We start from the raw sequence: 115,343 nt of genomic DNA, 5'->3' as shown, positions 1-115,343 counted from the left end.
TACGCGACCGACAGCGTCGAAACCTGTGTGAAAACGGCGACAGGGAGGGGCGGCGCATGGTTGCGCCACGGTTCCGGGGGCCGGGCAGGCCTGAAACCGCCGGCCTGACCCATGCACAATCTATAGTGGTCAACCCTGGATGCGTGCCACGAATCGAGAGACAAAATTTTTGTGCTTATCGAGTCACATTTTTTGCGAGCGCCGATGTCGGCTGAACCCGAAAAGTCAGCATTTGCAGGCGATTTTCTGACCGCTTTTGCTGTGACGAAATAACGAATCGGTGAATTAAAGTTCTGTCAATATATTGACGGATTGGCTCCTGTCGTGTCTATATCGTGTGGCTACGGTGCTTTCGGTGCGCCGAGGGTGAAAAGGGAAGTCGGTGAAATTCCGCCGCTGCCCCCGCAACTGTAAACGGCTCGTTCGGCTGACGGTGCCACTGGGGAAAACCCGGGAAGGCCAGCCAGACAAATGCCGTGAGCCAGGAGACCTGCCGTGGCATAAAGAACCAACCGGGCGGCGGGCCTGGTGAGGGGAAGTCGGGGATGTTTCGCATGACCCGGATGATCCTTTGCCCGTCTGTCGCACCCAAAAAAACGACTGGAGCAGAGGACAGCCATGACCATCACCGTTTATTCGAAACCCGCTTGCGTACAGTGCACCGCCACCACCCGTGCTTTGGATGCGCGTGGCATTTCCTATAGCGTGATCGACCTGACCGAAGATGATGCGGCCATGCAGCACATCACCTCGCTGGGCTATCGTCAGGCGCCGGTGGTGATCGCTGGTGAGGATCACTGGGCCGGGTTCCGCCCGGACATGATCGGTCGCCTGTCCTAAGACCAGAAAGATGGCAGGGCTGGTCTATTTCTCGTCTGCTTCTGGCAATACGGCGCGGTTCATCGCCTCGCTGGGCCAGCCTGCGATGAGGATACCGGTTTCGCCCAAGGATGAAATGCCAAGTCCCGATCGGGAATTCGTGTTGGTCTGTCCGACATTTGCCGACGGGGAGGGGCGCGGGGCGGTTCCCAAACAGGTGATCCGTTTCCTGAACGATCCAGAACGCCGCGCACTGCTGCGCGGCGTCATCGGGGCAGGAAATCGAAATTTCGGCGCGACCTTTACCTTGGCCGCGCGTGTCATATCCGAAAAATGCAAGATACCGGTTCTGTATCGCTTTGAACTGGCCGGGACTGAAACTGATGTGCTTCGTGTGCGTGCGGGGCTGGACAAATTCCGGGGGATGGAATGCTTGACAGTGTAAAGCCAGATTTGGATTACCACGCGCTGAACGCGATGCTGAATCTTTATGATGGCGAGGGAAATATCCGCTTCGACGCGGATCGCATGGCTGCACGTCAGTATTTCCTGCAGCATGTGAACCAGAACACGGTGTTCTTCCACAATCTGGATGAGAAGCTGCGCTATCTGGTGGACGAAGGCTATTACGAGCCGGAAGTGCTGGATCAGTATTCCAAGAATTTTCAGCGCACCATCTGGGACGCTGCCTATGCCAAGAAGTTCCGTTTCCCCACCTTCCTTGGCGCCTTCAAATACTACACCAGCTATACCCTTAAGACCCGCGACGGTCAGCGTTTCCTTGAGCGCTATGAAGATCGTGTGGTCATGGTGGCGCTGGCTCTCGCTCGCGGCGATGAGGCGTTGGCGATGCAGTTCATGGATGAAATCCTGTCGGGTCGCTTCCAGCCTGCCACGCCGACCTTTCTCAACGCGGGCAAACGCTCGCGGGGCGAACTGATTTCCTGCTTCCTGCTGCGGGTCGAGGACAATATGGAGTCCATCGGCCGCGCCATCAATTCATCGCTGCAATTGTCCAAACGCGGCGGTGGTGTGGCATTGATGCTGACCAACATCCGCGAAGCGGGCGCGCCGATCAAAGGGATTGAAAACCAATCCTCGGGCGTTATCCCGGTGATGAAACTGCTGGAAGACAGTTTCAGCTATGCCAACCAGCTGGGCGCACGTCAGGGTGCGGGTGCGGTCTATCTGAACGCGCATCACCCCGACATTCTGCGTTTCCTTGATACCAAGCGCGAAAACGCGGATGAAAAAATTCGCATCAAGACGCTGTCGCTGGGCGTCGTGATCCCCGATATCACCTTCGAGTTGGCAAAGAAGAACGAGGACATGTATCTGTTCTCGCCCCACGACATCCAGAACGTCTATGGCGTTCCCTTCTCGGAAATTTCGGTGACCGAGAAATATGCCGAGATGGTGGACGACAAGCGCATCCGCAAGAAAAAGATCAATGCGCGCGAATTCTTCCAGACGATCGCGGAAATCCAGTTCGAATCCGGCTATCCCTATATCATGTTCGAAGACACGGTGAACGCGGCGAACCCGGTTCACGGGCGCATCACCATGTCGAACCTGTGCAGCGAAATCCTGCAGGTGAATGAGGCCAGCCAGTTCAACGAGGATCTGGGCTATCAGCATCTGGGCACGGATATTTCCTGCAATCTGGGGTCGCTGAATATTGCAGCCACGATGGATGGCCCGGATTTCGGCACGACCATCGAAACCGCCATCCGCGCCCTGACCGCCGTATCGGAAATGTCCGCGATTGACGCGGTCCCCTCGATCCGCCGCGGCAATGATGAGGCGCATGCGGTCGGTCTGGGTCAGATGAACCTGCACGGGTTTCTGGCGCGTGAGCATATCCATTATGGCAGCCCGGAATCCGTCGATTTCACATCGGTCTATTTCGCCGCTGTCGCCTATCACGCGATCCGCGCCTCGAACCTGCTGGCGCAGGAAAAGGGCCGTCGTTTCAAGGATTTCGAAAAATCGAAATATGCGGACGGCACGTTCTTTGACAAATATACCGAACGCGACTGGCTGCCGACCTATGACGATGTGACCCGCGTGTTCGAGGGGATCACCCTGCCAACGCGCGAAGACTGGGTAAAGCTGAAAGCCGATGTCATGGAGCATGGGCTGTATAACCGCAACCTGCAGGCAGTGCCGCCGACGGGGTCGATCAGCTATATCAACAACTCGACCAGTTCGATCCACCCGATTGTGTCGAAGATCGAGATCCGCAAGGAAGGCAAGATCGGCCGCGTCTATTATCCGGCGGCGTTCATGACGAACGAGAACCTGGAATATTACCGCGATGCCTATGAAATCGGACCGGATGCGATCATCGACGTCTATGCCGCCGCGACCGAGCATGTCGATCAGGGCCTGTCGCTGACGTTGTTCTTCCCGGCAGAGGCCACGACGCGCGACATCAACCGTGCCCAGATCTATGCGTGGAAGAAGGGCATCAAGACGATCTATTACATCCGGTTGCGTCAGGCCGCGCTTGAGGGAACCGAAGTGCAGGGCTGCGTGTCCTGCACGCTGTAGACATCTGGTGGCCGGGGGCTGTCTGCCCCCGGACCCCCGAGGATATTTTGACACAGAAGAGGGGCCTTCTGCCATGAAGGATCAGGTGATGCAGCGGAAAGCGTTGCGGGCGATCAACTGGAACCGGCTGGATGATGAGAAGGACCTTGAGGTCTGGAACCGGCTGACGGTGAATTTCTGGCTGCCGGAAAAGGTGCCGTTGTCGAATGATGTGCCCAGCTGGGCGACCTTGCGCCCCGAGGAACGTCAGTTGACCATTCGTGTCTTTACCGGGCTGACGCTGCTGGACACGATCCAGAACACGGTGGGTGCGCCGTCGCTGATGCCCGATGCGATCACCCCGCATGAAGAGGCCGTGCTGTCGAATATTTCCTTCATGGAAGCGGTCCATGCGCGGTCCTACAGCTCGATCTTTTCGACGCTGTGCTCGACCAAAGAGGTGGATGAGGCTTTCCGCTGGTCCGAGGAAAACGTGCATTTGCAGGCCAAGGCGCGAACCATTCTGGACAAATACCAGGCCGGGGAAGACCCGCTGAAGCGCAAGATCGCCAGCGTGTTTCTGGAAAGTTTCCTGTTCTATTCGGGCTTTTATCTGCCGATGTATTGGTCCAGCCGCGCCAAGCTGACCAATACCGCCGACCTGATCCGGTTGATCATTCGCGATGAGGCCGTGCATGGCTATTATATCGGCTACAAATATCAGCGTGCGGTGGAAAAGCTGGATGCCGCGCGGCAGCAAGAGTTGAAGGATTTCGCCTTTGCGCTGATCTTTGATCTGTATGATATCGAGCAGAAATATACCGCCGAATTGTATGACGACATCGGGCTGACCGAAGATGTCAAAGCCTTCCTGCATTACAATGCCAACAAAGCGCTGCAGAACCTTGGTTACGAAGCGCTGTTTCCGCCGCAGGCATGTGAGGTCAACCCGGCCATTCTGGCGGCATTGTCGCCGGATAGTGAAAATCACGACTTCTTCAGCGGCTCGGGGTCGTCCTATGTGATCGGCAAGGCCGTCGCGACCGAGGATGAAGACTGGGATTTCTGATGCTGCGCGATACGCTGTCCATCGTTCGGGAATGGCACGACGCCTTTGATGTGCCGGTGCAGGATGCGCCGGCCATCCCCGATGCGCGGGTGCAGATGCGGCTGGCGATCCTTGAGGAAGAGGTGGCCGAGTTGCGCGCCGCCGCCGAAGCCGGGGATATGGTCGAGGTGTTGGATGCACTGTGCGACATCCAATATGTGCTGGACGGAACCTTTCTGGAATTCGGTCTGCACGGGGTGAAAGATCAGGCCATGGCCGAGGTTCACGCATCGAACATGTCGAAGCTGGGGGCCGATGGGCGCCCGGTCTTGCGCGAGGATGGGAAGGTCCTGAAAGGGCCGTCCTTCTTTCCGCCGGATTTGGTACGCGTCCTTGCAGAACAGGGACGTTCTTAGGGTGCGCATTTCGGCGCAGTGACAAATATTTCACGGGCCATTTTGTCTGTGGTCACTTTCTTGCCATTCAAATTTTACCTGCCATAGTTGTTGGGTCCGCCAATGGACTCGCACCCCCGTTTTGCTGATCCGTGTTGGCAGAAGGCTTTGATCTGCCATAACTAATCGGACGTGCAAAATGCCGGGGCGATTGATTTAGGGGAGGTTTCTTCATGTATATTCGTCTGGCGACGGCACTGTCACTCATCTTTACAATGCCTGCCATGGCCGAGGTCGAAATCGCGCAGAAAGACAGCAAGTGGTTCACTGATGCGCAATCGGTTCTGGCACAACGAGAGGCGGTCGTGGCAAATACCAACCGCGCCAAGAATGTGATCCTGTTCGTGGCTGATGGCAACAGCATCGGCACGCAATATGCGACCCGGATCTGGGTGGGGCAGCAGGCGGGCGGCTTGGGCGATGATCACGTCTTGCCGCAAGAGAAATTTCCTCATGTCGGGTTGATCAAGACCTATACGACCAACGGCCAGACACCCGATTCAGCGCCGACGGCCAGCGCGTTGAACACTGGCATCAAATCGCGCAATGGGACCATCAACATTGACGATGCCGGTGCCTATGACAGTTGTGATGCGGCAGCGACGGCGGGGCTGACGACATTCGCCGAGATCGTCTCGGATATGGGGAAATCCGTCGGAATTGTCAGCACGGCGCGGCTGACCCACGCAACCCCCGCCGCGGTCTATGCCCGATCCGCCAACCGGGATTGGGAGGATGACACCGAACTGCCCACAGGCTGTGCGCAAAAGGATATTGCCGTGCAGATGGTGGATGCCATCGACGCCGGGGTGATCGACCTTGCCCTTGGTGGCGGGCGGCATAACTTTCTGCCAAACGGGATCTTTGATGACGAAGGCGGTCAGGGGCGGCGCGTCGATGATCGCAATCTGGTCGATGAAATCACCGCGAAGGGCTGGCAATATGTCTGGAACGAGGACACCTTCAATGCCGCCGATCCCGCCAAACCGATCCTCGGTTTGTTCGAGGGCAACCATATGCAATACGAAGAGGATCGCGCAGGCGAGCCGTCGCTGGCCGAAATGACCGAGAAGGCAATTACCAGCCTGTCGCGAAATGACGACGGCTATTATCTGATGATCGAGGCCGGGCGCGTCGATCACGCGAACCATGACGGCAATCTGCACCGCGCCGTGACGGATGGCGCGGCATTCGCGGCCGCGATTGAAAAGGCGGTTTCGATGGTGGATCAACAGGATACGTTGATCGTGGTAACTGCTGATCACGGTCATGGGCTGGAGTTCAGCGGCTATTGCGGGCGCGGCACGCCGATCACCGGGCTTTGCTATAATGTCGAAGACAATGGTCACGCCCATAGTGGCGATTTGTCCAGGGCACTCGACGGCAAGCCCTATAGCGTTGCGGGATATATGAACGGACCCGGCTCGATCTTGTTTCAAGAGGAAGGTCAGAATGACTATACCGGCAGCCGTGAGCTGCTGACGCAGGAGCAGGCCACCGATCCCGACTTTTTGCAGCAGGCACTGTTGCCGATGCCGTCAGAAACCCATTCGGCAGTGGATGTGGCCGTCATGGCTCAGGGGCCATGGGCGCATCTGCTCGGCGGCGTGATCGAACAGAACGTCATCTTCCATGTCATGCACAAGGCCGTTACGGCCGGGGATGACGCGGCTGCCGCAGGCAACTGAGGCAGGACGATGGACGACACGGCCCGCAGCTGGATGTGGACCGTTTCTCGTTTGCGGCGGTCTAAAGGCCCATGTCGCGATAGACGTGCGGGATCAGATCGGGCAGGTCGTCGGCGATCAGGCCGGGACCGAACAGACGGGCGGCTTTGGCGTGGAGCAATACGCCAAGATTTGCGGCCTCCAGCGCCGCGATACCACGCGCCAAAAGGCCGGCGATCATGCCCGCCAACACATCGCCCGCGCCTGCTGTGGCCAGCTAGGGTATATCAAAGGCGGAATGAATGGCGGCGTGACCGTCAGGCGCGGCGATGACGGTATCGGGCCCTTTCAGCAGCACGACTGCGCCACTACGCCGTGCCGCGTCGCGTGCTGCATCCAGCTTGGAATATGTGGGGGTGGAAAGCTTGTCTGCCAAATCGGCGAACAGTCGTGCGAATTCACCCTGATGTGGGGTCAGCACGATACTGTTGTGCAGTCCATCAAGCGGGGCCTTGCGTGCCGCCAGTGCTGTCAGGGCGTCCGCATCAAGGACGCAAGGACGACGCGATGCCAGCAGGTCCGGCAGCAGCGTATCTGCGCGATCCACGCCGCAGCCGGGGCCAAGGCAGACGGATGTGATCCGCCTGTCCGCCAGCAGCGCCATCAGATCAGACGCATCCTGCACTGGCCGACGCATCAGCGCATCTGGCGGGCCGGCATGCTCGGCCATCGCATTCGGCGGCGGGCCCAACGTGACCAGCCCTGCGCCGGACCGCAGTGCCGCACGCGCTGCCAGTCGCGCGGCGCCGCTATGTCCCGCCCCGCCGGCAAGGATCAGGGCATGGCCATGGTGATATTTATGCGATTGCCGCAGTGATGATTTTTCAAGCATCCTTGTGGTCGGTTCAGCTTTGATATCACGGGTGCGGGGACTGGCGAAATGCGGCCATAGGGCGATGAGATTTGCCGTGGATGGTGTGGGACAACCTGTTTCGTGCCATTCACGCAGCCCGATATCTGCGACAACCAGCTTGCCGCAGAGGGCCGGGCCTTGGTCCAGCAGATGCCCGACCTTCGGACTGTCAAAGGTCACGGTCAGGGATGCATGCGGCGCGCCGTTCCTGTGGCGGCGCGGCATGCCCAGAACGGCGCCACTGTCCAGACACAGGCCGCTTGGGCAATCGACGGCGACCAGTCGGTCGCGAAAGCCGCTGCCGCCATGATTGCCAAGATAGCGAAGGACGTTGCCGATTTCTCCTTCCGCCGGACGTGTCAGGCCAGTCCCGAAAATCGCATCGACATAGACATCGCTGGCATCACAACGCCTGACTTCGTCACAGGTCAGGGGAAGGATCGGCCCCATCTTCAACCAAAGGCGCTTCATGTCGGCTGCGTCTTGACCGGACGGGTTGTCCAGCCCCAGGACAGTTACCTGCCAGCCAGCAGCCTGCATGACACGGGCGATGACATAACCGTCACCGCCGTTGTTTCCCGGCCCACACAGCACCGTGACACGCCCCGGCCTGGGCCAGCACAGGCGAATCTGTCCGGCGACTGCGCAGCCTGCACGTTCCATCAATTCTGCGCCTGTTACCTTGCCGCTTTTCATGGCGGAGGATTCGATGGCGCGCATTTGGGCGGAGGTAAGAATTTCAGGGCCGTTCAGCATGGTTGTTGCTCTGTTTTTAATCTTATTGCATAATTTTTGGGCAATATTGCCGGGACATATCATTTGAAGGCGCGAACCATCGCCTGCCGCATTTACCCGAGCCATGAAACCCGCCAATCAGGCTTCAGACAAGCCGCGAGGAAGGATCATTTGCGATGAAAAAGATCGAGGCGATCATTAAGCCGTTTAAGCTGGATGACGTAAAAGAGGCGTTGCAAGAAGTCGGCGTTCAGGGTCTTTCCGTCACCGAAGTGAAAGGTTTCGGTCGCCAGAAGGGACATACCGAACTGTATCGCGGCGCGGAATACGTCGTCGATTTTCTGCCCAAGGTTAAAATCGAGATGGTGCTGCCCGACGATCAGGTCGATGCCGCGGTCGAGGCGATCATCGGTGCTGCACGCACCGAAAAGATTGGCGATGGCAAGATCTTTGTATCGCCCGTTGAACAGGCGATCCGTATTCGCACGGGTGAAACCGGCGACGACGCGGTTTGAGGTTTTTCGGTTGGCCGTCAAAGGCGGACAACCCGACACAGAACTTTCACGCCCTGATGCAGCGGCACCGGGCGTAAACTTGAAGAAAGGGAAGAGATGAAAGTTAAGGATGTCTTGAAGCTGTTGAAGGACGAAGAAGTCGCCTATGTCGACGTTCGCTTCACCGACCCCAAGGGTAAGCTTCAGCACGTGACGCTGGATGTCGATCTGGTTGACGAAGATTTCTTTGAAGAAGGCTTCATGTTTGACGGCAGCTCGATCGCGGGCTGGAAGTCGATCGATCAGTCGGACATGAAATTGATCCTTGATCCAAGCAGCGTCTATATTGATCCGTTCTATGCCGAAAAGACATTGTGCGTTCATTGTAACGTCGTCGAACCGGATACTGGCGAAGCCTATAGCCGCGACCCGCGTGGGACCGCGCTGAAGGCCGAGGCCTACCTGAAGTCGACGGGCATCGGTGACACCTCGTATTTCGGGCCGGAAGCCGAATTCTTCATTTTTGATGACGTTCGTTATTCGGTCACGCCGCAGAAAGTGTCGTTCCAGATCGACGCCGTTGACGCGGCGTGGAACACGGATACCGAATATGAAATGGGTAACCTGGGCCATCGCGCAGCCCATAAGGGCGGCTATTTCCCGGTGAACCCGATCGACGCGGGTCAGGACATTCGTGGCGAAATGCTGTCGACGATGAAGCGCATGGGCATCAAGGTCGACAAGCACCACCACGAAGTCGCAAGCTGCCAGCATGAATTGGGGATGATTTTTGGTGGTCTGACCGAACAGGCGGACAACATCCAGAAATACAAATATGTCATCCACAATGTCGCTGACGCATACGGCAAGACGGCAACCTTCATGCCGAAGCCGATGAAAGGCGACAACGGTTCGGGCATGCACGTCAACATGTCGATCTGGAAGGACGGCAAGCCGCTGTTTGCTGGCGACAAATATGCGGATCTGTCGCAGGAGGCGCTGTATTTCATCGGCGGCATCCTGAAGCATGCCAAGGCGCTGAATGCGCTGACCAACCCGTCGACCAACAGCTACAAGCGCCTGATCCCCGGCTTTGAGGCCCCGGTTCTGCGCGCCTATTCGGCCCGCAACCGCAGTGGCTGCGTGCGTATTCCGTGGACGGAATCGCCCAAGGCCAAGCGCGTCGAAGCCCGCTTCCCCGATCCGGCGGCCAACCCCTACCTGGCCTTTGCCGCCCTGCTGATGGCGGGTCTGGACGGGATCAGGAACAAGATTGATCCGGGCCCGGCATCCGACAAGGATCTGTATGACCTGCCGCCCGAGGAACTGGCCGAAATCCCGACCGTTTGTGGTTCGCTTCGCGAAGCGCTGGAGGAATTGGAGAAGGACATGGACTTCCTGCTGCAGGGTGATGTGTTCACCCGCGACCAGTTGGAAGCCTATATCGCCCTGAAATGGGAAGAGGTTTATGCCTACGAGCATACGCCGCATCCCGTCGAATACGCGATGTATTACAGCTGCTGATTGCAGCACTTCGGGACAGAGATACGAAAGCCGCCCGAAGAGGGCGGCTTTCTTCATGTGGTTTGTCAGTCGGTGTCAGAAACCGAATGAACCAAGGATGATGACAGCAATCGTCGCCACCACAGGAATGGCCACAGCGACGACAAAGATATCGGCATAGCTTTTCTTATGCGTCATGCCGGTGATTGCCAGCAATGTGATGACAGCGCCGTTATGGGGCAGGGCGTCAAAGCCACCCGAGGATAGGGCGGTGACACGGTGCATCAGCTCCATGCTGATCCCCTGATCTTGCGCCATGGCGGCGAATTGTTCGCCAAGCGCATTCAGCGCGATCGACATGCCCCCAGAGGCCGAGCCTGTGATCCCGGCCAACACGTTGACAGCGACGGCCAATGACGCGACAGGGTTCGTCGGGAACAGGCCCAGCACCGCGTCACGGATGATCGAAAAGGCGGGAAGCGACGCGATGACCGCGCCATAGCCCACCTCGGACGCGGTGTTGAAGATCGGCAGCAGCGATCCCATCGTGCCCGAGTTGACGGATTCCTTGACATCCGTGAAGCGCCGCCAATTCAGCGCCAACGTCAGGATGATTGAAACTGTCAGCGCCATAATGATCGCCCAGATGCCCGCCACGCTTTTCAGACTGGTCGCGCCATATTCCGGCTGCGCCAGATAAGCGGCGTCCAGATTGGGAATGACCAGATAGGTGAAAACCGCGTTCAGCACGATGACCGAAATCACGGGCAGAATGGCGATTGCAAAACTGGGCAGGTCGGCATCGTCGGCCAGCGAACTGTCGGCAGCGGTGCGGGCATGCTGACCATAGCCTTCGTTTCGGGCTGCAGCCGCCGCCGCACGGCGATCCAGCCATGCGGTGCCGCCGAACAGCATGATCAGCCCCGCCAATGTCCCAAGGAAAGGCGCGGCAAAGACGTTGGTGCCAAAGAACGGCATCGGGATCGCGTTCTGGATGGCCGGCGTTCCCGGAAAGGCCGTCATGGTGAAGGTGAACGATCCAAGAGCGATTGCCGCCGGCAGCAGACGTTTCGGAATATCGGCGCGGCGGAATAGCGCGTTGGCGATCGGGTAGATTGCAAAGGCAACCACGAACAGCGACACCCCGCCATAGGTCAGCACACCGCATGACAGCACGACTGCCAGGATCGCACGTTTCGTGCCCAGCCAATCGACGATCTTTTCGGCGATGGTGCGGGCCGCGCCGCTGTCGGCCATGACCTTGCCAAAAATCGCGCCCAGCAGGAACAGCGGGAAATAGGTGATCACATAGCCGCCCAGCGACTTCATGAAGACCTGCGTATAGGTTGCCAGAACGGGCAGATCGCCTGACATCAGCACCGCCAGCAGCGCCAGCAGCGGCGCAAGGATCAACACATTAATCCCGCGATAGGCCAGATACATCAGCAAGCCCAGCGACAAGAGAATTCCCAAAAGTCCCATAAACACCTTCCTCAAAATACTGCTTTATTTGCGCTGACAAGTTTTTCGGGGCGGGCAGGTTTTTGAGCAAATACCGCCGATTCCCGCCCCGATTGTGTAGCGCGGTCAACTGCGCATAAATGTATCAAAGGTGCAACTGAGGCCGGCCGTCGTTTCGGAGGGCAGGACAGAACCTTGAATTCATCCCGAAGGTGGTCCATTTGGCAGGCAAGGGTTCAGGCCCCTGCCGCTCACAGGCGCAAGCCCATGGTGAAGCCTGATACGATCTCCGCTTTCGGCAATATGCCCGATGGCGGCAATGTGAGCCCCGCCCATTTTCGGCATGATTGTCTAAAGGACCAAAACCATGGCTATGAACCATGATGTCAATACTTTGAAATCTCAGGCGAAAAATCTGCGTGCTGCGTTGGAACGCGCGGGAACCCCCGTCAGCCATTCGCAAGCGCTTGAGCTGGTGGCGCAAAGCCACGGTGCCCGTGACTGGAATACCGCTCATGCAACGGCCGAAGCGGCGCCGCTGTGGCAATTCGGTGGGCAGGTGCGCGGCCGCTATCTGGGCCAACCTTTTACCGGGCGCGTGATTGCGGCCAGTGAACGTGGCCGCAACCATCATGCGCTGACCATCACCTTCGACAAGCCGGTGAACGTGTCACAGTCCGATCTGATGGAGGTGCCGCGCAAGCGGGTAAATGCGACGATCAACAGCGCGGGGCGCAGTATCAGCCGCACCTCGGACGGACAGCCGCATCTGGTGTTGGAAGCAGCATAACTGCGACATCAGACCGTTCTGACGACAAGGGGGCCGATTGGCCCCCTTGTTTCGTTGCCGCAGCCTGCCTTAGCCAGCAGCGAACGGATAATCGGTATAGCCTTTTGGCCCGCCCACATACAGCGTTTCAGGTTGCAGCTGGTTCAGCGGCAGATCCTCTTTGATCCGGTTGACCAGATCCGGGGTGGCGATGAAATCGCGGCCAAAGGCCACGGCATCAACCTTGTCTTCGGTGACCAGCTTTTCGGCCAGTTCGGGTGTCATGCCCTCATTGGCAATAACCGGACCGCCGAACGCGCCCTTGATATCGGCCAGCAAGCTATCAGAGCCGACATATTCGCGCAGGCAGATGAAGGCGATGTTCCGGGCCGCCATTTCGCGGGCAACATGGGTGAACAGGGCCTTGGGGTCGCTGTCGCCGATGTCATGTGAATCGCCTCGTGGCGCCAGATGAAGGCCCACACGATCGGCGCCCCAGACACCGATAACGGCATCCGCGATCTGATTCAGGAAGCGCACCCGGTTCTGGATCGAGCCGCCGTATTCATCGTCGCGCCGGTTAGACTTATCCTGCAAAAATTGGTCGATAAGATAACCGTTTGCGCCGTGAATCTCGACACCGTCAAAGCCCGCCTTCTTGGCGTTTTCGGCGCCTTTGCGATAGGCTTCGACAACATCCTCGATTTCTTCCACCGTCAGCGCACGAGGTGTCACATATTCCTGCACGGGGCGGACCAGACTGACATGGCCTTCGGGTTTGACCGCACTGGGCGCGACCGGCGTTTGCCCGTCGAGAAACAGCGGAGCCGAAATCCGCCCGACATGCCAAAGCTGCAGGAAAATCGTGCCGCCTTGATCGTGGACGGCTTTGGTGACTTTTTTCCAGCCCTCCACCTGTTCATCGCTCCAGATGCCGGGAGTATCGGCATAACCTACCCCCAACGGCGTGATCGAGGTCGCTTCGCTCAGGATCAGACCGGCATCGGCGCGCTGTCGATAATAGGTCGCCATCAGATCGTTGGGAACGCGGCCCTCGCTGGCGCGGCTGCGCGTGAGCGGCGCCATGACGATACGGTTTTTCAGCGTGACGGCGCCAAGCTGCAATGGGTCGAATAGGGTGGTCATGCTGCCCTCTGATTTCACGTTATGATCATTGACCTGTGAGCGGTATCAGCCGGTTTCAATAGTCGCACCGGCAGGTTTCCGATTTTTGCCGATCACAGAAGGTCAGCCCCAATGCGAGTGCGTATCAATTGGGCGTGGTCATTCCGGATCGGATGTTGTTCGATGAGCGCAACGATACGTCGCATTGATTAGTTATGGATATCACACTTCTTACGACCGTCACCGCCGCACTGTTCGTGTTGATCGGCATGGCAGAGCCTTTGGCCACGCGACTGGCGGTGCCTTACAGCGTGTTTCTGGCCGTCATGGGCATTCTGATCGGCGTGGGCGCGATTTTTTTGCTGCAGACCGAGCTGACGGATGCGTTCAATCCGCTGGCCGAGTTCATTTTGGGGCTGCCGATCCGGTCGGATGTTTTTCTTTACATCTTTCTTCCCACACTGATTTTTCAATCGACGCTGGAAATGAATATACGGCGGATGCTGGACGACTGGGTGCCGATCCTGACGCTGGCCGTGGTGGCCGTGATCGTTGCAACCTTGACCATCGGCTATGCGCTGGCATGGGTCAGCACGCTGCCATTGGTTGTTTGTTTGCTGGTCGGATCGATCGTTTCGACGACCGACCCTTCGGCGGTGGTCAGTATCTTCCGGTCGCTGACGACGCCCCTGCGGCTGGCGCGGATCATCGAAGGGGAAAGCCTGCTGAATGACGCGGCCGCAATCGCGTTGTTCGGCCTGTTCCTAAGCTATGTCATCGCGGGGCTGCCTGCTCCGAATGTGGGGCAGGCCATAGGCGATTTCCCGGCCCTGTTTGCCGGGGGCATGCTGGCCGGTTGGGGGATTGCGCGGATCGCAGTTTGGATCATGTCGATGTTTGGCCGGTTTGAACTGGCGCAAACCTCGATCTCGGTCGCGGTGCCCTATCTTGCCTATGTCGTGTCGGAACATGTGCTGGGCGCATCAGGTGTGATTGGCGTGGTGGTGGCCGGGCTGACCATGAACATTATCGGGCCGGCGCGCATATCGCCCGTCTATTGGCAGCGATTGAAAGCCGTCTGGGGATTGCTGGCCCATTGGGCCGGGGCGATGATCTTTGTGCTGGCAGCACTGTTGATCCCGCGCTTGCTGGACAATATCGACCTGCTGGACGTCGCGTTGATCATGGTCGTTGTCGTGGCAGCGTTGGTGGCCCGCGCGGCGATCCTGTTTGGTGTGCTGCCACTGTTGACCCTGCTGCGTCTTTCGCCCGCGGTCGAGCCGCGTTACCGCGTGGCGATTCTGTGGGGCGGTTTGCGCGGAGCGGTCACGCTGGCGCTGGCGCTGGCGGTCACGGAAAGCCGACTGGTCGATGTGGAAACCAAACGGCAGGTGGGTATCCTTGCGACCGGCTTTACCCTGTGGACATTGGTGGTGCAGGGGACGACGCTTCGTTGGGTGATTGGCAAGTTGGGTTTGGATAAGCTGTCGCCGCTGGATCGCGCCCTGTCCAATCAGGTGATCGCCGTCGCATTGCAAGAGGTGCGTGAGGACGTTGCGAAAACGACCGAAAACTATGGTCTGCCGCGCGAAACCGTCAGGTCCGAAGCCAAGAAATTCGCCCGGCGTGTGGATGACGCGGTCGAGCGGGCCGAGGCCGAGGATAATGCCCAGATACTTGACCGCGACCGCATTACTCTGGGCCTGATCGCGTTGGCCGGTTACGAGAGAGAGCAAATCCTTGAACGGTTCCGCGAACGCGTGATCGGTGCGTATTTGTCGGAACAGATGTTGTTTGACGCCGACCGGCTGATCGAAGGCACGCGATCAGATGGGCGCACGGGCTATCGTCGCGCTGCCCGGCGAAGTTTGCGTTATGGCAACGCTTTCCGGTTGGCGGCCTTTTTGCGCAACCGTCTTGGGATTGCCGGCCCAATGGCCCGCATGACCGCAGACCGTTTCGAAATGTTGCTAGCCAAAAGGCTGATTTTAAAAGAACTTGGTGGGTTCATTGACAGCCGCATCCGACGCATCCACGGGCGGCGGGTTGCGGAACTGCTGCACGAGTTACTTGCCCGCCGCACCGAAGGTGTTGTCAGCGCGATCGAGGCCATGCGGCTGCAATATCCGGGTTATGCAGAGAAGCTGGAACGCCGCTTTATCCGCCGCACCGCCCTGCGTTTTGAAGAAAGCGAATATAACGCGATGCGCGACGACGGGCTGATCGGGGACGAGGTGCACAGCGCGTTGATGAAGGAAATCGCCGAACGGCGTCAGAAAACCGAATCGCGCCCCCATCTTGATGTCGCCATTCGCCGAGATCAGCTGCTGCGGCAATTCCCGCTATTTGCCGATCTGGATGAGACAGAGTTGCGTTGGCTGATGCGGCAGTTGAAAACCCGCTATGTCAATGCGGGCAAGGTGATTATTCGCAAGGATACGCCCGCGCGCAGTGTATTCTTTGTTTCATCGGGTGCTGTCGAACAGGATATCGCCGGACAGGTCAGCCGTCTTGGCCGGGGTGAGATATTTGGCCAGATCGGCGTTCTGACCCGCAAGCCGCGCCGCGCACAGGTGACCGCACTGACCCCGACCAGCCTGTTGGAACTGGACGAAAAAGGCTTTCGGCGCCTGCTGCGCAAATCCCCGTCCTTGCGTAAAGTGGTCCGCGAAAGCTCGGCTTTCAAAAAACATTCGGAAGACCTGCTGAAACTGCCAGAGCTTGCGTTGGATTGATTGACAGCAGTGGTTCAAGGCTTGCCCGCGGGCTGCTGCGGGCTTTTCTGACCAACTGCCGTTGAGGTCCGTAAATGCTTGGCCTTTCGCCCTTGGCCCGCTATCACGACCACCCGAATAATACAGGATGAACCGCATGGACGTCGCAACCCGTATCGCCCGCACCATCGCTGCTGAAATCAACGCAAGCCCCACACAGGTCACGGCGGCCACCGAATTGCTGGACGGCGGTGCGACGGTTCCCTTCGTTGCGCGTTACCGCAAAGAAGTAACCGGTGGCCTTGATGATACGCAGTTGCGCAACCTGTCCGAACGCCTGACCTATCTGCGAGAGATGGAGGCCCGCCGCACGGCTATCATCGGCTCAATCCGCGATCAGGATAAGCTGACGGACGATCTGGCCCGCGCGATTGCAGCCGCAGAAACCAAGGCCGCGCTTGAGGATATCTATCTGCCCTTCAAGCCCAAACGCCGCACCAAGGCGATGATTGCCCGCGAAAACGGGTTAGAGCCATTGTTGCGCGCCATTCAACAGAATCGCGCCGCAGAACCACAAACGCTGGCGCCTGGCTTTGTGACCAAGGACGTGCCGGATGTAAAAGCCGCACTTGATGGCGCACGCGATATTCTGGTCGAAGAACTGTCCGAAAACGCCGCTGTGCTTGGTGGCTTGCGCGATTTCATGCGGTCAAACGCCTTTATCGCGGCGAAAGTGATTGCCGGAAAAGAGGATGCCGGCACCAAGTTCGCCGATTATTTTGACCATCGCGAAAAATGGGCCGATATCCCCTCGCATCGTGCGCTGGCGATCTTGCGGGCCGCAAAGGAAGAGATCGTCACCATCGACATCTCTCCCGACCCTGAAACGGGGGCCGCGCGGGCCGAAGGAATTGTTGCGCAGGCGCTTGGCCGTCTGGGCGACCGGCCGGGCGATCTGTGGCTGCGCAATGTCGCAGGTTGGACATGGCGCGTCCGGCTGTCGAATACCATGTATATTGATCTGCTGACAGAATTGCGCAAACGCGCCCATGACGAAGCCATCCGGGTCTTTGGCCGCAATCTGAAAGATTTGCTGCTGGCGGCTCCTGCGGGGGCCAAGACGACCATCGGCCTTGATCCCGGCATCCGAACGGGCGTCAAGGTTGCCGTCATCGATGCGACCGGCAAGCTGCTGGACACGACAACGATTTATCCCTTCCAGCCCAAGAATGATCTGGTCGGATCGGAAGCTGTTTTGCTGACGCTGATTGCGAAACACGGTGTCGAGTTGATCGCGATAGGCAATGGCACCGCCAGCCGCGAAACCGAGCGTCTGGTGGCAGATGTGCTGAAACGTCTGCCAAAAGGGGCAAAGGTTCCGGCAAAAGTTGTGGTGTCGGAAGCGGGGGCCTCGGTCTATTCGGCATCGGAACAGGCTGCGAAAGAATTTCCGGGCTTGGATGTGTCGCTGCGTGGTGCGGTGTCGATCGCGCGGCGCTTGCAAGATCCTTTGGCCGAGCTGGTCAAGGTGCCGCCCGAAAGCATCGGCGTTGGTCAATATCAGCATGACGTGGACCAGCGGCAACTGACCAAAACGCTTGAAGCCGTAGTCGAAGATGCCGTGAACGCCGTCGGTGTGGATTTGAACACCGCCTCGGCCCCGCTATTGGCGCATGTCGCGGGCCTTGGTCCGTCGCTGGCACAATCCATCGTGGCCCATCGTGATGCGTCGGGGGCCTTTGCCTCTCGTGCAGCGTTGAAAAAGGTCGCGGGGCTTGGTCCGCGTGCGTTCGAGCAGGCGGCAGGCTTTCTGCGCATCCGTGACGGGGCCGAGCCGCTGGACGCATCTTCCGTTCACCCCGAAGCTTACGGCGTTGCCCGCAAGATCGTTCGGGCCTGCGGGCGCGATATTCGCGCGATCATGGGCGAACCGGCGGCGCTGAAAGGCATCAAGGCCGAGCAATTCGTGGATGAAAAATTCGGCTTGCCAACCGTGCGCGATATTCTGTCCGAGTTGGAAAAACCCGGCCGCGATCCGCGCCCCAGCTTTGTGACCGCAACCTTTGCCGACGGGGTCGAGGATATCAAGGATCTGAAACCGGGCATGTCGTTGGAAGGGACCGTCACCAATGTCGCGGCATTTGGTGCCTTTGTGGATATTGGCGTGCACCAGGACGGGCTGGTTCATATCAGTCAGCTTGCCGATCGTTTTGTCAAAGACCCGAACGAGGTTGTGAAAGTCGGCGATGTGGTCAAGGTTCGCGTGACCGAGATCGATGTGCCCCGCAAACGGATCGGCCTGACCATGCGCAAGGATGGCGGCGGGGAACAAGCACGGCCCGCACGGGATGACCGTCAGCAGGGCGGCAACAGACGTGGCGGTTCGTCGCCCGCGCCGCAGGGCGGCAAGAATGCGGAACAGGGCGGCTTTGGCGCGGCACTGGCCGAGGCGATGCGTCGCAAATGATCGCATCATAAATCAACTCGCGGTGCGGACCTAAAGTCATAGATACGGCTGTGGAACTGGTTTAGGCGTGGCGCGGAATGTGCCGCGCCTTTGTTGCGCCTGGAGCCTGCCTGATGCGAATGAAGATCGACGTTGAGCTTGACTATACATTGGACGAACCCGGACCCGCGATCCTTGTGATCGAGGCGGCCGGTGCCCAGGGGCAAGACCTGACTGCGACGTCGGTTGATTTCGGATCCCTGGAGCATTTCGCCCGTGTCCCGGCCGAGGAAGGGATCGGCGAAAAGATTATCATCCGCACCACTGATCGCATCAGGTGCCGATATTCGGCGCATGTGACGATCACACGTCCGCAACCGAATTTTGGTGCTATGACGGCTGTCGAACTGGATCAGATGCCCGGTGACGCGCTGCGCTATCTGTTGCCGTCGCGCTATTGTCAGGCGGAACGCTTTGTGCCCTTTGCCACGCAGCATTTTGGCAAATTACAGGGTGGCGCCAAGGTCGCCGCGATCCGCGACTGGTGCGAACAGCGGCTGGACTATGTCTCGGGCGCCAGCAATTCCATGACCACGGCGGCCGATACTTTTCTGGCGCGTCAGGGTGTCTGCCGCGACTATGCCCATCTGATGATTGCGCTGTGCCGCGCCGCACAGATACCCGCGCGGATCGCCAGCGTCTTTGCCCCCACGGTGCAGCCACCGGATTTTCATGCCGTGGTCGAGGTGTTTCTGGATGGGGCATGGCACCTGATTGATCCGACGGGAATGGCTGCGGCTGATAATATGGCGATCATTGCGGTCGGTCGTGACGCTGTGGATGTGGCCTTCATGACCACCAGCAGCTACGCGGAATTGCAGATGCAGAATGTTTCGGCTGTGCAGTTGAAGGACTGATTGCCGGAGATTTCTGGTCCGTTGGCTTGACCTTGTCGATGTGAAGGGCCTAACTCTGCCACGTTCGACAGGAGGGGCAACATGATCAGAATTCACCGCCAGGCCACGTTGGCCTTGACCGCAGGGATTGCCATTCTGGCCGCTGGCATGGCAAGCGCGCAGGAATGGCCCACCGAGCCGATCCACGTCTATGTCGGTTTCCCGGCAGGGTCGTCGCCCGATACCCTGGCCCGCCTGATCACGGACCCGCTGTCGCAACGTCTTGGTCAACCGGTCGTGGTCGAAAACAAGCCCGGCGCCGGTGGCGTGATCGGTGTTCAACAGATGCTGGCGGGCAAGGAAAACTATTCCTTCGGCTCGACCATCAACGGTCCGCTGACGACGTCGCCGCGTCTGGTGCCTGATACCAGCTATGACGTCGCCGCCGATATTGCGCCGGTGGCGCTGTTGGCAACATCGCCCTTGGTTCTGGCCGTTTCGGCGGATTTCCCGGCTGACGATCTGGCCGGGTTCATCGCCGCCGCCAAGGCGGAGCCAGAGGCGGTCAGCTATGGTTCCGTCGGGCAAGGATCGGGGGCTCATTTGACAGCGGAACTGTTTGCAGACGCCGCGGGCGTTCAGATGCTGCATATCCCCTTTGCCAGCTATGCCGAAGTCACCACGTCGATCATTGGCGGTGAGATCAACTCGGGCTTCATGGCCCCCTCGGCTGCGATGCCGCAGGCCGAGGCGGGCAAGATGAAAATGCTGGGCGTAACATCGACCGAACCCTTTGCGCAGGTGCCTGACGTGCCGGTGATGGCTGGGAATGCGGGCCTGCCGGCGGATTTCCGGGCCGAATTGTGGAACGCCTTCATCGCCCCGGCAGGCACTGACCCGGCGGTTATCGAACGCCTGAATGCCGAAATCGACGAGATCCTGAAAGACCCCAAGGTGCAGCAGCAACTTATGACGATGGGCTGGCAGGCCGCAGGTGGGACGCCGGATGATCTGGCGCAGCGGATCACCGATGATACGCAGGTCTGGGGCACGGTCATCGACAAGATCGAAGCCAAGTAAGTCTGTCGACGGTTTGGGAACAAAGATGCAGCGCGACTATCACGACCTCTGGGGCGGTGCCGCGATGACCGCCACTGGCGCGGCTGTTGCGCTGTATTGCCTTGGCCATTACGATTTCGGCACGATGCGCCAGATGGGCCCGGGATTCTTTCCCGTCGTTCTGGGTGCCATCCTGGCTGGCCTTGGGTTGCTGATCGCCATTCCCGCATGGTTTCGCGCAGGTGTCGTTGCGCCATTTGCTGCCCTTGACGCAGTTGTGGTTCTGGCGGCGATTGCCATTTTCGGATTTGGGCTGACCAGGTTGGGGCTGGTCACATCGACCGCCAGCGCCGTTCTGATCGCCAGTCTCGCCGCACCGCGCGGTGGCTGGCTATGGCGGATCATCCTGGCTTTGGTGATTACCGTGCTGACATGGGTCATCTTCAAACAGGGGTTGCAGATGACCATCCCTGTCTGGCCGGATTTCTGACATGGGCACATGGGATGGTATCCTGACAGGCTTTGCGGTCGCGCTGCATCCTTCGGTGCTGATCTATTGCGTGCTGGGCGTCGTGCTGGGCACCGTGATCGGGGTTTTGCCGGGGATCGGCGCGATGGCGGCGATTTCGCTGCTGTTGCCGATCACCTTTTACATCAGTCCCGAGGCCGCTTTGGTCATGCTGGGCGGTGTCTATTACGGGGCGCAATATGGCGGCGCGGTCGCCTCGATCCTGCTGCGGTTGCCCGGCACGCCGCAATCGGCAGTCACGACGCTGGACGGCTATCCGATGGCGCAGCAGGGGCGTGCCGGAGTGGCGCTGTTTGCCTCGATGATGTCGTCCTTTGTCGGGTCGGTCATCGGGATTGTCGCGCTGGTCTGGCTGTCGGGCTGGCTGGCCAGTATCGCCACGGAATTCGGGGCGGCGGATTATGCCGCGATGATGGTTCTGGGACTGGTTGCCGCATCGACCATCGGATCACAGCGGCCAGCCAAGGCCTTTGCCATGGTGGTGCTGGGCCTGATCCTTGGATGCGTCGGGACCGACGTGAACAGCGGCGCATCACGGCTGACCTTTGGCCGGACCGAACTGTTGGACGGCATCAATCTGGTGGCACTTGCCATGGGCCTGTTCGGCGTGGCCGAGGTGATCGGCAATATTCGCGACGCGGAACGGAAAGGCGTGCCGGAACATGTCAACCTGCGCCAACTGATCCCGACCCGCGAAGATCTGCGCCGGATGACATTGCCGACGCTGCGCGGCAGCGCGCTTGGCTGTTTCTTTGGGGCGCTGCCGGGAACGGGGTCGACGATTTCGTCCTTCCTGTCCTACGCCACCGAACGCCGCATCGCCCGTCAGCCAGAGCATTTCGGCAATGGTGCCATCGAGGGTGTGGCAGGTCCCGAGGCCGCGAATAACGCCGCTGCGATTACAGCCTTTGTGCCGACGCTGACCTTGGGCATTCCGGGCGATCCGATCATGGCGCTGATGCTGGGGGCGCTGGTGATCCACGGCATTCAACCCGGTCCGATGATGCTGGATGCGCATCCCGATATGTTCTGGGGTCTGGTTGTCAGCTTTGGCATCGGCAACCTGCTGCTGCTGATCCTGAACCTGCCGCTGATCGGGATCTGGGTCAGCCTGCTGCGAATCCCATTCCGCTGGTTGTATCCGGCGATCATCGTCTTTGTCTGTCTGGGCGTTTATTCTGTGCGCGGATCGACCTTTGATATCGCGGCGGTGGCGGTGATTGGCGCGGCTGGCTATCTGCTGGCGCTGGCGCGGTTCAATCCGGCGCTGTTGCTGTTGGGCTTTGTTCTGGGCCCGCTGATCGAGACGAACCTGCGCCGCGCCATGTTGATCTCACGGGGTGATCCCATGGTGTTTCTGGAACGCCCGATTTCGGCGTTCTTCGTCGCGGTGACGGTGCTGTTGATTCTGGGTTCGCTGCTTGGCGTCTGGCGACGGGCTAAAAAAGCAGCGACGCCAACAGGATGACCGGGACAGCGCCGATGATGATGGCCCGGCGGAAAAGAGTCAGGGCGCGGGTGATATCCTTGGCCGTCGGATCGGGGGCAGCCGCGTTCAGCCAAGGCTCGTTCACGGCTTTGTCGCCATAGATGCGCGGCCCCGACAGCCGGATGTTCAACGCTCCGGCCATTGCCGCTTCGGGCCAGCCTGCATTGGGAGAGCGGTGTTTGCCGGCGTCGCGTCGCGTGGTCCGCCAGACAGTGGGCACATGCCGTGCGGCCAGCGCAAACAGGATCGCTGTCAATCGCGCAGGAACCCAATTCGCCACATCATCCAGCCGCGCAGCGAATTTGCCGAATTGTTCATACCGATCATTCCGGTGGCCGATCATCGAATCCAACGTATTGATCGCCTTATATGCAGCGATCCCCGGCAACCCGGCGACGGCTGCCCAGAACAGCGGCGCGACGACGCCATCGGATGCGTTTTCGGCCAGGCTTTCAATGCTGGCCCGCGCAAGGGCGGCTTCATCGGCTTGCGACACGTCGCGCCCCACGATCATCGAGATGGCCTGTCGTGCGGCTGGCAGATCGCCAGCAGCAAGGGGCTTGGCGACGGCATTGACGTGATCGTAAAGCGAACGGGCCGCGACCAAGGGCCAGGCCAACACACCGGCCACCAGCGTCCCCAAGACCGATTGCAGCAGAAGGCCAACCAGATATGCGACCGCAATCACGATCAGGCTGACGACCATTCCCTTTGCAATCGTTCAGCCCCCTTGTTCCAGCGTGCCTCAAGCGCCGAAATCATGCGTCCCAGCCATGTGACCGGATGGCCGATCCGCTGATATAGCGCATCGGGCCAGCCCAGCAGGGCATCCAGTATCAAGGCAATGGCAACAATAACGAAGGTCATGGGCCGGTGATGTTCACCGCTTCGACGGACCAGACATCGCCATCGCGCCGCATGATGGTCAGGGAAAGCGGCGCGACGGCGAATGACAATGCCGCATGTCCGACAACCTGTGACAACGCGGCCCGCACCGTGCCTGCATGGGCGACGATCAGCGTGTCCTGCCGGATCAATTGCAACTCCGGCAGGACGCGCGCGCTCATGTCCAGAAAACTCTCGCCACCTGCGGGGCAGTGCTGCGCCAGATCTGCGGCAGACAGGGGTCCAAGATCCGGCAGGTCGCGATATTTCATCCCTTCCCATGAACCATAATGCTGTTCCCATAGGGAATCGCTCATGTTGTCGGGGGGCAGACCAAGGTTTTCAGCGGTTTTGACGCATCGTCGCGCCGGGCTGCTGATGGTCTGTGCGACCGTGCCAATCCGCTTGCGCATCCAGTCAAAGGCGGCCCGGTCGCTGACATCGGCATCCACATCCCTGCGTCCGGCAAGCCGTCCCCCGGTCAGCGAAGGGGCATGGCGCAGCAGCAGAATTCGGGGCATGGGTTGTCCTGTGGCAAAGCTTTTGGGGGCGCCCGGATTGGCGTCGCGGGCAGAATGTCCCGTCATCCCGGCAGGGGCAAGCCTGCACTGTTGACCTGAACACGCTTCCCGCGCAGGCTTCGCTTGACGGGACGTGATGGCTTGCCGTAAAAGCCCGTTAAATGAACATGCGTTCAATAACCGGGAGGGATGCTGCCAATGTTCACGCAGGGTATGGAGTTCGATCTGGGCGAAGATGTCAACGCCCTGCGCGATATGGTGCATCGCTGGGCACAGGATCGCGTAAAGCCGATCGCATCGCAGGTCGATCAAACCAACGAGTTTCCGAATGAATTGTGGACCGAGATGGGCGACCTGGGCCTGTTGGGAATCACCGTGGCCGAGGAATATGGCGGTTCCGGCATGGGCTATCTGGCCCATGTGATCGCGACCGAGGAGTTGGCGCGGGCCAGCGCAAGTGTCAGCCTGTCCTATGGCGCCCATTCGAATTTGTGCGTCAACCAGATCAAACTGAATGGCACGGATGCGCAGCGTGCGAAATACCTGCCCGATCTGTGCAGCGGCAAGGCCGTCGGCGCCTTGGCCATGTCCGAAGAAGGCGCGGGCAGCGACGTTGTCAGCATGAAGCTGCGGGCGGAAAAGAAGAACGACCGTTATGTGTTGAATGGCAACAAATACTGGATCACCAACGCTCCCGACGCGCAGACGCTGGTCGTCTATGCCAAGACCGACCCGGAAGCGGGCAGCAAGGGCATCACCGCGTTTATCGTCGAACGTGGCATGGCGGGTTTTTCAACCTCGCCCCATTTCGACAAGCTGGGCATGCGCGGGTCCAACACGGGCGAGCTGATCTTTGAAAACTGCGAAATCCCGTTCGAGAATGTCTTGGGCGAGGAAGGTCGCGGTGTGCGTGTGCTGATGTCCGGTCTGGACTACGAACGCCTTGTTCTGTCCGGTATCGGCACCGGCATCATGGCCGCCTGTCTGGATGAAGTCATGCCCTATATCCGCGACCGCAAGCAGTTCGGACAGCCGATCGGTTCGTTCCAACTGATGCAGGGCAAGATCGCTGATATGTATGTCGCGCTGAACACTGCCCGCGCCTATGTCTATGAAGTCGCCAAGGCCTGCGATGCAGGCAAGGTGACGCGGCAGGACGCTGCCGGCGCGGTGCTATATGCAAGCGAGCAGGCAATGGTGCAGGCTCATCAGGCCGTGCAGGCACTTGGCGGTGCGGGCTTCCTGAATGACAGCGTCGTCAGCCGTCTGTTCCGTGACGCAAAGCTGATGGAGATTGGCGCTGGCACCAGCGAAATCCGCCGCATGCTGATTGGCCGCGAATTGATGAACCTTGGTTGATCCAACCCATGAACGGGCTGACCAAATCAGGAGCTGATCTGTGATACGAATTGCCTTGTGCCTTGCCGTTTTCGCCGCTGCGCCCGTGCTGGCACAGGACAGTACCGAACCAGCTTCGGCTTTTGATGCCGCCTTGGTGGATGCCTGTCTGGACAGCGCACGCGAGCGAGAGGCGCAGGACCAGCAGCCTGCATGGGAAAGCTGCATCGCCGCCGCTGCCGATCCCTGCCTTGATGGGCCGGATGGAAGCACGACCGTCGGCATGTCCATGTGTCTTGGTCAGGAATACGACATCTGGGACGCCAAGCTGAACGAGGCGTATCAATCGCTGCTATCCGACGCCGAGGCCACGGATAAGGAAATGGCCGAACTGGGATCGGCGGCGGAAAAGCAGGTTCCCCATTTGCGCGATATGCAGCGCAACTGGATCGCGTTCCGTGATGCGGCCTGCGGTTACGAGCGCAGCCGTTGGGGCGGCGGCACGGGTGGTGGGCCAGCCGCAACCGAATGCATGATGCGGCTGACCGCACAGCAGTTCTTCTGGTTGCAGAAATACCAATGACGCGGCTAAGCGTTTGAACTGGGGGAGGGGATATGACGACAATCCGAATTCACATTCCAGCCCTGCTTGTCGCGGGCCTGTCCTTTGGCGCGGCATATGCGCAAGAACATATGGTCAACGAGATGATTGTTGATGTGTGCGTCCTTCAGACCGCAAAAGGTGAGACCGACCCAGATTGTATCGGCGTTGCGGCCGGGGCGTGTCAGACTGCAACGCAAAGCGGCTCGACAACGCCTGGAATCAGCGCATGCCTGATGTCGGAAAACGCAGTCTGGGACCGGCTGCTCAATCAGGAATATCAGGCAAATCGCAAGGCTTTCGCCGATACCCCCGGCATGACTGAGAAATTGCAAGCCGCGCAACGTGCATGGGTCGCCATGAGGGATGCGGATTGTGAAATTGCCTATGACCGATATGGCGGCGGCTCGATGCGGACGATCGCATCCGCCGCCTGCCAGATGAACCACACGGCGCGCCGGGCGCTGCAGCTGAGAGATATGCGGGAATATTAAGATGAAGCTGAAATCACAGGCGCTGACCAATTCCGATAGTTTCCGCAGCAACCGTCAGGCACATCTGGCATTGCTGGCGACGGCCCGGGATGCGGCCGAATTGTCCGCGGCTGGTGGCGGGCAAAAGGCCATGGACAGGCATGTCAGTCGCGGCAAGATGCCGCCGCGTGAACGGGTGGCGAACCTTTTGGATCCCGGCAGTCCGTTTCTGGAAATCGGCGCCACGGCGGCGCATGGCATGTATGATGGCGCAGCGCCGGGCGCAGGCATGATCGCAGGCATCGGCCGGGTCCATGGGCAGGATGTGATGGTCGTGGCCAATGACGCGACGGTCAAGGGTGGCACCTACTATCCGATGACGGTCAAGAAACATCTGCGCGCCCAGGAGATTGCCGAACAGTGCCATCTGCCCTGCGTCTATCTGGTCGACAGCGGCGGCGCGAACCTGCCCAATCAGGACGAGGTTTTCCCCGACCGCGATCATTTCGGTCGAATTTTCTACAATCAGGCGAATATGTCTGCCAAAGGGATCGCCCAGATCGCCGTGGTCATGGGCTCCAGCACGGCGGGCGGTGCCTATGTGCCCGCGATGTCGGATGTCTCGATCATCGTGCGCAATCAGGGCACCATCTTTCTGGCGGGACCCCCCTTGGTCAAGGCCGCGACGGGCGAGGTTGTCAGCGCCGAGGATCTGGGCGGTGGCGACGTGCATACGCGCCTGTCCGGGGTTGCCGATTATCTGGCCGAAGATGATGCCCATGCTCTGGCCCTGGCGCGGCGGGCGATCGCGAACCTGAACCGCAAATTGCCGTCGACAGTGGACTGGCAGTCGCCAGAAGCACCACTTTACGATCCCGAGGAAATCCTTGGGGTCGTGCCCGCCGATCTGCGCACCCCTTATGACATCCGCGAGGTGATCGCCCGCACCGTCGACGGCAGCCGCTTTGATGAATTCAAAGCGCGTTTTGGTGAAACGCTGGTCACCGGATTTGCACATATCGAAGGTTGCCCAGTGGGGATCATTGCCAATAACGGCGTGATCTTTTCCGAAGCCGCCCAAAAGGGCGCGCATTTCATCGAGCTGTGTTCGATGCGGAATATTCCGCTGGTTTTCTTGCAGAACGTCACCGGCTTCATGGTCGGTCGCAAATATGAAAACGAAGGCATAGCCCGCCACGGCGCCAAAATGGTGACGGCCGTGGCAACAACGAATGTGCCAAAGATCACCATGCTGGTCGGCGGGTCGTTCGGGGCGGGCAATTATGGTATGTCGGGCCGCGCCTATAGCCCGCGTTTCCTGTGGACATGGCCCAATAGCCGCATCTCGGTCATGGGGGGAGAACAGGCCGCAGGCGTGCTGGCCACCGTCAAGCGCGACGGAATCGAGCGTTCGGGCGGAAGCTGGTCCGCCGAGGAAGAGGCCGAGTTCAAGCGTCCGACGATTGAGATGTTCGATCACCAGTCGCATCCCCTTTATGCATCTGCGCGCCTTTGGGATGATGGGATCATTGATCCCCGCAAAAGCCGCGACGTGTTGTCCCTGTCGCTGCACGCATCGCTGAACGCGCCCATCCAGCCGACGCGCTTCGGCATTTTCAGGATGTGAGGGTCGTGATGATGGATGCCTCCGGCGGGGATATTTTCACACAGAAGATGGTGGGCGCGTCCTGTATCGCGATTATCATTCTGGATGCTGACGCCGCGCCGCATTTCAATGAGGTGCCCGGATGAGGGGTTCTTCTTTGCCTAAATACCCAAGACGCAACATTCCCGCCCTGTACCACTTAGCCAAGGACTTGCCATGTTCTCCAAGATCCTGATCGCCAACCGGGGCGAGATCGCCTGCCGTGTCATCGACAGCTGCCGCCGGATGGGCGTTGCGACGGTTGCCGTTTATTCCGATGCCGATCGCGGCGCACGTCATGTCGCAATGGCAGATCAGGCGGTTCATCTGGGCGGTCCCGCACCGTCCGATAGCTATTTGCGCGGCGATGCGATCATCGAAGCCGCCAAGAAGACCGGCGCGCAGGCAATTCATCCCGGATATGGATTCCTGTCCGAAAATCCTGATTTCGTGGATGCAGTCGAAGCAGCAGGACTGGTTTTCATTGGCCCTTCTGCCAAGGCGATCAGGGCCATGGGTCTGAAGGACGCCGCAAAAGCGCTGATGGAGGATGCGGGCGTTCCTGTCGTTCCCGGCTATCATGGGGCCAATCAGGACCCCGCCTATCTGGCGGATCAGGCAAGCCGGATCGGTTATCCGGTTCTGATCAAGGCCGTTGCGGGTGGCGGCGGAAAAGGGATGCGTCGCGTTGACGATCCCAAGGATTTTGCTGACGCCTTGGCCTCGGCCCAATCTGAGGCGAAGAACGCCTTTGGCAATGAGGCGGTTCTGATCGAGAAATATGTTCTTCAGCCGCGCCATATCGAAGTTCAGGTCTTCGGCGACGGTCATCGGGCGGTTTATCTGTTCGAGCGTGACTGTTCGCTTCAACGTCGTCATCAGAAGGTGATCGAAGAAGCGCCGGCCCCCGGCATGACCGATGAAATACGCAAGGTGATGGGGGCTGCGGCTGTCAGGGCTGCCGAAGCAATTGGGTACAAGGGCGCAGGCACGATTGAATTCATCGTGGACGGCGCGAATGGCCTGCGTGCGGACGGCTTCTGGTTCATGGAGATGAACACCCGTTTGCAGGTCGAACATCCGGTGACCGAGGCGATCACGGGCGTCGATCTGGTCGAATGGCAGTTGCGTGTGGCCAGTGGCGAACCGCTGCCGGCGCGGCAGGAGGATTTGCACATCAATGGTCATGCATTCGAGGCACGCCTGTATGCCGAGGATGTTCCTGCGGGTTTTCTGCCTGCAACTGGACGGCTTTCCCACCTGAAGTTTCCGGACGGTGCCCGGATCGAAACCGGCGTCAGGCAGGGCGATACCATTAGCCCGTGGTATGATCCGATGATTGCCAAGGTTGTGACACATGGTCCGACGCGCGCCATCGCCTTGCGCGGATTGGAAGCGGCGCTGGTCGATACCGAGGTCGCCGGCTCTGTCACCAATCTTGATTTTCTGATCGCGCTGACGCGGCATGAGGGGTTCCGTAAGGGCGAGGTTGATACGGGACTGATCGGGCGTGATCTGGACAGCCTGATTTCCTCGTCCGAAGCGGAAAGTGCGACCCGGGCTTTGGCGGTTATCGGTCTGGCGGGGCTTGCCAACCCCGAAGCACGTGGGGGGGCGACGCTTTGGCAGCCGCTGCGTCGGGCAATCGCCTGGGACGGTGGCGAAGCCGTGCTGGAGGTTCTTGGCCCCGGTGCCGCACGCGTGACCCTGGACGGCGGAACGCATGACATCCGCTGGCAAGGGGATCGCTGGTGGGTCGATGATGCGCTGCGTCGGAACCGGATCGTTACCCATGATACAGGCGTCAGCGTTTTTGGCGGGCGCACCGTTCATCTGACACCGCTTGATCCGCTGGCTCGTGACATATCAGCCGCTGGTGGCGATGCCCTGACACGTTCACCGATGCCCGGACTGGTCAAATCCGTCCATGTCGAGGCGGGCCAGCAGGTCAAGATCGGGGACCGGCTTGCCGTGCTGGAGGCGATGAAGATGGAACACAGTCTGACGGCGGCCCGTGACGGCGTCGTAGCTGAGGTTCTGGCAAAAGCTGGTGATCAGGTTGAAGCCGGCGCACCGTTGATTCGGCTGGAAGAGGAAGAAGCGTGATCCGCCTGCACCATATCCCCGGCTCACGTTCGGTCCGGGTGCTTTGGCTTCTGGAAGAACTGGGGCTGGAATATGAAATCCGGGAATGGTCGCTGACGGATGGATCACTGCGCAGCCCCGATTATCTGGCGATGTCGCCGGCAGGGCGCATTCCCGCGCTGGAAATCGATGGGCGGTCGATCTTTGAATCTGCTGCCATCGTGCAATATCTGACCGAACGGGAGGGGCGGCTGACCCCATTACCGGGCGATGCCGAGCGGGCAGATTTCTGGGAATGGATCAGCTTTGCCGAAACGCAGGCGAATATGTTGCAGGCGTTGAACATCCATCACATCTTTCTGCGCCCCGAAAGTGCGCGGTCGCTGCCGCTGATGAAACTGGACACCAGGCGGCTTGCCGTCACGGCGCGGGCGTTGGACAATCATTTGGCTGGCGCGGATACCTTGCTGTCAGAATTTTCAGGTGCGGACTGTATGCTGGGGTTCAATATTGATGCGGTATTCCGCTTTCTGCCCGCGCAGGCTTATCCGAATTTTGCGGCTTATCGCGACCGGATGACGGCACGCCCGGCATATCTGCGCGCAGCAGAGAAAGGTGGACGCAGCATGTATACACGCGATTTCTATGAGCTTCCCGATGGCTGATTTTGTTGAAATCTTTGAAATGGGTCCGCGAGACGGGCTGCAGAATGAAAAGCGACTGATCCCGGCGGATGAAAAGATCGCCTTGGTCGACCTGCTGTCGACGGCAGGCTTTCGCCGGATCGAGGTGACCAGCTTTGTCAGCCCGAAATGGGTGCCGCAGATGGCGGATGCGGCACAGGTCATGGCGGGAATACACCGCGTGCCCGGCGTCAGCTATGCCGTTCTGACACCGAATATGCAGGGCTATCAGGCGGCGCGGGTTGCAAAGGCGAATGAGATCGCCATTTTCGCCAGCGCCTCGGAAGCCTTTAGCAAGGCGAACCTGAATGCGACCATTGCGGAAAGCCTTGCACGCTTTGCTCCGGTGGCCAAAGCGGCACTGGCCGATGGAGTGCCGGTGCGTGGCTATGTCTCGATGGTGACCGACAGCCCGTTTGAAGGGGATGTGGTGGCCCCTGAAAATGTGGCAAGGGTCGTGGCGGCATTGCGTGACATGGGATGCTATGAAATCAGTCTGGGCGATACCATCGGTCAAGCAACGCCGGAAAAGATCGACACCATGTTGACGGCGGTTCTGGATCAGATGCCAGCCGAAAAACTGGCCGGACACTATCATGACACCGCAGGACGTGCCTTGCTGAACATCGACGCCAGTCTTGCCCGTGGTCTGCGTGTCTTTGACGCGGCTGTTGGCGGGTTGGGCGGTTGCCCCTATGCTCCGGGTGCCAAGGGGAATGTGGCGACGGAAACCGTCGCGGCCCATCTTGCAGCGCAGGGCTATGAAACGGGGCTAAACATGGATGTGATTCAGGAAGCCGCAAACATGGCGCGGGCGATGCGGGTGGCGGCGTGATCGGGCGCGAGATCGGGTGGGGTGCGCTTGCTGCGCTGACAGTGCTGGCGGGATGTGGCAGCACGGGCACGCAATCGGTGAACACGCCGGTTGCGGGTGCCAGCACGACCGCATCGGCAGCCTTCAACGCAGAAAGGCGTGGACTGAGCCATATCGGCCTGCGTGACTGCGGCAGTTATCGGCTGGATCTGTTTGCGCCGACACGACTGAATACCGCCAAACAATCGGATGGGGCGATCTATCTGCGTGCCTATACCTATGGTGCGGGTGGTCCGGTTCAGATGCGCATACCCGCCAGCGCGGCGCGTTTGCAGCGGCAGACGGGCGGGGCATGGCAGGACGTGCCCATGACCGCCTCGGCTATGGCATCTGCGGCCTCCGTGGCGGCATCGGGCGGCGTCGTCTCGACACCGATTGCACAGCAATTGGCGCAACCAACGCCATTACCTGCGGGTCAATATCGTCTGTGGTCAGGTCAGTTTGCGGCGCAGCGATCGGGTGGCGCGGCTTGTGCGCTGTCACCGCTGTGGCAATTCACCGTTGAATAGGAAATCCGATGTTTGAAACGATCCGGATCGATACCGACGCACGCGGCGTTGCGACCCTGTGGCTTGCACGGGCGGATAAACATAACGCGCTGTCCCAGCAGATGATGGAAGAGCTGACCACCGCCGCGACGCAGCTGGGCGGCGATCCCGCCGTCCGTGTTGTTGTGCTGGCGGCAGAAGGTGCCAGTTTTTGCGCGGGCGGTGATCTGGGCTGGATGAAGGCGCAGATCAATGCCGATGCGGATACCCGCCGCGCTGGTGCACGCGTGTTGGCCCATATGCTGTTTGCGCTGAATACGCTGCCCAAGCCGCTGATCGGGCGGGTTCATGGCAATGCGTTTGGCGGGGGCGTCGGCATGATGTCGGTCTGCGATATCGCCATTGTCGCCGATACCGCGAAATTCGGCCTGACCGAGGTGAAGCTGGGGCTGATCCCCGCAACCATAGGCCCCTATGTGCTGGCCCGCATGGGCGAGGACAAAGCGCGTCGGGTGTTCTTCTCGGCGCGACTGTTCGGCGCGGATGAGGCGGTGACGCTGAATTTGGCCGCCCGGGCCGTGACCCCGGATGATCTGGATACCGCGATCGAGGCGGAAATCGCCCCCTTCCTGCTGGGCGCGCCCGGTGCGATTGCGGCAGCCAAGGCGCAGTGCCGCTCTTTGGGTCCGCGCATTGATGAAGCCGTGATCGAGGACAGCATCGACCGGCTTGTTGCCGTCTGGGAGGGCGCAGAGGCCCCCGAAGGCATCGCGGCCTTCTTTGACAAACGAAAGCCCGCCTGGCAGGCGTGATGCCGCCAAACCCAATTGTTCAATCCTGAATTGTTTGATCTCCCGCCGTGACAATCACGATGTCGGGCCTATTCTGGATTGATCATCAGGGGGAGGGGACGATGAAACTGCACCGAAATCTGCTGTCGGGTGCCGCACTGTCATGCGTGATCATGACGTCATCTTTTGCGCAGGATGCGGGGGTTCGTGATGAATTCTTCTGGCTGGGTGAAATCAACAAGGCCACGACCGTCATCAACGCGCAGGAAGGATTGCTTGATCCCGCACTTGCGCCCGGAATTGCCACGGCACTGGCAAAGGTGATCGACGATGGCGAACAGCCCGACGCCGACCGCCCCGGCACGGTCATTACCTTCGAGCCGCTTTTGATCGAGGCAGGCGGGATTGATGTGACACTGATCCATGCAGGCCGATCCAGTCAGGACATGCACGCGACCTATCGTGCGGCGATGCTGCGGGATAAACTGCTGGAACTGGCGGATCAGTTGAACGCCACATCGGCAACGCTGGTCGATCTGGCGGACCGCCATAAGGATACGATCGTCCCGAACTATACCAATGGTGTGGCGGCGCAACCGAACAGCTTTGGCCATTATCTACTGGGCCACGCCGCGGGTTTTGATCGCGATGCGCAGCGCATCCGCGAAGCCTATGCCCGGATTGATCGTAGCGCGATGGGCACGACCGTGCTGAATGGAACAAGCTGGCCGCTGAACCGTGAACGGATGGCCGATTACCTTGGCTTTGCGGGGGTCGTGGACAATGCCTATGACGCCTCGCAGATTTCATCCATGGATCAGCCGGTCGAGGTGGGGGCGATCGTCACCTCGGTTGCGCTGCATATCGGCAATTTCGTCGAAGACCTGATGACGCAATATGCCCAGACCCGTCCGTGGATCTTGTTGGAGGAAGGGGGTGAGAACACTTATGTCTCCAGCGCGATGCCGCAAAAACGAAATCCGGGGCTGCTGAACAACACGCGTAGTGATGCGTCGACCGCGGTGACGCTGGCCATGGGGCCGGTCATCCAGACGCATAACATCACGCCGGGCATGTCCGACCCCAAGGATGTCGATGCGAATGCCGCAATGGTCGATGCCGGGATCGCGGCATTGGTGCGGCTGGACAAGGTGCTCAAGGCGCTGGTGATCAATTCCGATCGTGCGCTGGAAGAACTGAACAGCGACTGGACCGCATCGCAGGAACTGGCGGATGCGTTGATGCGCGACCATGGCCTGCCGTTCCGCGAGGGGCACCATTTCGCCTCCGAGATCGTCAACTATGCGCGGCAGAACAGCCTTGGCCCACTGGATTTCCCTTATGCCGAGGCACAGCGGATATATGCTGAAACGGTGGCTGGCACAGACCATCCACCAGCCCTGCCGTTGACCGAAGAGGTCTTTCGCGCGACGCTTGATCCTGTTGCCATCGTCCGGAACCGCGCGACCCTGGGCGGGCCACAACCGGCCGAGATGGCGCGGATGATTGGCAAAGCACGCGAAGGCTTGACCGCGCGGATGGCGTGGATCGCTGAAAAGCGCGATCATATCGACGCGTCGCTGGCGAAATTGGATCAGGATTTTGATGTGCTTCTGACGGATGGCGAAGCGCCCGTCGAAAGCCAGTAAGCACCCTTTGACCCAATAAAAAGGCCTCGGGCAAGGGCGACGCATTCCGCGTGCCGGGACATGACCCTTGCGGCTGCCGAGTCTATTACAACTGGTTCGGGATCCGGCAATATGTCAGACTTTCTGCGAAGTGGCGGAAGTAGCGTCGAGGTTGTTGGCAGCGTCTCATCGATCAGTAAGCCGGGTTCCGATACAATAATCCCTGTTTCAAAGCGACGGACCAAGACACCAACGCTTCTCGCACTGGCGAAGCGGCTTGGGGCGGATGCACTGAAAGCGGGCTCGAAATAAACGCAGGCCTCCGATCGCCGCGTGCTTCCCCGCTCTGGCGTCAAATATCGCCAAGCCGCCTTGGCGCCCACCAGCTTGCCAGTGCCATCATGCCGCAGCGCTCGGACACAACGCCAGCACGGCCAGCTGACAGCAGCGTGTCGATCAGGCGACCGGCGGCATTGGCCATGTCATAGAAGCCGACATCGCGGGTGATGCGCTCGGCCGATCCAAAGGCGAGGATCAGCTGGGAATGGACCGAGGAATTCACCGCGAAGACGAAGCCGAAGAGCAGTAGCCCCGCGATATATTCCAGCGCCTTTGCCAGTTCGGCGAGTTGGTCGTCGTTCATGGGCAGAAATGAATAGTATTGTTAATCAGAGCCTCGACAATATTTTGCCGAGGCTCTGGCATGTCAGAAACTGGGCGTGCGTTCCGGACAGGCGGAGCTTTGAAATTTCAGCGCAAAGCCAGTCTTACATCCCGGCATAAAGCGGGAAGCGGGCGCAAAGCTGGGCCACTTCGGCTTTCACCTTTTCCTCGACTTCGGCGTTGCCGTCTTCACCGTTCTTGGCAAGTCCATCGACAACTTCGACGATCCAGCGGGCGATCTGGCGGAACTCTTCTTCCTTGAAGCCGCGCGTCGTACCAGCAGGGGCACCCAGACGGATGCCCGAGGTGACAAAGGGCTTTTCCGGGTCGAACGGAACGCCGTTCTTGTTGCAGGTGATATGGGCACGGCCAAGGGCGGCCTCGGTCGCCTTTCCGGTCACGCCTTTGGGTCGCAGATCGGCAAGACACAGATGGTTGTCGGTGCCGCCCGACACGATGTCGATGCCACCTTTCATCAGCTCGTCCGCCATGGCGCGGGCGTTTGCGACGACCTGTGCGGCGTAATCGTTGAAGGATGGGTCCAGCGCCTCTTTGAAGGCGACGGCCTTGGCTGCGATCACATGCATCAGCGGGCCACCCTGCAAACCGGGGAACACAGCACTGTTGATCTTTTTCGCGATATCCGCGTCATTTGTCAGCACCATGCCGCCGCGCGGGCCGCGCAGCGATTTATGGGTGGTGGTGGTGACGACATGGGCATGCGGCAGGGGCGAGGGATGCTGGCCACCTGCAACAAGACCCGCGATATGGGCCATGTCGACCATCAGATAGGCGCCCACCTCATCCGCGATCTTGCGGAATGCAGCCCAGTCCCAGACACGGCTATAGGCGGTGCCACCTGCGACGATCAGCTTTGGCTTATGTTCCAACGCCTTGGCGCGGATATCTTCCATATCCAGCAGTTGATCCTGCTGACGCACGCCATAGCTGACGACGTTGAACCATTTGCCCGACATGTTGACCGGGCTGCCATGGGTCAGGTGACCGCCTGAATTCAGGTCCAGCCCCATGAAGGTGTCGCCCGGCTGCAGCAGCGCCAGAAACACCGCCTGGTTCATCTGCGAGCCCGAATTCGGCTGCACGTTGGCAAAACCGCAATCGAACAGTTCCTTCGCCCGCTCGATCGCCAGATTTTCGACGATATCGACATATTGGCAGCCGCCATAATAGCGTTTGCCCGGATAACCTTCGGCGTATTTGTTCGTCAGGACCGAGCCTTGTGCCTCCAGAACGGCCTTCGAGACAATGTTTTCGGATGCGATCAACTCGATTTCGTCGCGTTGACGGCCAAGCTCCAGCTTGATCGCGCGGGCGATTTCGGGATCGCGGCTATCAATCGTCTCGGTAAAGAAGCCGGTATCTGTGGTGGAAGAGGTCATCGGTCTCGCGTCCTTTCGTCAGGCCAAGGGGCGGTTTCGCTGCGTTCTCTTAACCCAAGGTCGAATAAGCGGAAAGTGTCAAAAGCGACCGCACGCGGCTGCGGCGCGACGGGGCTTGCGTTCAAGCGGCCTGCATCCGATGCTGCCCCGGTCAAGGGAGGTTGGTTGACGATGTCGCCACGGGTTCATTTCACCGCAAGTCAGGCAGATCATGCCCAACAGGCGTTGTCCGTCATGGTGAAGCGATACGGTCATGTTCCGCTGGCAGAGGCCGGGATTGTCGTAGCCCTTGGGGGTGACGGATTCATGTTGCAAACCCTGCATGCGATGCAGGGGCAGGGGCACGATTTACCGGTTTACGGGATGAATCGCGGAACGGTTGGCTTTCTGATGAATGCTTATTCCGAAGATAACCTGCCTGATCGGCTGGCCATTGCCGAAGAAACCGTCATCAATCCGCTGCAAATGCGTGCAACCCGCGCCGATGGAACGGTTCAGGGGGCGCTGGCAATCAATGAGGTCAGCTTGCTGCGTGAAGGCCCGCAGGCGGCCAAGCTGCGCGTTCATGTCGATGGCAAGATGCGGATGGAGGAACTGGTCTGCGATGGCGTCCTTGTGTCGACGCCGGCTGGGTCAACCGCTTACAATTACTCTGCGCATGGCCCGATTCTGCCGATCCGGTCCGAGGTGTTGGCCCTGACCGCGATCGCGCCGTTTCGTCCGCGCCGTTGGCGTGGCGCTTTGCTGCCCAAAGCTGCGAATGTCGTCATCGAGGTTCTGAACCCTGAACGCAGACCGGTCATGGCCGATGCGGATTCACGCTCGGTCCGGCATGTGACCAGGGTGGAAATCAGCAGCGCACAGGATGTCCGCCATCGCCTGCTGTTCGACAGCGGGCATGGACTGGAAGAAAGACTTCTTCGAGAGCAGTTCGTTTAAGACGCGAAGATCGGCCACGCCGCAGGCTGGCCGTTCTTCACATGTAAAACTGTATCAGCTTAATGTGCATATGGCCGGGCGTCGTGATGCGCCGCAGCAGGAAAAACGGTGACGCCGTGACGGCTTTCAGGTGCCAGCACTGCACAGGAAAAGGCCAGAAAGCGACCGTCGTCATTCTTGACGATATCGCCCATCGGTTCGGGCTGCCAGCCCAGCTTCGTGGCCATCCGCAGGAATGCAGGCGGACCCAGAAACAGGCATTGGTCTGCGCCCAGCGTGAACAGATAAGCGTTGGCGGCTTCCAGGATACGCTCGGCCAATCCGGGCACGGGTTGCGCGGCAAAGCGGGTCAGTTCCCAGCTTTTTGCGTCAACCGGCGGCGTGTCGGTGCACAGATTGTGCGGCATGCCCGGCAGCAGTCCCAGATGGGCGTCGCGGATCATATAGGAATAGACAATCGCGCCATTGCCATATTCCTTGTCCGTGCGCTTCAATCTTGCACCACCCACAATTTCGCCATCGTGATGGGCGACGACATAGGCGGTATCAAAGGTATCGTACTGTTCGAATTCGATCCCCTCAGCGTGGTGCAGCGGCCAAGCCATGCGGTCCACGAAGATCTGCTTTCTAAAGCGCAAAAATGAGGTGATCAGGTCGAAACGGTGCATGTCGCGGGGAAGCACAACGACTTCGACCGTAACGTCATCACGCTGGATGGAGGTCATTTTAAAGCTCCTATTGTTTAACATATTCGGGAAGCCGGGCGAGGCCCAGAAATTGTCGTCCCGCGGTTTCAGGATTGGGTAGCCAAAGGCCCCATTGGGTCACTTCAATCGTCAAAACGCCGTCTTCCGCGTATTGGTCGAAGTAGGTCAGCATGGTCTCAACCATGTCGCGACTAAACTCGGCAGTTGCCAAGCGAGGTTCTCTTATTCCGCTCACCATCGAGGGTACTCCCATTTTGAACACATCTAATAAATGACCGATTTGAGTGATTGTCTTGCAAAAAGTCGCTAAACTGCCTTTCTAGTATGTCCGAAAAGACATAACTTGACGCTGACGTGAACACAGCAGGGAAAGATGGCGTGTTGAAGGATCTGATTCCAAACTTTGATGATGAAATCACCGCGTTGCACCAGTTAGCGCCATCGGGTTGGATCATGGGATTTAACCTGACCTATCGTGGGCCAGAACACCTGTTTAACGCATATCCCGAAGCGTGGCGTGCCGTTTACGAAGAACGCAATTACTTCTTCGGTGACCCGATTGCCGTCTGGACCATCACCAATGATGGTGCCGTGCGCTGGTCAGAAGTTCGCATACCGGATGTGCGTGGCGTGATGCGCCACGCGCGCCGCTACAAGCTGAATTACGGAATGGCGATTTCGCGTAAAGTGGCTGGAAAGCGTTCATTTTTAACCTTATCGCACCCTGATCGCGAATTCACCGATCAAGAGATCGCGACCGCGGCGACCAAGTTCAATCTGTGGACGGACCTTGTGCTGAACCGGGCCTCGCTGACCGTCGCTGAACTGGATGTGTTGCGCTGTTTTCGTGACGGAATGGGACAATCCGAAACGGCTGATTATCTGGACGTGTCTGAATCAACCGTAAAGCAGCGTGCGATCAAGGCGTGCAGCAAGCTGGGAGCCAAGACGCGAACGCAGGCTGTCGCCCTTGCCGTCGCCCGAAACTATCTGTGAACGCTTGGCTGGAGAAAATGTGTGATCAAATGACCGAAAGGGTACATGGGGTTCGCTCTGCCACGGCGGGGATTCGCGCGGACGTCAGACCATCCGTGGACTTTGCCGCAAGCGCTGACTAAGTAGCGCAAGGTTCCAGATGGAGTGCCGGGAATGAGAGTTGCAGTTGTTGGTTTGGGTTATGTCGGTTTGTCGAACGCCGTTCTGCTGGCGCAGCATTGGCCGGTCGTTGCACTGGACATCGTGAAAGAGCGGGTCGATGCGGTGAATGCCCGTAAAAGTCCGATCGAGGATGCCGACATCGCTCGGTTCTTTGTCGAACGTGAGCTTGATCTGACAGCGACGACGGACGCTGCTGAAGCATTGACTGGTGCGGATTATGTGATTGTCGCCACGCCGACGAACTATGACGCCAAGACCAACGGTTTTGACACCAAATCGGTCGAAACGGTCATTTCAAGCGCCCGTCAGCATGCACCCGACGCCATGATCGTCGTGAAATCCACCGTTCCGGTCGGCTTCACGCGCCGCATGCGCGATAAGTTCGGCTATGAAGGGATCGTTTTTTCGCCCGAATTTCTGCGCGAGGGTAAGGCGCTTTATGACAATCTGCATCCCAGCCGGATTATTGTCGGCGGTCAAAGCGAAAAGGCCCGCCATTTTGCCGAGTTGTTGAAGCAGGGCTCCGAGGACAAGAACGTCCCGATCCTGTTTACCGACTCGACCGAAGCCGAGGCGATCAAGCTGTTCGCCAACACCTTCCTTGCCATGCGTGTCGCCTATTTCAACGAATTGGACAGCTATGCACTGACCAACAATCTCGATCCGCGTGCCATCATCGAAGGCGTCAGTCACGATCCGCGGATCGGTGATTTCTATAACAACCCGTCCTTTGGGTATGGCGGTTATTGCCTGCCCAAGGATACCAAGCAGCTTCTGGCGAATTATTCCTCGGTGCCGCAGAACCTGATTGCGGCCATCGTGGAATCAAACCGTACGCGCAAGGACTTCATTTCCGAGCAGATCATTGCGCGCTCGCCCGAAACCGTGGGCGTTTATCGTCTGGTGATGAAAGAAGGTTCGGACAACTTCCGTGACAGCGCCATTCAGGGCATCATGAAGCGGATCAAGGCCAAGGGCATCCAATGCGTTGTTTACGAACCCGCGCTGGATGCCGAGGATTTCTTTCATTCACCGGTTGTGCGCGATCTGCACCAGTTCAAGGCGCAATCCGACATCATCATCGCAAATCGCCTGAACGCGGATATCGAGGATGTGGCCGACAAGGTCTTTACCCGCGATCTGTTGCAGCGCGATATTTAGGGCATGACACCCTCTGCCCGGATCGCTGCCGCTATCGAGGTTCTGGACCAGATACTGGGCGGCCAACCCGCCGAGCAGGCCTTGCTGCGCTGGTCGCGCACCAGCCGCTTTGCCGGATCGGGTGATCGGGCGGCTGTCCGCGATCTGGTTTTTGACGCCTTGCGCCGCCGCAACAGTCTGGCGGCCATGGGCGGTTCGCTGACGGGGCGCGGGCTGATGATCGGTGCGTTGCGCGCTGACGGCCACGATCCGGCTCAGGTTTTTACCGGGCAGGGCTATGCACCCGGCCCGTTATCCGATGCTGAAATGATGGCTGCTGGTGGCGATGTGGTCGATTTACCAGATTGGGCCATGCCTTATTGGCGGCGGTCGCTTGGTGATCAGGCGGAAGCGGTCGCAGATGCGATGCGGCAACGCGCCCCGGTCTGGCTTCGCGTAAATTCCTTGCGCGGCAACCCCGACAAAGCCATCTCCGCACTCGCCGGGGACGGCATTGAAGTTGAAGCAGACGACCGGCACCCGACGGCACTGAAAGTCGTCAGCAATGAACGCAAGCTGGCGCAGTCCGACGCTTATAAGGACGGGTTGGTCGAGCTGCAGGATTTGTCGCCACAGCTTGCCTGCGCAGCCTTGCCCGTACGACCCGGCATGCGTGTTCTGGATTATTGCGCGGGTGGCGGGGGAAAAGTGCTGGCAATTGCTGGCATGGCGGACAGGCTGAGTTTGACGGCACATGATGCCGATCCGGCAAGAATGGCCGATTTGCCCGCTCGAGCAAAACGTGCAGGCGCCCGCGTGCAGCTGATGAATAAGGTTGGCGGTCCGTTCGATCTGGTGATTGCCGACGTGCCTTGCTCGGGGTCTGGAACGTGGCGCCGCACGCCGGATGCGAAATGGCGAATGGCACCGGGCACGCTGGATGACCTGTTGAAAACGCAGCATGATATTTTGCGAAACGCCCTGAGCTTCGTCGGCCCGGGCGGCTATCTTGCCTATATGACCTGTTCTCTTTTTAGTGAAGAGAACGACGATCAGATTGATGCTTTTCTGGCAGAAACCCCGTTTGAACAGGTGGCCCGCCATCATTGGACGCCACTGGAAGCAAGCGACGGATTTTTTCTTGCGCTTCTGCAACGAGAGGTCTGATGTCCCGACAATTGCGGCAAATTAACGCAATTTTAAATGATCCCTCGCTATTCAAGCCTTTGGATATTCGCAGAAAGGCGTGGCGAATGGCGCATTGGGACGACCAGAACGGAATTCCTCATTCAGCATTGACGGCGGTGCCGCTGCTGCTGTTGCCAATGGTGATCGGGGCGGGGGCATTGCTTCTGTGGCCCGAACTGGGGACCGGCACGATCGCGATCATTTTTTCGTCGGTGGCGGTTGCGTGGTATCTGCTGGGCGGGGCCATCTCGATCTCTCATGCACGTCGTCGCATGGCCAGCAGGCGTGCGCTGGCATCCGTCCGGGCAGAGGCTACCGCTGCACCCGAACCCATCTGGATCTGCGATGGCGAAGGGCGGGTGTTGTTTCAGAATCAGGCGGCACGCGACGATTTCGGGGACATCACCGGCCGAGGCATTTTGTCGCTATTGGTCCGCCTGCGGGCAGATGCCGAGGCGGAACTGACCCAACTGACACGACGTGCGCTGTATTCGAAATATGTCGAAATGCAGCTTTCGACCGGCGACGTGGTGGCACTTAGTTCCGCACCCGACGGGCTTTTGCAGATCTGGTCATATCACCATAATGGTCAGGGGCTGCGCGGCCTTTATCCAGATGATGGGGGGGATGTCGATGATTTTGAAGCCATGCCCGTCGCACTTTTGAAGATCGCCCCCGACGGAAACATCAGACGCGCCAATGCTGCGGCAAGGCGGCTGCTGCAGGGGGCTGTCCCGGATGAACAAGAGCCCGCAATTCATGTCGGCGCGCTGCTGGAGGGGCCTGGGCGGCCTATTTGTGAATGGATTGCCGAGGTTCTTAAAAATCAGGACGTCCTGACAAACGATATGGATGCCAGATCCGAGATTTTGCGGCTGCGGCTGGTTGAGGGCCGGGAAAGCATTGAGAAATATTTTCAGGTCTCGTTGGCATCCGATCCGACTGACCGGCCAGGCGTGATTGCCGTTCTCAATGACGCAAGTGCTTTGAAAACGCTGGAAGCGCAGTTTGTGCAAAGTCAGAAGATGCAGGCAATCGGTCAATTGGCGGGCGGAGTGGCGCATGATTTCAACAACTTGCTGACCGCCATTCGTGGTCACTGTGATTTGCTGATGCTGCGTCATGACAAGGGCGATCAGGATTATGCCGATCTGGATCAGATAGGTCAGAATACGAATCGCGCCGCCGCTTTGGTCGGCCAGTTGCTGGCGTTTTCTCGTAAGCAGAATCTGAAACTGGAACTGATCGATCCGCGCGATACCCTGGCCGATCTGACCCATCTGCTGAACAGGCTGGTGGGGGAACGCGTCCGTCTTGCCATTAGCCATGACCGAAAATTGCGTCCAATTCGGGCCGACAAACGACAGCTGGAGCAGGTCATCATGAATCTGGTCGTGAATGCCCGTGACGCCATGCCCCTTGGGGGAGAGATTTTTGTCCGCTCTGATAATATCCTGCTTGAGGAACCGTTGGCGCGTAACCGTGTGGCGTTGCCCAAAGGCGAGTATGTGCGGATAGAGGTGCGCGATGAGGGGACCGGTATTGCCCTCGATATGCTGGACAAGATCTTTGAACCCTTCTTCACAACCAAGCGAACCGGCGAGGGCACAGGCCTTGGTCTTTCGACCGCCTATGGCATTGTGAAGCAGACGGGCGGATATATTTTTTGTGACAGTGAGTTGGGGAAAGGCACCTGTTTTTCACTGTATTTTCCTGCCCATGCCCATGCTGATCTGAATTCTCAGCCAGTCAGCGTACCCGTGATTGCGACAGATATGCGCAGTGAACGTCGTGCCACGGTGCTGCTGGTCGAGGATGAAGCCCCGGTTCGCGCCTTTGCCAGCCGTGCATTGCAGCTGAAAGGTTATGAGGTGCATGAGGCCGACAGCGCCGAAACTGCGCTGGAACTGTTGGCTGATAATCGGCTGAAGATCGACGTCTTTGTGACCGACGTTGTTATGCCCGGTATGGACGGCCCGACTTGGGTGCGTAGTGCCCTGAAAGACCGGCCAGATACGCGGGTCATTTTCATGTCCGGCTATACGGATGATATCTTCGGAGAAGGCCATTCCCCCATTCCCAATTCTGCTTTCCTTGCGAAACCCTTCACCCTTGCTGAATTGACCCAAACAGTCGCGATGCAACTCGACGGTTCCGAGGGGCCACCAGTTCACTAAGGCTGTGGTGACAAAAGGGTTTCACGGGGCGCTCTGGATGTGATCCAAGCTGGTATCTGGTAGGGTGACCAGCTTGGCCCGAGACCGGATATCGGATAAGGAGTGGGCGTTTCATGAAGGCTTCATTCTGGCTCTCCGCGCTCCGAACGGGCGCAAACCCATGAACCATCGTCGTGTTGTGGATGGGATTTTCTGGATCGCCCGGACGGGATCGCCATGGCGGGACCTGCCCGGGCCGTCCGTCCTGCGCGCAGATCGCGGCGCGAGATGCTGACAACCTTCGCAAAACCATGGCGGCGCGCGACGTGGTGCCGGTCATCCCCACGCGCAAGACCCGCAAGCTGCGCGGGGCCGTGGATCGCACCCTCTACCAGCTGCGCACCCTCGTCGAGCGCTGCTTCAACACGCTGAAAAACGCCCGCCGCGTCGCCACCCGCTACGACAAGACGGCCGAAAGCTTCCTCGAATTCATCGACATCAGGTCGATCCGCCTCTGGCTTCGGCATCTGTCAGCATGACCTGAGGCATCGTTCCTGGTTTTTTGGCGAAATGTGGCGGGTATATGAAAAATTTTGGCCTTATCGGGCGCGATAAATATTTTGTTAAGCAGTTCTGCCCCACAATCGTCGCATGAATCTGGACTAAAGCGCAGTTCTTCCTTGAAATCCGTCGCAGAATCGCGCATCTGAGAATGAGAACAAGATGTGAACATCTCGTCGACCCGGCTGATTGCCCCGGTCGAAGGGCTGTGAAATAACAGTGAGGACGACATGGCACAGGCGAGCATCTTCGATATGAATGACAAGCGAAGCGCAGATAAGCAAAAAGCTTTGGACAGCGCATTGGCACAGATTGAGCGGCAGTTCGGCAAAGGCTCGATCATGAAACTGGGCGCCGACAATCCGGTGGCCGAGATTGAGGCGACTTCGACCGGTTCACTGGGCCTTGATATCGCACTTGGAATTGGTGGTCTGCCGAAAGGTCGGATCATCGAAATCTTTGGTCCGGAAAGCTCGGGCAAGACCACGCTGACACTGCATGCGGTTGCGGAAGAGCAGAAGAAGGGCGGCGTTTGCGCCTTTGTCGATGCCGAACACGCGTTGGACCCGCAATATGCCAAGCGTTTGGGCGTCAATCTGGATGAACTGCTGATCTCGCAGCCCGATACCGGCGAGCAGGCGTTGGAAATCGTCGATACGTTGGTGCGCTCGGGGGCGGTCAGCATGGTGGTGGTCGACTCGGTGGCGGCGCTGACGCCCAAATCCGAGATTGAAGGCGATATGGGTGACATGCAGATGGGCAGCCAGGCTCGTCTGATGAGTCAGGCGATGCGTAAGCTGACGGCCAGCATTGGACGCAGCAATTGCATGGTGATTTTCATCAACCAGATCCGCATGAAGATCGGTGTCATGTTCGGGAACCCCGAAACGACCACAGGCGGCAATGCGCTGAAGTTTTATGCCTCGGTTCGTCTGGACATTCGTCGCACGGGTTCGATCAAGGATCGTGATGAGGTGACGGGCAATACAACCCGCGTGAAGGTCGTGAAGAATAAGGTCGCTCCGCCCTTCCGTCAGGTGGAATTCGACATCATGTATGGCGAAGGTATCAGCAAGGTTGGCGAATTGATCGACCTTGGTGTCAAAGCCGGCGTGGTCGAAAAATCCGGTGCCTGGTATTCCTATGGTGATGAGCGGATCGGGCAAGGGCGCGAAAACGCCAAGCAATATTTGCGGGATAATACTGCGATTGCATTGGCGATCGAAGATAAGATCCGTGCCAGCCACGGTCTGGATTTCGCCGCCGGCGAAGAGGATGAAACATTGACCGAGGATTGAGCGGTTGGTTGCGAATGAAGAAAGCGCGAGGGGAAACCCTCGCGCTTTCTTATTGAAGTTGCGCTGTTCTCAGGCAGCCAGCTCTCCGTGCGGGTCCAGCACGAATTTCTTTGCCACACCGCTGTCAAAGCTTTCATAACCCGCAGCAGCCTGATCCAACGGAATGATCGTGGCGTTGACGATGTCGGCAATCGGCAGGCGATCATGCAGAATTGCCTGCATCAGCTGGCGGTTATAGCGCAGCACCGGCGTCTGCCCGGTATGGAAGCTTTGCGCCTTGGCCCAGCCAAGGCCGAACCTCATCGACAGACTGCCGAATTTCGCCGCATCATCCACGGCACCCGGATCTTCGGTCACATAGAGGCCGGGAATGCCGACAGAGCCAGCTGGGCGTGTAATCTGCATCATCTGGTTCAGCACGATGGCGGGTTGTTCGCCGCCGGAATAACCACGGGCCTCAAAGCCGACTGCGTCGATGGCGGCATCAACCTCGGGTGAGCCGGTGATCTGGGCGATCATCTCGGGCAGGTTGTCGCCTTTGGACAGATCGACCGGCTCGAAGCCAACGCGGGCGGCGTGATCCAGTCGCTCCTTGTTGAAATCGCCGATCATCACGACGGCGGCGCCCAAGATCCGGGCCGAGGCAGCAGCGGCAAGGCCAACCGGGCCGGCCCCCGCGACATAGACGATGGACCCGACACCAACCCCCGCCTTGTATGCACCATGAAAGCCCGTCGGCAGGATGTCGGACAGCATGGTCAGATCACGGATTTTCGACAGGGCCTGGTCGCGATCGGGGAATTTCAGAAGGTTGAAATCGGCATAGGGCACCATGACATAGCGCGCCTGCCCACCGATCCAGCCGCCCATGTCGACATACCCATAGGCCCCGCCCGCCCGCGACGGGTTCACCGTCAGACAGACGCCGGTATCCTGTTCGCGACAGCAGCGGCAGCGCCCGCAGGCGACGTTGAACGGGACCGAGACGATATCACCGACCTGCAACATCTCGACATCGGCGCCTTTTTCAATCACCTGCCCGGTGATTTCATGGCCAAGAACCAGCCCCGGTGCGGCGGTCGTGCGCCCACGCACCATATGCTGATCCGAGCCGCAGATATTTGTCGAAATCACCTTCAGGATCACCCCGTGTCCGATCTTGCGGCCATCCGGGGCTTGCAGTTTTGCGTCCTCGATATCCTGCACCTCGACCTTGCCCGGTCCGATGTATACGACGCCTTTGTTGGTGGTCATGCGGTCTTCCCCTCCTGAATGATGAACGCAGACTCCTCTTACTGCGCCCAATATGCACGAACATGAGGCTATCCTTCGTGGGGGCGGGTGATGGCCTGTTCGCGACAATCCAGCGATTGAAAGAGACGTGTCGTCGATTGCCGCAAATCACGATGTCGGACCGATAGGTGCTTGGTTTGGGGGGGCGATGCGGGCAAGTTGGGCGGGGTAAGGGAGGAAAAGACATGAAAAAACTGCCCATGACAGCAGTCATGTTCGCGTTCGCCGCAACGTCGCTGGCTGCGCAGGAAAACTATCGTCACGCCGAAGAACCGATCGGCACGGTCGAGCAGATTTACGATGGTGATCTGGTGCCCGATCTGGCGGTCAGCACATTCCGCAATATCGACCGGCTGTTTCCGACGCGCACGGTGGCCGCATCGGACAATCCTTATCCGTTGCAGCCTGCAGATCGGCAGCTTGGGCCAGTGACTGCCCAGCTGGGCGATGCGACCTATGACATGGACGATTTTCTGGCGCTGGACAGTGTGACCGGAATGATCGTGCTGAAAGATGGCAAGGTTGCCTATGAGATCTATCAGCGCGGTAACGGCCCTGACACGCGCTGGATGTCGATGTCGATTGCGAAGTCGGTCACCTCGACCCTGATCGGTGCGGCGATCAAGGACGGCAGCATCAGCGGTCTGGATGCCAAGGTGACGGAGTATGTCCCGAGCTTGAAGGGCAGCGCGTATGACGGGGTGACGGTTGGGCAGATTCTGGAAATGTCGTCGGGCGTTCAGTGGGATGAAACCTATACCGATCCGCTATCCGACCGCCGCGCCTTGTTGGCCGCGCAGATCGCGCAGGAACCGGGCGGCCTGATGAGGGTGATGGCGGCATTGCCGCAGACGCATGAACCGGGCGCGGTGCATAACTATTCAACCGGGGAAACCTCGGTCGCCAGTGAGATTGTCGTCGGCGCAACGGGTAAAAAGCTGGCGGATTATCTGGCCGAGAAGATCTGGCAGCCCTATGGGATGGAGGCGGATGCCAAATGGTGGCTGGACAGCCCCGACGGCAATGAAATCGGAGGCAGCGGTCTGTCTGCGACCTTGCGGGATTTTGCCCGGTTCGGGCAGTTTTTCCTTGATGGCGGGGTCATCGGCGGGGAAAGCATCTTGCCCGATGGCTGGACCGATACCGCGGGCCTGCCTGTGACGCTGAGCGGTGGCGATACGGCCGAATACGGGCTGATGTGGTGGCCGGGTTGGACCGAGGATTCCATCGCCGACAAGGCTTACCTGGCGATTGGTATTCAGGGGCAGAACATCTATATCAATCCGACCGAACGCGTCGTGATCGCGATGACCTCGGCCCAGCCCGAGCCGCTTGGCAAAGAGCCGGTTGACCCCTTGGTCATGTTCGACGCCATCACCGCGGCGCTTGCCACGCCTTGATCATGGCATCAGCGGGCATAGATAGCTGTCAAAGCCCGCTAAATCATCTTTACGCACCAGCGCGAGGGCGGTAACTGTCACCCTCGCCGCAGCGAAGGAATTGCCATGCCCAGCGTTAACGATATCCGGTCCACATTTTTGAACTTCTACGAGAAGAACGGCCACCGTGTCGTGGATTCCAGTCCGCTGGTGCCGCGCAATGATCCGACGTTGATGTTTGCGAACTCGGGCATGGTGCAGTTCAAGAACCTGTTCACCGGGCTTGAAACCAGAGATTACAACCGGGCAACCTCGGCACAGAAATGCGTTCGCGCGGGCGGCAAGCATAACGACCTGGACAATGTCGGTTATACGGCGCGGCACCATACCTTCTTTGAAATGTTGGGCAATTTCAGCTTTGGCGATTATTTCAAGGAACAGGCGATCCCGTATGCCTGGGAATTGCTGACCAAGGATTTCGGCATCCCGAAGGACAAGCTGCTGGTCACCGTCTATCACACGGATGATGAAGCCGCGAACATCTGGAAAAAGGTTGCGAACCTGTCGGATGACAAGATCATCCGCATTGCCAGCGATGACAACTTCTGGCGGATGGGCCCGACCGGCCCCTGCGGCCCTTGCACAGAAATTTTCTACGATCACGGCGATCATATCTGGGGCGGCCCTCCGGGTTCGGCGGAAGAGGATGGCGATCGCTTCATCGAGATCTGGAACCTGGTCTTCATGCAGTTCGAGCAGTTTGAAGATGGCAGTATGAAGGATCTGGCCGCCCAGTCGATCGACACCGGCATGGGGCTGGAACGGATCGCCGCGTTGCTGCAGGGCAAGCACGACAATTATGACACCGACCTGATGCGCGCGCTGATCGAGGCGTCCGCGAACGCAACCAGCAGCGACCCCGACGGCCCCGGCAAGGTGCATCACCGCGTGATCGCGGATCACCTGCGCTCGACCAGCTTCCTGATCGCGGATGGTGTGATGCCCAGCAATGAAGGGCGCGGCTATGTGCTGCGCCGCATCATGCGTCGCGCCATGCGGCATGCGCATATGCTGGGTGCGCAGGATCCCGTGATGTATAAGCTGGTCCCGTCGCTGGTGCAGCAGATGGGCGCCGCCTATCCGGAACTGGGCCGCGCACAGCCGATGATCGAAGAAACGTTGCGCAGCGAAGAAACCCGTTTCCGTCAGACGCTGGATCGCGGTCTGCGCCTGCTGGACGACGAATTGGGCAAGTTGCCCGAAGGTGCGGACCTGCCGGGTGAGGCTGCATTCAAACTGTATGACACTTATGGTTTCCCGCTGGACCTGACGCAGGATGCTCTGCGTGAAAAAGGTCGCGCGGTTGATGTCGGCGGGTTTGATACCGCAATGGCCGAACAAAAGGCCAAGGCACGCGCGGCATGGGCGGGCAGCGGCGAAACGCAGGACGCGACGATCTGGTATGATCTGGCCGAAAAGCACGGCACGACCGAGTTTCTGGGCTATGATACGGAAGAGGCCGAAGGTCAGATCCTGTCGCTGGTCAAGGACGGGGCTGAAATCGCCGATGCCAAGCAGGGCGACACGATCCAGATTGTTGTGAACCAATCGCCTTTCTATGCGGAATCGGGTGGCCAGGTCGGCGATACCGGCCTGATCAAGACCGAAACCGGCGCGGCGCGGGTGACCGATACGAAAAAGGTCGCTGGCGTCTTCGTGCATTTCGCAGAAGTCACCCTTGGCACCGTCAGCCGGGGGCAGGGCGCGCAACTGTCCGTCGATCACGATCGTCGCAGCATGATTCAGGCCAACCACTCGGCCACGCACCTGCTGCACGAGGCGCTGCGCCGCACCTTGGGCGAACATGTCTCGCAACGCGGTAGCCTGAACGCGCCGGATCGCTTGCGCTTTGATTTCAGCCATAACAATGCTGTGACGCCGGATGAGCTGGCAAAGATCGAGGCCGAGGTGAATGACTTCGTCCGTCAGAACACCCCGGTCGAAACGCGCATCATGACGCCCGACGATGCCCGTGATCTTGGTGCGCAAGCGCTGTTCGGTGAGAAATATGGCGACGAAGTTCGCGTCGTCTCGATGGGCCGTCAGGCCAATTCGGGCAAGGGCGCGGATGGTCAGACCTATTCGCTGGAATTGTGCGGCGGCACGCATGTGGCGCGCACGGGCGATATTGGTGCCTTTGCGTTGCTCAGCGATGGCGCGTCCTCGGCTGGCGTGCGCCGGATCGAGGCGCTGACCGGGCAGGCCGCGCTGGATCATCTGCGCAATTCCGACAGTCAGTTGTCGGAAATTGCGGGTCTGCTGAAGGCGCAGGCGGGTGATGTTGTGAACAAGGTTCGCGCCTTGTCCGATGAACGCAAGGCGCTGGCCAATGAGGTTGCGCAACTGAAGCGTCAGCTTGCCATGGGGAGCGCTGCTGGCACCGAGGTGAAAGAGATTGGCGGCGTCAAGTTCATCGGTCGCAAGGTCGATGGCGTATCCGGCAAGGAATTGGGCGCCTTGGTGGATGAGATGAAGGCGCAGCTTGGGTCCGGCGCGGTTCTGCTGTTGGCAGAAGCTGACGGCAAGGCAACGGTCGCGGCGGGTGTGACGAATGATCTGACCGGCCGGATCAGCGCGGTTGCGCTGGTGCAGGCGGCGACGGTCGCGCTTGGTGGCAAGGGCGGCGGCGGCAGGCCGGATCGTGCGCAGGGCGGCGCACCAAGTCTTGCGGCTGCCGATAACGCATTTGCAGAGGCTGAAAAGCTGATCGGGGGGACCGCATGACCGCACTTTGGGTTGCACATGTCAACGTCACGGACGCAGAGGCTTATGGAAAATATGCCAAGGCGGCAGGGCCGGCGATTGCGGCGCATGGCGGCGTGTTTCTGGCGCGTGGCGGGCGTTATCAGCAGTTGGAAGGCAATGACCGGCCGCGCAACGTCGTGGCCCGTTTCCCCAGCTTCGAGGCAGCCATTGCCTGTTATAACAGCGCCGAATATCAGGCCGCCCTGGAATTCGCCAAAGGCGCCTCCGAGCGCGATCTTGTGATCATCGAAGAAACGCCCCCCGCCGAATAAGCTGTTTTCTTGGCGGTTTCGTGCTATTTCTACGAAAAAGAAGCAGCACGATCCAAAAAGGGGCAGGGCATGTGTCGTTGGGCCGCCTATGTGGGCCAGCCGATTTTTCTGGAAGATATCGTCACGCGTCCGGCGCATTCGCTGATCCGTCAAAGTCAGGGTGCGCAGCGATGTGTGACGCCGGTCAATGCGGATGGTTTCGGCATCGCCTGGTATGGCGAACGGGATGAACCGGGGCTGTATCGCGATGTGATGCCAGCCTGGTCCGATCCGAACCTGCGCAGCCTTGTCCAGCAGGTGCGTTCCGGGCTGTTCATGGCCCATGTCCGTGCCTCGACAGGGACCGCGACCAGCCGCAATAATTGCCACCCTTTCGCGGTCGGACGGTGGAGTTTCATGCATAACGGTCAGTTCGGCGGCTATGATGCCTTTCGCCGCGACGCCGATCTGATGATCCCCGACGATCTATATGCCCATCGCAAGGGTGCCACGGATAGTGAGGCCTTGTTCCTGATTGCCTTGGGCGAAGGTCTGGACAGGGATCCGAAAGGTGCGATGGAACGTGCCGTGGCCCGAATGACCGACCTTTCGTTACGCCGTGGAACCGCGCCACATGTCCGCATCACATGCGCCTTTTCGGACGGGCAAAGACTTTATGCGATCCGCCATGCCAGTGACGACCACGCCCCCAGCCTGTATCATCGTTGGTCCGCCAGCCGTGGTGGACGCGCGGTCGTGTCAGAACCGTTGGAAGACGATCAGGACGACTGGCAAGAAGTGCCTGCGAACAGTTTCTGCATCTTTGACCCTGAAAGCGTCGTGATCGAAAGTTTTCGCCCGACAGCCACGGCTGTTGCGGCCTGACCGGAACATCAGATCAGTTATCAGCCGGTGCGCTGCGGGGGGCCGGGGGCGTTGCGTTTCCCTGTGGGACAGAAACGGCAGGTTTTTGTTCTGCGGCAACGGTTCTGTCTGCGGATTGCGGCGCGGCTGCGGCCGGGGCGTCCGGCACGGGTTCTGGTTGACGAACGGGCGAGGCGGCAACGGGATATTCTGGCTGCGGGGTCGCATGCTGCACCGTTTTGCCGCTTTTGCCCGATGATGCGATCAATCGGCGAAAGACCAGCAGATTGTGATACACCGTGCTTCGACCGGTCAGGCCCGTCCGCTCTTCACTGGGCAAGACATCGGCACGGATATATTCCCAGCCATCTTGCGCCATGCGGTTCAGTTCGGCGGTAAAGGCGACCGCGTAGCGGTCAGAGGGCGTTTTTGCGTCCTTGTCTTTCTCGCCACGATTAGGGGCCGGGATCACGTTGTATTCGTATGCGGTCATCGGCGCTCTCCATCTCTGGTTCACTAACGAATTAGTCGAAAGCGCGTTCCAAGAAAAGTAGCTGGCAGCCGTCAGTGCGGGTTTCTGGGCTTGACCATGAAAAGCCCGATCCGCAGGCCGATCCAGGCTGCCGGCAGACAAAGGATCGCCAGCAGCCACTCTGGCGTCGTGACCAGCAGGCCATCTTCGATCAGGGTTGCGGGCGATTGCTGCGTCGGGGACAGCGCAAGTGCCGCCAATGTCAGCGGCGTCGTAATGGCAGTGGCAAGCACCCGGATAATCACTTCCAGCAGGAAGGCCGCCACCATCAGCAATATGGCATAGGGCAAAAACAACAGTCCGCTGTAAATCCACTGTTTACGCAATGTGGGACGCGCCGAAAAAGGCCCGCCAATCAGGCCCATGGTCAATCCGCCCAACAGGAAGATACCCTGATGCAAACCAAAAAACGGGTTTGGCAGGGCGACCTCGCTCGTCGCGAAAAGAAGCGGGTAGGTGATGATCAGGGCGATCAGGAAACCATAAGGCAATGCTGAGAGTCCAATCGTTTGCAACGGCTGTGCAGGTGGGTATTCCGCATCTGGAATTTGGCTGTGTATGTTTGGGCGCATCCCAGCTCAAGAGACAATGCCGAAATTAATTTGTATATTGTTGTTATGGGGTTAAGCGGATTTTTGCCAAGTTTCCCAAGTTTGTGTCCGCGTTAGGTTGACCCTGCCAAAGCCAATCCACGACCGTTAACTGCATTTCAGGCCTCAACATGTTCAAAGGGCGAACCTGTCATGAGCGAAGATATTCATAATGTTATTGTCGCGACCGGGCAGCGCGGGGCTGCAAGCACCATGGATGCCAATAGGATTGGATGGCCGTCTGGATCCTTTGTCGGCGGTGGACGCTGCGGTGGTGATGGTGGTGTCAGCGGCGCCAGCAGGATTGACTGTAGGAAGCAGAAAAAGATCGATGAGGTCCAGAAGGTCTTTCAAGAGGCGTTGGACAAGGTCAAAACACCTGGGCGGACCTGGCCGCTCTTGCCGACACCCTGGCCGACACCCTGAACGACATGGGCCGTGATATCGGCGACCAGAAATTCGCTGTTAAGGGCAATGGCCAACTGACCAGATTTTCGCTGATCCAACGATGGCGGAGGGGGCGGTGGCACCTTGCCGAATGCGCCGCCTATCCACGACACCTACAACCCGACACATCCTTACTGGGACAGTTTTGGATGGCTCTCACGTCCTGCAGGCCCAAATCACCGCCCGCGTTGGGCTGTGACCGATAGTCGCGAGGGGCAAGAATGGCGCGACCCGACATGGTCGCGCCATTTGCATTTTACTCGGCCAGTTTCTTCGCGACCAACTCATTGACGGCGGCCGGGTTGGCCTTTCCGCCGGTTGATTTCAGCACCTGACCCACAAACCAACCGGCCAGTTTCGGGTTTTGCTTGGCCTTTTCGACCTGTGCCGGATTTTCCGCGATGATCTTGTCCACGGCTGCTTCAATCGCGCCAAGGTCGGTCACCTGTTTCATGCCGCGCGATTCGACGATGGCCGCCGGGTCGCCGCCTTCGGTCCAGACAATCTCGAACAGATCCTTGGCGATCTTGCCCGAAATGTCGCCCTTGCCGATCAGATCAATGATTCCGCCAAGTTGCGCGGCGGAAATCGGGGATGTTTCAACGCTGAGGCCTTCCTTGTTCAGGCGGCCGAACAATTCGTTGATGACCCAGTTGGCGGCCATCTTGCCATCGCGACCATTGGCGACAGCTTCGAAATAGTCGGCATTCTCGACCTCGGCGGTCAGCACGCCTGCGTCATATTCCGACAGGCCCAGATCGTTGACGAAACGGGTTTTCTTGGCATCCGGCAGTTCCGGCATATCGGCGGCGATGGCGTCCACCCACGCCTGTTCGATTTCCAGCGGCAGCAGGTCGGGATCAGGGAAATAGCGATAGTCATGCGCTTCCTCTTTCGACCGCATCGACCGGGTTTCGCCCTTGTCCGGATCATAAAGACGGGTCTCCTGCACGATCTTGCCGCCGTCTTCGATAATGCCGATCTGACGGCGCGCCTCGTAGTCGATCGCGGCCTGGATGAACCGCAGCGAGTTCATGTTCTTGATCTCGCAGCGCGTGCCCAGATGGCCGAAATCGCCGGTTTCCTGGAATTTCTCATAATCACCGGGTTTGCAGACGCTGACGTTCACATCCGCGCGCAGATTGCCGTTTTGCATATTGCCGTCACAGGTGCCCAGATAGCGCATGATCTGACGCAGTTTGGAGACATAGGCGGCTGCTTCCTCGGGGCCGCGAATATCGGGGCGACTGACGATCTCCATCAGCGCCACGCCGGTGCGATTGAAATCGACGAAGGACATATTGGGGTCCATGTCGTGGATCGACTTGCCGGCGTCCTGTTCCAGATGGATGCGTTCGATCCGCACAAGGCGGGCGATACCCGGACCCATATCAACCAGCACTTCGCCTTCGCCCACGATGGGATGGTAAAGCTGCGAAATCTGATAGCCCTGCGGCAGGTCGGGATAGAAGTAATTCTTGCGGTCAAAGGCGCTACGCAGATTGATCGCAGCCTTGATGCCCAGCCCGGTTTTCACCGCCTGAGCGACGCAGAATTCATTGATGACCGGCAGCATCCCCGGCATGGCCGCGTCCACGAAGGCCACATTGCTGTTTGGTTCGGCCCCGAACGTCGTCGACGCGCCCGAGAACAGCTTGGCATTCGAGGAAACCTGCGCGTGAACCTCTAGCCCGATCACCAGTTCCCAGTCCCCCTTGGCGCCGGCAATGGTTTTGGGCTGCGGAGCAGTAAAGGAAAGATGGTCAAGCATGGGCGTCCTCGGCATGCGGAAAAACGGTTTGCGGTCTTTTAGGACAGGGCGTGGGTGATGTCACGGGCCGGAACAGAGTCTTGGACCCTCTGTCCCAGGATTCGCCATAGGTTAATAAGTTGTTAAGCGACCCACAGGCCCACACAAAATTTTGTGGATAACCCGCCGAAAAAGCCATGCTAACCGCAACATCGGCGGTTTTTCGTTCCTGACCTAACGGCACTTCGGCGCGATCTTGCCCACGAAAATTCTGAACCTTGCAAGATTTTTCAGGCTGGCTACAGCCATTTCCCAGATAGCAACAACAAGATGAGGCGACGAGCGCACTGCGCTGATGCCCTTGGCCGCGCTGGCGATGCTGGCTGCCTGCGAGTCGACTTCGACCACGCAATCCACCCAAAAGGCCGAGGCCCAGGCGCAACAGATGGCGCTGGCCCAAAACCCCCCGATGAGATGGGGTGGGAAAAGCGGTTCCGACGCATGGACACAAGCAACGCTTTCCGCGCTGGACCGTGAGGGCGTCACGATCATGTCGCAAGTCCCATCGGACATCAATGCCTTCTGCCCGAACTATGCCGAACTGACCCAGACCGGTCGCCGTGCATTCTGGGCTGGTCTGCTGTCGGCCGTCGCCAAGCATGAAAGCACCTACAACCCGCAAGCCAGTGGCGGCGGTGGTCGTTGGTTGGGCCTGATGCAGATCGCGCCCGCGACATGGCGCCACTATGACTGCAATGGCAACATCAAGAATGGCGGCGACAACATGTCCTGCGCGGTGAAGATCATGTCGCGTCAGGTTGGCCGTGATAACGCGGTCGCCCGGACCGAAAATGGCTGGCGCGGCGTCGCCCGCGATTGGGCGCCGATGCGTAACGCCTCGAAGCGTGCCGACATCGCCGAGTGGACCAGCAGCCAAAGCTATTGCCAGCCAAAAGAAGGCTAAGGCGACACGTCCTGGGAGGGAGGAAGGCGGGGTTCGACCCCGCCTTTTTTATTTCAGCGCAATGTTGCCAGAATGCGCGCCCATGACCGGGCACCTTTGGCAAAGCTTTCGACGTTGTATTTTTCATTCGGGGAATGGATGCGGTCGTCGTCGCGGCCAAAGCCGATCAGCATCGAATCCATTTGCAGAATTTCCTTGAAATCGCCAGCAATCGGGATCGATCCACCCGCGCCGATATAGGCTGCGTCGCGGCCCCATTCTTCGCTCAGCGCTTGCTTTGCAGCGCCAAAGGCGGCATCGGACGTATCCATCACGCTGGCCGGACTGCCGCCATGTGCATGGAACTCGACCCGGCAATCATCGGGCACGAAGCTTTGGACATGCGCCCGAAACGCCTCTCGGATCTTCGCGGGATCTTGCTTGCTGGTCAGGCGGAAGCTGACCTTGGCCCGGGCCTCGGCAGGGAGCACCGTCTTGAAGCCGTCGCCCGCGTAACCGCCCGCAATCCCGTTGATTTCGGCCGTCGGCTGGCTCCAGACCATTTCCAGCGGCGTCCGGCCCTTTTCGCCGATGGGTGTTTTCAATCCGACACGGCCAAGGAATTCGCTGGCGTCAAAGTCCAGTGCTTCCCAATCCTTGCGCAACGTATCAGACAGATCCTCGACGCCATCGTAAAAGCCGGGCAGGGTGACGCGACCGTTTTCGTCCTTCAGCGCCGCCAATGCCTGCGCCAGAATCATGATCGGGTTGGCTGCCAGACCGCCAAAGCTGCCCGAATGCAGGTCGCGGTCGGCACCACGCACGATGACCTCCTCGCCCACCAGACCGCGTAACTGTGTGGTAATGGCGGGCCGACCGTCGGAATACATGCCCGTGTCGCAGATCATCGCAAGCGACGCACGCAGATCGTTGGCATGTTCTTTCAGGAACGGGCGCAGTGAAGGAGAGCCGGATTCCTCTTCGCCCTCGAACAGCAGGATCAAATCGGACGGTAGCTCGCCATGCACAGCCTTCCATGCCCTGAACGCCTCGACGAAGGTCATCAACTGGCCCTTGTCATCTGCGGCGCCGCGTCCACGGATCACGGGACCGTTGGGGGTGTCCTGAATTTCCGGCTCGAACGGAGGCTTGTCCCAGAGGTTCAGCGGGTCGACGGGCTGCACGTCATAATGCCCATAGAACAACACTGAGCGCGCATCACCCGGTTGCGATTTCGCCACCACCATCGGATGACCGGGCGTGTCATGGATTTTTACGTTGAAGCCCAGCGATTCCAGCTCCGTTCCCATCCATTCGGCCGCGTCACGGACATCTTTTTTATGCGCCGGATCGGTCGAAATGGACGGGATCGCAAGAAAGGCGACAAGCCGTTTCAGCGCCTGATCCAGCCCGTTGTCCAGTTGCGTCAGTATCTGGCCAAGCTTTTCGTCATTCGCCATGTTGCCTCCGTATTTTCCGAGTGGTTTTATAAGAATTTACAAGGGTGCTTTTGGCATGCTGCGACAATTTCGCCCTGTCAATTTCGTGACATAACATGTAACAACAACCTGCCGTGCGTGATCGGACAATGATCGCACCTAGCCACCTATGCAAGGGAACGCCCGCAATGAATTATGATGCCGCATTGGATCAGGCTATTAATCGTTTGCACGAAGAGGGTCGCTATCGCACCTTTATCGATATCGAGCGGACAAAGGGCCGGTATCCTCATGCCGTCTGGACGCGCCCGGATGGCGAGCAGCAGGACATCACTGTCTGGTGTGGCAATGATTATCTTGGCATGGGCCAGCATCCGGCTGTTCTGGAAGCCATGCACGAGGCGCTGGACAATGTCGGGGCCGGCTCGGGCGGCACGCGAAACATCTCCGGGACCACCGTTTATCACAAGCGTCTGGAAGCCGAGCTTGCCGATCTGCATGGCAAAGAGGCTGCACTGGTCTTTTCAAGTGCCTATATCGCCAATGACGCGACCCTTTCGACGCTGCGCAAGCTGTTTCCCGGTCTGATCATTTATTCCGACGCGCTGAATCACGCCTCGATGATCGAGGGGATCAAGCGGTTTGACGGCGCAAAGCGCATCTTCCGCCACAATGACGTTGCCCACCTGCGCCAGCTTCTGGAAGCCGATGATCCGACGGCGCCAAAGCTGATCGCCTTCGAATCGATTTATTCGATGGACGGCGATTTCGGCCCGATCGAGGCAATTTGCGATCTGGCCGATGAATTCAATGCACTGACCTATCTGGACGAGGTGCATGCCGTCGGCATGTATGGCCCGCGGGGTGGCGGCGTCGCCGAGCGTGATGGGTTGATGGCGCGGATCGATATTTTCAACGGCACCTTGGGCAAGGCCTTTGGCGTGTTCGGCGGCTATATCGCGGGCAGCGCCAGGATGTGTGATGCCGTCCGCTCTTATGCGCCGGGCTTTATCTTCACCACCTCTCTGCCTCCGGTCGTTGCTGCCGGGGCCGCAGCCGCGATCCGCTTCCTGAAATCGGAAGAAGGACAGCTGTTGCGCGATACACAGCAGCTGAATGCCCGTATCCTTAAAATGCGCCTGAAATCGCTGGGCATGCCGATCATCGACCATGGCAGCCATATCGTGCCGGTCCATGTTGGCCATCCGGTTCACTGCAAAATGCTGTCCGACATGCTGCTGCGGGATTACGGCATCTATGTTCAGCCGATCAACTTCCCCACGGTTCCGCGTGGCACCGAACGTCTGCGCTTTACCCCGTCACCCGTCCATGACCCCAGGCAGATCGACCATCTGGTGCGGGCTATGGATGCATTGTGGTCGCACTGTGCACTGAATCGCTCAGAATTGAGCGCCTGACAAAAACGACGGATGAACTGCTCTCGCCTCCGTGATAACATATAGTTAAATGAATAAGGCTACCTTCCGATTCGGGTGGGGCTTGATACGGGCGATGAGGCAAACTGGAAATGAGCAGGCTGCGGGCTGATTACCCGGCAGAGGGGATTATGCAGGTGGAGGAAGTAGAACATTTCCTCGACGACGACACGCGTCTTGGTGACATCATGCGTGGAGAGCGTGCGACGATGGGTAAATCGCTGCTGGACGTCCAGCGCGAATTGCGGATTCGCGCATCTTACGTCGCCGCGATTGAAAATTGCGATATTACAGCCTTTGATACGCCCAGCTTTATCGCGGGATATGTTCGTTCCTATGCCCGTTATCTGGGGATGGATTCCGACTGGGTGTTCCGCCGTTTCTGCGCCGAATCCGGCTTTCAGCCGACGCATGGAATGGCGCCGACAGCTTCCGGCCCGAAACCGGCGCGTCGCCCGTCCGACCCGGCCGAGGCTTTGGCCAATCCTCGCGCATTGTTTCTGCCGCAGCAGGAAAGTTTCTGGTCCGGTATCGAACCACGCGCGATTGGTGCGGTTCTGGTTTTGATCCTGCTGGTCGGTGGGCTTGGCTATGGTGGTTGGACCGTGCTGCAGGAAGTGCAGCGGGTCACGTTAAGCCCAGGCGAAGATTCGCCTGACATCGTGACGGCGCTGGACCCGACTGAAAACGCAGGTATGACCGGTCCCGCTTTGGACATGAGCGACACGACAGAGCTTGCGCAGAATTTGCCGCAACCCGAATCCCTGGATCGGCTGTATCGCCCGCAAATTTTGGAGGCGCCGGTTCTGACGTCTCGTGATGGGCCGATCGCCGCGATTGATCCGGGGCTGACCGCAGCGACGTCATCATCGCAGGATACTGCCGTTGCTGAAAATCTTGGCCTGCCGGATGCGGTTCAGGCCGCGATCCAGACTGCTCTGAGCAACGTCAATGGTTCTGGCCCGATGGATTACGGTCCGCAAATGCCGCTGCAATCCACGCAAATGGCAATGACCGTGGCAGCCGATGCCCCACCGTTAGAGCTTCTTGCCGCACGGCCAGCCTGGGTTCGCGTCACCTCTAGCGATGGAACGGTGCTGCTGGAAAAGATCATGGATGCGGGTGAGCGTTTCACCCTGCCAAGCCTGGAGCAGGCACCGTTGCTGCGCACCGGTAACTCTGGCGCGGTGTATTTCGCTGTGAACGGTCGCACCTATGGCCCTGCCGCCCCCGGCCCGCAGGTCATCAAGAATGTCGAATTGTCGCAGGAAAATCTGACCTCGACCTATACGCTGGCCGATCTGAATGCAGATCCCGAACTGGCGCAAATGGTTGCGATGGCACAGGCGCCGATGTCGGGTTCGTCCGTCACGGAATAGGCTGGCAGTGACACAGAAAATAAAGGCCGGTGCATGCACCGGCCTTTGTCATGTCAGCGTCCCCAAGTCCGTTCCAGAAGATTGATCCAGTTTTCACTGGCGATCTTTCTGACCAATGTATCGCCATAGCCATGTTCAGCCATTGCCTCCAGCAGGACGGGCAGGGCCGAAACCTCGGACAGGTCGCGCGGCATCAATGCGCCATCGAAATCTGATCCAAGCGCCACGCCATCTTCACCCAGGAAGCCCAGCAGGTGATCCAGATGCCGCATCATTGTGTCGAACTCTTCCAGCGGCAGACGTTTGCCATCCTCGCGCAGGAAGCTTGAGGCAAAGTTCAGCCCGACCAGTCCACGGCTTTCTGCGATCACCTGCAACTGCCGGTCCGTCAGGTTCCGGCTGCTGGCGCTGATCGCATGCGCGCAGCTATGGCTGGCGACCAGTGGCGCATCGGACAGTTTTGCGACATCGCTGAAGCCAGCTTCATTCAGATGCGACAAGTCGATCATTACGCCCAATTGGTTGCATTCGCGGACCAGTGCCTTGCCCAGATCGGTCAGCGGCCCGCCGGTATCGGGACTGCTTGGAAACGCAAAGGGCACTCCTTCGCCATAACGGGTTGGGCGCGACCAGACCGGGCCAAGCGATCGCAGCCCCGCAGCATACCACAGATGCAGCGCATCCATATCGCGGATCGCCTCGATCCCTTCCATATGCATGATTGCGGCGATCTGGTCGGCGGCAATGCTGTCGCGAATATCTGCGGCGCTTTTCACGATATTCAGCGTTCCCGTCCGTTCCAACGACAGCAGCGCGGATGCCTGTTCGAACGCATGGGGAAGCGCCTGATCATGTGGAATCTCAGCGGGCAGCGGCATATTGAAAGGCGGGTTCTGCATCATTTTGATGGCGTCGTCGTCATTGGGCCCGGCAGGTGAGGGCACCCAGATGGCAAAAAAGCCGCCAACAAATCCGCCCTGCTTTGCGCGGGGCAGGTCGATATGCCCGGTTCCGTCACCTTCCAGCCAAACCTTGGTGCCGTTCTGGCCCGCCGCTACAACGCGCTGGATAAAATCGTTATGACCGTCAAATACCGGGATCATTGCCTGCTCCTGTTCGCTAACTGCTGTGGAACATGCACCTTGTGGTGCGGCTGGGCAATGGGATCACGCATCACTTTGCAGACCGTGATTTTCGTCCTAGGCTAAGCACAGCGCATCGCCAGAAGGAGGCCAGCCATGCCCGACATCCGCCCCGATTTCGACGGCCAGACGGTTATCACCACGTTCGAGGTCACGCCCGGCAGCGCCCATGATGTTCTGGATCTGTTGACCGATGCTTGGGATCAGGTCATCCGGCGCCAGGCCGGTTTTGTTTCAGGCGCGATCCATCTGAATGATGCGCAGACCCGGATCGCGACCTATTCGCAATGGCGCGACCGCAAAGATTATCAGGCCATGTTGCGCAGCGATGAAATGCGTCGCAGAAACCGCGAAATCAACAGCATGTGCAAAAGTTTCGAGCCGGTCATGTATGAGGTCCAGTCGGTTTTTCGCGATTGATGCTGCATATGCAAAAAGGCCGTGCAATCGCCGACACGCCCCGCTAACGTCACAATAAGTTGACGCGCAGGAGGGGTGATGTCGGGCAGGATCATTACGATAGCCCAGCAAAAGGGCGGCTCGGGGAAAACGACTTTGGCCATCAATCTGGCCGTCAGTCTGCATCAGCGGGGCAAATCCGTTGCGCTGATCGACACGGACCCGCAGGGCAGCATGGGCCGCTGGTTTATTGAACGTATTCAGGCATATGGCGAAGACGAGGCGATGGATTTTTCAACCTCGTCTGCGTGGGGGGCCAGCTACGAATCCGAAAAGCTGAAGCGGCGGTTTGATTATGTCATCATCGACACGCCACCCAAGATCGACAGTGACCTTCGCCCCGCGCTGCGCGTGGCGGATCTGGTCGTCGTGCCGGTTGCGACCAGCCACGTTGATTTGTGGGCGACCGAAGGCGTTCTGGACCTGGCCAGACGTGAAAAGGCACCTGTTCTGGTGGTTTTGAATCGCGTTCGGCCAAATACAAGATTGTCCGTCGAAGTCGCTGAAAAAGCAGCCGAATTGGGGGCTGACGTCGCCACCACCCAAGTCGCCAACCGGGTCGCCTATGCGGAAACGCTGGGCCTTGGGCTGAGCGTGATCGAGCGTGCCAAAAGCGGGCTTGCCCGGGATGAGGTCGCGGCCCTGACGGATGAAGTTCTGTCGGCGATGGATTAAGCCGGTAACGGCAGGATTGCCAGGCCGTCGGGTGTCTGCACCCGGCGGACCCTGATCCCAAAGGCGCGGTGCAGCATCGCATCCGTCAGCACATCCTCTGGGACGCCATCGGCCAGCACGTGCTTTTCTGCCAGCAAAACCAATCGGGTGCAGTAACGAGCCGCCAATCCCAGATCGTGGACCGAGGCCAGCACGCCCCGGCCTTCACGCGCCAGATCGCGAAACAGGCCCATGCAGGCCAGTTGCTGTGCCGGGTCCAGCCCCGCTGCAGGTTCATCCGCCAGAAGCAGCGGCGTATCCTGCGCCAATGCGCGCGCTATCAGGGCGCGGTTCTGTTCGCCGCCTGACAGACGCAACGCTGTGCGCTTGCGAAAATTCTGCAATCCCAAGCGGTTGATCGCGATATCTATTGCTTCTGCATCATTCTGACTGCGCCCGCTGCCGGGCCAAGGAATACGGCCAAGCGCCACAAGATCCTCGACGCTGACCGGCCATGCGATCTCCCGGGCCTGGGGAAGATAGGCGGCGGTTCGGGCGCGTTCGGCGGCGCCCATTTGCGCCAGATTTGATTGGCCGGTAAAGGACAGCAGGCCAAGTGCGACCTCCATCAGCGTGGATTTTCCCGCGCCGTTCGGCCCGATCAGGCCGATGAACTCACCTTCTTTCAGGGACAGAGACACTTGATCCAGAATGACGCGATTGCGGCGCGTGACATGAATGTTTTTCAGCGACAATAACATCAGCCGTGCCCTCCGCTGCGGGTCTTCCAGATCAAGTGCAAGAACAGCGGCGCCCCGACAATGGCGGTCAACACACCCAACTTCAGATCGCGTTCGGGGATAACCAGGCGGACCGCGATATCGGCAGCCAGCAGCAGCACCGCCCCGCCAAGCGCCGAGGCCGTCAGCAATGCCGACGGCCGCGCGCCCACAAACGGACGCAGAATATGCGGCACCACCAGACCCACAAAGCCGATCGCCCCCGCAACCGCCGTCGCCGGTCCGATGATCAGGGCGACGCCCGCGATCAATCGCCAACGTAACGCGGCCGCCGATACGCCCATGGCGCTGGCTGCAGCTTCGCCCAGCGTCAGCGCGTTCAGGGCGCGCCCCGAAAACCAGATCAGCACCGCGCCCAGCAACATCAAAGGCAGCGCCAGCGCGACATGCTGCATGGACCGGTCTGCCAGGGACCCCATCAGCCAGAACACAATCTCATTCGCGGCATAGGGATTGGGTGACAGATTCAGCACCAGCGCCGTTCCCGCCCCGGCAAGGGCCGAAATCGCCACACCGGCAAGGATCAGTGTGACCGATCCACCCCGCGGGCCAGCCAGCAGCATCAGCAGGCCGACACCAATCGCAGCCCCCAGCAAAGCCGCAAAGGGCAGCGCCAGCGCGGCGGTTGCCGAAAGCCCGGTTTGAATCGCGATGACGGCGCCCAATGCCGCTGTGCCCGATACGCCGATCAGCCCCGGTTCGGCCAACGGGTTGCGCAGATAGCCCTGCATTGCGGCCCCGGTCAGGCCCAGCCCCGCACCGATCGCCAACCCCAGCAAGGCACGCGGCAGCCGGATTTCCCGCATCACGATGGGCACCGGCCCGTCGCCGCCAAGGATCAGCGCGTGCGCCCCTTGCCAGCCGCCAAAGCCCGCAGGACCGATCAGCAGCGAGGCCGAGAACAGCAGCAGCATCAACACCCCGAGGATGACGAAAAGCGGCTTCATTGCAGCGACCTGATCGCATGCAGGATGAATGGGGTGCCGCAAACCCAATTGGCGTCCGTGGCCTCGATGATGTTCGGCGTGATTTCGGCAAGAACGGGATGGTCCAGAATGGCCTCGCTGCGCGATTGACCCGGCCACTTCGCGCCGGTGATCAGCCGATCCGGGTCCGACATGACCAGCAATTCAAGGGGCAGCGCCCTTGTCTCCGTCACGCCGTAATCATTCGCGATATTGTCATAGCCCGCAGTCGTGACGATGATCCCCGCCAGCGTGTCGCGCCCCGACGTAAAGCCGTTCGCGTAATACAGCGCCGCGCGGCCGCGACCCGTCTTGCTGGTGACACGGGCCAACCCGGTATCGAAATCGGCCAGAATCTGTCGGGCCTTTTCCGGCTGGCCAAGCAAATCCCCGACCTGCGTGATCTGGTCCCGAATGGCGTCGATATCTTCGGCGGGCGACAGAACTTCGACCCGGATACCAAGCCGCCGCAGCATGGCGACGGTCGGCGCCGAGGCATATTCCCCTGCAATCACCAGATCAGGATTCATCAGGTAGATTTCCTCGGCGCGCCCCCGATTGATTGGATAGCCAGCCGCTTCTTGCGCCATGGGCGACATGCGCTTGTCCTGCGCTAGATCACTGACCGAGATCAGCTGGCCGGGCGCAGCCAGCATCATCGCCAACTGGTCCGTGCACAGGTTCATCGACACCACCCGCTGAGGAGCAGAGGGGGCAGGCGTGGCAAGGGCAGGGGCAAAGGCAGGGGCCGCGACAAGCATCGCCACCGCCAACGCCACTATCGCCTTAGAACGAGGCACGGACGCCCGCGTAGAACGCCCGGTCCGACGTGCCATAACCATTGACCAGTTGGTATTGCTCATCAAACAGGTTCTCGATTCGAAGATAGACTTCGCTGTTGTCGCGCAGCGGATGCGTGACCAGCAGGTCAACGACCGTGAAATCCCCAAGATCCTGCGGGCGGTCCCCGACATAGCGCATATTCAAGGCGGCCGTGGTTCCGGTCGCAAAGCTGCCCTCGATCCCAAGATTGACCGTCTGACCGGGAACCTCGGCCCATTCGGACGCCACCTCATTGTCGATATAGGTGTAGCTGCCGGTCAATGCATAACCCGCGCCAAAGGCATAGCGCCCGTCGAGTTCGACCCCCTTGCGGCGGGCGTCGCCATCGACTTGATTGTAACCGTCATCGGACCAATCCGGGGTGCCACGATCATCCCAGCCAATCAGGCTGGTCGCTTTCAACCAGAAAGTCGTCAGGCGTAGATAGCTGTCAGCCCCCCATTGCTTTTCGATGCCGATTTCGGCGCTGCGGCTTTCTTCTCGCATCAGCGTCTCGTCGCCGTAGGGGCCATAAAGCTCATACAGTGATGGCGCGCGGAAGCCATTGCCATAGGCTGCGCGCAACAGCAGATCGTCGCGCAGGCGGTATACCCCCGCGATCCGGCCCGAAGTAAAATCGCCAAATTCCGAATGATTGTCATGTCGCAACGACAGAGACAGATCGGCACGCTGTCCGACGGGCGTCGTCAGTTCGGCAAACACACCATTTGTGCGTGTGTCGCCATAACCATCGGCCGCCTCTTTTTCGCTATCCGCGCCAAAGATCAGCCGTGCGCCATTCGTGCCCAGATCTGTCGCACCCTGCCATGACAGCTTGGTTCGGGTGCCAGTGAAATCGGTCGGAAAATTATTCTGATAACTGGTTCGATCCATACGATAACGCGTCAGGGCAAGCGCATGATCAATCGCGCCTGTTTGAAATTCCGCAAATCCACGCAGGCCGAAACTTTCCCGATCCGTATAATCATCGCCGGTCGAACCGACGACATCGCCACTCCAGTCGTCGAAATGGCTGGTGCTATCCTCCCAGAAACCATTCACGCCGATCTTTGCGCCGCCCTGCAATTCATGCGCGGCATAGAAGGTCAGGCGCGTGGCTTCATAGCCATCGTCCTCGAAGTTGCCGTCATTCTCATCAAGGGCCGAGAAGCCATCCGTTTCGATCCGGGTTGCCGAAAAGGCCAGATCGGTCGCGTTCCGGCGCATGGTGACGCCATAGCGGGCCAGCCATGTATTGTAGCTGCCGGCCTCGGCTGTGACATTGTGATGAACGCCCTCTTCGGTGGGCCGCGGCGATTGCAGGGTCAGCACGCCCGAAACCGCGCGCGATCCATACAGCGCCGATTGCGCGCCGCGCAACAATTCGCCCTGCGCCACGTCCGCGCCGATCAGCCCGCCGATGTCATAAGCGGGTTGCCCGGCGGCCGCGTCCGATACCTCGATCCCGTCAATGACGACGGGCAGGTAATGGCTGGGCGCGCCGCGGACGGATATCGATCCCGTGGTTCCCAAGGGGCCGCTCTGGCGGATGGTCACACCGGGCAGCCTGGACAATGTGTCTGACAAAGGCTCACCCGCACGGCCGTTCAGCTCCTGCGGGGTGATGATTGAGACGGAACTGCCGCTTTTGTCCAGATCGGTCGCCTCGCGGTTTGCGGTCAGCGTAATCGGGGGCAGCGCATAGGGCGTATCATCCTGCGCAAGGGCTGGCAGGGCAGTTGTCAGCGTCAGGATGATGCTGGTGGTGAACAGGCGGGTCTTGCATGGCATTCGGCGTGGTCCTTCCAATAGCCCTGTCGGGCAATGTGGTGAATGTCCGGGGACGGACGATTGGCATCACCACGACGGAAGCTCCGCTTTGCACACACGCCCCGTATGCGCCCAGGGTGATTGCATCGGCAGGTCTCCTGACTAGGCGGGTCGCAGCTTGGCCGGGCCTTCCCATCTGCATCTGCAGACAGTGGCGTAATCCGGCTTCGCTCGCCGCTTACAGTTGCGGGGGCAGTCGCGGATTTGCACCGCGTTCCCTTTTCACCGGGCTTTCGACCCGGAACCGAGGCAGATTTGCGTTAACCGAATCCCGATCCGCAGGGCAAGAGGTTTCGCCGGCATGCAGAAATTATGTGACGGGGTGTTGTCAGGAGGTCAGGCTTTTGACCCATTCCGGCACGGTTTCCGATGCCGGGCCGATGATGCGCCGGTCAAAGTCACGGGCATTGGCGCTGGCATCAAGGTTCAGTTCGACGCATTCAACGCCGTGACGTGCGGCATGTTGGACAAAGCCCGCTGCGGGATAGACATTGCCGGACGTGCCGATTGCGGCGAACAAATCGCTTGTCCCCAAGGCGTCCCAGATGCGGTCCATGTCATAGGGGATTTCCCCGAACCAGACGATATCGGGGCGGGTCGCCCTGGCGCCGCAAAAGGGGCAGGGATCTTCGGGCGACATGACGGCAGGGGCATCCCATCTTTCGCCGCAGGATGCGCAAAGCGCACGGGCAAGCGATCCGTGCATATGGATGACTTCGGGGCTGCCTCCGCGTTCGTGCAGATCATCGACATTCTGCGTGACCAGCGTCAGGTCATGCGTCCTGGCCAGGTCGGCCAATGCGCGATGGGCGGGGTTTGGTTCCGCCGCCGCTGCCGCTGCGCGACGCGCGTTATAGAAGCGATGAACCAGCGCCGGATCGCGGGCAAAACCTTCTGGCATCGCCACATCCTCGATCCGATGCTGTTCCCATAAACCATCGCTGGCCCGGAACGTGGCGATACCACTTTCCGCAGAAATACCAGCGCCGGTCAGAACCGTGATCCGCACCCTGCGATCTCAGCGGCAATAAGCCTCGGCCCGCGAGGCAAAGGATTTATAGCGTGCCCAGAAGGCGTTGTCGGAATCGCTTTTCGACATCCGCACCTCTTGCGCCTCATGAGGTTCGCGGAAAAAGCGGGCGGCGCGGCGTTGATCCGAACGCGACAGGGTCTGGTTCGCGACTTGCTGGATGCAGCCGCATAGCGGTGCATTGCCGCGCGCACGATCGGAACGCACGCAGGCGCTGTCAATCGGGCCGGCCATCGCCAGCGGTGCAGTCAAGACGATGGCTGCTGCCGCAATAAAGATGCGGTTGAACATTTGGGCTGTCTCCTCGATTCCTGGTCTCTGCAAGGCAGCCGGTTTGCCCGGTCTGAATGCCTTTCATGGCAACAAGATATAGCAGAAATGTTACGCCCGCTCAATCTCTGGTGATTGAACCGTGTGGTGTGGCAAGTCCCGCTTTCCGGTCAATATCTTGTGGCAAGGCGGGGGTCAGTTTGCCGCCGCCGCGTCATAGCCAGCCGCGCGAATCGCAGCGATGGCCTCAGCGGCCGACACGCCCTGAATATCGGCCGTGCCTGCCGCCAGGTCGACGGTCGCTGTGCCCCCCGCCTGCTGGATTGCGTCTTCAACGCTGGCTTTGCAATGATTGCAGCTCATTCCGGTGATTGTCAGCTTCATGTGACGTCCTCCGCGTCTGACTGGGGTTGGAATCTGGGGTTGGAATTCCCCTGCATCTTGCCGCACAAGCGGATCGGAAACAATCTGACACGGGGTCGCACATGCAAGGACATCAGAAAGCAGCGGCGCTGATGGTGATCAGCATGGGCCTGTTCGCCTTCGAGGATGTGTTCATCAAGCTGCTGACGGCCAGCCTGCCCACGGGCGTCATCATGGCCTGCCTTGGCATCGCGGGCGGGTTGCTGTTCTGGGGGCTTATGGCTGCACGCGGGATCAGGCTGTGGAGCCGTGATCTGCTGCACCCGATGGTCGTCCTGCGCAATCTGGGTGAGGCGGGATGCGCCGTCTGCTACGCGTCGGCCCTTGCGATTGGCGATCTGTCGACAGCTTCGGCCATCATTCAGGCGCTGCCGCTGACCATGACCCTTGGGGCCGCGCTTCTGCTGGGCGAACAGGTCGGTTGGCGCCGTTGGGTATCGATCATCGTGGGCTTTGTCGGTGTTCTGCTGATCGTGCGTCCGGGCAGTCAGGCGTTCCAGCTGGCCTCGCTTCTGGCGCTTGGCGCGGTGGCGATGCTGACCGTGCGCGATCTGGCAACGCGCCGCGTGCCCGCGCATGTATCGTCGGACGCGCTGACGGCCAGCGCCTTTCTGGCGACAGGATTGGCCGGGATCGCACTGGCGGTCTTTCAGCACGCCACCGTGCGGCTGCCAGCCGGCGGAGAGGTCGCCTATCTCTTCGCGGCGCTGTGCTTTGGCCTTGGCGGGTATCTGTCCATGGTCATCGCCACCCGTATTGCACCTGTCGCTGCGATTGCGCCGTTTCGTTATGCCCGGATCGTCTTTGCCCTGATCCTTGGCGTGGTGATCTTTGGCGAACGCCCGGATGCGCTGACCCTGTTGGGGGCGGTGATCATCGTCGGATCGGGCATCTATACGATGTGGCGCGAAGCCCGCCGCAAGCGTCGTGATTCATGGGCACCGGCGGACCATGCGGGCAATGTGTCGGTCATGGTCGACCCGCCCCGGCGTGACCTGCCCGAAGAACGTCAGGACACAGGCGGCCCGGCGCGATAATCCCCCTTTCCGCGCCCAATTCGCCCCTGTATATGCGGCGCATGACCGACCTTGATCTCATCCGCAATTTTTCGATCGTGGCCCATATCGACCACGGCAAATCCACCTTGGCCGACCGGCTGATCCAGATGACGGGAACTGTCGCCGAACGCGACATGAAGGCCCAGTTGCTGGACAGCATGGATATCGAACGTGAACGCGGTATCACGATCAAGGCCAACACGGTCAGGATTTCCTATCCGGCCAAGGATGGCAAAACCTATATCCTGAACCTGATCGACACCCCCGGTCACGTGGATTTCGCCTATGAGGTCAGCCGCTCCATGCGCGCCGTCGAAGGCAGCCTGCTGGTCGTCGATGCCAGCCAGGGGGTCGAGGCGCAGACCCTGGCCAATGTCTATCAGGCCATTGATGCCGGCCATGAAATCGTGCCGGTTCTGAACAAGATCGACCTGCCAGCGGCCGAGCCAGAGCGGGTCAAGGAAAACATCGAGGACGTGATCGGGATCGATGCCTCGGATGCCGTCCCGATCAGCGCCAAGACCGGGTTGGGCATTCCTGATGTTCTGGAAGCGATCGTCACCCGTCTGCCCGCACCCAAGGGCGATCGGAATGCGCCCTTGAAGGCCATGCTGGTCGATTCATGGTATGACGCCTATCTGGGCGTGGTCGTGATGATCCGCGTCATGGATGGCGTCATCAAGAAGGGCGATCAGGTCAAGATGATGCAGACCGGCGCCAGCTATCGCCTTGACAAGCTGGCGGTCCTGACCCCTGCGATGCGCGATATCGACGAATTGGGACCGGGTGAGATCGGCGTTTTCACCGCGTCGATCAAGCAAGTCCGTGACACCCGCGTCGGCGATACCATCACGCATGAACGCAAACCGACCGACAAACCGCTGCCGGGCTTCAAACCCGCGCAACCCGTGGTTTTCTGCGGCCTGTTCCCGGTCGATGCCAATGATTTCGAGGCGTTGCGCGATGCGATTGAGAAACTGGCCCTGAACGACGCCAGTTTCAGCTATGAAATGGAAACCTCAGCCGCCCTCGGCTTCGGTTTCCGCTGCGGCTTCTTGGGCCTTCTGCATCTCGAGGTCGTCCGCGACCGTCTGGAACGCGAATACGATCTGGACCTGATCACCACCGCCCCAAGCGTGGTCTTCAAGCTGCATATGAAGGATGGCGAGGTCCGCGACCTGCACAACCCCGCCGACATGCCCGACCTGACCTATGTCGATCACATCGAAGAGCCGCGCATCAAGGCCACCATCATGGTGCCCGACGAATATCTGGGCGACGTGCTGAAACTGTGCCAGGACCGCCGCGGCATCCAGCTGGACCTGACCTATGCCGGGCAGCGCGCCATGGTGGTCTATGACTTGCCGCTGGCCGAGGTGGTCTTTGATTTCTATGACCGCCTGAAATCCGTGACCAAGGGCTATGCGTCGTTCGACTATCAACTGTCGGAATATCGGGAAGATTTTCTGGTCAAGATGTCGATCCTTGTGAACGACGAACCTGTGGATGCCCTGTCGATCATGGTCCACCGCGACCGCGCCGAGGCGCGTGGCCGCGTCATGGTCGAAAAGCTGAAAGAGCTGATCCCGCGCCACATGTTCAAGATCCCGATTCAGGCAGCCATCGGTTCCCGCGTCATCGCCCGCGAAACGCTGTCGGCCATGCGCAAGGACGTGACCGCGAAATGCTATGGCGGCGACGCCACGCGCAAGAAGAAGCTGCTGGAAAAGCAGAAGGCCGGAAAAAAGAAGATGCGCCAGTTCGGCAAGGTCGAGATCCCGCAGACCGCGTTTATTCAGGCGTTGAAGATGGATGGGTGATGAAAGCGGCAAATACAGCAGACCTTGCTGATATTTTTATAGCTTCTGAATAAGTCTTTGCTGCGAAACTCAACGCCATCCGAGCGACTGTTCGGCAGGCCGGACGTCAGCCCGGCATCTCTGCCCGCCGTCACCACCGGCAATTCTGTTGGAATGAGAATGGTCGGAGTGGCCGGGCGGGCCCGATCTACGGGCCGTTTCGTCATCTCACCGCGACAAGACCGCCAGCATCGCGCATAAACCCGATCCGGTCGGTCAGCGGTGTTGTTCCTTGCGTCGCCAGAGCGAAGCTGAAGAAGATCGAAACGCCGGACAGGCGAGGGCGGACATATCGCGACATGACGCGACTCTGCCCGGAAAGGTCAAGACAGCGTCGCAAACAAGCTGTGTACGCTGTGTGTACAGCTTGTGTACGCCCAGTGGACTTGCGGTGCCCCCTGCTAATCGTCCCAGAACGGCACGACGATGTGGCAATAACTGCCCACCGCCATCCCGACCGAAATTGACCCGTCCTGTGGTCCCGCGCCGAAATGCGACAGGCCCGCACCTTCGGCTTTGCGCATCGGGTCAAGGGTAAAGATAATCCCGCCACCGGCCTCGCGTGGCTTGGGCGAGGCGCGCCAAAGGCGCGTTTTAGTGGGGTTTCCCATGGCGCGCTGCGCGAAATCGCCGGCGGCGCACCAATAATCCGTATCGCTGCGGCGAGGGTGAAACAGCACCTCAATCTCGGTCGGGCTGATCTGAACCGCAGTCATGCCATTTTGCGCTGTAAAGGCCGCCGCTGGCAGCGGAAACATCAGCATCGCAAGAACGATCAGTCGCATGGCTCCCCCCTTGTGAAAATTCAGGTTCGTGCCTGTTTGGGCATTTGGCAAGCCTGTCCGGTGATCGCCGCCCCGCCAGACGATCCGGGCGCGACCCTATTTTCGCCGTTTGCGATCCGTCGGTAACCACGGAAACCAGATGCGTGTCCAGAATTCGATGACTGCATCGTTCCAAGCCTCGATCATGGCGCCTTGCTGACGCTGTATTTCGGCAGACATCAAAGCGCGCGAAGTCGAGGTCATTTGGTTTGCTGTCGACAGCCACGCGCTGAGCCAAGGGTTCTTCATGCTTAAATCTCCTGGCAGAGAAAAGATATCATATCTCTGTAACGACTATACTAAACCAAACGTATCGGCAAACGCAGATCGGCCGGATAAGTATTTGTCAGACGATCCACGGGCTGGACCGGACGGAACACCGACCAAATCGCCTGCAGCATGGCCCTGAAAACGTAGGGTAATTTGCCCTTTCGGCGCATTGCGGCTGGTCCTACACTATCCGGACTGCCGTTCTTGCGCTTGCCCTGACAATCGTTATTGCCGTTTTGCAAGCAAACGCCCGTTCGTATGAATGATTTCAACCCTGTAGGGAGGGGATAATGAATAACCCTGTCGTCGAGCCCGCCTATGGCACTGGCCCGTTGCTGTTGATCGCAGCGGCTGCTGTTGCAGTGCTGTTGGTTCTGATTCTGCGGTTCAAGCTGCATGCCTTTGTCGCGCTGGTGCTGGTCAGTCTGCTGACCGCCCTTGCGACGAAAATCCCATTTGCGGATGTCGTTCCAACCATGCTCAGCGGCTTTGGCAGCACGTTGGCTTCGGTCGCGATTCTTGTCGGTTTCGGCGCCATGATCGGCCGCCTGCTAGAGGTGACGGGCGGCGCGCAGGTGTTGGCTGATCGGCTGATCCAGATATTCGGTGAAAGCCGCGCACCCTTGGCGCTTGGCGTGGCCTCGCTTTTGTTCGGTTTTCCGATCTTCTTTGACGCGGGACTGGTCGTCATGCTGCCGATCATCTTTTCGGTCGCAAGGCGCTTTGGCGGCTCGGTGTTGACCTATGCCTTGCCTGCGGCAGGGGCGTTTGCGGTCATGCATGCCTTTGTGCCACCCCATCCCGGGCCGGTCGCGGCTGGCGATCTGTTGGGGGCCGATATGGGGCTTCTGCTGATCGTCGGTCTGATCATTGGCCTGCCGACCTGGTATTTCGGAGGCTATCTTTACGGTCTTTACGCGGGTAAGAAATTCGATCTGCCGGTCCCGGCGGTCATGGGGGATGTGAAACAGGTCGCACCGCAGGATCTGCCGAAATTCGGCACTGTTCTGTCGGTATTGATGCTGCCCTTGGCTTTGATCTTTCTGAATACGGGCTTGGGAACATTGGCGACGATGGGCCTTGTGGACGGCGATGCCTTGTGGGTCAATATCTTGCGGATGCTGGGTCAAACCGCTGTCGCGCTGTTGATCACGGTGCTTTACGCGATGTGGAAGCTGGGTGTCGGCCGCACCGCATCCGAGATCGAAAAGATCATGAATGATTCACTTGGGCCGGTCTGTGCGATCATTCTGGTCACTGGTGCAGGCGGCATGTTTGGTGGCGTTCTGCGCGCCAGCGGTATCGGTCAGGCGCTGGCCGGCTCGCTGGAACAAATCGGCCTGCCGCTGATCGTTGCGGCCTTCCTGGTGGCGACGGCGCTGCGTGTGGCACAGGGATCGGCAACGGTGGCGCTGACGACGACGGCCGGTCTGATCGCGCCAACAGTCGCAGCAACGACCGGACTTAGTGGGCTGGATCTGTGTTTTCTTGTGATCGCGATTGCCTGTGGCTCGACCGTGCTGAGCCATGTGAACGATTCTGGCTTCTGGCTGGTTGGCCGCTTTCTGGGAATGGATGAAAAAACCACGCTGAAGACCTGGACCGTGCTTGAAACGCTTCTGGGCGTGATCGGATTTTCGTTCGCCTGGATCGGCTGGATGCTGTTTTAAGCTGGCCGAAAATGGAAAAACAAAGGCGGCCCCGAAGGCCGCCTTTTCATTTCGCCAAGTCCCGCTTTGCGCAGGATTACATTTGTGATTGAGCCTGTGCGCTTTCCTGCTGCACGACCTGTCCTGCGGTCGAAAGATCCCGCCCCGCCCCTTGGACAGTCTCGCAGGCGGACAATGCCATCACAGCCAGAACCGCACCGATGCCCAGAATTTTCGTTTTCATCATTCAACTCCTTTGCAAATCCCTGCGATTACAACGCGATCACTTGCTGTGGGTTCCCTGTCAAAATGCGACACCCGACCAAAGACAAATATTGGCGTAGGGGGTAAATTCGCCGGTTCTGATAATTGCGCGGGCATCGGCGCTGATGCGCTTGAACTCCTCATGCGTGACCGTTTCGACTGTCCCGATATCGCGTTTGCGGAAATGTTCAGACAGATCTTCCGACGCTTCAACGGCAATGGCCGACCGTTCGACCACCAGTTCAGACAGCAATGCATCCAGCACTTGAAACATTTCCGGTACGCCGCCGGTGACAGCCAAATCGATACAGACAACCCCCGATGGCACGGGTAATCCGGCATCTCCCACTACAATCAGATCGCCATGTCCCATCGAAGCGACAAGGCCCGACAATTCCGCGTTCAGAAGTTTCCCACGTTTCATCCAGATTTCCTTAATTTTCAGGCAAAGTTTCTGCCAGATAGCGCATCATGTTGCCGCCCATGACCTTTGTGATCTGCACCTCGGACAACCCAGCATCCATCAGGGCCTGTGTCAGCGCGGACAGATGTGCTGCATCGAAGGGCGCGTCAACCGACCCATCATAGTCTGACCCCAATGACACGTGATCTTCCCCCACCAGATCAATCGCGGCGATGATACTGCCCGCGATATCCGCAGGGGTGTTGCCACAGACAACATCAGCCCAGTAGCCGATACCGATGACCCCGCCCTTGGCTGCGATAGCTGCGACAAGATCATCATCCAGATTGCGATGGCTGCCACAGTGACCGTGAATGCCGGTATGTGACAGAACGGGGCGCGCGCCCTCAATCGCCAACACATCCCGCACCATCTGCGGCGAGGAATGCGCCACATCAATCACCATTCCTTTGGCGATCATGCCTTTGACGACGTCGTGGCCAAAGGCGCTAAGCCCCGATCCGCTGCCCCCTTCGCCATGCAAACTGCCGCCTAACTCATTGTCGAAGAAATGGGTCAGGCCCATCAACCGAAACCCGGCATCATAAAGCGCATCCAGATTTGCCAGATCGCCTTCCAAAGGATGCCCGCCTTCCGATCCAAGGATCGCACCAAGAACCTGTTTCCCATCTGCGCGTGCGTCCAGAACGGTGCGCAGGTCCGCACGCGTTCGGATGATCTTCAACCGCTCCGGTTCGGCTCTCTCGGCACGGGTCAAAGCTTCCGCCTGAACTAGGGCCCGCTCTCTCAGCGAAAACCACGACCGGATCGGACGTAACTGCCCGATGAAAAGCGGGGTGATGTTGTCGGGGGCTTCGGTACTGTTCTGATCGTAATTCTGGCCGCGCGGACTTTTGGTGACGGTCGTAAACACCTGCACCGCGACATTGCCCTCCAACAGACGGGGCACATCCGTATGGCCACGCTGGACTTGCTTCAGGATATCGCGGTCCCATAAAAGAGCGTCGCTGTGCCAATCGCCGATCACCAGCCGGTCATGCAACGCCTGTGCTTCGGCACTGACAGGCCAGCCGCCATCAGGCATGCGCAACGGGTTCAAACCACGCTCGACATAGGCCGGTGCCAAGGAAAAGAACGCTATTGCCCCCACCACGACCAAGGCCAATAGCGTCACCAGAATTCGCTTGAACATCCGTCTCTCCCTTGCTGCAAACATATCGTGTCACGAAGCCTGCGCCATGTCTCCTGTGCAGAAATATCCGCGGGGGAGAGCGCGCCTCGGCGCGCTCGGGGGCGGCAGCCCCTAACCTGGCAGGTGCATCCGCATGACATGCTGCGGCCCCATCCGACCATGCGGCCAGATGCCGCCGGTATCCACGAATCCAGCCTTGCGATAGGCTGTAATCGCCGCAGGATTAACCATATTCACGGTCAGGTAGACGGCTGAAAAATCCGGATAACTGCCCGATAGATAGCTGCGCAGGGCGGCCATGGCGGCTGTGCCGGTGCCGCGCCCCTGTTCGCTGGCGTCGATCATGACGCCTCGCAAACCCAAATCAGTGGCGCCCGCAAAATCATATCTCTCATGATAGGCGCGGTCGATCTTGAAGAATCCTACAGCAACACCGCCACGCTGAATCTGGTGAAAATCGCAGGCAGGTTCATTCTCGGCAAAATGACCGGCAATCGTTCCGCAAAACGGCTCTTGCTCAGGGTGGACGGCGATATGGGCGACTGGCGAAGGATCATCCTTCGCCAGCGGATAAAGGGTGATCACTGCTCCAGCGCCTCAAGCTCATCAATGAAGCCCTCTATCATCGACAGACCCTTGTCCCAGAAGGCTGGATCGCTGGCATCAAGCCCGAACGGTGCCAGCAATTCCTTGTGGTGCTTGGACCCGCCAGCGGCCAGAAGGTCAAAATATTTCTGCTGGAAATCGGGCAGACCGTCCTCATAGGCTGCGTAAAGCGCATTCACCAAACCATCGCCAAACGCGTAGGCATAGACGTAGAACGGCGAATGCACAAAATGCGGGATATAGGTCCAGAAGGTTTCATAGCCCGGCATGAACTCGAATACCGGGCCAAGGCTTTCGGCCTGAACCGACATCCACAATGCATTGATATCGTCCGGCGTCAGTTCACCTTCGGCGCGTGCGGCATGCAGCTTGACCTCGAAATCATAGAACGCGATCTGGCGCACGACGGTGTTGATCATATCCTCGACCTTGCCAGCCAGCAGCGCCTTTTTCTGCGCCGGTTCGGTGGTCTTGGCCAGCAATGCGCGGAAGGTCAGCATTTCGCCAAAGACAGACGCCGTTTCCGCCAGCGTCAGCGGGGTCGAGGACAGCAACTCGCCCTGACCAGCGGCCAGACGTTGGTGAACGCCATGGCCCAATTCATGCGCCAGCGTCATGACGTCGCGCGGTTTGCCCAGATAGTTCAGCATGACGTAGGGGTGGACAGTGGTGACGGTCGGATGCGCAAAGGCGCCCGGTGCCTTGCCCGGCTTCACGCCCGCATCAATCCAGCCCTTGTCAAAGAACGGCTTGGCCAGTTCCGCAAGCCTGGGCGAGAAATCACCGTAAGCATCCAGAACGGTCGAGCGTGCCTCGGCCCAGTTGATCGTCTTCGGCGTGTCGGTCGGCAAGGGGGCATTGCGGTCCCAGACCTGCAATTTCTCCAGCCCCAGCCATTTCGCTTTCAGCGCGTAATAGCGATGCGACAGGCGCGGATAGGCGGCGGTGACGGCGTCGCGCAACGCCTCGACCACTTCGGGTTCGACATGGTTCGACAGGTGGCGGCCGTATTGCGGCGTCGGCATCTTGCGCCACTTGTCCTCAATGGCCTTTTCCTTGGCCAGCGTATTGTGGATGCGGGCGAACAGCTTGATATTGTCGCCGAACACTTTGGCCAGCGCATGGGCAGCCGCTTCGCGTTTGGCGCGGTCGTGTTCGGTCAGCAGGTTCAGCGTGGACTCGATGCCCATCATTTCGCCGTCAACGTCGAATTCCAGTGCGGCTGTGGTTTCGTCGAACAGGCGGTTCCACGCAGCAGCCCCGACAACCGAATTGTCATGCAGGAATTGTTCCAGCTCGTCCGACAACTGGTGCGGGCGCATGGCGCGCATGCGGTCGAACACGGGCTTGTAGCGGGCAGGACCATCGGCGGCAGTAAAGACCGCCTCATAGGTGTCATCGGGGATGCGGTTGAACTCCAGGCTGAAAAAGACCAGCGGCGTTGTGATGTCGGTGATCCGCCCTTGCAGGTCGCCCAATGTCTTGGCGCGCTCGGCGTCGGTGGTGTTCTGGTAATAGCGCAGTCCAGCATAGGACATGATCCGGCCGCCGATAATGTCGATTTGCTGATACGCCTCAATCGCGGCCAGCATTTCAGCGGGCGTCAGATCGGCCAACTTACCCTGATAGCGGGCAGCGAAATCATTGGCCTGCGTTTCCAGACTGGCGATATCGGCCCTCAGCTGGGGCGAATCCGGTGCGGGATACAGGTCGGTCAGATCCCATTCGGGCAATGCGCCCAGCAAGGCGCCTTTCGTTGCTTCAGCCGCGTCGAAAGTCATTTGTCCTGCCATGATCGGTCCTTTCATCTTTGCACTAGATTTGGACCGTGGCAGCCGTATCCGCAAGGCTTGGCAGAGGAATTACCCCCCTGGATCACAGCTCGGCAAAGGCAGACGCGTAGTGGATTTCGCATTGCACCGGCAGATCGCCCATGATTTGCAGATATGGCCCTGCATAGGGTGATTTCAGATCGGCATGTTTGAAACCAAAGCGGGCGTAATAGGCCGGATCTCCCAGCACGACGATGGGCGTTTCCCCCGTTCTGGCCATCGCCTCATCAATCAGCGCGCCACCAATGCCCAGCCGTTGCGCCTTTGGGTGAACAGCCAGCGGGGCCAACGCATAGGCGGGCTGTTCTGCGGTCAGGGGGGACAGCGCGATGTGGCCGATGATATAGCCTTCCGCCTCGACCACCAAAGAGATCGGCAGATCACCCTGATCGCGCAGCGCCCGCACCAGCCGCGCTTCATCGCGACCTTCAAAAGCAACCTGCAGCAGGTCGTCGATCGCCCCGACATCAGCGGGCGTTTCCGGGCGGATCATCAGATCAACCTCGTGTCGCGTATAATCGCGGGTCAGATCTTTGCTGTTCTGTCCCCAAGTCGAGGCCGCAGTCCGGTCCTGATGCGCCTCGAAGGCGGCACGATTGATGAACAGCTCTGACAGGTTCCAGATCAGGGGATCGCTGTCCTGTGCAATGTCAAAACGCAGGCAGCCCGGCTCGGCCCGGCTAAGTCGCACATGGTCGGGCAGCAAATCCATCGCCAGCAGCATCTGTGCCGTATCCGCGCAGATCAGCCGTCCTGACAACGCGAGCAACGGCGTGGCCAGTGTGACGGGCTTGCCGACGGCGCAGACCGGGCGGGCAGGGTGGTGATGTCCGCAAGCACAGCTCATCTGCGATCCTTATTTTATCCGTTCGATCAACGCCTGCGCTGCGGCAGGATTGCGGATCTTCTGGCCCGAAATCACATAAAGATAAAGATCGCGATCTTTCGCGATTTCCTTGGCCTGATCGGCCCAGCGATCCAGATCGGCATCGGAATACCCCTGCGGTTGATCGGTTGTGCCCATGATCCGCAGATAGGCGAAATCTGCGGTATTCGCGTCGATTTCAGGGAATTTGCTGTCACCCGAACGGATCAGCGCGACGCCATGTTGACGGCACAGCGCGATGGCATCATCGGCGGCGAAACTGTCATGGCGCGCCTCGACCGCGTGGCGAAGGGTCAAGCCATCCAGCGTGGCGGGCAGCAGTTTCAGAAAACCGGCGAAATCGTCAGGGTCGAATTTCTTCGTCTCGGCCAGTTGCCAGTTGATCGGTCCCAGTTTTGATCCAAGCCGGGAAATGCCCGAGTTCAGAAACCGCCCAACGCTTTCGCCGGCCTCGGCCATGATCTTGCGATTGGTGGCAAAGCGCGAAGCCTTGACGGCAAAGACGAAGTCATCCGGCGTTTCGTCATGCCATTTCTGAAAGCTTTCGGGCTTCTGGCTGCCGTAATAGGTCGCGTTGATTTCGATGCTGGTCAGGGCGCGGCTGGCAAATTCCAGTTCACGCCGCTGCGGCAGATCGTCGGGATAGAACACGCCATTGCGCCATTCGGGGAAATTCCAGCCGCCAATGCCGATGCGGATATTCTTCATCTGCCAAACCTCTGCCAGGACGATTGATCGGTCGGCGACAGGCTAGGTGAGACTTGCCGAGAAGGCCATAGGCGCTGATGTTCACCGCCGCAAAGCTGGTGATCGGCAAGAATCTTGGAACGTAGCACCGCCCGGCCACGCCATCGCCCGAGCAGTGATCGACAATTCGGGCCAGTTCTGCCTCCAGCGATTGCAGCTTGGCGATCCGGTCACGAACATCCGCCAATTGTCCCGAGGCGATCTGATTTGCCTGCTGGCACGGTCAGTGTCGGGCTGCTGCAATCATATTGCTGGCGGTGATCGGAGCATCGGTGGCCGTGCGAACGAATACCGCCTTGATCAAAGGGAGCAGCCTGTTGCCGATGGGTCTGTGGGTGTTCGGCTGGATCATCTGGCGCATGTTCTTTGTTGCTGCCCCTGAAGCGCAGATCATGGGGTTGGTCCTGTCATCCGCGTTTCAGATCATGCGGCAGGCGATGAACGAGCGGCGCGTTCAAAGCGCCCACGCGCACTAAAAGAAAAGGCGGGGTCTGCCCCCGCCCTTTCTGCTATTCCCATTCAATCGTGCCCGGCGGCTTCGACGTGATGTCATAGGTGCAACGATTGATGCCCTTGACTTCATTGATGATCCGGGTCGCGGTCTCGCCCAGGAACTCATGGGTGAAGGGATAGTAATCCGCCGTCATCCCATCAACCGACGTCACCGCCCGCAATGCGCAGGCATAATCATAGGTGCGTCCGTCGCCCATCACGCCTACTGTCTTGACCGGCAGAATGGCCACGAATGCCTGCCAGATGTCATCGTAAAGATCATGCTTGCGGATCTGGTCGATAAAGACGGCATCGGCGCGGCGCAGGATGTCCAGCTTTTCGCGGGTGATCTCACCGGGGCAGCGGATGGCGAGGCCGGGACCCGGGAAGGGATGGCGGCCGATGAATTTCTCGGGCAGGCCCAGTTCGCGGCCCAATGCGCGAACCTCGTCCTTGAACAATTCGCGCAGCGGCTCGACCAGTTTCAAGCCCATCTTTTCGGGCAGGCCGCCGACATTGTGGTGAGACTTGATCGTGACCGACGGCCCGCCGCTAAAACTGACGCTTTCAATCACGTCCGGATACAGCGTGCCCTGGGCCAGAAACTCGGCGCCGTCGATCTGGTTGGCGTATTTCTGGAATACGTCGATGAACAGCTTGCCAATGGTCTTGCGCTTGACCTCCGGGTCGGAAACGCCTTCCAATGCGCCGATGAACAGGTCGGCTTCATCCGCATGGATCAGCGGGATGTTGTAATTGTCGCGGAACATGCTGACGACTTCTTCGGCCTCGTTCAGGCGCAGAAGGCCGTGATCGACGAAAACGCAGGTCAGTTGATCGCCAATGGCTTCGTGGATCAGCACCGCTGCAACACTGCTGTCGACGCCGCCCGACAGACCGCAGATGACTTTCTTGTCGCCAACTTGTTCGCGGATCTTGCGGATCGCTTCGTCCTTATAGGCGGCCATGGTCCAGTCGCCGGTAAAGCCCGCCATCTTGACGAAGTTTTCCAGCATCAGTTTGCCATTCGGGGTGTGATGCACCTCGGGGTGGAACTGGACGGCGTAGAAGCCGCGGGTCTCGTCGGCGGTGATCGCGAAGGGCGCGTTGGGCGACGTGCCGATCACCTCGAACCCCGGGGCCAATTCGGTCACGCGGTCGCCATGGCTCATCCAGACCTGTTCACGATCCGTCAGTCCGGCGAAAATGCCGTCCTTCTTGTGACCCGGTGCCGGTGTCACATAGGCGCGGCCATATTCAGCGTGGTGGCCTGCTTCGACATTGCCGCCAAGCTGGGCCATCATCGTCTGCTGCCCATAGCAAATGCCAAAGACCGGCACACCCAGGGTCCACAGGTTTTCCGGCGCGCGAGGCGATCCTTCGCGCGTCACGCTGTCTGGGCCGCCCGAGAGGATGACGGCCTTTGGGGCGAATTCATTCAGGAACGCCTGAGTGACGTTCTGATAGGGATGAATTTCGCAATAGATGTTCAGCTCACGCAGGCGGCGCGCAATCAGCTGTGTCACCTGAGAGCCGAAGTCGATGATAAGAAGGCGCTGATGCTGGGTCATAAATGCGCTTTAAGCGTGGAACCCGATTGACGCAAGAGGGGGGGACCGCGTGGCCGTCTGACAGGAACTCCGTGACTTCGGGAGACGTTGCCGTTACCCCTGCGAAACAAGCCAGAAAGGGTATTTGTCTATGTCACTACGTCTTGCAACCATTGCCATGATCGCTGTTGCCGCATTCGCGGGGTGTAATCGGAGTGGTTCGGCCGAGGATGATATGTTTGCCGATGCCGAGGCTGACGGAGTTTCGGCTGGCATGTGCGGTGGTGACGCCTCGCTGCAGCAGGCGATGATTGACGCGGCCAATCAGGAACGCGGCTCGCAGCAGAAATCCATTCTTGAGGCTGATGAAAAGCTGAACCTGATCGCTCAGGCCCATGCCTGCGACATCGTCGGGCAGGGACAGCCCAGCGTCACAGGTTCAGACGGCACGAATATCGTTGATCGCGCACGGTCGGCGGGGTTTCCAACCTGTGGTGTGGCGCAATTGGTTGCCGTTGGCGGCAGCGCCGAAGCCGTTGCGCGTCGGTGGGCGGTGTCGATGCCGCATCGCGCCGAATTGTTGGGGCAGGTCTCGGACAAGATCGGGGCAGGGGCGGCACGCGGCCCTGATGGTCGCATCTGGTGGAGCCTTGTCCTGGGCGATGATTGCCGTTGATACGAGCGATAACGCAAACCAAAAAGGCGCGCTGACAGGCAGCGCGTCTTTTCGTTTGATCTGCCGAATGACTTATTTTTCCGGCACCAGCCCGCGTGGCGCGAAGCGCAGCACCAACAGCAGCACCAGCCCCATCACGATGAACCGCATATGCGGGGCACTGTCCAGCAGGTGCGTTTTGAACCCGCCATCGGGCAAAGGTGTCACAAGGAAGCCGATCAGTGTTGGGCCCCATACCTCGACCTTGATCCACAGGAACCAGATCAGGACGGCCCCCAGAACAGCCCCCCAATTGTTGCCAGAGCCGCCCACAATCACCATCACCCAGATCAGGAAGGTATAGCGCAGCGGGTTATAGCCCGTTGGCGCCATCAGCCCATCCTGTGTAATCATCATGGCGCCCGCAATCCCGATCACGGCAGAGCCGAGAACGAAGACTTGCAGGTGACGACCGGTGACATCCTTGCCCATCGCCTCGGCTGCGGTTTCATTGTCGCGGATGGCGCGCATCATCCGGCCCCATGGCGATTTCAGCGCCAGTTCCGCCAGAAGGATGATGGTCAGCAGAACGACAAGGAACAGCAGCATATAACACAGCTTGACCCAGATGCCCGACGCCTCGGCTGCACCAAAGCCCCACCGGGCCGCGAATGCGACAAATTCGGGATTGCTTTGCAAGTCGATTTCATAGGGCACCGGTCGCGGGATCGAGGTGATGTTCTTCACCCCACGGGCCAGCCAGTCCTCGTTCTTCAGGACTGCGACAATGATTTCGCCGATGCCCAGCGTGGCGATGGCAAGATAGTCCGACCGCAGGCCAAGTGCCACCTTGCCGATGGCCCATGCGGCGATTGCCGCAAACAGGCCACCCGCCAGCCATGACAGCAGGACAGGCAGGCCAAGGCCACCGATATTGCCGTTGCGCGACGGGTTGTTCGCTTCGATTGCAATGACGGCCGGATCAAACAGCCAGCGATAGACGAAAAATCCGATCACCAGCACGGCGGCGACGATCCATCCGCTGCGGGTTTTCATCCAGGTGATCTTTGCCAGGGCCAGCGTGCCAAGGCCGATCAGAAGCGACAACAGCAGACGCGGGCCACCAGCGGACCACGCACCCTCGACGGCGGGGAGAGATACCAACACGGGCGCAAGCCCGCCGAGGGCAATAAAGCCCACGACACCTACGTTGAACAGCCCGGCATAGCCCCATTGCATGTTCACGCCCAAAGCCGTGATGGCCGAGATCAGCCCCATGTTCAGGATTGCAAGCGAGGTATTCCAACTGCCCGAAAACATCGAATTGCGGACAGTGCCTTCCAGAATGAACAGCACCGCAAGGATCGCGAAAAAGATCGGCGCACGCCAGGGGCTTGTCGCTGCGGCTTGACGATTGGTAGCCATGTTATGTCCCCCTTACACCGACTTGCCGCGGAACAGCCCGGTGGGCTTGAACAGCAGAACGATAATCAGGATCACGAAGCTGACGGCGAACTTATATTCCGTGCCCAACAGTTGCAGCAGCCCGTCAGGTTGCCAGTCGGGAAACAGATAGCCGGCCACTTTGGCCCAGGGATAGGTGATCGCAACCTCGGAAAAGGCAACGACGAACCCGCCCGCGATAGCCCCCAAAGGATTGCCCAGACCGCCCACGATGGCGGCGGCAAAGATGGGCAGCAGGATCTGGAAGTAGTTGAAGGCCTTGAAGGACTTGTCCAAACCGTAAAGCACGCCCGCAATGGTCGCCAAGCCAGCGGCGATGATCCAGGTCATGCGAACGACCTTTTCTGGATCGATCCCCGACAGCAACGCCAGATCTTCGTTGTCGGAATAGGCGCGCATCGCCTTGCCCGACTTGGTGCGGTTCAGGAACCAGAACAGCGCCCAGACCACCAATACCGCGACCACCAGTGTCAGAACTTGTGTCGTGCGCAGGGCCAGACCTTCCTGCAACCCAGTCCATTCGCGGAAGTCACGCACATTGATGATGAAACGTGCGCCGTCATCGAAACGGATCTCATCCACGCCGATCAACAGGCGGGTCAGACCGTTCATCAGGAACATGACGCCCACCGACGCCATCACCAATATGATCGGCGCGGCTTTTTGCACGCGATAGAAGCGATACACCACGCGGTCCGTGCCCAACACGACCAGCGCCGTTGCCGCGATCCCGACAGGCAGGGCCAGCAGGGCCGTGGGCAACGGGCTAAGCGAGATGCCAAGCGCCTGCAGCCCCCAGGTCACCATGATGGTGATGGCCGTGCCAAAGGCCATGGTGTCGCCATGCGCAAAGTTTGAAAACCGCAGGATGCCATAGATCAGCGTCACGCCAAGCGCACCAAGCGCAAGCTGCGCACCATAGGTCGCTGCTGGGATGAAAACGAAGTTCAGAAAGGCCACGAGGGCATTGAGGATATCCATCAGCGGTCCTCCTTGCACTGGCCAAGATAGGTCATTGCCATAAGTGGTTCCGCAATATGGTTGGTGTAACGGGCGGTGCCGTCCGCAGCGATTGTCAGCAGGCGCGCGCCTGCCGTGCTGTCCATGTTGAACATGCGCCGATTGCCATCGACAATCTTGCCCTGCATTTCGTAGGTTTCCGATACGTCAGAGAACACCGCCGACATGATGGTCAGGTGTGAATCGACCGGCCGCGCCGCCGTCATCTGCACCGTCGCGGAATAGCTGCTGTCGGCGCAATCACTGTCGGTGCATTCCGTTTCAAAATTGCACGTCATGCCGGCCAGTTGGGGCGAAGCGGCCATAGCCGGTATTGCCACCGACACAGCCAGAGCAAGCGGGAGGAATGGTTTGCGCAACGATCAGCCCCCCAGGAAGGTGCGACGCACCTCTTCATTGGCCATCAGTTCCTTGCCGGTGCCGGTATGGGCATTCGCACCCTGCACCAGAACATAGGCCTTGTCGGCTATGTTCATGGCCTGCTGGGCATTCTGTTCGACCATCAGAACGGGCATCCCGCCGCGTGCGATGGCAATGATGCGGTCAAACAATTCATCCATGACGATGGGGCTGACGCCTGCGGTCGGCTCGTCCAGCATCAGCACATCGGGGCGGGTCATCAATGCGCGACCAACGGCCACCTGCTGACGTTGGCCACCGGACAATTCACCGGCCGCCTGCTTGCGCTTTTCGGCCACGGCCGGGAACAGTTCATAAACCTGTTGCAAAGTCTGGCGAATATCGTCGTTGCGAATGAACGCGCCCATTTCCAGATTTTCCTGAACCGTCATCGAAGGGAAGATGTTGTTCACCTGCGGCACGAAACCCATTCCGGCCTTGACCCGGTCTTGCGGATTCAGCGCGGTAATGTCGCGACCGTTCAGGCAGACGCTGCCCTTGCGCAGATCCAGCATGCCGAACAGCGCCTTCATGGCGGTGGATTTGCCAGCGCCGTTCGGGCCGACGATCACGGCGATCTCGCCTTTGTCCACGGCAATGGTGCAGTCATGCAGAATGTCGGGGCCACGGCCGTATCCGCCCGACATGCTTTCGCCGATCAGAAAAGGCGTGCCGTCGCGCGCCGGTCCGGTCGCACCGGATTTGCGGCTGCCGTCGAATGTGCCCTGACCCTTGGTATTCACGATCGAGGCGTCACGATTGCCGCGATTTCCAAATGCCTTGTCTGTGTCGCTCATGCGCCCACCATGTCTTTATTCTTCAGACCGCGTCCCAAATAAGATTCGATCACGTCTTCATTCTGCATGATGTCCTGGGCACTGCCGGTCGCCAGCACCTTGCCTTCGGCCATGACGATGACCGGATCACAGATTTTGCCAATGAAATCCATATCGTGCTCGATCACGCAGAAGGTGTAGCCGCGTTCCCTGTTCAGACGCAGAATCGCATCGGCAATGGTGCCCAGCAACGTGCGGTTCACGCCCGCGCCCACCTCGTCCAGAAAGACGACCTTGGCATCGACCATCATCGTGCGGCCCAACTCCAACAGCTTTTTCTGGCCGCCCGACAGATTTCCCGCCTTTTCATTTGCAACATGGCTGATGGTCAGGAAGTCCAGAACCTCGTCTGCTTTCTTGCGCAGATCGGCCTCTTCCCGTTCGATCCGGCCACGCTGGAACCAGGTTTTCCAGATTGTCTCGCCGGTTTGGCCGCCCGGAACCATCATCAGGTTTTCACGCACGGTCATCGACGAAAACTCATGCGCCAACTGAAAGGTGCGCAGCAGGCCCTTGTGAAACAACTCATGCGGGGGCAGGCCGGTGATATCCTCGCCATCCATGGTGACGCGGCCCGAGGTGGGTGGCAGCACACCCGCGATGACATTGAACAGCGTTGATTTTCCAGCGCCATTGGGGCCGATCAACCCGGTGATCGAACCGGTCTCGATCGTCAGGCTGGCCCCGTCAACGGCGCGAAATCCGCCGAAATGTCGGTGAAGGTCTTCGACCCTGATCATACCTTTTTCCCTGTCTTCACGTCTTTGGTGAAGTATGTCCGCGAAATGCGGTTTTTGTTATAAAAAACGGCCCGGCGCCCAAAGAAGGTTGCCGGACCGTGTCATTTTGCAGGGCTTAGCGGTAGCCGACCACCGTCATGGCACCGTCCTCGAACGCCACCTCGCGATAGACGCCAGCGCTTTCACCCGGCTCGACCATTTCGACGGCAGAGGCGCCGACATAGTCGATATCGCCGCCGCCGCTGAGGATCTCCAATGCCTTGCCCAGTTCACCCGGCAGGATTTTTTCACCCGGAGCGTTGGCGACATTCATCACCTGATCCTTGTAAACCGCCGGGTCACTGCTTTTTGCAGCAGCCATCGACAACAGGATCAGCGCCGCCGCATCATAGGATTCAGCCGAGAATGCACCAGTGCCGTCGAAGTTTGCCGCTTTGGCCATTTCGACGAACTTGTCGCGGCCTTCGCCTTCTGCGGCCGGGTTCTGGCCAAAGCTGCCATCGATTTCGGGACCGAAATTGTCGACCAGCGCCTGCGAAACCATGCCGTCAGGGAAGACGAAGGTTTCAAACGCGCCGCTGTCCAGTGCGCCACGAACGATGCCCGAGCCGCCTTGGTCAACATAGCCCGCCACAACCAGCGCATCACCACCGGCAGCGGCCAGTGCGGCGACTTCCGCCGAATAGTCGGCCTTGCCGTCGTCATGGGCGCTGTTCGTGGTGACGGTGCCACCTTTTTCCTTAACGCTGCCGCAAAGCTGTCTGCCAGACCCTTGCCATAGTCGTTGTTGGTATAGGTGACGGCGACGTTCTTGATGTCTTTGCCAAGGATGATGTCAGCCATGACTTCGCCCTGACGCGCATCCGAAGGCGAGGTGCGGAAGAACAGGCCGCCATCGTCGATCGTCGATAGCGCAGGCGAGGTGGCCGAGGGCGAGATCATGACGATGCCATTCGGCTTGGCGACGTTTTCCAGCGAGGCGATGGTTTCGCCCGAACACATGCCCCCGACGATGCCCTTCACGCCTTCCGACGTGATCAGACGCTCGACAGTTGCGGTGGCTGCGGCGGCGTCCACACAGGTCGAATCGCCCCGAACAATCGTCACGGTCGAGCCGTCCATGAATTTGCCGGAATCGTTGATTTCTTTCGCTGCCAGTTCGACGCCCGCCTGCATGGCTGGTGACATCGATTCAAGCGGACCGGTAAAACCGAACGAGGTGCCCAGCTTGATGTCTTCGGCATTGGCCATTCCGGCCGCCAGAATTGCGGTCGAGGCCGTTGCGAGAAGAAGTTTTTTCATTCTTTTAGTCTCCCAGTTGGAACTGTGTCCTGCGCGGCAGGTTAGAAGCGCCGTGCTTAAAAGGAAAGCATGTTGTCGCAGGCGGAACCTGCCTCTTGCGTCAAGTTTTCAGGTGTTAGCGCCATCCGACAGGCTCTGGGCGTCGTCGGAACAGAAAGCCCAGCAGTGTCATCGCCATCCAGCCCAAGGCAAAGCCGATTCCCGCCGCCCAAAGGCCCGCAGCAGTTACCGGAATGGCTGGCCGGAAATCGCCCCAGGTTGCGGTCAGGGTTTCGGTGTCACGCAGGCGATGCGGCAGCGCCATTCGTTCCAGCGGTGAAGCAAGCCGCAACATTGCCAGGTCGCTTTCAGCATGTTCCAACCGTGCAAATGTGCTGCGCATATCCGCCTGATGCGCGTCACGGAAATTGCTGCCGGAAAGATCCGCCAGCGCCTGTTCGCGTGTCATGTCGGCGCGGCGTGCGCTGGCATCAAATTCGGATGCCACACGGGTCAGGCTGTCGACCTGGCCGCCCAGCCTTTGAACATACTGGTCTGAAAAGGCCGGGAATTGGGACAGGCAGATGGCGCAAATCAGCGCCACTGTCAGCCGCAGAAACCCCATCATGCCGTGGGTGCCGACAAGGCGAAGATCGGCTGATAGATTTTGCTGAGACGCTCAACCGCCTCTTGCGGGGACAGCTCTTGGCTTTCGCCGCTACGCCGGTCGGTCAGTTCAACCTTGTTATTGGCAAGGCCGCGCGGTCCGACCGTGATGCGCCAGGGCAGACCGATCAGATCCATCGTCGCGAATTTCGCACCCGCGCGTTCGTCGCGGTCATCGTAAAGCGGGTCCATACCGCGCGTGCGCAACTCGTTATAGATGGCTTCGCAGGCGCTGTCGGTCGATACGTCGCCCTGTTTCAGGTTGACGATACCGACATGGAAGGGGGTCACGCCCTCGGGCCAGATGATGCCCTTGTCGTCGTGGTTTGCTTCGATGATGGCACCCAGCAGGCGGGAAACGCCGATGCCATGGCTGCCCATATGGACAGGCACGCGGTTGCCATCGGGGCCGACAACCGTCGCGCCCATCGGTTCGGAATATTTGGTGCCGAAATAGAAGATCTGGCCCACTTCGATCCCGCGCGCGGTGCGGCGGCGTTCTTCGGGGATCTGGGCGAAGACGGCTTCGTCATGGGTTTCATCAGTGCGGGCATAGCGGCTGGTGAATTCCTCCAGCACGGCCTGACATTCTTCGACGCTGTCGTAGTTGATCTGACGGTCGCCAAAGGTCAGATCGGTAATCTGGCTGTCATAGAAAACCTCTGATTCGCCGGTTTCGGCCAGAACCAGAAATTCATGCGTATAATCGCCGCCAATCGGGCCGCCATCGGCGCGCATCGGAATGGCTTGCAGGCCCATGCGCTCATAGGTGCGCAGATAGCTGACCAGATGCCGGTTATAGGCATGCAGCGCGTCTTCCTTGGTCAGGTCGAAGTTATAGCCGTCCTTCATCAGGAACTCGCGGCCGCGCATGACGCCAAAGCGCGGGCGGATCTCGTCGCGGAATTTCCACTGGATATGATACAGCGTCAGCGGCAAATCCTTGTAACTGCTGACGTTGCTGCGGAAGATGTCGGTGATCATCTCTTCGTTGGTGGGGCCATAAAGCAGGTCACGCTTGTGGCGATCCTTGATGCGCAGCATTTCCTCGCCGTAATCGTCATAGCGGCCGCTTTCGCGCCACAGATCCGCCGATTGCAGGGTGGGCATCAGCAAGGGAACATGACCCGCGCGCTGTTGTTCCTCATGCACGATCTGCTCGATGCGTTTCAGCACCTTGTAGCCCAGCGGCAGCCATGAATAGATACCCGCCGCCTGCTGTTTGATCATGCCGGCACGCAGCATCAGACGGTGGCTGACGATCTGGGCTTCTTTGGGGTCTTCCTTCAACACGGGCAGGAAGTAGCGCGACAGACGCATATGCGGGATCCTTACAACGGAATGCTGGGTTGCAGCGATACCGGATCAGGTCGCCAATGCCAAGAACCTGTGCCGGATGATGCCGCAGCCTTTGCCGCTATGCCTTGCAACCAACGCGCAGGACGGTCAAATTGCACCGACATTTCGTCCTGGGAGTTAGTGATGCGGATTCCTGTCCAAAAACAGATAGTCTGGTGGGGCGTCGCCGCCGCACTGCTGTTCGCGACGATGTGGTTGCTGGGACAGGCGATCCTGCCATTTATCCTTGGGGCCGGGGTCGCCTATCTGCTGGACCCGGTGGCTGACCGGCTTGAAAGGGCAGGGCTGTCGCGGACGATGTCAGTGGTCACCATCAGTGCCATTGCGGTTCTGCTACTGGTCACGATCGTCTTGTTGGTTGTGCCGATTCTGGTGCGACAGGCGACATCGCTGGTGGAAACGGCGCCCGAGATGTTCCAGAAGGCGCAAGACATTCTGTCCGCCCGTTTCCCCCAATTGCTGCCCGAAGGCGGGAATTGGGACCAGGCCCTGACAGAGTTGAGCGACGCGTTTCGAGAACAATGGAGCAATGTCGCTCAAACGGTGATGTCGTCGGTTGGCGGAATGATCAGCGTGGTTGCCCTGCTGGTCATCGTGCCGGTCGTGGCCTTCTATCTGCTGCTTGACTGGGACCGGATGGTTGCCGAAGTCGACCACCTGTTGCCGCGTGAGCATGCAAGCACGATCCGCCGCCTTGCCCGCGAGATCGATCAGGCGCTGTCGGGCTTCGTGCGCGGTCAGGGGCTGGTGATCCTGATCCTTGGCACATGGTATTCGATTATGCTGATGCTGGTCGGCCTGCCTTTTGGTTTTTTCATCGGCATCATGGCGGCAGTGTTGTCGTTCATCCCTTACGTCGGCGTGCTGATCGGCGGTGTGACGGCCATCGGCGTGGCGTTGTTCAGCTTCTGGGGCGACCCGGTGTGGATAGCGGCGGTGGCGGCAATCTTCGTGACTGGACAGGTCGTCGAAGGGAATTATCTGCAACCCAAGATCGTCGGCGGCAGTGTCGGCCTGCATCCGGTCTGGTTGCTGCTGGCCTTGTCTGTCTTTGGTGTGCTTTTCGGTTTTGTCGGGATGGTCGCGGCGGTGCCGCTGGCGGCGACTTTGGGTGTCCTGACCCGTTTCATGGTCGAACGATACCGCGAAAGTGCGCTTTATACCGGACAGGCCTTGCCGCCAGAACCGGGTCAGCCGATGTTGGTCGAGGTTGTTCCACGCGGCACGGTCGAAACTCAGATCCGCAACGCGCGATGGTCCGCGGATCGCGAGCGCGCCCAGGGCATGTTGCAAACGATGCCGGAAGAACATGATCGCAGGTCACCCGAATAGATGGTCGGAGCTTCCCGTCAACTGACACTGGACCTGACAACGCCGCCCGCACATTCGCGGGCGGATTTTTTGCCTGCGCAGGCCAATATGCAGGCGCTGGTGATGCTGGATGCACCGCAGGAATGGCCTCAGGGCCGGATGTTGCTGGTTGGCCCGGAGGGGGCGGGCAAAACCCATATGGCGGCGTTCTGGGCTGCCGAAAACGGTGCGCGGCGGGTCAAGGCATCTGGTTTGCGCCCCGACATGGCCGACCAACTGGCGGTTCAGGATGGCGCATTGGTGATCGAGGATGCGGACCGGACCGGACGCGCAGCAGGGGCAGAACAGACACTGTTCCATCTGTGGAACCTTTGTGGTGCGCGCGATTGCCTGATGCTGTTGACGGCCCGGACGCCGCCGCGTGACTGGGAGCTGGTGTTACCGGATCTGCGTAGCCGGATGCAGGCAATGCCGCTGGTGCGGCTTGGTTCGCCGGATGAACCTTTACTGGCTGCCGTGCTGGTCAAGCTGTTTGCTGACCGGCAGCAGGCAGTATCAGCCGAATTGATCGAATGGCTGGTTTTGCGCATGGACCGTGATCTTGGCCTGGCCCGGCGTCTGGTCATTGCGCTGGACAGAACCGCAATGGCCGGTAAGCGCCCGATAACACGTCGTTTAGCGGCCGAATTGCTGGACAATCTGTCAATTGCTGGCGCATGATCCGGTCAAACAGCCCCGATTTGTAAAGCTATGACCCAAGCCGATTTTTTGCGCACCCCGTTCCCTGAACCGCTTGAGCTTCCCGATGGCCCACCCGAAGACGCCGAAAGGTTTTTTAACCGAGAGTTAAGCTGGCTCAGCTTTAACTGGCGCGTGCTGGATGAGGCGCGAAATCAGCGTGTCCCGTTGTTGGAACGACTGCGCTTCATCTCGATCAGCGCGACAAATCTTGATGAATTTTACACAGTCCGTGTGGCTGGCCTGCGCGAATTGATGCGTGAAGGCAGTTCGACCCCCTCGGACGATGGCCGCTCTCCGGCCGAGCAATTGTCATTGATCAACACCGATGCTCGCCATCTGATGAGCGCGCAGCAAGCCGTCTGGGACCATCTGCGCCATGAGATGGAGGCCGAAGGCATCGTGATTCTGCCGCGTGATCGCCTGACCGAGGCGGATCAGGAATTCCTGCACGACTATTTCCAAAACAGGGTGTTCCCGGTTCTGTCGCCTTTGGCGATTGATCCCGCCCATCCGTTCCCCTTCATCCCGAATGCGGGGTTTTCGCTGGCGCTGGAACTGGCGCGTGATATGGATGGTCGACAGATGCAGGCGCTGTTGCCGATTCCGGCACAGCTTCGCCGCTTTGTGCCCTTGCCGGGCGGACAGCGCTTTCTGCCGCTGGAAGATCTGCTTCTGATGCATCTGTCCAGCTTGTTTCCGGGCTATCGCGATATCGGTCACTGCGCATTTCGTGTGCTGCGCGACAGCGATCTTGAGGTCGAGGAAGAAGCAGAAGATCTGGTCCGTGAATTTGAAACGGCCCTGAAGCGCCGTCGCCGTGGCAGCGTTATTCGCATGAAAATTACGGCGGGCGCCCCCAAACAATTGCGCCGTCTGATCATGGAAGAGCTTGACGTCAGCCCCGACGAGGTCATTGACGTCAAAGGCTTGCTTGGCATGGCTGATCTGAACGAACTGGTTCTGGATAGCCGCCGCGATCTGCTTTGGCCATCCTTCACCCCGCGTGTTCCCGAACGGGTTCAGGATCATGGCGGCGATATGTTCGCCGCGATCCGGCAAAAAGACATGCTGCTGCATCATCCCTATGAAACCTTTGACATGGTCGTGCGCTTTCTGCAACAGGCCGCCCGCGATCCCGACGTTCTGGCCATAAAACAGACCCTGTATCGCACCAGTCGCGACAGTCCGATCGTCGAAGCGCTGTGCGAAGCGGCCGAGGCAGGCAAATCAGTCACGGCGCTGGTCGAATTGAAGGCGCGTTTTGATGAGGCGGCAAATATCCGGCAATCACGCCGTCTGGAACGGTCCGGTGCCCATGTGGTCTATGGCTTCGTCAACTATAAAACGCACGCCAAAATCAGCACCGTTGTGCGGCGAGAGGGGGACAATCTGGTCACCTATACCCATTACGGCACCGGTAATTACCACCCGATCACCGCGCGTGTTTATACCGATCTGTCGCTTTTTACATGCGACCGGTCCCTGGGGCGCGATGCGACGAAGGTATTCAATTTCCTTTCGGGCTATGTGCAGCCTGCCGGATTGGAAAACATCTCGATCTCGCCCATTGATCTTAAAGAAAAGCTGCTCTCGCTGATCGCGAAAGAGGCTGAGCATGCCCGCGAGGGTCGCCCGGCAACGATCTGGGCCAAGATGAATTCGCTGATCGAAAAAGACGTAATCGAGGCACTTTATGCCGCCAGTGCGGCGGGCGTGAAAATCAGTCTTGTCGTGCGTGGAATTTGCGGAATACGCCCCGGTATCAAGGGATTGTCAGAAAATATTCGTGTGAAATCCATCATTGGCCGTTATCTGGAACACTCACGTATCGTCTGTTTCGGAAATGGCAGTGAACTGCCATCCAAAAAGGCGCGCGTCTTTCTGAGTTCGGCCGACTGGATGGACCGCAACCTGTCGCGGCGGGTGGAAACGCTGGTCGAATGCATGAATGAAACCGTCAAGGCGCAGATCGTCAGTCAGGTCATGGCGGCGAATATGGCCGATGAAGCGCAAAGCTGGCTGTTGCAACCCAATGGCAGGTTTGTCCGCTATCTCCCTGAAGATAATGATGATCTATTCAACTGTCACCGTTTCTTCATGGAAAACCCGTCACTGTCGGGCCGAGGTAAGGCGCGGGCAAGGGATGTTCCGGAACTGGCCCATTCTTCCGATTGACCAACGGCGGAACACGGGCCATTAACGGTCCCGATGCGCCAGCATGGAGGCAGCGATGAACAACGTGCAAACGTCCAGCGGCAAGAATATCGAACATCTCGGTAAAATGTTCGAAAAGCTGCCAAAACGCGCCTTGTCGAGGGTCGGTGTGGTCGACGTGGGGTCGAACTCGATCCGTTTGGTGGTTTTCGATGGTGCAGCCAGATCGCCGGCCTATTTCTACAACGAAAAGGTGATGGCCGGACTGGGCGCCAAGATGGCCGAAACCGGCAAGCTGAACCCCGAGGGTGCCGAACGCGGTTTTGCCGCCCTTGCACGCTTTGCCGCGCTGGCCAAAGGCATGGATATAGAACCACTGACCTGTGTCGCGACCGCCGCCGTGCGCGAAGCAGAGGATGGCCCTGCCTTTCAGGACCGGGTCGAACGGGAAACTGGTCTGAAGCTGCATGTCATTGATGGTGAGGAAGAGGCACGGTTATCCGCACAGGGGGTGCTGTTGGGCTGGCCGGATGCCAAGGGGTTGGTGTGCGACATCGGCGGCAACTCGATGGAACTGGCCGAACTGGATGGCGAGGGTAATATCGGTCGCCGCGTGACCTCGCAATTGGGGCCGTTCCGCCTGCAACAGATCAAGGGCGGAAAAGAAGGTGTGATCAAACACATCCGCAAGATTATGGGCGAACTTGCCGCCAAGATGGGCACCGATCATGACAGGATTTATCTGGTCGGCGGATCGTGGCGGGCCATTGCGCGACTGGACATGGAGCGGGCCAAATACCCGATGACCGTTCTGCACGAATACCGCATGACACCCGAAGCCGTGCATGACACGGTGAAATGGATCAACGATCACGACATAAATGAGCTGCGCGCCAAGGTCGGCATTTCATCGTCGCGGATGGAACTGCTGCCCTTGGCCTCGTTGGTGCTGGAGCAGCTGGTCGATACTTTCAAGCCAAAGGAACTTGCCGTTTCCAGCTATGGTATCCGCGAGGGTCTGCTGTATGAGCATATGTCAGACAGCCTTCGCAAGCGTGACCCGCTGATCGAGGCTGCGCGGTTCACCGAACGCCAGATGGCGCGAATTCCGGGGTTCGGCAAAAAGCTTTATCAGTTTCTGGAACCGATCTTTGCCGATGCGACCCCCGAGAGAGAACGGCTGATCCATGCGGCCTGCCTGCTGCATGATACCACCTGGCGCGCGCATCCCGATTATCGTGCCGAGGCCTGCTTCGACAATGTGACCCGCGCAAACATGGCGGCGCTCAGCCATCCCGAACGGGTCTTTCTGGGGCTGGCCTTGCTACACCGCTATAAGAACAGCCGCTCGAACTCACCGATGGAGCCGCTGTTCAAGCTGCTGACAGACGAAGAGATCCGGGATGCCGAAATTCTGGGCAAGGCGATGCGTTTCGGCGCAATGTTCGCCATTGACGATCCGTCGGATGCAGGCACACTGCGCTATTTCCCCGACAAGAAACAATTGCAGTTGAAGCTGACCAAAACCGGCCGTCAACTGATGGGAGAGGTCGCCCAGGCGCGCTTTCAATCCCTGTGCAAGGCCATGGATGTCGAGCCGGTGGTGCTGTAGGCGGCGCAGAACTTGCACTTCAATGACTGATCCCTCATGCTTGCCTCAGGAAATTGAGGAGCATGTCATGCCAGTTGGCCATAATGCTGCCTGCCATTGTGGAACCGTTCAGTTTCGCGTTCGGCTGACGGATGAATTCAATACCGCCCGACGCTGTTCATGCTCGCTATGTCGGATGCGTGGGGCAATTGCTGTATCGGCACCATTGGACGGCATCGAATTCTTGGCGGGGGAAGATAACCTGACGCTGTATCAATTCGGGACGGGTGTTGCGAAGCATTATTTTTGCAGGACATGCGGCATCTATACCCATCATCAGCGCCGCTCGAACCCGAACGAATTTGGCGTTAATGTGGCCTGCATCGAAGGGATCAGCCCATTCGACTTTGCCGAGATCATCGTGAATGACGGCGTCCATCATCCCAATGACGGCTTTGCCGATCGACGGGTCGGTGTGCTGCGATTTACGCCTCTTTGATGGATGGATTGTCAGGCTGCGTTTTGAAGGGGTTGACCGCGTCGGGCCAGCGGCGTGGATAGGTTGAGATGACCAGTAGCACATCCGACCCCGGTAAAGCGGCGCGCATATCGTAGATCAGTTGCAAATTGAGTGTGTCGACTTCTGCGGCAGCCATCGGGCGTAGCGGATCGTAATAGACGCTGACGTAATAGCTGCGCCCGCTTTTGGTCACCGACAGATCTGTTAGCCTGCCGCCGTCCTGTATCAGGGCCGGGCGCACTGCGCGATGGGCACGGGCCACGATGTCTGGCGCGGCAGTCACACCGGCCAATTCGCCAAGACCAGACCGCAAGCCACTGATATATTGCCCAATCGCCGTCAGACACAAGATGATGACGATGATCGAATCGCCGACTGGCGCGATTGGTGCCAGCGGGCCGTCACGCAGCAGATAGATGCCCAACATTCCGATACCGGTCGCCAGCGTGATCGCCCCGTCAAATGCCGCCGCGCGGCTTTCCACCAAAAGGATATCACTGCTCTTTCCACTTTTGATCCAGCTTTGCCAATGGCTCCACCACAGCCAGAAGCAGATCGCCGTGATCAGCACGAAATAGACGGTCATGGGTGCAAAATTCAGTGGTTCTGGCGTGTTGCCGTGCAAGTAGCTGAAGATATTACGCGCGGCCGAGGTGATCGCGAACAGAACAAGCCCAAGAAGCGATAGCGAACGGAAGGTGACGAAAATCGCCTCGTCTGCGGCATAGCCATAGGGGCGCAGACGATCCGGGCCCGCTTCTATCTTGCGGCTGATACCTCGGGCAAGAAAAGCCGATGCAAAGCCGGTCATGGAAAACAGGCCATCCATGATGATGGCGTTCGAATTGGTCATGAAGCCCGCCACCACGCCTGCGACGGCCATCACAAGATTGCCAGCCATGGCGATACCGAGGGATCGGCTTTCCAATTGCTGTGTCGTGGGGATGTCCTGTGCGCCCATTCCGATTCCTTGGCCAGTCCTGCTTGTTGTCAAATTTAGGCCGGCAATGTCGGACTGCACAAGCTGATCGTCATGAGAATCAAAAAGGGCGCCCCAAGGGACGCCCTTTCTAGTCTGCCAAGGGGCAGGGGGATGATTACATCATGCCGCCCATACCGCCCATGCCACCCATATCGGGCATACCGCCGCCAGCGGCTTTAGGCTCGGGCTTTTCAGCAATCATGGCTTCGGTGGTGATCAGCAGACCAGCAACCGATGCTGCATCTTCCAGCGCGGTGCGCACGACCTTTGCCGGGTCGATAACGCCGAACTTGAACATGTCGCCATATTCTTCGGTCTGTGCGTTAAAGCCAAATGCCTTGTCGCTGGATTCGCGGACCTTACCTGCAACGACGGCGCCATCGACACCAGCGTTTTCAGCGATCTGACGCATCGGAGCTTCCAGGGCGCGGCGAACGATTGCAATACCGGCTTCCTGATCCGAGTTCTCACTCTTCAGGCCATCCAAGGTCTTGCCGCCCTGAACCAGTGCAACGCCGCCACCGACGACAACGCCTTCCTGCACGGCCGCACGGGTCGCGTTCAGTGCGTCATCGACGCGGTCCTTACGCTCTTTCACTTCGATTTCGGTCATGCCGCCAACGCGGATAACGGCAACGCCGCCAGCCAGCTTGGCCACACGCTCTTGCAGTTTTTCGCGGTCGTAGTCCGAGGTGGTTTCCTCGATCTGCTGGCGGATCTGTGCGACGCGTGCCTCGATCTCGGCTTTTTCACCAGCACCGTCAACGATGGTGGTGTTGTCCTTGTTGATCGAAACCTTCTTGGCGCGGCCCAGCATGTCGATGGTGACGCTTTCCAGCTTCATGCCCAGATCTTCGCTGATGACCTGACCACCGGTCAGAATAGCGATATCCTGCAGCATGGCTTTACGGCGATCGCCGAAGCCCGGTGCTTTGACAGCAGCGATTTTCAGACCGCCACGCAGCTTATTGACCACCAGCGTCGCCAAGGCTTCGCCTTCAACATCTTCCGCGATGATCAGCAGGGGCTTGCCCGATTGAATGACGGCTTCCAACAGCGGAACCATCGGCTGCAGCGACGAGAGTTTTTTCTCGTGCAGCAGGATATAGGCGTCTTCCAGATCAGCAACCATCTTGTCGGGGTTGGTCACGAAGTAAGGCGACAGGTAGCCGCGATCGAACTGCATGCCTTCGACGACTTCGACTTCGGTTTCCATGCCTTTGTTTTCTTCGACGGTGATAACACCCTCGTTGCCAACTTTCTGCATGGCGTCAGCGATGAAGCGCCCGATCTGGGCTTCACCGTTGGCCGAAATGGTGCCGACCTGTGCCACTTCGTCACTGTCGTTGACAGGACGCGAAGCAGCTTTGATCGCCTCGACGACTTTGGCGGTCGCCAGGTCGATGCCGCGCTTCAGATCCATCGGGTTCATGCCCGCGGCAACGGCCTTCATGCCTTCGCGAACGATGGCTTGGGCCAGAACGGTGGCGGTGGTGGTGCCGTCGCCGGCCTCGTCATTGGTGCGCGAAGCGACTTCACGAACCATCTGCGCGCCCATGTTTTCGAACTTGTCAGCCAGTTCGATTTCCTTGGCAACGGTGACGCCGTCCTTGGTGATGCGCGGTGCGCCGAACGAACGGTCGATCACCACGTTGCGGCCTTTCGGGCCCAAGGTCACTTTGACAGCATCGGCGAGGATATTGACGCCTTTCAGCATGCGGTCGCGTGCGTCGGTGTTAAACTTGACTTCCTTAGCAGCCATTTGAATCTCCTGAAGTTAATGTTGAAGGATGCGTGGGTTCATTCGCCTCAGGCGATGATGCCCAGAATGTCGCCTTCCTTCATGATCAACAGTTCTTCACCGTCGACCGTGACTTCGGTGCCCGACCATTTGCCGAACAGAACGCGGTCGCCAGCTTTGACCGACGGTGCGATCAACTCTCCCGAGTCCTTGCGCGCACCTTCGCCAACGGCGATGATCTCACCCTCGGCGGGTTTTTCTTTTGCGCTATCGGGGATAATCAGGCCGCCCTTGGTTTTTTCGTCCGATTGGACGCGACGAACCAGAACGCGGTCATGCAGCGGTTTGAATGCCATAATGGAACACTCCGTATCACAGGTTGCAGTGTTTCGTTGTTGGCACTCACCTGATGCGAGTGCCAATGCGAGTGATCTAGGGACAGCTTCATAATGTGTCAACGATTCCCAAGGCTAAATTTTTGCCCCTATGGTCGTCGGCGGATTCCTGTGCCAGCCTTATGCTGATCTGATGTCGTATATGAAGGATTGCGATATGCGTTTGCCGGTGGCGATGATCTTCATTTTGGGACTGTCTGCGGGGGCAGCGGCGGCGGAATGCGTCGGCACGAACCTTCTTGAAACGATGCCCGCCGATCAACGTGCGGAAATCAATGCGGCCACGAAAGACGTTCCCTTTGCGCGTGGTATCCTGTGGCAGGCGACAAAGGGCGACCAGAAAATCACGATGGTCGGCACCTATCATTTTACCGATCCACGCCACCAGGTCACCTTATCCCGCCTGCAGCCTGCGTTGCAGGATGCAGCCGCGCTATATGTCGAGGCTGGGCCGGTTGAAGAAAAGAAACTGACCGACGCCCTGACAGCAGATCCGGACCTGATGGTCGATCCCACCGGGCCGACTCTGCCCGAACGGCTAAGCGACGAGGACTGGCAGGTGCTTTCCTCCGCAATGGAGGATCGCGGCACGCCGGCCGTTGTCACCTCGCGTTTGCGGCCCTGGTATGTCGCGATGATGTTGGGGATCAGCCCTTGTATGATGACCCAGCTGAATAGTGATGGGGGCGAGGGGCTGGATCAGCTTTTGGTACAAGAAGCCGAAGACATGGATATTCCTGTGATCGCGCTTGAGCCTTGGGACACGGTTTTTTCGCTGTTCGGTGATATGACCCCGAAACAGGAAATTGACATGATTCGTGTTTCGTTACCCGTTGCAGCCCATGCGGATGATTACGGCGTGACCCTTAGCGACGCATATTTTGACAGCGATATCTGGACGATTTGGGAATTTGGCCGCTTCGACGCCTATCGCAATTCCGACATGTCCCGGGCGCAGGTGGACGAACAGATGATGCTGGCGCAAACCAAATTGATGGACAGCCGAAACAAAAGCTGGATCGCGCCATTGACCAAAGGTGCAGCCGAGGCTGCCGCACAAGGCAAATCCGTGGTTGCCGGATTTGGCGCATTGCACCTGCCAGGCGAAAATGGCGTGCTGCGATTGCTGGAAAAAGACGGCTGGACGATCAGGCCGCTGCAATGATGCAGGCTTTGCTCTGACAGCTCATGCGCGATGTGTGAAAGCCGCTTTCGCGTGGCTGATCAACGACCGCCCAGAACGGAAAGCTGCTGCTGACGACCGCCGCGGACATAGGTGATCCGACTGTCTCCGATAGCAGAGATCGTGCCGCCGTTGATCTTGTCCCCGATCCGCAATGTCAGCACCCGCCCATTTGACAGGCGGACCAACGCACGGCTGGCGCGACCCGCACCGATGGTGCCGATGATCTGCGTGCGGTTCAGCTGGATGCCACGTTCAACCGTGGCCGCGTTGCCAGCGGTGGTTGGTGTGCGGCCATCGGGCAGATCGGCAGCGGCAACCTCGGGTTCGGATTCCGCTTCGGGTGGCTGATATGCTTGCTGACGGCGGGCTGCATTGGCGGCTTCTGCTTCGGCCTGCGCACGTGCGCGGGCCTCGGCGGCGGCACGGGCCTGCGCCTCGGCGCGGGCGTCGGCTGCGGCGAACTGACGGGCGCGTTCCTCCGCCTGACGTTGAAGATCATCGTCGGCCCGGCGCTGCGCTGCAAGCTCGTCGGCGCTTTGGGCCTCTGCCGCCGCGCGAAGGTCGGCAGCAGTGGGAGCGTTGGACGACGTGGCCGCCAGCGAAACCGCATCGGCAACCGCAGAAGCTGCGGCACGACCGCCGCCCGGACGGCGACCGGGGATCGCAGATGAAGTAAGCGCCGTCAATGGGACGGCGCCTGGCTGGGAGGGCGAACTGGCAACGGCAGAAGCTATCGCATCTTCAACTGCCGCTTTTGAAAGGCTGGAGTTGCCAGGGCCGGGGTCATTGCCGCTGGCGACGGTCCGGTTGCCGGGGCGGGCCATGGGGCGCGTCGAGCTTCCAAGCCCTGCCGAAGAAGATGCAGAGGCCATTGATGGCGGTGCGGCCTGGGCATCGGTGCGAGGTGTGGGGCGATCCGTATCGGCTACGGCCGCCGCGACCGCGTCACGAACGGCCTGTTCCGACGTTGCACCGACGGATAACGGACGGCGGGTCGGACGCGCATCGGCCAAACGGATAAGGGCACCCCGTTCTGCTTGTGTCAAACCGTTTGCGCCGACCTGCGCGGTGCGCAGATCAAGCAGCAGGTTTTCCAGAAACAGACGCTCATCCGCCGTCAGTTTGGTCGGAGCAGCGTCTTCGTTGGTGCTGCCTTCCTCAAGCATGGTCTGCCGGTCAGGGCGCGATGGCGGGCGCGGCGACGATGCGGCAGGGCGCGTTGCCGGCTGGGTCGTGGCTGCTGGTGCCGCGGCAGGCGCAGCGGCAGCCGGGGTCACGACCGGTTCAGCGGCGCGGCGCTGCGTGGCCGGGCGTTCTGGGGGGCGGTTGCCGGTCAGACGGCTTGGCTCTGGCTGCGTGCGCTGCGCATAGGGTTGCGGATTGGCCGGAACCGTCGGCTGACGATCCGTTGCCGTTTGTGTGGCACGGGCCGGGGTTGCACGCGGCGGGCGGGCCGAGCTTGCCAGACGCGGTTGGCGCGTCGTCGGCGCAGGTGCAGCCGCAGGCGTCGGCGTTGCCGTCGCCTGACCGATCGAGCGCGATCTGGGCGCGTTCGCCAGATCGCCCGTCATGGTTGCCGCGCTGATGGTTTGCTGGCGCGCAGCCTCGGCAGCCGCGGCCGCACGCTGGGCATCGCGGGCGACAATCGCGTCATTCAGTGCGCGGCTCAGCGTATCGTTGCCAAGCGCCATCTGCGCAGCGTTACGTTCGGGTTCGGCTGCTGCTGCGGGCTGTTGTGCCGGACGGGCGGCTGGTGGGCGGCTTGTCGTAACGCTTGGCGCGGCCACAGCCGTGGTTGCTGCCGTCGCTGCCGTTGCGGCAGCCTGTTGTTGCGCATCGGTGATGGCTTCAGCCGGTGCGGCCTGGTCCGTCGCCAGATCGGCAGGCGCGACGGGTGGGGACGATTCATCGATGGTTTCGATCGGTGCCGCTGCGGTTTCGGACTGCGCTGTTTCGCCCTCTGATGCAGCGGCGGCTGGCAGGTTCTGATCTGCAAATTCAGCTTCGGCAGTGCCGACATCGTCCAACGCACCCTCCTGAACGACGTCTTGTTCCGGAATGGCGTCTTGCGTGGCGGGCGTCGCGACAACCTGTTCGCTTGCGGGTTCGGTCTGCGCGACAGGCACATCGTCACCGCGACCACCGAAGAAGATCAGCACGACCAGCACCAGCACCGCCAAACCACCGATCATCATGGTCAAACGGCTTGGGTTCAGGTTCCGCACCCGTGTCAACAAAGAGGGCGCAGCGATTGCAGGCTCGACATCGGACTGTTCGGCACGCAGCGCCTTGGCTTCACGTGCGCGGGAATGAACAGCCTGCGCACGAGGGGACAGCCCTTGGGTCGAGGGTGCTTTTCGTGCGCCGTGACGGATCACTCCTATTGCCAGGCCCTCGGCATCTTCGGCCGGCTCTTGGGCGTCGATTTCAACCAGTTCGTCCTTGACTGCTTGCTGCGCTGCCCGTTCCGAATTGGTTGGCAGTTCCGAATTGGTTGGCGTTTCCGAATTGGCTGCCTTGACGTTTTCGACGGCAGCCTGCAGGCGCGCGATCGCGTCGGGCTTTGATTGTTTTGGTTCTGCCGCTGCCACATGCACATGATGCGCAATGATACGCGACACCGTGACAGCAGCCACCGGGGCTTGCGTTTCGGTCGCTTTGGCAGGCTCAACCGGTTCCGAGGCAGCCAGAGCCGCAGCCGAGGTCATCGCCTCTTCTGCTTCCTCGGCGACCACCTTTGACGCTGCGGTTTCGACCACAGGTGCCGGTTCGCTCGGCACGGGGGCATCTGCAATAACCGGGTCGGTGATCCGCGCCTGACTAAGATCAGGCTCCGAGAAGGGGTGGCGGGTCAGTTGTTCCTGCGCCAGACGGCTTGGGCCGAATTCGGGATCGCCTTCAAAGCGGTTGTCACCGGGGCGGGCAATGAATCCTGCCGGATGGAATCCCTGAGCGCGGGCGAAATCTTCTGCCTCTTCCAGCGTGCGCCGGGCGACGGCGGCAACGCGCAGCGTCTCGATCTCGCCATTTTCGGCCGGGCACCAGTCAAAGGCCAGTTCGGTGGTCTTGTAGGGGGTCATCCCTTCAAGTGCGCGGCCAATGATCGCCGCCGTGTCAGAGCCGAATGGCACCGTCAGCGTAGTGTAAAGGATCTGGTCGTCGGGGATCACGAGAATGGTATCCAGGTCGCCAGATGCGCCGCCCGCTTCATCACGCAGGGCGTGCAGCTTCGCGGCCATCTCTCGACCGGCGAAATAGGCTTGGCCCAAGGGTCGCCAGTCGCGTCCCTGACGTTGTTCCAAAAGCACGGCTTCTTGCGTGAAGCTCATGGCAAATTCGGGCGGTGCGGCATGTTTATTCATGTTTTTATTCGCTGCTCGATTATGATCGCGTGTTCTGATGCCGCGATTTGGTGGGGTTGATTATGATTTACCGCAATTTGTGGGGTGAGGAAAGCATATCTCGCGGATTTCTGCCGTATCTGTGAACAAAAATCAGCGAAACTGTGATCCGAGCGGGGGTGAACATATCGTCTATATCTGGCGTTATCGTCGCAAAGGGATTCCGAACCGTGAAAGGACAGGGGATGATGATCACTACACGCAGGACCGGGCAGGCCATTTTCGCGATGTCGACCGCTTTGGCGCTGACGATGGCGATGCCGGCTATGGCACAGCAGGGCGGCACGATGTGTTCGCCAATGGCGGGCAATGGCGGCATGTCAACAATCAGCGTCAATGGCACGGGCGAGGCGCGTATCGCGCCGGATATGGCGACCATTCAGCTGGGCGTTACGACCCAAGCCGAAAGCGCTGCCGAAGCGATGAAGCAGAATGCAGAACGTCAGACGGCTGTGATCGCGGCGCTTGGCGAAGCGGGCATCGAACAGGCTGACGTCCAGACTTCGGGTCTAAACCTGAATCCGATGATGGATTATGGTGAAAACCGCGCCCCGACCGTGGTTGGCTATCAGGCGTCGAACATGGTGTCGGTCCGCGTGAAAGAGATCGGCAATCTGGGCCAGGTGATGGACGCCATCGTCAATGCCGGCGCGAATGAGATCAACGGCATCAGCTTCCAGCGCGAAGACGGATCGGACGCCGAAGATGATGCCCGCCGCAAAGCCGTCGAGGATGCGCGCCGCAAGGCCGAAGTTCTGGCCGAGGCCAGCGGCCTGACGCTTGGCCCTGTCCTTTCGTTGCGCGATACGCCGCAGCCCGAAGGTCCGCGCCCGATGATGATGGAGGCGCGTGCGGCCTCGGACGCCGCAAGCACGCCGATTGCAGCTGGCGAGCTGTCGATGAGTGCGCAGATCGAGGCTGAATATGCGCTGATCGGCGATGGTGCCTGTGCGCCGCGCAAGGGTGGCCATCATGGTGGTGGTCATGACAAATCTGGCGAGCGCGGTGAACCCGCCGGTGACATGCCCCCGCCGATGGGCACCGATCAGGGTGCGCCAGCACCGGGTGAGCCGGTCGTGCCCATGGGCAATGCCCCGGAGGAAGGTGAAGCGCCTTCGAACTAGTCTGTCAGCATACTGTTCGGAAATGAAAAGGGGCCAGTCGGCCCCTTTTTTAAGCTGTCGCTTTTGCCAATGCCTGATCCAGGTCGGCGATCAGATCGTCCGCATCCTCGATGCCGATGGACAGGCGAACCACCTCGGGGCCGGCCCCTGCGGCCCGCTGCTGTTCTTCGGTCAGTTGCCGATGCGTGGTGGATGCGGAATGTATCACCAGTGACCGGGCATCACCCAGATTGGCGACATGGCTGAACAATTTCAGCGCGTCGACCAGCTTTACCGCCGCCGTATATCCGCCTTTGATCGAAAAGGTGAACAGCGCACCGGCACCCTTTGGATAGACCCGCTGCGCCGTCTTGTTCCAGGGCGAGGATTCCAACCCGGCATAGGTGACGCCGGTCACGCGTGGGTCGTTTTCAAGCCAGGCCGCGACTTTCTGCGTGTTCTCCACGTGCCGTGGCATCCGCAGCCCCAATGTCTCTATCCCGATCAGGGTGTAATGTGCACCTTGCGGGTTCATGGTCATGCCCAGATCGCGCAGGCCGATAGCGATGCCATGGAAAGTAAATGCCAGTCCACCAAAGGTTTCGTGGAATTTCAGCCCGTGATAGGCAGGCTCGGGTTCGGACAGGCTGGGGAATTTGTCGCTGGCTGACCAGTCGAATTTGCCGCTGTCCACGACCACGCCGCCAGTCACGGTGCCATTTCCGGTCATGTATTTGGTCAGACTGTGCACAACCAGCGTCGCGCCCATCTCGATCGGTTTGCACAGATAGGGCGTGGCCAGCGTATTATCCACGATCAGCGGGATGCCCGCAGCGTCAGCGATTTCTGCGATGGCGGGAATATCGGTCACATAGCCGCCCGGATTGCTGATCGATTCACAAAAGATCGCGCGCGTGTCGTCGTCGATGGCCGCTTCGACCGCCTTCAGATCGTCCAGGTCGACGAATTTCGCGGACCAGCCGAAGCGTTTGAATGTCTGCGAGAACTGCGTGACAGTCCCGCCGTAAAGCCTTGTAGATGCGATGATATTCTTTCCCGGACTCATTAACGGGAAAAGCGCCATGATCTGCGCCGCGTGGCCCGAGGAACAGCAGACCGCACCCACGCCCCCTTCCAACGCCGCGACTTTGGTCTGCAAAGCTGCGACCGTCGGATTGGTCAGACGGGAATAGATATATCCAACCTCTTGCAGGTTGAACAAACGGGCTGCGTGTTCGGCATCGCGAAAGGCATAGGCGGTCGTCTGATAGATAGGCACCTGCCGTGCACCAGTGGCCGGATCCGCGTCGCTGCCCGCGTGGATGGCTGTTGTATCAAAGCCTTGGCTCATGGATTCTGTTCTCCCTCAATTTCGGTGCAGCTTATCGTCGTTATGCGAAACGGCAACGCCGAAGTCCGGGGAATGACAGAAGCTATGTTCTACAGCGGACGATTATAGCGGATGAATGGGGTTCGCGTTGCGACCTGATCGTAAAGCATTCGGCCCGCATAGTTGAACTCTTGCGTCAGCCAGTAAACGCTGGGCACGCCCGCAGCGTCAGCCGCGTGATAAACCGCCTGTATCAACGCACGCCCGACGCCTTTGCCACGGGCATCCTCTGCCGTGAACAGGTCTTGCAGATAGCAGACGCCTTCGGGCCGCCAAAGATGCGCATGATATGTGTAATGCGTCAGACCCAGAAGTTTCCCATCATCTTCTGCTACCAAGCCAATGAAATCGCCTGGCTTTTTGGCGATAAGCCGATCAAATGCCTGATCGAAGAAGGATTGCGGCAGATCGGGACGTTCATAATAGCGGTGATAGCCGTCATAGAGGCGCTGCCACGGTTCTTTGTCCTTTTCGGCGACCGCGCGAATGATGACCGTCATCTTTGCCTCCGTGCCATGAATGCCAGCTTTTCAAACAGTGCCACATCCTGTTCATTCTTTAACAGCGCACCATGAAGTTTCGGCAGCATCTCACCCGGATCGCGCTTCAGATCTTCGGGCGACAGATCTTCGGCCAGGATCAGCTTGAGCCAGTCCAGCAATTCGCTGGTCGATGGCTTCTTTTTCAGGCCGGGGGCTTCGCGCAGTTCAAAAAACTGGGTCAAGGCCTCTTGCAGCAGGGCGGGTTTCAGGCCGGGATAATGCACCCCGACAATTTGTCTCAGGGTATCTGCGTCAGGGAAGCGGATGTAGTGAAAGAAACAGCGGCGCAAAAACGCGTCGGGCAGTTCCTTTTCGTTATTCGAGGTGATGACGACCACGGGTCGGTGCTGTGCGCGGATCGTTTCGCCGGTCTCATAGATGTGAAACTCCATCCGATCCAGTTCCTGCAGCAGATCGTTCGGAAATTCGATATCAGCCTTGTCGATCTCATCGATCAGCAGGACGACTTTTTCGGGGGCATCGAACGCCTGCCACAGTTTGCCTTTGCGGATATAATTGGCCACGTCATGCACGCGTTCATCGCCCAGTTGGCTGTCGCGCAAACGGCTGACCGCGTCATATTCATACAGACCCTGCTGGGCCTTGGTGGTCGATTTCACATGCCATTCAATGATCGGCAGGCCAAGGCTTTCCGCAACCTGCCGCGCAAGCTCGGTTTTGCCGGTTCCCGGCTCACCCTTGACCAACAGCGGACGTTCCAGCGTGACGGCAGCATTGACGGCAATCGCCAGTTCGGGCGGCGCAACATAGCGATCAGTTCCGGTGAATTGCATGAAAGCTCTCCTTTCGCGAAAAATGAGTGGTGTCCAAACCGCTCTGCGCGAAGTTCGGCCGGTCAATGCACAAATACTGACCTTTCGGCTAGTGACAAGCCGGACTTCATCCGTTAGTTGGCGGGCAATGCCGGTTATACCGCCGCATATGCTGCCGGAGAGACGCATGAAAGCCCAGACCTTCCTGCCTCAGGATTATCGTCCCGCCGAAGACGAGCCGTTCATGAATGATCGGCAGTTGGAATATTTCCGCCGGAAACTAGAAGCATGGAAGCAGGAACTGCTGGATCAGTCAGCAGAAACACTGGAAGGCCTGCAAGACAGTGCCCGTGCCGTTCCCGATCTGGCAGATCGTGCCAGCGAAGAAACCGACCGCGCGCTCGAATTGCGGACCCGTGATCGTCAACGCAAGCTGGTCAGCAAGATAGACTCGGCCCTGCGTCGCATTGAGACCGGCGAATACGGTTACTGCGAAATGACCGGAGAGCCGATCAGCCTGAAGCGGCTTGATGCACGTCCGATTGCAACCATGACGCTGGAAGCGCAGGAAAAGCACGAGCGCCGCGAACGCGTTCACCGCGACGACTAAGCGATCAGCCGAGTTCGGCAGATCAGCATAAGATGAGCGCCGCTGATCCTTTGGGTTGGCGGCATTTCTATTTCTGACAGGGGTGCGGGCATGTCGTTGCAGGGGCGTGACATCCAGATCATCGGTGCCGGTATTGCCGGACTGACGGCGGCAATCGCGCTGGCGCAGCGCGGCGCCAGGGTGGCGGTTCTGGAAAGGGCACCCGAATTGACCGAGGTTGGGGCCGGTTTGCAGCTTTCGCCAAATGCGGTCCGCGTGCTGGATGCGCTTGGTCTGGGCCTTGCACTGGACGCGGCCTCGCTGCCCAGCCATGCTGTCAGATTGCGGGACAGATCCGGGGCGGATGTTGTCAGGATGAATTTGGGATCGGGCCACCCGGACGGGCGTTTTCGTCTGATCCACCGCGCCCGTCTGATTGCGTTGCTGGCTGATGCCGCGCGTGTCGCGGGGGTCGACATCAAGTTGGCGCAGGATGTCGTGGATTTTCCGCAACCGTCGCTGTTGATCGGGGCGGATGGTCTGCGCAGCAGGGTTCGGACCGCGTTGAACGGGCGCGAGGTTCCATTCTTCACCGGACAAACCGCTTGGCGCGCGGTTATCGCAGACGATGGTGGCGTCCCCGAAGCGCAGGTCTTCATGGGACCGGGGCGGCATCTGGTCAGCTATCCTTTGCCGGCCGGGTTGCGCAATATCGTTGCCGTGATCGAGCGCCATGACTGGCAGGAAGAAGGCTGGAAACATGCCGACGACCCGGCGAATCTGCGCGCCGCCTTTGCCGGATTTGGCGGGCCCGTGCCTGATTGGCTGGCGCGGGTGCATGAAACCAATGTCTGGGGCCTGTTCCGGCACGAGGTGGCGCGGGTCTGGCAGGATGGCCAGAAGGTGGTGATTGGCGATGCCGCACATTCAACGCTGCCGTTCATGGCGCAAGGGGCCTGCATGGCGATCGAGGATGCGTGGATTTTGACCGCATGTCTGGATGCCGACATGGATCAGGGGCGGGCATTGCAGCGATTTGAAAGCCTGCGCAAGCCGCGCTGCAGCAGGATCGTGCAGGCCGCGAACGACAATGCCCGCAACTATCACCTGACGGGGCCGAAGCGATTGGTGGGTCATACGGTGCTGCGGCTGGCAGGGCGGGTTGCGCCGGGCAAGCTGTTGTCGCGATTCGATTGGATTTATGGCTATGATCCGATCCGCGAAACCGTATCGTGAAACGCCGCGCGAGTGACGCGCGGCGTTTATGGTTCAGGCGGCCTTTTCGACGGCTGCAACGATCCCGTCCACCACTTCACGAAGCAGGACCTCGTTCTCGGCCTCTGCCATAACGCGGATCAGCGGCTCGGTTCCGGATTTACGGATCAGCACGCGGCCCGATCCGGCCAGTCGGCTTTCCGCATCTGCGATCACGGCCTGAACTGCCGCTGCGGACAAGGGATCTGCGCCCGCCGCATAGCGCACGTTTTTCAGCAGTTGTGGGACGGGGTCGAATTGGGTCGCCAGTTCGCTGGCCTGCTGGCCGCTTTCGGCCATCGCGGAAAGGAATTGCATCGCCGCGATCAGGCCATCGCCCGTGGTGGCATAGTCGGTCATGACGATATGGCCAGACTGTTCCCCGCCCAGATTGAAGCCGCCCTCGCGCATACGTTCGACGACATAGCGGTCACCGACCTTCGTGCGCTCCAGCCGCAATCCGCGACGGTCGAGGAAGTGTTCAAGCCCAAGGTTCGACATAACCGTTGCGACCAGGGCATCGCCACGCAGGCGCCCCTGTTCGGCCCAGCGTGCGGCCATCAACGCCATGATCTGATCGCCATCGGCAAGGCGGCCTTTTTCGTCGATGATGGCGACCCGATCTGCGTCACCATCCAGACTGATTCCCAGATGCGCGCCATGTTCCAGCACGGCGGCGGCGCAGGCTTCTGGATGGGTCGAGCCGACGCCCGCGTTGATATTGAAACCGTCCGGCTTCACACCGATCGCAATGACATCCGCCCCCAGTTCCCAAAGCACTTCGGGGGCGGCGCGATAGGCGGCACCGTTGGCACAGTCGATCACGATCTTCAGCCCGTCCAACCGCTGCCCGGCGGGGAAGGTTGTCTTGGCATATTCGACATAACGGCCGCGACCATCGTCGATCCGCTTGGCGCGGCCGATATTCCGGGGCTGCGTCGGTTCGATATCGCCTGCAACGATGGCTTCAATCTCATCCTCGGCCTCATCCGACAGCTTGAAGCCATCAGGACCAAAAAACTTGATGCCGTTATCCTCGGCCGGGTTATGGCTGGCTGAAATCATGATGCCCACATCTGCACGCATCGAGCGGGTCAGAAAGCCGACCGCAGGCGTCGGCACCGGGCCCAGCAGCAGCACATTCATCCCGGTCGAGGTCAGACCGGCGGTCAGCGCGTTTTCCAGCATATAGCCGGATAAACGGGTATCCTTGCCGATCACGACCCGATGGGCACTGTTATTGTCGCGGCGGAAATACCGGCCAGCCGCCGCGCCCAACCGCAAAGCCATCTCTGCTGTCATGGGATAGGTGTTGGCGCGACCGCGCACACCGTCTGTCCCGAATAATCCTCTGCTCATCCCATTACCTTTTCTTTTTCTTTAAGGGCGCTCCACAGGCGTATCCCCTGAACAATGTCTTTTACGTCGTGGATGCGATGAATTTGCACACCTTGATCCAGGGCCGCCAGTGTCACCGCCAAGGTGCCAGGCGTGCGCTCCGTTGCATTATCGGTCTGGCCGATGGTGCCAATGAACCGCTTGCGCGACACGCCCAGAAGAACAGGGCAGCCAAGGCCATGATACAGCGAAATTCGCCGCAAGATGGCAAGATTATGGTCCAGCGTTTTGCCAAAACCGATGCCGGGATCAATGACGATCCGGTCGCGCTTGGTACCCGCATCGACCGCACGCTGGATACGGGTTTCCAGCGCATCATAAACGTCCAGTAAAACGTCACCATAGCGCGGATCGTCCTGCATGCTTTCGGGCAGGCCTTGCGCGTGCATCAGACAGATTGGCGCGTCAGATTGGGCGATCAGCGCGGGCAAGTCTGGATCAAAGTCATAGCCTGACACGTCGTTGATCAAGGCCGCACCAGTCGTCAGCGCGGTCGCAGCAACCTGGGCTTTGCGGGTGTCGACCGAAATTGGTGCCTTGCCAGCGATGGCCCGGATCACGGGCAGGATGCGGGCGATTTCATCGGCTGCGGGAACCTCGGCTGCGCCGGGCCGGGTCGACTCTCCGCCAACATCCAGAATGTCTGCACCCTCCAGCAACAGGCGTTTGGCCTGTTTAACTGGATCGTAGCTGCCTCCGTCCGAGAAACTGTCTGGTGTCGCGTTGACGATCCCCATGACAACCGGCTGTGACAGGTCCAGCCCGGCAACGGGGGGGCGTGGTGCCGTCAGTGCCTCGATGACCTCGGCGGGGGCGTCGTCGACGATCTTGGGCAGTTCTCCCCTTTGCAATCTTTCGAAGCGTGTAAACCCTGTCCACCCTCCTGCTAGGCGATAACGCGCATCCGCTGCGGTTGTTGGAATGGGGCGATAGTAGATCCGGTCGGTCATGGTTCAGTCGATATGACCGATCGCAATCTGAAAGTCATCCGGGATTGGCGCAGGCGCCGCCTTCGTTCCCGCAAAGTCGATCCGATGCGCGCCAAGCCGCCGAGCCAGCCACAGGCCCAGCGTTGCCGGTTGCTGGCCTGCTTCCGGGGCGTCTGCGGTCAACCGCGTCGGAGCCCAGACCACGGCGCGTTCGGACCGTATGGCCGCGTCAAGTTCGGTCCGGGTTTCGGCCACTTCCAGACCCATCCGGCCGGCCAGCGCCCATGCGGCCTGATCCAGCGCCAACAGGGTGATCCGTCGCTGATCGCCGCCCGTCGGTAAAGGCAGCCCCAGGGTGGCGGGCAGAATGACCGCTGCATTATCGGGCATGGTGGCTGGCTGACCCACAATCACGCGAAATGGCGTCACGGCCTGCGATGCCTGAATGCTCGAGGCGCTTCGTGAAATGGTCACACCAAGCGCGCCCGGCCCGCGATCCAGCTTCTCGACGCTGACTTCGATCCGGGCCGCCTGGCGATGGGCCAACACTTCGGCCGCGATTTTTTCAGCCAGCGTTTCGACAAGATTGTATCGCTGATCGGCCAGCGCGGTGTCGATGGCCTGCGTCAGCACATCATAGGACAGGATATGGTCAACATGATCTTCCGTATTCGAAACGCGATCCCGCAGATCAACGGTCATGTTGAAGCGCAGCCGTTGCGGATGGCCGCGTTCGGATTGAAACGCGCCAATCTCGGCGGCGATGATCAGGTCTTTCAGGTGAATGCGGTCGGGCTTTTCCATAGCTGTCATTCACAGCAAAAGCCGACGACAGGCAAGCCTGTCGTCACCGCATCAGTTCGAGGCGACGCGCTGACCGCCACGGCGGTAGAAGATGTGCTGTCCGATACGTGCCGTCCGCTGGAACCGATGCGACCATGCCGGACGCACCGCAGGCGTGTGGAAATAGGTCGCGCCACCGGTCAGAACACGCGGCGCACCGGCCAGCGCGTTTTCCGCGATATTGCGGGCGCGCATATAGGCTGCCTTGTTGCGGATCGGTTTCGGCCCGCCGATCGTATAGCTGAACTGGCTGGGCTGATTGACGACGCCGCAAACCGTGCGGGGGAATGCGCGGCTGTCCACCCGGTTCAGGATGACCTCGGCCACTGCGGCCTGTCCCTGACTGCTTTCACCACGCGCTTCGTGATACACCGCTTCCGACAAACAGTTCAGATCCTGTTCGCTGAATTGGGTGCGCGTGCTGGCCAAAAACAGCTTTGCATCCGGGGCGTCATAATCTTCGTCAATGACGAGATTTTCCACTTTCACAGGTTCGGCATCTGTGTATAGAAGCGGCTTGGGACGGGGCAATTCCATCGCATTCGAAGCAGCACCGAAGATGCCAGCATCCGATGAGAATAACGATCCGTTTCCGCCCGCATTGGCGGCAGCCGAGGCAAAAGTAAGTGCGGCAGTTGCGCACAGACAAACCGGCGCGAACCGCTTAAGCAGCGTTTTCATCTTTATTCCTATAACCGCGTCAGATTGACAGGTCGTAAAGGTGACGCGGTCGCGAGCAGATGACCGCCATCTTTTTCCAGAAAGATGATTAGGATTTTTCCGAAGCCGCGAACCATGACACAGGGGCGTGAGGCGTCTGGTTTCGCGGAAACTGGCTATTTCCGGCAGAAAGCTGCCGACAAGATTTTGCTGAACTGGCGAGTTTTGGCGCGGAGGACGCGATAAATGACCGATTCGGCCCTATTTTCAGCAACTTGAAGTTGAAAAAAATCGACGAATTCAGCGAATCATCACAAAATTCCAGACTTAATGGTTCGTTTTCGATTTCGCCTGAATTGTTGCCTGCGCGGCGGCCAGTCTGGCCACA

Annotated in this window: 105 protein-coding genes, 4 pseudogenes and 2 riboswitches (1 of these 111 only partly in view); of the genes and pseudogenes, 56 read left to right on the top strand and 53 right to left on the bottom strand. The window is 59.4% G+C overall.

What is annotated here, in order from left to right:
* Positions 1-327 precede the first annotated feature (327 nt).
* Positions 328-512: riboswitch (cobalamin riboswitch) on the top strand.
* Positions 513-618: 106 nt separating this feature from the next.
* The 6 genes from nrdH to H4P12_RS10400 all read left to right on the top strand — a co-directional run bounded on the left by nrdH (position 619) and on the right by H4P12_RS10400 (position 6,542).
* On the top strand, positions 619-840 hold the full coding sequence (gene nrdH, locus H4P12_RS10425) for a glutaredoxin-like protein NrdH (RefSeq protein ID WP_187793623.1): 222 nt from the start codon (positions 619-621) through the stop codon (positions 838-840).
* Between the two features lie 10 nt (positions 841-850).
* Entirely contained in the window at positions 851-1,264 is a 414-nt protein-coding gene (nrdI, locus tag H4P12_RS10420) for a class Ib ribonucleoside-diphosphate reductase assembly flavoprotein NrdI (RefSeq protein WP_187793622.1), read from the top strand.
* Positions 1,249-3,372, top strand: coding sequence for a class 1b ribonucleoside-diphosphate reductase subunit alpha (gene nrdE, locus H4P12_RS10415; protein ID WP_187793621.1), 2,124 nt, complete (start codon positions 1,249-1,251; stop codon positions 3,370-3,372). Before nrdI ends, nrdE begins: the two co-directional genes overlap by 16 nt.
* Before the next feature lie 73 nt (positions 3,373-3,445).
* Positions 3,446-4,420, top strand: a complete 975-nt coding sequence (gene nrdF / locus H4P12_RS10410; RefSeq protein WP_187793620.1) for a class 1b ribonucleoside-diphosphate reductase subunit beta — start codon at positions 3,446-3,448, stop codon at positions 4,418-4,420.
* The gene (locus H4P12_RS10405; RefSeq protein WP_187793619.1) at positions 4,420-4,815 is read left to right on the top strand and encodes a pyrophosphohydrolase domain-containing protein; all 396 of its coding nucleotides are present in this window, start codon (positions 4,420-4,422) and stop codon (positions 4,813-4,815) included. The genes nrdF and H4P12_RS10405 overlap by 1 nt, the downstream gene beginning before the upstream one ends.
* Positions 4,816-5,027: 212 nt before the next feature.
* A complete protein-coding gene (locus H4P12_RS10400; protein ID WP_187793618.1) occupies positions 5,028-6,542 on the top strand; it encodes an alkaline phosphatase in 1,515 nt (504 codons plus the stop codon).
* A gap of 61 nt (positions 6,543-6,603) precedes the next feature.
* Here H4P12_RS10400 and H4P12_RS10395 read toward each other — a convergent pair.
* Positions 6,604-8,154: pseudogene (locus tag H4P12_RS10395) on the bottom strand (NAD(P)H-hydrate dehydratase).
* A gap of 191 nt (positions 8,155-8,345) precedes the next feature.
* Between H4P12_RS10395 and H4P12_RS10390 the strand changes: the two are divergent.
* Together H4P12_RS10390 and glnA are read left to right on the top strand one after the other, a co-directional pair.
* Positions 8,346-8,684, top strand: coding sequence for a P-II family nitrogen regulator (locus H4P12_RS10390; protein WP_187793617.1), 339 nt, complete (start codon positions 8,346-8,348; stop codon positions 8,682-8,684).
* A 96-nt stretch (positions 8,685-8,780) separates the two neighbouring features.
* Complete coding sequence (gene glnA, locus H4P12_RS10385; RefSeq protein WP_187793616.1) at positions 8,781-10,187, top strand: type I glutamate--ammonia ligase; 1,407 nt, start codon at positions 8,781-8,783, stop codon at positions 10,185-10,187.
* Positions 10,188-10,262: 75 nt separating this feature from the next.
* Here glnA and H4P12_RS10380 read toward each other — a convergent pair whose 3' ends face one another.
* On the bottom strand, positions 10,263-11,648 hold the full coding sequence (locus H4P12_RS10380) for a GntP family permease (RefSeq protein ID WP_187793615.1): 1,386 nt from the start codon (positions 11,646-11,648) through the stop codon (positions 10,263-10,265).
* Between the two features lie 346 nt (positions 11,649-11,994).
* Between H4P12_RS10380 and H4P12_RS10375 the strand changes: the two genes are divergently transcribed.
* Entirely contained in the window at positions 11,995-12,417 is a 423-nt protein-coding gene (locus H4P12_RS10375) for a glyoxalase superfamily protein (RefSeq protein ID WP_187793614.1), read from the top strand.
* A gap of 69 nt (positions 12,418-12,486) precedes the next feature.
* On the opposite strand, the gene H4P12_RS10370 is transcribed toward H4P12_RS10375, so the two are convergent.
* Entirely contained in the window at positions 12,487-13,542 is a 1,056-nt protein-coding gene (locus tag H4P12_RS10370) for an alkene reductase (RefSeq protein ID WP_187793613.1), read from the bottom strand.
* A 194-nt stretch (positions 13,543-13,736) separates the two neighbouring features.
* On the opposite strand from H4P12_RS10370, the gene H4P12_RS10365 reads away from it, so the two are divergent.
* The 6 genes from H4P12_RS10365 to H4P12_RS10340 all read left to right on the top strand — a co-directional run bounded on the left by H4P12_RS10365 (position 13,737) and on the right by H4P12_RS10340 (position 22,633).
* A complete protein-coding gene (locus H4P12_RS10365) occupies positions 13,737-16,256 on the top strand; it encodes a cation:proton antiporter (protein ID WP_187793612.1) in 2,520 nt (839 codons plus the stop codon).
* 136 nt (positions 16,257-16,392) lie between these two features.
* Positions 16,393-18,702, top strand: a complete 2,310-nt coding sequence (locus tag H4P12_RS10360) for a Tex family protein (protein WP_187793611.1) — start codon at positions 16,393-16,395, stop codon at positions 18,700-18,702.
* A 113-nt stretch (positions 18,703-18,815) separates the two neighbouring features.
* Positions 18,816-19,598, top strand: a complete 783-nt coding sequence (locus H4P12_RS10355; protein WP_187793610.1) for a transglutaminase-like domain-containing protein — start codon at positions 18,816-18,818, stop codon at positions 19,596-19,598.
* An 81-nt stretch (positions 19,599-19,679) separates the two neighbouring features.
* Positions 19,680-20,657 carry a Bug family tripartite tricarboxylate transporter substrate binding protein gene (locus H4P12_RS10350; RefSeq protein WP_187793609.1) on the top strand — a complete coding sequence of 326 codons (978 nt, stop codon included), beginning with the start codon at positions 19,680-19,682 and terminating at the stop codon, positions 20,655-20,657.
* Between the two features lie 25 nt (positions 20,658-20,682).
* Positions 20,683-21,126, top strand: a complete 444-nt coding sequence (locus tag H4P12_RS10345; RefSeq protein WP_187793608.1) for a tripartite tricarboxylate transporter TctB family protein — start codon at positions 20,683-20,685, stop codon at positions 21,124-21,126.
* Position 21,127: 1 nt separating this feature from the next.
* Positions 21,128-22,633, top strand: coding sequence for a tripartite tricarboxylate transporter permease (locus H4P12_RS10340; protein WP_187793607.1), 1,506 nt, complete (start codon positions 21,128-21,130; stop codon positions 22,631-22,633).
* On the opposite strand, the pseudogene cbiB reads toward H4P12_RS10340, so the two are convergent.
* Both cbiB and H4P12_RS10330 read right to left on the bottom strand, forming a co-directional pair.
* Positions 22,605-23,521 (bottom strand): annotated as a pseudogene (gene cbiB / locus H4P12_RS10335) (adenosylcobinamide-phosphate synthase CbiB). The gene H4P12_RS10340 and the pseudogene cbiB overlap by 29 nt on opposite strands.
* Complete coding sequence (locus H4P12_RS10330) at positions 23,518-24,126, bottom strand: histidine phosphatase family protein (protein WP_246449231.1); 609 nt, start codon at positions 24,124-24,126, stop codon at positions 23,518-23,520. Before H4P12_RS10330 ends, cbiB begins: the two are co-directional and overlap by 4 nt.
* A 132-nt stretch (positions 24,127-24,258) precedes the next feature.
* On the opposite strand from H4P12_RS10330, the gene H4P12_RS10325 reads away from it, so the two are divergent.
* The 10 genes from H4P12_RS10325 to H4P12_RS10280 all read left to right on the top strand — a co-directional run bounded on the left by H4P12_RS10325 (position 24,259) and on the right by H4P12_RS10280 (position 34,687).
* Positions 24,259-25,419 carry an isovaleryl-CoA dehydrogenase gene (locus H4P12_RS10325; RefSeq protein ID WP_187793606.1) on the top strand — a complete coding sequence of 387 codons (1,161 nt, stop codon included), beginning with the start codon at positions 24,259-24,261 and terminating at the stop codon, positions 25,417-25,419.
* A 40-nt stretch (positions 25,420-25,459) separates the two neighbouring features.
* Entirely contained in the window at positions 25,460-25,981 is a 522-nt protein-coding gene (locus H4P12_RS19175) for a lysozyme inhibitor LprI family protein (RefSeq protein WP_187793605.1), read from the top strand.
* Positions 25,982-26,013: 32 nt separating this feature from the next.
* A complete protein-coding gene (locus tag H4P12_RS18780; RefSeq protein ID WP_187793604.1) occupies positions 26,014-26,493 on the top strand; it encodes a lysozyme inhibitor LprI family protein in 480 nt (159 codons plus the stop codon).
* A gap of 1 nt (position 26,494) precedes the next feature.
* A complete protein-coding gene (locus tag H4P12_RS10310) occupies positions 26,495-28,099 on the top strand; it encodes a carboxyl transferase domain-containing protein (RefSeq protein WP_187793603.1) in 1,605 nt (534 codons plus the stop codon).
* Positions 28,100-28,294: 195 nt separating this feature from the next.
* The gene (locus H4P12_RS10305; protein ID WP_187793602.1) at positions 28,295-30,223 is read left to right on the top strand and encodes an acetyl-CoA carboxylase biotin carboxylase subunit; all 1,929 of its coding nucleotides are present in this window, start codon (positions 28,295-28,297) and stop codon (positions 30,221-30,223) included.
* Complete coding sequence (locus H4P12_RS10300) at positions 30,220-30,867, top strand: glutathione S-transferase family protein (protein ID WP_343069804.1); 648 nt, start codon at positions 30,220-30,222, stop codon at positions 30,865-30,867. Before H4P12_RS10305 ends, H4P12_RS10300 begins: the two co-directional genes overlap by 4 nt.
* Complete coding sequence (locus H4P12_RS10295; protein WP_187793601.1) at positions 30,860-31,720, top strand: hydroxymethylglutaryl-CoA lyase; 861 nt, start codon at positions 30,860-30,862, stop codon at positions 31,718-31,720. The genes H4P12_RS10300 and H4P12_RS10295 overlap by 8 nt, the downstream gene beginning before the upstream one ends.
* Positions 31,717-32,268: a hypothetical protein gene (locus tag H4P12_RS10290; RefSeq protein WP_187793600.1), complete on the top strand. Its 552-nt coding sequence runs from the start codon at positions 31,717-31,719 to the stop codon at positions 32,266-32,268. Before H4P12_RS10295 ends, H4P12_RS10290 begins: the two co-directional genes overlap by 4 nt.
* An 8-nt stretch (positions 32,269-32,276) precedes the next feature.
* Positions 32,277-33,059, top strand: a complete 783-nt coding sequence (locus H4P12_RS10285; protein ID WP_187793599.1) for a crotonase/enoyl-CoA hydratase family protein — start codon at positions 32,277-32,279, stop codon at positions 33,057-33,059.
* Positions 33,060-33,160: 101 nt separating this feature from the next.
* Positions 33,161-34,687, top strand: a complete 1,527-nt coding sequence (locus tag H4P12_RS10280) for an argininosuccinate lyase (protein ID WP_187793598.1) — start codon at positions 33,161-33,163, stop codon at positions 34,685-34,687.
* Positions 34,688-35,018: 331 nt separating this feature from the next.
* On the opposite strand, the gene H4P12_RS10275 is transcribed toward H4P12_RS10280, so the two are convergent.
* Positions 35,019-35,309 carry a hypothetical protein gene (locus H4P12_RS10275; RefSeq protein ID WP_425498214.1) on the bottom strand — a complete coding sequence of 97 codons (291 nt, stop codon included), beginning with the start codon at positions 35,307-35,309 and terminating at the stop codon, positions 35,019-35,021.
* Positions 35,310-35,433: 124 nt separating this feature from the next.
* Entirely contained in the window at positions 35,434-36,729 is a 1,296-nt protein-coding gene (gene glyA, locus H4P12_RS10270; protein WP_187793597.1) for a serine hydroxymethyltransferase, read from the bottom strand.
* 171 nt (positions 36,730-36,900) lie between these two features.
* On the opposite strand from glyA, the gene H4P12_RS10265 reads away from it, so the two are divergent.
* On the top strand, positions 36,901-37,668 hold the full coding sequence (locus H4P12_RS10265; protein ID WP_187793596.1) for an NAD kinase: 768 nt from the start codon (positions 36,901-36,903) through the stop codon (positions 37,666-37,668).
* 59 nt (positions 37,669-37,727) lie between these two features.
* Here H4P12_RS10265 and H4P12_RS10260 read toward each other — a convergent pair whose 3' ends face one another.
* Both H4P12_RS10260 and H4P12_RS10255 read right to left on the bottom strand, forming a co-directional pair.
* The gene (locus H4P12_RS10260) at positions 37,728-38,393 is read right to left on the bottom strand and encodes an acyl-homoserine-lactone synthase (protein ID WP_187793595.1); all 666 of its coding nucleotides are present in this window, start codon (positions 38,391-38,393) and stop codon (positions 37,728-37,730) included.
* A gap of 10 nt (positions 38,394-38,403) precedes the next feature.
* Positions 38,404-38,559 (bottom strand): hypothetical protein, encoded by a 156-nt coding sequence (locus tag H4P12_RS10255; RefSeq protein WP_187793594.1) that lies wholly within the window; start codon positions 38,557-38,559, stop codon positions 38,404-38,406.
* Positions 38,560-38,729: 170 nt separating this feature from the next.
* Between H4P12_RS10255 and H4P12_RS10250 the strand changes: the two genes are divergently transcribed.
* From H4P12_RS10250 to recA, 6 genes and pseudogenes are all read left to right on the top strand, one after another.
* Positions 38,730-39,371 (top strand): autoinducer binding domain-containing protein, encoded by a 642-nt coding sequence (locus H4P12_RS10250; RefSeq protein WP_187793593.1) that lies wholly within the window; start codon positions 38,730-38,732, stop codon positions 39,369-39,371.
* Between the two features lie 153 nt (positions 39,372-39,524).
* On the top strand, positions 39,525-40,694 hold the full coding sequence (locus tag H4P12_RS10245) for a nucleotide sugar dehydrogenase (RefSeq protein ID WP_187793592.1): 1,170 nt from the start codon (positions 39,525-39,527) through the stop codon (positions 40,692-40,694).
* Between the two features lie 3 nt (positions 40,695-40,697).
* Positions 40,698-41,840 carry an RsmB/NOP family class I SAM-dependent RNA methyltransferase gene (locus tag H4P12_RS10240; protein ID WP_187793591.1) on the top strand — a complete coding sequence of 381 codons (1,143 nt, stop codon included), beginning with the start codon at positions 40,698-40,700 and terminating at the stop codon, positions 41,838-41,840.
* A gap of 86 nt (positions 41,841-41,926) precedes the next feature.
* Positions 41,927-44,038 carry an ATP-binding protein gene (locus tag H4P12_RS10235; protein WP_246449227.1) on the top strand — a complete coding sequence of 704 codons (2,112 nt, stop codon included), beginning with the start codon at positions 41,927-41,929 and terminating at the stop codon, positions 44,036-44,038.
* A 64-nt stretch (positions 44,039-44,102) separates the two neighbouring features.
* Positions 44,103-44,556: pseudogene (locus H4P12_RS10230) on the top strand (transposase).
* 252 nt (positions 44,557-44,808) lie between these two features.
* On the top strand, positions 44,809-45,876 hold the full coding sequence (gene recA, locus H4P12_RS10225) for a recombinase RecA (RefSeq protein WP_187793589.1): 1,068 nt from the start codon (positions 44,809-44,811) through the stop codon (positions 45,874-45,876).
* Positions 45,877-45,945: 69 nt separating this feature from the next.
* Here recA and fdhA read toward each other — a convergent pair whose 3' ends face one another.
* Positions 45,946-47,130, bottom strand: coding sequence for a formaldehyde dehydrogenase, glutathione-independent (fdhA, locus tag H4P12_RS10220; protein WP_187793588.1), 1,185 nt, complete (start codon positions 47,128-47,130; stop codon positions 45,946-45,948).
* Between the two features lie 224 nt (positions 47,131-47,354).
* On the opposite strand from fdhA, the gene H4P12_RS10215 reads away from it, so the two are divergent.
* The 4 genes from H4P12_RS10215 (at position 47,355) to H4P12_RS10200 (ending at position 52,489) form a co-directional block, all read left to right on the top strand.
* Positions 47,355-48,569, top strand: a complete 1,215-nt coding sequence (locus H4P12_RS10215) for a serine hydrolase domain-containing protein (protein WP_187793587.1) — start codon at positions 47,355-47,357, stop codon at positions 48,567-48,569.
* Between the two features lie 105 nt (positions 48,570-48,674).
* Positions 48,675-51,332 (top strand): alanine--tRNA ligase, encoded by a 2,658-nt coding sequence (gene alaS / locus H4P12_RS10210; protein ID WP_187793586.1) that lies wholly within the window; start codon positions 48,675-48,677, stop codon positions 51,330-51,332.
* On the top strand, positions 51,329-51,625 hold the full coding sequence (locus H4P12_RS10205; protein WP_187793585.1) for a DUF1330 domain-containing protein: 297 nt from the start codon (positions 51,329-51,331) through the stop codon (positions 51,623-51,625). The genes alaS and H4P12_RS10205 overlap by 4 nt, the downstream gene beginning before the upstream one ends.
* A gap of 69 nt (positions 51,626-51,694) precedes the next feature.
* Positions 51,695-52,489, top strand: a complete 795-nt coding sequence (locus tag H4P12_RS10200) for a class II glutamine amidotransferase (RefSeq protein ID WP_187793584.1) — start codon at positions 51,695-51,697, stop codon at positions 52,487-52,489.
* A gap of 13 nt (positions 52,490-52,502) precedes the next feature.
* On the opposite strand, the gene H4P12_RS10195 is transcribed toward H4P12_RS10200, so the two are convergent.
* Both H4P12_RS10195 and H4P12_RS10190 read right to left on the bottom strand, forming a co-directional pair.
* Positions 52,503-52,961, bottom strand: a complete 459-nt coding sequence (locus tag H4P12_RS10195) for a DUF4177 domain-containing protein (RefSeq protein ID WP_187793583.1) — start codon at positions 52,959-52,961, stop codon at positions 52,503-52,505.
* A 71-nt stretch (positions 52,962-53,032) separates the two neighbouring features.
* Positions 53,033-53,491 (bottom strand): hypothetical protein, encoded by a 459-nt coding sequence (locus H4P12_RS10190; RefSeq protein ID WP_187793582.1) that lies wholly within the window; start codon positions 53,489-53,491, stop codon positions 53,033-53,035.
* A 252-nt stretch (positions 53,492-53,743) separates the two neighbouring features.
* On the opposite strand from H4P12_RS10190, the gene H4P12_RS10185 reads away from it, so the two are divergent.
* A complete protein-coding gene (locus H4P12_RS10185; RefSeq protein ID WP_187793581.1) occupies positions 53,744-54,016 on the top strand; it encodes a hypothetical protein in 273 nt (90 codons plus the stop codon).
* Positions 54,017-54,293: 277 nt separating this feature from the next.
* Here H4P12_RS10185 and gatB read toward each other — a convergent pair whose 3' ends face one another.
* The gene (gatB, locus tag H4P12_RS10180; RefSeq protein WP_187793580.1) at positions 54,294-55,808 is read right to left on the bottom strand and encodes an Asp-tRNA(Asn)/Glu-tRNA(Gln) amidotransferase subunit GatB; all 1,515 of its coding nucleotides are present in this window, start codon (positions 55,806-55,808) and stop codon (positions 54,294-54,296) included.
* A gap of 334 nt (positions 55,809-56,142) precedes the next feature.
* On the opposite strand from gatB, the gene H4P12_RS10175 reads away from it, so the two are divergent.
* Positions 56,143-56,751, top strand: a complete 609-nt coding sequence (locus H4P12_RS10175) for a transglycosylase SLT domain-containing protein (protein ID WP_187793579.1) — start codon at positions 56,143-56,145, stop codon at positions 56,749-56,751.
* 53 nt (positions 56,752-56,804) lie between these two features.
* Here the strand turns inward: H4P12_RS10175 and H4P12_RS10170 are convergent, their stop codons facing one another.
* Positions 56,805-58,190, bottom strand: coding sequence for a dipeptidase (locus H4P12_RS10170; protein ID WP_187793578.1), 1,386 nt, complete (start codon positions 58,188-58,190; stop codon positions 56,805-56,807).
* 167 nt (positions 58,191-58,357) lie between these two features.
* On the opposite strand from H4P12_RS10170, the gene hemA reads away from it, so the two are divergent.
* Entirely contained in the window at positions 58,358-59,587 is a 1,230-nt protein-coding gene (gene hemA / locus H4P12_RS10165; RefSeq protein ID WP_187793577.1) for a 5-aminolevulinate synthase, read from the top strand.
* A gap of 110 nt (positions 59,588-59,697) precedes the next feature.
* Positions 59,698-60,984: a helix-turn-helix domain-containing protein gene (locus tag H4P12_RS10160; RefSeq protein WP_187793576.1), complete on the top strand. Its 1,287-nt coding sequence runs from the start codon at positions 59,698-59,700 to the stop codon at positions 60,982-60,984.
* Between the two features lie 53 nt (positions 60,985-61,037).
* Here H4P12_RS10160 and H4P12_RS10155 read toward each other — a convergent pair whose 3' ends face one another.
* Positions 61,038-62,087: a dipeptidase gene (locus H4P12_RS10155; RefSeq protein WP_187793575.1), complete on the bottom strand. Its 1,050-nt coding sequence runs from the start codon at positions 62,085-62,087 to the stop codon at positions 61,038-61,040.
* 135 nt (positions 62,088-62,222) lie between these two features.
* Here H4P12_RS10155 and H4P12_RS10150 point away from each other — a divergent pair, with 135 nt between their 5' ends.
* The gene (locus tag H4P12_RS10150) at positions 62,223-62,546 is read left to right on the top strand and encodes an antibiotic biosynthesis monooxygenase family protein (RefSeq protein WP_187793574.1); all 324 of its coding nucleotides are present in this window, start codon (positions 62,223-62,225) and stop codon (positions 62,544-62,546) included.
* 78 nt (positions 62,547-62,624) lie between these two features.
* Positions 62,625-63,260, top strand: coding sequence for a ParA family partition ATPase (gene parA, locus H4P12_RS10145; protein ID WP_187793573.1), 636 nt, complete (start codon positions 62,625-62,627; stop codon positions 63,258-63,260).
* Here the strand turns inward: parA and H4P12_RS10140 are convergent.
* The 7 genes from H4P12_RS10140 to H4P12_RS10110 all read right to left on the bottom strand — a co-directional run bounded on the left by H4P12_RS10140 (position 63,257) and on the right by H4P12_RS10110 (position 69,340).
* Positions 63,257-64,003 (bottom strand): ABC transporter ATP-binding protein, encoded by a 747-nt coding sequence (locus H4P12_RS10140; RefSeq protein WP_187793979.1) that lies wholly within the window; start codon positions 64,001-64,003, stop codon positions 63,257-63,259. The two genes, parA and H4P12_RS10140, sit on opposite strands and share 4 nt — an antisense overlap.
* On the bottom strand, positions 64,000-64,986 hold the full coding sequence (locus H4P12_RS10135) for a FecCD family ABC transporter permease (RefSeq protein ID WP_187793572.1): 987 nt from the start codon (positions 64,984-64,986) through the stop codon (positions 64,000-64,002). The genes H4P12_RS10140 and H4P12_RS10135 overlap by 4 nt, the downstream gene beginning before the upstream one ends.
* Complete coding sequence (locus H4P12_RS10130) at positions 64,983-65,804, bottom strand: ABC transporter substrate-binding protein (RefSeq protein WP_343069802.1); 822 nt, start codon at positions 65,802-65,804, stop codon at positions 64,983-64,985. Before H4P12_RS10130 ends, H4P12_RS10135 begins: the two co-directional genes overlap by 4 nt.
* Positions 65,791-67,617 (bottom strand): TonB-dependent receptor plug domain-containing protein, encoded by a 1,827-nt coding sequence (locus H4P12_RS10125; protein ID WP_187793571.1) that lies wholly within the window; start codon positions 67,615-67,617, stop codon positions 65,791-65,793. The genes H4P12_RS10130 and H4P12_RS10125 overlap by 14 nt, the downstream gene beginning before the upstream one ends.
* Positions 67,618-67,727: 110 nt before the next feature.
* Positions 67,728-67,920: riboswitch (cobalamin riboswitch) on the bottom strand.
* Between the two features lie 64 nt (positions 67,921-67,984).
* Positions 67,985-68,665 carry a Sir2 family NAD-dependent protein deacetylase gene (locus H4P12_RS10120; RefSeq protein ID WP_187793570.1) on the bottom strand — a complete coding sequence of 227 codons (681 nt, stop codon included), beginning with the start codon at positions 68,663-68,665 and terminating at the stop codon, positions 67,985-67,987.
* 9 nt (positions 68,666-68,674) lie between these two features.
* Positions 68,675-68,977, bottom strand: a complete 303-nt coding sequence (locus H4P12_RS10115) for a hypothetical protein (RefSeq protein ID WP_187793569.1) — start codon at positions 68,975-68,977, stop codon at positions 68,675-68,677.
* Positions 68,978-69,151: 174 nt separating this feature from the next.
* On the bottom strand, positions 69,152-69,340 hold the full coding sequence (locus H4P12_RS10110) for a heavy-metal-associated domain-containing protein (protein ID WP_187793568.1): 189 nt from the start codon (positions 69,338-69,340) through the stop codon (positions 69,152-69,154).
* Between the two features lie 101 nt (positions 69,341-69,441).
* On the opposite strand from H4P12_RS10110, the gene H4P12_RS10105 reads away from it, so the two are divergent.
* Both H4P12_RS10105 and lepA read left to right on the top strand, forming a co-directional pair.
* Positions 69,442-70,416 (top strand): DMT family transporter, encoded by a 975-nt coding sequence (locus tag H4P12_RS10105; RefSeq protein ID WP_187793567.1) that lies wholly within the window; start codon positions 69,442-69,444, stop codon positions 70,414-70,416.
* A 41-nt stretch (positions 70,417-70,457) separates the two neighbouring features.
* Entirely contained in the window at positions 70,458-72,257 is a 1,800-nt protein-coding gene (gene lepA, locus H4P12_RS10100; protein ID WP_187793566.1) for a translation elongation factor 4, read from the top strand.
* A 202-nt stretch (positions 72,258-72,459) separates the two neighbouring features.
* Here lepA and H4P12_RS10095 read toward each other — a convergent pair whose 3' ends face one another.
* The 3 genes from H4P12_RS10095 to H4P12_RS19030 all read right to left on the bottom strand — a co-directional run bounded on the left by H4P12_RS10095 (position 72,460) and on the right by H4P12_RS19030 (position 73,300).
* Positions 72,460-72,597: a hypothetical protein gene (locus tag H4P12_RS10095; protein WP_187793565.1), complete on the bottom strand. Its 138-nt coding sequence runs from the start codon at positions 72,595-72,597 to the stop codon at positions 72,460-72,462.
* Positions 72,598-72,697: 100 nt separating this feature from the next.
* Positions 72,698-73,081 (bottom strand): hypothetical protein, encoded by a 384-nt coding sequence (locus H4P12_RS10090; protein WP_187793564.1) that lies wholly within the window; start codon positions 73,079-73,081, stop codon positions 72,698-72,700.
* A 96-nt stretch (positions 73,082-73,177) separates the two neighbouring features.
* On the bottom strand, positions 73,178-73,300 hold the full coding sequence (locus H4P12_RS19030) for a hypothetical protein (RefSeq protein ID WP_281390437.1): 123 nt from the start codon (positions 73,298-73,300) through the stop codon (positions 73,178-73,180).
* A 380-nt stretch (positions 73,301-73,680) separates the two neighbouring features.
* Here H4P12_RS19030 and H4P12_RS10085 point away from each other — a divergent pair, with 380 nt between their 5' ends.
* On the top strand, positions 73,681-75,060 hold the full coding sequence (locus tag H4P12_RS10085; RefSeq protein WP_187793563.1) for a GntP family permease: 1,380 nt from the start codon (positions 73,681-73,683) through the stop codon (positions 75,058-75,060).
* A 76-nt stretch (positions 75,061-75,136) separates the two neighbouring features.
* On the opposite strand, the gene H4P12_RS10080 is transcribed toward H4P12_RS10085, so the two are convergent.
* From H4P12_RS10080 to H4P12_RS10050, 7 genes are all read right to left on the bottom strand, one after another.
* Positions 75,137-75,283, bottom strand: coding sequence for an entericidin A/B family lipoprotein (locus H4P12_RS10080; protein ID WP_187793562.1), 147 nt, complete (start codon positions 75,281-75,283; stop codon positions 75,137-75,139).
* Positions 75,284-75,343: 60 nt separating this feature from the next.
* Positions 75,344-75,727, bottom strand: a complete 384-nt coding sequence (gene rbsD / locus H4P12_RS10075) for a D-ribose pyranase (protein WP_187793561.1) — start codon at positions 75,725-75,727, stop codon at positions 75,344-75,346.
* Between the two features lie 10 nt (positions 75,728-75,737).
* Positions 75,738-76,919, bottom strand: coding sequence for a dipeptidase (locus H4P12_RS10070; protein WP_187793560.1), 1,182 nt, complete (start codon positions 76,917-76,919; stop codon positions 75,738-75,740).
* Between the two features lie 111 nt (positions 76,920-77,030).
* The gene (locus H4P12_RS10065) at positions 77,031-77,504 is read right to left on the bottom strand and encodes a GNAT family N-acetyltransferase (protein WP_187793559.1); all 474 of its coding nucleotides are present in this window, start codon (positions 77,502-77,504) and stop codon (positions 77,031-77,033) included.
* On the bottom strand, positions 77,501-79,318 hold the full coding sequence (locus tag H4P12_RS10060) for a M3 family oligoendopeptidase (RefSeq protein ID WP_187793558.1): 1,818 nt from the start codon (positions 79,316-79,318) through the stop codon (positions 77,501-77,503). Before H4P12_RS10060 ends, H4P12_RS10065 begins: the two co-directional genes overlap by 4 nt.
* A gap of 82 nt (positions 79,319-79,400) precedes the next feature.
* The gene (locus tag H4P12_RS10055; protein ID WP_187793557.1) at positions 79,401-80,204 is read right to left on the bottom strand and encodes a GNAT family N-acetyltransferase; all 804 of its coding nucleotides are present in this window, start codon (positions 80,202-80,204) and stop codon (positions 79,401-79,403) included.
* Between the two features lie 9 nt (positions 80,205-80,213).
* A complete protein-coding gene (locus H4P12_RS10050) occupies positions 80,214-80,951 on the bottom strand; it encodes a DUF72 domain-containing protein (protein ID WP_187793556.1) in 738 nt (245 codons plus the stop codon).
* 296 nt (positions 80,952-81,247) lie between these two features.
* On the opposite strand from H4P12_RS10050, the gene H4P12_RS10045 reads away from it, so the two are divergent.
* Positions 81,248-81,466, top strand: coding sequence for a hypothetical protein (locus H4P12_RS10045; RefSeq protein WP_187793555.1), 219 nt, complete (start codon positions 81,248-81,250; stop codon positions 81,464-81,466).
* A 33-nt stretch (positions 81,467-81,499) separates the two neighbouring features.
* Here the strand turns inward: H4P12_RS10045 and guaA are convergent, their stop codons facing one another.
* Positions 81,500-83,053, bottom strand: a complete 1,554-nt coding sequence (gene guaA, locus H4P12_RS10040; protein WP_187793554.1) for a glutamine-hydrolyzing GMP synthase — start codon at positions 83,051-83,053, stop codon at positions 81,500-81,502.
* Positions 83,054-83,183: 130 nt separating this feature from the next.
* Here guaA and H4P12_RS10035 point away from each other — a divergent pair, with 130 nt between their 5' ends.
* Complete coding sequence (locus H4P12_RS10035) at positions 83,184-83,708, top strand: CAP domain-containing protein (protein WP_187793553.1); 525 nt, start codon at positions 83,184-83,186, stop codon at positions 83,706-83,708.
* A gap of 72 nt (positions 83,709-83,780) precedes the next feature.
* Here the strand turns inward: H4P12_RS10035 and H4P12_RS10030 are convergent, their stop codons facing one another.
* From H4P12_RS10030 to proS, 8 genes and pseudogenes are all read right to left on the bottom strand, one after another.
* The gene (locus H4P12_RS10030; RefSeq protein WP_187793552.1) at positions 83,781-85,112 is read right to left on the bottom strand and encodes a branched-chain amino acid ABC transporter permease; all 1,332 of its coding nucleotides are present in this window, start codon (positions 85,110-85,112) and stop codon (positions 83,781-83,783) included.
* Positions 85,113-85,124: 12 nt separating this feature from the next.
* On the bottom strand, positions 85,125-86,132 hold the full coding sequence (locus H4P12_RS10025; protein ID WP_187793551.1) for a branched-chain amino acid ABC transporter permease: 1,008 nt from the start codon (positions 86,130-86,132) through the stop codon (positions 85,125-85,127).
* Positions 86,132-86,449, bottom strand: coding sequence for a hypothetical protein (locus tag H4P12_RS10020; protein ID WP_187793550.1), 318 nt, complete (start codon positions 86,447-86,449; stop codon positions 86,132-86,134). The genes H4P12_RS10025 and H4P12_RS10020 overlap by 1 nt, the downstream gene beginning before the upstream one ends.
* Before the next feature lie 84 nt (positions 86,450-86,533).
* Positions 86,534-87,367 carry an ABC transporter ATP-binding protein gene (locus tag H4P12_RS10015; RefSeq protein WP_187793549.1) on the bottom strand — a complete coding sequence of 278 codons (834 nt, stop codon included), beginning with the start codon at positions 87,365-87,367 and terminating at the stop codon, positions 86,534-86,536.
* The gene (locus H4P12_RS10010) at positions 87,364-88,146 is read right to left on the bottom strand and encodes an ABC transporter ATP-binding protein (RefSeq protein WP_187793548.1); all 783 of its coding nucleotides are present in this window, start codon (positions 88,144-88,146) and stop codon (positions 87,364-87,366) included. Before H4P12_RS10010 ends, H4P12_RS10015 begins: the two co-directional genes overlap by 4 nt.
* A gap of 115 nt (positions 88,147-88,261) precedes the next feature.
* Positions 88,262-89,448: pseudogene (locus tag H4P12_RS10005) on the bottom strand (ABC transporter substrate-binding protein).
* Between the two features lie 115 nt (positions 89,449-89,563).
* A complete protein-coding gene (locus H4P12_RS10000) occupies positions 89,564-90,055 on the bottom strand; it encodes a DUF2937 family protein (RefSeq protein ID WP_187793547.1) in 492 nt (163 codons plus the stop codon).
* Entirely contained in the window at positions 90,052-91,413 is a 1,362-nt protein-coding gene (gene proS / locus H4P12_RS09995; RefSeq protein WP_187793546.1) for a proline--tRNA ligase, read from the bottom strand. The genes H4P12_RS10000 and proS overlap by 4 nt, the downstream gene beginning before the upstream one ends.
* Positions 91,414-91,575: 162 nt before the next feature.
* On the opposite strand from proS, the gene H4P12_RS09990 reads away from it, so the two are divergent.
* The 5 genes from H4P12_RS09990 to H4P12_RS09970 all read left to right on the top strand — a co-directional run bounded on the left by H4P12_RS09990 (position 91,576) and on the right by H4P12_RS09970 (position 97,748).
* Positions 91,576-92,784, top strand: a complete 1,209-nt coding sequence (locus tag H4P12_RS09990) for an AI-2E family transporter (protein ID WP_187793545.1) — start codon at positions 91,576-91,578, stop codon at positions 92,782-92,784.
* Positions 92,785-93,483 (top strand): P-loop NTPase family protein, encoded by a 699-nt coding sequence (locus H4P12_RS09985; RefSeq protein WP_187793544.1) that lies wholly within the window; start codon positions 92,785-92,787, stop codon positions 93,481-93,483.
* A gap of 30 nt (positions 93,484-93,513) precedes the next feature.
* Positions 93,514-95,679 (top strand): RNA degradosome polyphosphate kinase, encoded by a 2,166-nt coding sequence (locus tag H4P12_RS09980; protein WP_187793543.1) that lies wholly within the window; start codon positions 93,514-93,516, stop codon positions 95,677-95,679.
* 55 nt (positions 95,680-95,734) lie between these two features.
* On the top strand, positions 95,735-97,270 hold the full coding sequence (locus tag H4P12_RS09975) for a Ppx/GppA family phosphatase (protein WP_187793542.1): 1,536 nt from the start codon (positions 95,735-95,737) through the stop codon (positions 97,268-97,270).
* Between the two features lie 67 nt (positions 97,271-97,337).
* Positions 97,338-97,748, top strand: coding sequence for a GFA family protein (locus tag H4P12_RS09970; RefSeq protein WP_187793541.1), 411 nt, complete (start codon positions 97,338-97,340; stop codon positions 97,746-97,748).
* Here the strand turns inward: H4P12_RS09970 and H4P12_RS09965 are convergent.
* The 3 genes from H4P12_RS09965 to H4P12_RS09955 all read right to left on the bottom strand — a co-directional run bounded on the left by H4P12_RS09965 (position 97,735) and on the right by H4P12_RS09955 (position 100,848).
* On the bottom strand, positions 97,735-98,730 hold the full coding sequence (locus tag H4P12_RS09965) for a cation efflux transmembrane domain-containing protein (protein ID WP_187793540.1): 996 nt from the start codon (positions 98,728-98,730) through the stop codon (positions 97,735-97,737). The genes H4P12_RS09970 and H4P12_RS09965 overlap by 14 nt on opposite strands.
* Positions 98,731-98,866: 136 nt before the next feature.
* Positions 98,867-100,513: a chaperonin GroEL gene (gene groL, locus H4P12_RS09960; RefSeq protein WP_187793539.1), complete on the bottom strand. Its 1,647-nt coding sequence runs from the start codon at positions 100,511-100,513 to the stop codon at positions 98,867-98,869.
* Positions 100,514-100,560: 47 nt separating this feature from the next.
* The gene (locus tag H4P12_RS09955; protein WP_187793538.1) at positions 100,561-100,848 is read right to left on the bottom strand and encodes a co-chaperone GroES; all 288 of its coding nucleotides are present in this window, start codon (positions 100,846-100,848) and stop codon (positions 100,561-100,563) included.
* Positions 100,849-101,044: 196 nt separating this feature from the next.
* On the opposite strand from H4P12_RS09955, the gene H4P12_RS09950 reads away from it, so the two are divergent.
* On the top strand, positions 101,045-102,052 hold the full coding sequence (locus H4P12_RS09950) for a TraB/GumN family protein (RefSeq protein WP_187793537.1): 1,008 nt from the start codon (positions 101,045-101,047) through the stop codon (positions 102,050-102,052).
* A 59-nt stretch (positions 102,053-102,111) separates the two neighbouring features.
* Here the strand turns inward: H4P12_RS09950 and H4P12_RS09945 are convergent, their stop codons facing one another.
* Positions 102,112-105,435, bottom strand: a complete 3,324-nt coding sequence (locus H4P12_RS09945; protein WP_187793536.1) for a hypothetical protein — start codon at positions 105,433-105,435, stop codon at positions 102,112-102,114.
* Positions 105,436-105,659: 224 nt separating this feature from the next.
* On the opposite strand from H4P12_RS09945, the gene H4P12_RS09940 reads away from it, so the two are divergent.
* Complete coding sequence (locus H4P12_RS09940; protein WP_187793535.1) at positions 105,660-106,598, top strand: SIMPL domain-containing protein; 939 nt, start codon at positions 105,660-105,662, stop codon at positions 106,596-106,598.
* 49 nt (positions 106,599-106,647) lie between these two features.
* Here H4P12_RS09940 and H4P12_RS09935 read toward each other — a convergent pair whose 3' ends face one another.
* The 3 genes from H4P12_RS09935 to H4P12_RS09925 all read right to left on the bottom strand — a co-directional run bounded on the left by H4P12_RS09935 (position 106,648) and on the right by H4P12_RS09925 (position 109,303).
* The gene (locus tag H4P12_RS09935) at positions 106,648-107,928 is read right to left on the bottom strand and encodes an O-acetylhomoserine aminocarboxypropyltransferase/cysteine synthase family protein (protein WP_187793534.1); all 1,281 of its coding nucleotides are present in this window, start codon (positions 107,926-107,928) and stop codon (positions 106,648-106,650) included.
* An 89-nt stretch (positions 107,929-108,017) separates the two neighbouring features.
* A complete protein-coding gene (locus tag H4P12_RS09930) occupies positions 108,018-108,467 on the bottom strand; it encodes a GNAT family N-acetyltransferase (protein ID WP_187793533.1) in 450 nt (149 codons plus the stop codon).
* On the bottom strand, positions 108,464-109,303 hold the full coding sequence (locus H4P12_RS09925; protein ID WP_187793532.1) for an AAA family ATPase: 840 nt from the start codon (positions 109,301-109,303) through the stop codon (positions 108,464-108,466). Before H4P12_RS09925 ends, H4P12_RS09930 begins: the two co-directional genes overlap by 4 nt.
* 166 nt (positions 109,304-109,469) lie before the next feature.
* On the opposite strand from H4P12_RS09925, the gene dksA reads away from it, so the two are divergent.
* Both dksA and H4P12_RS09915 read left to right on the top strand, forming a co-directional pair.
* Positions 109,470-109,892: an RNA polymerase-binding protein DksA gene (dksA, locus tag H4P12_RS09920; RefSeq protein WP_187793531.1), complete on the top strand. Its 423-nt coding sequence runs from the start codon at positions 109,470-109,472 to the stop codon at positions 109,890-109,892.
* A gap of 90 nt (positions 109,893-109,982) precedes the next feature.
* Positions 109,983-111,107: an FAD-dependent oxidoreductase gene (locus H4P12_RS09915; protein WP_187793530.1), complete on the top strand. Its 1,125-nt coding sequence runs from the start codon at positions 109,983-109,985 to the stop codon at positions 111,105-111,107.
* Positions 111,108-111,140: 33 nt separating this feature from the next.
* On the opposite strand, the gene glmM is transcribed toward H4P12_RS09915, so the two are convergent.
* From glmM to H4P12_RS09890, 5 genes are all read right to left on the bottom strand, one after another.
* Positions 111,141-112,484, bottom strand: coding sequence for a phosphoglucosamine mutase (gene glmM / locus H4P12_RS09910; protein WP_187793529.1), 1,344 nt, complete (start codon positions 112,482-112,484; stop codon positions 111,141-111,143).
* Positions 112,481-113,473, bottom strand: coding sequence for a dihydropteroate synthase (gene folP / locus H4P12_RS09905; RefSeq protein ID WP_187793528.1), 993 nt, complete (start codon positions 113,471-113,473; stop codon positions 112,481-112,483). Before folP ends, glmM begins: the two co-directional genes overlap by 4 nt.
* A 3-nt stretch (positions 113,474-113,476) precedes the next feature.
* On the bottom strand, positions 113,477-114,265 hold the full coding sequence (locus H4P12_RS09900; RefSeq protein ID WP_246449225.1) for a dihydroneopterin aldolase: 789 nt from the start codon (positions 114,263-114,265) through the stop codon (positions 113,477-113,479).
* A gap of 42 nt (positions 114,266-114,307) precedes the next feature.
* Positions 114,308-114,976 (bottom strand): cell wall hydrolase, encoded by a 669-nt coding sequence (locus tag H4P12_RS09895; RefSeq protein WP_187793527.1) that lies wholly within the window; start codon positions 114,974-114,976, stop codon positions 114,308-114,310.
* Positions 114,977-115,282: 306 nt separating this feature from the next.
* Positions 115,283-115,343, bottom strand: partial view of a putative PEP-binding protein gene (locus tag H4P12_RS09890; RefSeq protein ID WP_425498213.1) — the final stretch only. Its footprint extends 2,483 nt past the window's final position; 61 of the gene's 2,544 nt are visible here — the last part of the coding sequence; its start codon lies off the right edge, out of view; the stop codon is at positions 115,283-115,285.

This window comes from Paracoccus amoyensis (assembly GCF_014490725.1).
GTDB classification, from domain to species: domain Bacteria; phylum Pseudomonadota; class Alphaproteobacteria; order Rhodobacterales; family Rhodobacteraceae; genus Paracoccus; species Paracoccus amoyensis.
This window is presented reverse-complemented; position numbering and strand designations above follow the sequence as displayed.

Coding starts and splice junctions, on each gene's coding strand:
- H4P12_RS10330 (WP_246449231.1), bottom strand. CDS start 24,126: ATGACGGGACATTCTGCCCGCGACGCCAATCCGGGCGCCCCCAAAAGC.
- H4P12_RS09980 (WP_187793543.1), top strand. CDS start 93,514: ATGACCCAAGCCGATTTTTTGCGCACCCCGTTCCCTGAACCGCTTGAG.
- H4P12_RS09895 (WP_187793527.1), bottom strand. CDS start 114,976: ATGAAAACGCTGCTTAAGCGGTTCGCGCCGGTTTGTCTGTGCGCAACT.
- H4P12_RS10325 (WP_187793606.1), top strand. CDS start 24,259: ATGTTCACGCAGGGTATGGAGTTCGATCTGGGCGAAGATGTCAACGCC.
- gatB (WP_187793580.1), bottom strand. CDS start 55,808: ATGCTTGACCATCTTTCCTTTACTGCTCCGCAGCCCAAAACCATTGCC.
- H4P12_RS10205 (WP_187793585.1), top strand. CDS start 51,329: ATGACCGCACTTTGGGTTGCACATGTCAACGTCACGGACGCAGAGGCT.
- rbsD (WP_187793561.1), bottom strand. CDS start 75,727: ATGAAACGTGGGAAACTTCTGAACGCGGAATTGTCGGGCCTTGTCGCT.
- H4P12_RS10400 (WP_187793618.1), top strand. CDS start 5,028: ATGTATATTCGTCTGGCGACGGCACTGTCACTCATCTTTACAATGCCT.
- H4P12_RS18780 (WP_187793604.1), top strand. CDS start 26,014: ATGACGACAATCCGAATTCACATTCCAGCCCTGCTTGTCGCGGGCCTG.
- H4P12_RS09925 (WP_187793532.1), bottom strand. CDS start 109,303: ATGCAATTCACCGGAACTGATCGCTATGTTGCGCCGCCCGAACTGGCG.
- recA (WP_187793589.1), top strand. CDS start 44,809: ATGGCACAGGCGAGCATCTTCGATATGAATGACAAGCGAAGCGCAGAT.
- H4P12_RS10345 (WP_187793608.1), top strand. CDS start 20,683: ATGCAGCGCGACTATCACGACCTCTGGGGCGGTGCCGCGATGACCGCC.
- H4P12_RS10095 (WP_187793565.1), bottom strand. CDS start 72,597: ATGTCGCGATATGTCCGCCCTCGCCTGTCCGGCGTTTCGATCTTCTTC.
- H4P12_RS10200 (WP_187793584.1), top strand. CDS start 51,695: ATGTGTCGTTGGGCCGCCTATGTGGGCCAGCCGATTTTTCTGGAAGAT.
- glmM (WP_187793529.1), bottom strand. CDS start 112,484: ATGAGCAGAGGATTATTCGGGACAGACGGTGTGCGCGGTCGCGCCAAC.
- H4P12_RS10380 (WP_187793615.1), bottom strand. CDS start 11,648: ATGGGACTTTTGGGAATTCTCTTGTCGCTGGGCTTGCTGATGTATCTG.
- folP (WP_187793528.1), bottom strand. CDS start 113,473: ATGACCGACCGGATCTACTATCGCCCCATTCCAACAACCGCAGCGGAT.
- H4P12_RS09935 (WP_187793534.1), bottom strand. CDS start 107,928: ATGAGCCAAGGCTTTGATACAACAGCCATCCACGCGGGCAGCGACGCG.
- H4P12_RS10170 (WP_187793578.1), bottom strand. CDS start 58,190: ATGGCGAATGACGAAAAGCTTGGCCAGATACTGACGCAACTGGACAAC.
- H4P12_RS10280 (WP_187793598.1), top strand. CDS start 33,161: ATGAAACTGCACCGAAATCTGCTGTCGGGTGCCGCACTGTCATGCGTG.
- H4P12_RS10260 (WP_187793595.1), bottom strand. CDS start 38,393: ATGACCTCCATCCAGCGTGATGACGTTACGGTCGAAGTCGTTGTGCTT.
- H4P12_RS09945 (WP_187793536.1), bottom strand. CDS start 105,435: ATGAATAAACATGCCGCACCGCCCGAATTTGCCATGAGCTTCACGCAA.
- H4P12_RS10150 (WP_187793574.1), top strand. CDS start 62,223: ATGCCCGACATCCGCCCCGATTTCGACGGCCAGACGGTTATCACCACG.
- proS (WP_187793546.1), bottom strand. CDS start 91,413: ATGCGTCTGTCGCGCTACTTCCTGCCCGTGTTGAAGGAAGACCCCAAA.
- H4P12_RS09965 (WP_187793540.1), bottom strand. CDS start 98,730: ATGGGCGCACAGGACATCCCCACGACACAGCAATTGGAAAGCCGATCC.
- H4P12_RS10360 (WP_187793611.1), top strand. CDS start 16,393: ATGGACGTCGCAACCCGTATCGCCCGCACCATCGCTGCTGAAATCAAC.
- H4P12_RS10350 (WP_187793609.1), top strand. CDS start 19,680: ATGATCAGAATTCACCGCCAGGCCACGTTGGCCTTGACCGCAGGGATT.
- glnA (WP_187793616.1), top strand. CDS start 8,781: ATGAAAGTTAAGGATGTCTTGAAGCTGTTGAAGGACGAAGAAGTCGCC.
- H4P12_RS10110 (WP_187793568.1), bottom strand. CDS start 69,340: ATGAAGCTGACAATCACCGGAATGAGCTGCAATCATTGCAAAGCCAGC.
- lepA (WP_187793566.1), top strand. CDS start 70,458: ATGACCGACCTTGATCTCATCCGCAATTTTTCGATCGTGGCCCATATC.
- H4P12_RS10000 (WP_187793547.1), bottom strand. CDS start 90,055: ATGATGGGGTTTCTGCGGCTGACAGTGGCGCTGATTTGCGCCATCTGC.
- H4P12_RS09900 (WP_246449225.1), bottom strand. CDS start 114,265: ATGACAGCTATGGAAAAGCCCGACCGCATTCACCTGAAAGACCTGATC.
- H4P12_RS10155 (WP_187793575.1), bottom strand. CDS start 62,087: ATGATCCCGGTATTTGACGGTCATAACGATTTTATCCAGCGCGTTGTA.
- H4P12_RS10265 (WP_187793596.1), top strand. CDS start 36,901: ATGTCGCCACGGGTTCATTTCACCGCAAGTCAGGCAGATCATGCCCAA.
- H4P12_RS09950 (WP_187793537.1), top strand. CDS start 101,045: ATGCGTTTGCCGGTGGCGATGATCTTCATTTTGGGACTGTCTGCGGGG.
- H4P12_RS19030 (WP_281390437.1), bottom strand. CDS start 73,300: ATGTCTGCCGAAATACAGCGTCAGCAAGGCGCCATGATCGAGGCTTGG.
- H4P12_RS10025 (WP_187793551.1), bottom strand. CDS start 86,132: ATGGATATCCTCAATGCCCTCGTGGCCTTTCTGAACTTCGTTTTCATC.
- hemA (WP_187793577.1), top strand. CDS start 58,358: ATGAATTATGATGCCGCATTGGATCAGGCTATTAATCGTTTGCACGAA.
- glyA (WP_187793597.1), bottom strand. CDS start 36,729: ATGACCTCTTCCACCACAGATACCGGCTTCTTTACCGAGACGATTGAT.
- H4P12_RS10125 (WP_187793571.1), bottom strand. CDS start 67,617: ATGCCATGCAAGACCCGCCTGTTCACCACCAGCATCATCCTGACGCTG.
- H4P12_RS10050 (WP_187793556.1), bottom strand. CDS start 80,951: ATGAAGAATATCCGCATCGGCATTGGCGGCTGGAATTTCCCCGAATGG.
- guaA (WP_187793554.1), bottom strand. CDS start 83,053: ATGACCCAGCATCAGCGCCTTCTTATCATCGACTTCGGCTCTCAGGTG.
- H4P12_RS09915 (WP_187793530.1), top strand. CDS start 109,983: ATGTCGTTGCAGGGGCGTGACATCCAGATCATCGGTGCCGGTATTGCC.
- H4P12_RS10390 (WP_187793617.1), top strand. CDS start 8,346: ATGAAAAAGATCGAGGCGATCATTAAGCCGTTTAAGCTGGATGACGTA.
- H4P12_RS10070 (WP_187793560.1), bottom strand. CDS start 76,919: ATGTTCAAGCGAATTCTGGTGACGCTATTGGCCTTGGTCGTGGTGGGG.
- H4P12_RS10235 (WP_246449227.1), top strand. CDS start 41,927: ATGGCGCATTGGGACGACCAGAACGGAATTCCTCATTCAGCATTGACG.
- H4P12_RS10185 (WP_187793581.1), top strand. CDS start 53,744: ATGAGCGAAGATATTCATAATGTTATTGTCGCGACCGGGCAGCGCGGG.
- H4P12_RS10405 (WP_187793619.1), top strand. CDS start 4,420: ATGCTGCGCGATACGCTGTCCATCGTTCGGGAATGGCACGACGCCTTT.
- H4P12_RS10375 (WP_187793614.1), top strand. CDS start 11,995: ATGGCTATGAACCATGATGTCAATACTTTGAAATCTCAGGCGAAAAAT.
- H4P12_RS10115 (WP_187793569.1), bottom strand. CDS start 68,977: ATGTTCAACCGCATCTTTATTGCGGCAGCAGCCATCGTCTTGACTGCA.
- H4P12_RS10370 (WP_187793613.1), bottom strand. CDS start 13,542: ATGACCACCCTATTCGACCCATTGCAGCTTGGCGCCGTCACGCTGAAA.
- H4P12_RS10020 (WP_187793550.1), bottom strand. CDS start 86,449: ATGACGTGCAATTTTGAAACGGAATGCACCGACAGTGATTGCGCCGAC.
- nrdE (WP_187793621.1), top strand. CDS start 1,249: ATGCTTGACAGTGTAAAGCCAGATTTGGATTACCACGCGCTGAACGCG.
- H4P12_RS10340 (WP_187793607.1), top strand. CDS start 21,128: ATGGGCACATGGGATGGTATCCTGACAGGCTTTGCGGTCGCGCTGCAT.
- H4P12_RS09990 (WP_187793545.1), top strand. CDS start 91,576: ATGCGGATTCCTGTCCAAAAACAGATAGTCTGGTGGGGCGTCGCCGCC.
- H4P12_RS10135 (WP_187793572.1), bottom strand. CDS start 64,986: ATGAAGCCGCTTTTCGTCATCCTCGGGGTGTTGATGCTGCTGCTGTTC.
- H4P12_RS10285 (WP_187793599.1), top strand. CDS start 32,277: ATGTTTGAAACGATCCGGATCGATACCGACGCACGCGGCGTTGCGACC.
- H4P12_RS10255 (WP_187793594.1), bottom strand. CDS start 38,559: ATGGTTGAGACCATGCTGACCTACTTCGACCAATACGCGGAAGACGGC.
- H4P12_RS10080 (WP_187793562.1), bottom strand. CDS start 75,283: ATGAAAACGAAAATTCTGGGCATCGGTGCGGTTCTGGCTGTGATGGCA.
- H4P12_RS09940 (WP_187793535.1), top strand. CDS start 105,660: ATGATGATCACTACACGCAGGACCGGGCAGGCCATTTTCGCGATGTCG.
- H4P12_RS10175 (WP_187793579.1), top strand. CDS start 56,143: ATGCCCTTGGCCGCGCTGGCGATGCTGGCTGCCTGCGAGTCGACTTCG.
- H4P12_RS09955 (WP_187793538.1), bottom strand. CDS start 100,848: ATGGCATTCAAACCGCTGCATGACCGCGTTCTGGTTCGTCGCGTCCAA.
- H4P12_RS10060 (WP_187793558.1), bottom strand. CDS start 79,318: ATGGCAGGACAAATGACTTTCGACGCGGCTGAAGCAACGAAAGGCGCC.
- H4P12_RS09985 (WP_187793544.1), top strand. CDS start 92,785: ATGGTCGGAGCTTCCCGTCAACTGACACTGGACCTGACAACGCCGCCC.
- H4P12_RS10310 (WP_187793603.1), top strand. CDS start 26,495: ATGAAGCTGAAATCACAGGCGCTGACCAATTCCGATAGTTTCCGCAGC.
- H4P12_RS09970 (WP_187793541.1), top strand. CDS start 97,338: ATGCCAGTTGGCCATAATGCTGCCTGCCATTGTGGAACCGTTCAGTTT.
- H4P12_RS10245 (WP_187793592.1), top strand. CDS start 39,525: ATGAGAGTTGCAGTTGTTGGTTTGGGTTATGTCGGTTTGTCGAACGCC.
- nrdH (WP_187793623.1), top strand. CDS start 619: ATGACCATCACCGTTTATTCGAAACCCGCTTGCGTACAGTGCACCGCC.
- H4P12_RS10085 (WP_187793563.1), top strand. CDS start 73,681: ATGAATAACCCTGTCGTCGAGCCCGCCTATGGCACTGGCCCGTTGCTG.
- H4P12_RS10055 (WP_187793557.1), bottom strand. CDS start 80,204: ATGAGCTGTGCTTGCGGACATCACCACCCTGCCCGCCCGGTCTGCGCC.
- nrdF (WP_187793620.1), top strand. CDS start 3,446: ATGAAGGATCAGGTGATGCAGCGGAAAGCGTTGCGGGCGATCAACTGG.
- H4P12_RS10365 (WP_187793612.1), top strand. CDS start 13,737: ATGGATATCACACTTCTTACGACCGTCACCGCCGCACTGTTCGTGTTG.
- H4P12_RS10240 (WP_187793591.1), top strand. CDS start 40,698: ATGACACCCTCTGCCCGGATCGCTGCCGCTATCGAGGTTCTGGACCAG.
- H4P12_RS10195 (WP_187793583.1), bottom strand. CDS start 52,961: ATGACCGCATACGAATACAACGTGATCCCGGCCCCTAATCGTGGCGAG.
- H4P12_RS10105 (WP_187793567.1), top strand. CDS start 69,442: ATGCAAGGACATCAGAAAGCAGCGGCGCTGATGGTGATCAGCATGGGC.
- H4P12_RS10090 (WP_187793564.1), bottom strand. CDS start 73,081: ATGCGACTGATCGTTCTTGCGATGCTGATGTTTCCGCTGCCAGCGGCG.
- H4P12_RS10035 (WP_187793553.1), top strand. CDS start 83,184: ATGTCACTACGTCTTGCAACCATTGCCATGATCGCTGTTGCCGCATTC.
- fdhA (WP_187793588.1), bottom strand. CDS start 47,130: ATGACCACCAACAAAGGCGTCGTATACATCGGACCGGGCAAGGTCGAG.
- H4P12_RS10295 (WP_187793601.1), top strand. CDS start 30,860: ATGGCTGATTTTGTTGAAATCTTTGAAATGGGTCCGCGAGACGGGCTG.
- H4P12_RS09930 (WP_187793533.1), bottom strand. CDS start 108,467: ATGACGGTCATCATTCGCGCGGTCGCCGAAAAGGACAAAGAACCGTGG.
- dksA (WP_187793531.1), top strand. CDS start 109,470: ATGAAAGCCCAGACCTTCCTGCCTCAGGATTATCGTCCCGCCGAAGAC.
- H4P12_RS09975 (WP_187793542.1), top strand. CDS start 95,735: ATGAACAACGTGCAAACGTCCAGCGGCAAGAATATCGAACATCTCGGT.
- H4P12_RS10015 (WP_187793549.1), bottom strand. CDS start 87,367: ATGAGCGACACAGACAAGGCATTTGGAAATCGCGGCAATCGTGACGCC.
- H4P12_RS10030 (WP_187793552.1), bottom strand. CDS start 85,112: ATGGCTACCAATCGTCAAGCCGCAGCGACAAGCCCCTGGCGTGCGCCG.
- H4P12_RS10305 (WP_187793602.1), top strand. CDS start 28,295: ATGTTCTCCAAGATCCTGATCGCCAACCGGGGCGAGATCGCCTGCCGT.
- nrdI (WP_187793622.1), top strand. CDS start 851: ATGGCAGGGCTGGTCTATTTCTCGTCTGCTTCTGGCAATACGGCGCGG.
- parA (WP_187793573.1), top strand. CDS start 62,625: ATGTCGGGCAGGATCATTACGATAGCCCAGCAAAAGGGCGGCTCGGGG.
- alaS (WP_187793586.1), top strand. CDS start 48,675: ATGCCCAGCGTTAACGATATCCGGTCCACATTTTTGAACTTCTACGAG.
- groL (WP_187793539.1), bottom strand. CDS start 100,513: ATGGCTGCTAAGGAAGTCAAGTTTAACACCGACGCACGCGACCGCATG.
- H4P12_RS10275 (WP_425498214.1), bottom strand. CDS start 35,309: ATGAACGACGACCAACTCGCCGAACTGGCAAAGGCGCTGGAATATATC.
- H4P12_RS10160 (WP_187793576.1), top strand. CDS start 59,698: ATGAGCAGGCTGCGGGCTGATTACCCGGCAGAGGGGATTATGCAGGTG.
- H4P12_RS10355 (WP_187793610.1), top strand. CDS start 18,816: ATGCGAATGAAGATCGACGTTGAGCTTGACTATACATTGGACGAACCC.
- H4P12_RS10215 (WP_187793587.1), top strand. CDS start 47,355: ATGAAAAAACTGCCCATGACAGCAGTCATGTTCGCGTTCGCCGCAACG.
- H4P12_RS10010 (WP_187793548.1), bottom strand. CDS start 88,146: ATGATCAGGGTCGAAGACCTTCACCGACATTTCGGCGGATTTCGCGCC.